The 115,343-nt window shown below is 60.0% G+C and carries 85 protein-coding genes and 3 pseudogenes (2 of these 88 cut by a window edge); 46 read left to right on the forward strand and 42 right to left on the reverse strand.

From position 1 onward, the window contains the following. A protein-coding gene (locus tag NL532_RS11690) for a hypothetical protein (RefSeq protein ID WP_286488113.1) crosses the window boundary here: on the reverse strand, positions 1 to 2,352 show its 5' end (the start). 6,360 nt of this gene lie to the left of the window's left edge; 2,352 of the gene's 8,712 nt are visible here — the first part of the coding sequence; it begins with the start codon at positions 2,350 to 2,352; its stop codon lies off the left edge, out of view. Between the two features lie 665 nt (positions 2,353 to 3,017). Here NL532_RS11690 and NL532_RS11695 point away from each other — a divergent pair. The 5 genes from NL532_RS11695 to NL532_RS11715 are packed head-to-tail and all read left to right on the forward strand — an operon-like array spanning position 3,018 to position 8,824. Next, complete coding sequence (locus NL532_RS11695) at positions 3,018 to 4,967, forward strand: BTAD domain-containing putative transcriptional regulator (protein ID WP_081730883.1); 1,950 nt, start codon at positions 3,018 to 3,020, stop codon at positions 4,965 to 4,967. 21 nt (positions 4,968 to 4,988) lie between these two features. Then, positions 4,989 to 5,522, forward strand: a complete 534-nt coding sequence (locus NL532_RS11700) for a hypothetical protein (protein WP_023828041.1) — start codon at positions 4,989 to 4,991, stop codon at positions 5,520 to 5,522. Positions 5,523 to 5,526: 4 nt separating this feature from the next. Beyond that, the gene (locus tag NL532_RS11705; RefSeq protein ID WP_023828040.1) at positions 5,527 to 6,780 is read left to right on the forward strand and encodes a YcaO-like family protein; all 1,254 of its coding nucleotides are present in this window, start codon (positions 5,527 to 5,529) and stop codon (positions 6,778 to 6,780) included. After that, positions 6,777 to 7,490 carry a TfuA-like protein gene (locus NL532_RS11710; RefSeq protein ID WP_023828039.1) on the forward strand — a complete coding sequence of 238 codons (714 nt, stop codon included), beginning with the start codon at positions 6,777 to 6,779 and terminating at the stop codon, positions 7,488 to 7,490. The genes NL532_RS11705 and NL532_RS11710 overlap by 4 nt, the downstream gene beginning before the upstream one ends. After that, entirely contained in the window at positions 7,490 to 8,824 is a 1,335-nt protein-coding gene (locus tag NL532_RS11715; RefSeq protein WP_023828038.1) for a hypothetical protein, read from the forward strand. Before NL532_RS11710 ends, NL532_RS11715 begins: the two co-directional genes overlap by 1 nt. A 338-nt stretch (positions 8,825 to 9,162) precedes the next feature. Here the strand turns inward: NL532_RS11715 and NL532_RS11720 are convergent, their stop codons facing one another. Next, positions 9,163 to 10,164 (reverse strand): hypothetical protein, encoded by a 1,002-nt coding sequence (locus tag NL532_RS11720; RefSeq protein ID WP_050590913.1) that lies wholly within the window; start codon positions 10,162 to 10,164, stop codon positions 9,163 to 9,165. A 705-nt stretch (positions 10,165 to 10,869) separates the two neighbouring features. Between NL532_RS11720 and NL532_RS11725 the strand changes: the two genes are divergently transcribed. Further along, entirely contained in the window at positions 10,870 to 12,057 is a 1,188-nt protein-coding gene (locus NL532_RS11725) for a DUF3800 domain-containing protein (protein WP_023828036.1), read from the forward strand. Positions 12,058 to 12,465: 408 nt separating this feature from the next. Here NL532_RS11725 and NL532_RS11730 read toward each other — a convergent pair whose 3' ends face one another. Both NL532_RS11730 and NL532_RS11735 read right to left on the reverse strand, forming a co-directional pair. After that, positions 12,466 to 12,939 (reverse strand): methyltransferase family protein, encoded by a 474-nt coding sequence (locus NL532_RS11730; RefSeq protein ID WP_023828035.1) that lies wholly within the window; start codon positions 12,937 to 12,939, stop codon positions 12,466 to 12,468. A 21-nt stretch (positions 12,940 to 12,960) separates the two neighbouring features. Beyond that, positions 12,961 to 13,856: pseudogene (locus tag NL532_RS11735) on the reverse strand (NAD(P)/FAD-dependent oxidoreductase). Between the two features lie 229 nt (positions 13,857 to 14,085). Between NL532_RS11735 and NL532_RS11740 the strand changes: the two are divergent. Next, positions 14,086 to 14,733: a TetR/AcrR family transcriptional regulator gene (locus tag NL532_RS11740; RefSeq protein ID WP_023830115.1), complete on the forward strand. Its 648-nt coding sequence runs from the start codon at positions 14,086 to 14,088 to the stop codon at positions 14,731 to 14,733. 408 nt (positions 14,734 to 15,141) lie between these two features. On the opposite strand, the gene NL532_RS11745 is transcribed toward NL532_RS11740, so the two are convergent. The 3 genes from NL532_RS11745 to NL532_RS11755 all read right to left on the reverse strand — a co-directional run bounded on the left by NL532_RS11745 (position 15,142) and on the right by NL532_RS11755 (position 17,601). Then, the gene (locus NL532_RS11745) at positions 15,142 to 16,557 is read right to left on the reverse strand and encodes a trypsin-like serine protease (RefSeq protein ID WP_023830114.1); all 1,416 of its coding nucleotides are present in this window, start codon (positions 16,555 to 16,557) and stop codon (positions 15,142 to 15,144) included. Continuing rightward, positions 16,557 to 17,057: a hypothetical protein gene (locus NL532_RS11750; RefSeq protein WP_031203569.1), complete on the reverse strand. Its 501-nt coding sequence runs from the start codon at positions 17,055 to 17,057 to the stop codon at positions 16,557 to 16,559. The genes NL532_RS11745 and NL532_RS11750 overlap by 1 nt, the downstream gene beginning before the upstream one ends. 148 nt (positions 17,058 to 17,205) lie before the next feature. Continuing rightward, positions 17,206 to 17,601: a hypothetical protein gene (locus NL532_RS11755; protein ID WP_023830112.1), complete on the reverse strand. Its 396-nt coding sequence runs from the start codon at positions 17,599 to 17,601 to the stop codon at positions 17,206 to 17,208. A gap of 822 nt (positions 17,602 to 18,423) precedes the next feature. Between NL532_RS11755 and NL532_RS11760 the strand changes: the two genes are divergently transcribed. Further along, positions 18,424 to 19,302 (forward strand): DUF4365 domain-containing protein, encoded by an 879-nt coding sequence (locus tag NL532_RS11760; protein WP_023830110.1) that lies wholly within the window; start codon positions 18,424 to 18,426, stop codon positions 19,300 to 19,302. Here the strand turns inward: NL532_RS11760 and NL532_RS11765 are convergent. Further along, positions 19,278 to 19,724 carry a hypothetical protein gene (locus tag NL532_RS11765; protein WP_031203568.1) on the reverse strand — a complete coding sequence of 149 codons (447 nt, stop codon included), beginning with the start codon at positions 19,722 to 19,724 and terminating at the stop codon, positions 19,278 to 19,280. The genes NL532_RS11760 and NL532_RS11765 overlap by 25 nt on opposite strands. Before the next feature lie 418 nt (positions 19,725 to 20,142). On the opposite strand from NL532_RS11765, the gene NL532_RS11770 reads away from it, so the two are divergent. Then, positions 20,143 to 21,003 (forward strand): DUF3800 domain-containing protein, encoded by an 861-nt coding sequence (locus NL532_RS11770; RefSeq protein ID WP_023830108.1) that lies wholly within the window; start codon positions 20,143 to 20,145, stop codon positions 21,001 to 21,003. Positions 21,004 to 21,453: 450 nt separating this feature from the next. Here the strand turns inward: NL532_RS11770 and NL532_RS11775 are convergent, their stop codons facing one another. The 5 genes from NL532_RS11775 to NL532_RS11795 form a co-directional block, all read right to left on the reverse strand. Beyond that, positions 21,454 to 21,936, reverse strand: a complete 483-nt coding sequence (locus NL532_RS11775; protein ID WP_023830107.1) for a hypothetical protein — start codon at positions 21,934 to 21,936, stop codon at positions 21,454 to 21,456. A 298-nt stretch (positions 21,937 to 22,234) separates the two neighbouring features. Continuing rightward, entirely contained in the window at positions 22,235 to 22,708 is a 474-nt protein-coding gene (locus tag NL532_RS11780; protein WP_023830106.1) for a hypothetical protein, read from the reverse strand. 15 nt (positions 22,709 to 22,723) lie between these two features. Further along, positions 22,724 to 23,116 carry a hypothetical protein gene (locus NL532_RS11785; protein WP_023830105.1) on the reverse strand — a complete coding sequence of 131 codons (393 nt, stop codon included), beginning with the start codon at positions 23,114 to 23,116 and terminating at the stop codon, positions 22,724 to 22,726. Between the two features lie 556 nt (positions 23,117 to 23,672). Then, entirely contained in the window at positions 23,673 to 24,110 is a 438-nt protein-coding gene (locus NL532_RS11790; RefSeq protein WP_081731099.1) for a hypothetical protein, read from the reverse strand. After that, the gene (locus NL532_RS11795) at positions 24,107 to 25,264 is read right to left on the reverse strand and encodes a hypothetical protein (RefSeq protein ID WP_023830104.1); all 1,158 of its coding nucleotides are present in this window, start codon (positions 25,262 to 25,264) and stop codon (positions 24,107 to 24,109) included. The genes NL532_RS11790 and NL532_RS11795 overlap by 4 nt, the downstream gene beginning before the upstream one ends. A gap of 21 nt (positions 25,265 to 25,285) precedes the next feature. Between NL532_RS11795 and NL532_RS11800 the strand changes: the two genes are divergently transcribed. After that, positions 25,286 to 25,756 carry a hypothetical protein gene (locus NL532_RS11800; RefSeq protein WP_023830103.1) on the forward strand — a complete coding sequence of 157 codons (471 nt, stop codon included), beginning with the start codon at positions 25,286 to 25,288 and terminating at the stop codon, positions 25,754 to 25,756. A gap of 469 nt (positions 25,757 to 26,225) precedes the next feature. Here NL532_RS11800 and NL532_RS11805 read toward each other — a convergent pair whose 3' ends face one another. Next, entirely contained in the window at positions 26,226 to 26,549 is a 324-nt protein-coding gene (locus NL532_RS11805) for a tyrosine-type recombinase/integrase (protein ID WP_023830102.1), read from the reverse strand. 151 nt (positions 26,550 to 26,700) lie between these two features. On the opposite strand from NL532_RS11805, the gene NL532_RS11810 reads away from it, so the two are divergent. Both NL532_RS11810 and NL532_RS11815 read left to right on the forward strand, forming a co-directional pair. Further along, positions 26,701 to 26,892: a hypothetical protein gene (locus NL532_RS11810; RefSeq protein WP_023670878.1), complete on the forward strand. Its 192-nt coding sequence runs from the start codon at positions 26,701 to 26,703 to the stop codon at positions 26,890 to 26,892. 638 nt (positions 26,893 to 27,530) lie between these two features. Next, positions 27,531 to 27,716 carry a hypothetical protein gene (locus tag NL532_RS11815; RefSeq protein ID WP_023697125.1) on the forward strand — a complete coding sequence of 62 codons (186 nt, stop codon included), beginning with the start codon at positions 27,531 to 27,533 and terminating at the stop codon, positions 27,714 to 27,716. Between the two features lie 174 nt (positions 27,717 to 27,890). Here the strand turns inward: NL532_RS11815 and NL532_RS11820 are convergent, their stop codons facing one another. Next, the gene (locus NL532_RS11820) at positions 27,891 to 28,094 is read right to left on the reverse strand and encodes a hypothetical protein (RefSeq protein WP_155921622.1); all 204 of its coding nucleotides are present in this window, start codon (positions 28,092 to 28,094) and stop codon (positions 27,891 to 27,893) included. 372 nt (positions 28,095 to 28,466) lie between these two features. Further along, complete coding sequence (locus tag NL532_RS11825; protein ID WP_023670881.1) at positions 28,467 to 28,838, reverse strand: response regulator; 372 nt, start codon at positions 28,836 to 28,838, stop codon at positions 28,467 to 28,469. A 485-nt stretch (positions 28,839 to 29,323) separates the two neighbouring features. On the opposite strand from NL532_RS11825, the gene NL532_RS11830 reads away from it, so the two are divergent. Then, complete coding sequence (locus NL532_RS11830) at positions 29,324 to 30,016, forward strand: N5-glutamine methyltransferase family protein (protein ID WP_023825308.1); 693 nt, start codon at positions 29,324 to 29,326, stop codon at positions 30,014 to 30,016. Positions 30,017 to 30,069: 53 nt separating this feature from the next. On the opposite strand, the gene NL532_RS11835 is transcribed toward NL532_RS11830, so the two are convergent. From NL532_RS11835 to NL532_RS11855, 5 genes and pseudogenes are all read right to left on the reverse strand, one after another. Beyond that, positions 30,070 to 30,336: an acyl carrier protein gene (locus tag NL532_RS11835; protein WP_023670883.1), complete on the reverse strand. Its 267-nt coding sequence runs from the start codon at positions 30,334 to 30,336 to the stop codon at positions 30,070 to 30,072. 55 nt (positions 30,337 to 30,391) lie between these two features. Next, a pseudogene (locus tag NL532_RS11840) lies at positions 30,392 to 31,947 on the reverse strand (class I adenylate-forming enzyme family protein). Next, the gene (asnB, locus tag NL532_RS11845) at positions 31,937 to 33,964 is read right to left on the reverse strand and encodes an asparagine synthase (glutamine-hydrolyzing) (protein WP_023697128.1); all 2,028 of its coding nucleotides are present in this window, start codon (positions 33,962 to 33,964) and stop codon (positions 31,937 to 31,939) included. Before asnB (NL532_RS11845) ends, NL532_RS11840 begins: the two are co-directional and overlap by 11 nt. A gap of 6 nt (positions 33,965 to 33,970) precedes the next feature. Beyond that, entirely contained in the window at positions 33,971 to 34,951 is a 981-nt protein-coding gene (gene nadE, locus NL532_RS11850) for an NAD(+) synthase (protein WP_280790677.1), read from the reverse strand. Then, on the reverse strand, positions 34,948 to 37,698 hold the full coding sequence (locus NL532_RS11855) for a non-ribosomal peptide synthetase (RefSeq protein WP_031203565.1): 2,751 nt from the start codon (positions 37,696 to 37,698) through the stop codon (positions 34,948 to 34,950). Before NL532_RS11855 ends, nadE begins: the two co-directional genes overlap by 4 nt. A 342-nt stretch (positions 37,699 to 38,040) precedes the next feature. Between NL532_RS11855 and NL532_RS11860 the strand changes: the two genes are divergently transcribed. Continuing rightward, positions 38,041 to 38,766 (forward strand): AAA family ATPase, encoded by a 726-nt coding sequence (locus NL532_RS11860; RefSeq protein WP_031203564.1) that lies wholly within the window; start codon positions 38,041 to 38,043, stop codon positions 38,764 to 38,766. Between the two features lie 79 nt (positions 38,767 to 38,845). On the opposite strand, the gene NL532_RS11865 is transcribed toward NL532_RS11860, so the two are convergent. Both NL532_RS11865 and NL532_RS11870 read right to left on the reverse strand, forming a co-directional pair. Beyond that, a complete protein-coding gene (locus NL532_RS11865; RefSeq protein WP_023670889.1) occupies positions 38,846 to 39,058 on the reverse strand; it encodes a DUF768 domain-containing protein in 213 nt (70 codons plus the stop codon). Between the two features lie 88 nt (positions 39,059 to 39,146). Beyond that, the gene (locus NL532_RS11870; protein ID WP_023830097.1) at positions 39,147 to 40,625 is read right to left on the reverse strand and encodes a M10 family metallopeptidase C-terminal domain-containing protein; all 1,479 of its coding nucleotides are present in this window, start codon (positions 40,623 to 40,625) and stop codon (positions 39,147 to 39,149) included. Between the two features lie 860 nt (positions 40,626 to 41,485). Between NL532_RS11870 and NL532_RS11875 the strand changes: the two genes are divergently transcribed. From NL532_RS11875 to NL532_RS11905, 7 genes are all read left to right on the forward strand, one after another. Further along, positions 41,486 to 42,712 (forward strand): glycosyltransferase family 4 protein, encoded by a 1,227-nt coding sequence (locus NL532_RS11875; protein ID WP_023727383.1) that lies wholly within the window; start codon positions 41,486 to 41,488, stop codon positions 42,710 to 42,712. Continuing rightward, positions 42,712 to 43,659 carry a polymerase gene (locus tag NL532_RS11880; protein WP_286488114.1) on the forward strand — a complete coding sequence of 316 codons (948 nt, stop codon included), beginning with the start codon at positions 42,712 to 42,714 and terminating at the stop codon, positions 43,657 to 43,659. Before NL532_RS11875 ends, NL532_RS11880 begins: the two co-directional genes overlap by 1 nt. An 11-nt stretch (positions 43,660 to 43,670) precedes the next feature. Then, positions 43,671 to 43,967: a hypothetical protein gene (locus tag NL532_RS11885; RefSeq protein WP_286488115.1), complete on the forward strand. Its 297-nt coding sequence runs from the start codon at positions 43,671 to 43,673 to the stop codon at positions 43,965 to 43,967. 1 nt (position 43,968) lies between these two features. Beyond that, a complete protein-coding gene (asnB, locus tag NL532_RS11890; protein WP_023754517.1) occupies positions 43,969 to 45,966 on the forward strand; it encodes an asparagine synthase (glutamine-hydrolyzing) in 1,998 nt (665 codons plus the stop codon). A 1-nt stretch (position 45,967) separates the two neighbouring features. Beyond that, on the forward strand, positions 45,968 to 48,169 hold the full coding sequence (locus NL532_RS11895) for a GumC family protein (protein WP_023830094.1): 2,202 nt from the start codon (positions 45,968 to 45,970) through the stop codon (positions 48,167 to 48,169). 69 nt (positions 48,170 to 48,238) lie between these two features. Then, the gene (locus NL532_RS11900; protein ID WP_031194976.1) at positions 48,239 to 50,407 is read left to right on the forward strand and encodes a polysaccharide biosynthesis C-terminal domain-containing protein; all 2,169 of its coding nucleotides are present in this window, start codon (positions 48,239 to 48,241) and stop codon (positions 50,405 to 50,407) included. Positions 50,408 to 50,622: 215 nt separating this feature from the next. Then, positions 50,623 to 51,828 carry an acyltransferase family protein gene (locus NL532_RS11905; RefSeq protein WP_081731098.1) on the forward strand — a complete coding sequence of 402 codons (1,206 nt, stop codon included), beginning with the start codon at positions 50,623 to 50,625 and terminating at the stop codon, positions 51,826 to 51,828. Between the two features lie 49 nt (positions 51,829 to 51,877). On the opposite strand, the gene NL532_RS11910 is transcribed toward NL532_RS11905, so the two are convergent. Both NL532_RS11910 and NL532_RS11915 read right to left on the reverse strand, forming a co-directional pair. Beyond that, on the reverse strand, positions 51,878 to 53,014 hold the full coding sequence (locus tag NL532_RS11910; RefSeq protein WP_023830092.1) for an NAD-dependent epimerase/dehydratase family protein: 1,137 nt from the start codon (positions 53,012 to 53,014) through the stop codon (positions 51,878 to 51,880). 159 nt (positions 53,015 to 53,173) lie between these two features. Further along, positions 53,174 to 53,851 (reverse strand): helix-turn-helix transcriptional regulator, encoded by a 678-nt coding sequence (locus tag NL532_RS11915; protein ID WP_023689781.1) that lies wholly within the window; start codon positions 53,849 to 53,851, stop codon positions 53,174 to 53,176. A 254-nt stretch (positions 53,852 to 54,105) separates the two neighbouring features. Between NL532_RS11915 and NL532_RS11920 the strand changes: the two genes are divergently transcribed. Next, positions 54,106 to 55,824, forward strand: coding sequence for a PAS domain S-box protein (locus tag NL532_RS11920; protein WP_023830091.1), 1,719 nt, complete (start codon positions 54,106 to 54,108; stop codon positions 55,822 to 55,824). Between the two features lie 101 nt (positions 55,825 to 55,925). Here the strand turns inward: NL532_RS11920 and NL532_RS11925 are convergent, their stop codons facing one another. Next, a complete protein-coding gene (locus NL532_RS11925) occupies positions 55,926 to 56,603 on the reverse strand; it encodes a LuxR C-terminal-related transcriptional regulator (protein ID WP_023681040.1) in 678 nt (225 codons plus the stop codon). A gap of 633 nt (positions 56,604 to 57,236) precedes the next feature. Between NL532_RS11925 and NL532_RS11930 the strand changes: the two genes are divergently transcribed. From NL532_RS11930 to NL532_RS11970, 9 genes are all read left to right on the forward strand, one after another. Next, positions 57,237 to 57,965: a nucleotidyltransferase family protein gene (locus NL532_RS11930; protein ID WP_023681041.1), complete on the forward strand. Its 729-nt coding sequence runs from the start codon at positions 57,237 to 57,239 to the stop codon at positions 57,963 to 57,965. Positions 57,966 to 58,014: 49 nt separating this feature from the next. Beyond that, on the forward strand, positions 58,015 to 59,166 hold the full coding sequence (locus NL532_RS11935; protein WP_023691490.1) for a DegT/DnrJ/EryC1/StrS family aminotransferase: 1,152 nt from the start codon (positions 58,015 to 58,017) through the stop codon (positions 59,164 to 59,166). Continuing rightward, positions 59,163 to 59,837, forward strand: a complete 675-nt coding sequence (locus NL532_RS11940) for a sugar transferase (RefSeq protein WP_023681043.1) — start codon at positions 59,163 to 59,165, stop codon at positions 59,835 to 59,837. Before NL532_RS11935 ends, NL532_RS11940 begins: the two co-directional genes overlap by 4 nt. Positions 59,838 to 59,881: 44 nt before the next feature. After that, on the forward strand, positions 59,882 to 60,886 hold the full coding sequence (locus tag NL532_RS11945; protein ID WP_023691489.1) for an SDR family NAD(P)-dependent oxidoreductase: 1,005 nt from the start codon (positions 59,882 to 59,884) through the stop codon (positions 60,884 to 60,886). Then, on the forward strand, positions 60,883 to 62,160 hold the full coding sequence (locus tag NL532_RS11950) for a hypothetical protein (protein WP_023830090.1): 1,278 nt from the start codon (positions 60,883 to 60,885) through the stop codon (positions 62,158 to 62,160). Before NL532_RS11945 ends, NL532_RS11950 begins: the two co-directional genes overlap by 4 nt. Further along, positions 62,147 to 63,406, forward strand: coding sequence for a polysaccharide biosynthesis/export family protein (locus NL532_RS11955; protein WP_023830089.1), 1,260 nt, complete (start codon positions 62,147 to 62,149; stop codon positions 63,404 to 63,406). The genes NL532_RS11950 and NL532_RS11955 overlap by 14 nt, the downstream gene beginning before the upstream one ends. 70 nt (positions 63,407 to 63,476) lie before the next feature. Next, positions 63,477 to 64,391, forward strand: a complete 915-nt coding sequence (locus NL532_RS11960) for a class I SAM-dependent methyltransferase (protein WP_245261275.1) — start codon at positions 63,477 to 63,479, stop codon at positions 64,389 to 64,391. A 334-nt stretch (positions 64,392 to 64,725) separates the two neighbouring features. Beyond that, positions 64,726 to 66,438: a type I secretion system permease/ATPase gene (locus NL532_RS11965; RefSeq protein WP_023825297.1), complete on the forward strand. Its 1,713-nt coding sequence runs from the start codon at positions 64,726 to 64,728 to the stop codon at positions 66,436 to 66,438. 71 nt (positions 66,439 to 66,509) lie between these two features. Continuing rightward, positions 66,510 to 67,805 (forward strand): HlyD family type I secretion periplasmic adaptor subunit, encoded by a 1,296-nt coding sequence (locus NL532_RS11970; RefSeq protein WP_348524295.1) that lies wholly within the window; start codon positions 66,510 to 66,512, stop codon positions 67,803 to 67,805. 123 nt (positions 67,806 to 67,928) lie between these two features. Here NL532_RS11970 and NL532_RS11975 read toward each other — a convergent pair. Continuing rightward, a pseudogene (locus NL532_RS11975) lies at positions 67,929 to 69,124 on the reverse strand (IS256 family transposase). A gap of 319 nt (positions 69,125 to 69,443) precedes the next feature. Continuing rightward, positions 69,444 to 70,874 (reverse strand): coiled-coil domain-containing protein, encoded by a 1,431-nt coding sequence (locus tag NL532_RS11980; protein WP_023830085.1) that lies wholly within the window; start codon positions 70,872 to 70,874, stop codon positions 69,444 to 69,446. 555 nt (positions 70,875 to 71,429) lie between these two features. Between NL532_RS11980 and NL532_RS11985 the strand changes: the two genes are divergently transcribed. Together NL532_RS11985 and NL532_RS11990 are read left to right on the forward strand one after the other, a co-directional pair. Next, the gene (locus tag NL532_RS11985; protein ID WP_155923887.1) at positions 71,430 to 71,915 is read left to right on the forward strand and encodes a hypothetical protein; all 486 of its coding nucleotides are present in this window, start codon (positions 71,430 to 71,432) and stop codon (positions 71,913 to 71,915) included. A 235-nt stretch (positions 71,916 to 72,150) separates the two neighbouring features. Beyond that, the gene (locus NL532_RS11990) at positions 72,151 to 72,390 is read left to right on the forward strand and encodes a hypothetical protein (protein ID WP_286488116.1); all 240 of its coding nucleotides are present in this window, start codon (positions 72,151 to 72,153) and stop codon (positions 72,388 to 72,390) included. A 598-nt stretch (positions 72,391 to 72,988) separates the two neighbouring features. Here the strand turns inward: NL532_RS11990 and NL532_RS11995 are convergent. Beyond that, entirely contained in the window at positions 72,989 to 73,501 is a 513-nt protein-coding gene (locus NL532_RS11995) for a response regulator (protein WP_023753040.1), read from the reverse strand. Positions 73,502 to 73,554: 53 nt separating this feature from the next. Between NL532_RS11995 and NL532_RS12000 the strand changes: the two genes are divergently transcribed. From NL532_RS12000 to NL532_RS32190, 3 genes are all read left to right on the forward strand, one after another. Next, the gene (locus NL532_RS12000) at positions 73,555 to 73,977 is read left to right on the forward strand and encodes a hypothetical protein (RefSeq protein ID WP_245270413.1); all 423 of its coding nucleotides are present in this window, start codon (positions 73,555 to 73,557) and stop codon (positions 73,975 to 73,977) included. Between the two features lie 319 nt (positions 73,978 to 74,296). Continuing rightward, a complete protein-coding gene (locus tag NL532_RS12005; RefSeq protein ID WP_023670916.1) occupies positions 74,297 to 74,542 on the forward strand; it encodes a hypothetical protein in 246 nt (81 codons plus the stop codon). A 115-nt stretch (positions 74,543 to 74,657) separates the two neighbouring features. Next, a complete protein-coding gene (locus NL532_RS32190) occupies positions 74,658 to 74,972 on the forward strand; it encodes a hypothetical protein (RefSeq protein ID WP_353654661.1) in 315 nt (104 codons plus the stop codon). A 652-nt stretch (positions 74,973 to 75,624) separates the two neighbouring features. Here NL532_RS32190 and NL532_RS12015 read toward each other — a convergent pair. The 6 genes from NL532_RS12015 to NL532_RS12040 all read right to left on the reverse strand — a co-directional run bounded on the left by NL532_RS12015 (position 75,625) and on the right by NL532_RS12040 (position 92,661). Continuing rightward, positions 75,625 to 76,377: a GGDEF domain-containing protein gene (locus NL532_RS12015; RefSeq protein ID WP_023687765.1), complete on the reverse strand. Its 753-nt coding sequence runs from the start codon at positions 76,375 to 76,377 to the stop codon at positions 75,625 to 75,627. A gap of 165 nt (positions 76,378 to 76,542) precedes the next feature. Further along, positions 76,543 to 77,256: a thermonuclease family protein gene (locus NL532_RS12020; protein WP_245270282.1), complete on the reverse strand. Its 714-nt coding sequence runs from the start codon at positions 77,254 to 77,256 to the stop codon at positions 76,543 to 76,545. 13 nt (positions 77,257 to 77,269) lie between these two features. Beyond that, entirely contained in the window at positions 77,270 to 78,469 is a 1,200-nt protein-coding gene (locus NL532_RS12025; RefSeq protein ID WP_031203149.1) for an ABC transporter substrate-binding protein, read from the reverse strand. Positions 78,470 to 78,567: 98 nt separating this feature from the next. Beyond that, positions 78,568 to 79,317, reverse strand: coding sequence for a lytic transglycosylase domain-containing protein (locus NL532_RS12030; protein ID WP_023736103.1), 750 nt, complete (start codon positions 79,315 to 79,317; stop codon positions 78,568 to 78,570). A gap of 34 nt (positions 79,318 to 79,351) precedes the next feature. After that, the gene (locus NL532_RS12035; protein WP_023818629.1) at positions 79,352 to 79,723 is read right to left on the reverse strand and encodes a hypothetical protein; all 372 of its coding nucleotides are present in this window, start codon (positions 79,721 to 79,723) and stop codon (positions 79,352 to 79,354) included. A 68-nt stretch (positions 79,724 to 79,791) separates the two neighbouring features. After that, positions 79,792 to 92,661, reverse strand: a complete 12,870-nt coding sequence (locus NL532_RS12040; protein ID WP_286488117.1) for a cadherin-like domain-containing protein — start codon at positions 92,659 to 92,661, stop codon at positions 79,792 to 79,794. A 322-nt stretch (positions 92,662 to 92,983) separates the two neighbouring features. Here NL532_RS12040 and NL532_RS12045 point away from each other — a divergent pair, with 322 nt between their 5' ends. Then, a complete protein-coding gene (locus tag NL532_RS12045) occupies positions 92,984 to 93,922 on the forward strand; it encodes a transglutaminase-like cysteine peptidase (protein ID WP_023687774.1) in 939 nt (312 codons plus the stop codon). Positions 93,923 to 94,007: 85 nt separating this feature from the next. Here the strand turns inward: NL532_RS12045 and NL532_RS12050 are convergent, their stop codons facing one another. Genes NL532_RS12050 through NL532_RS12065 form a run of 4 tightly spaced genes read right to left on the reverse strand, consistent with a single transcriptional unit; the run spans position 94,008 to position 99,590 of the window. Further along, the gene (locus tag NL532_RS12050) at positions 94,008 to 94,649 is read right to left on the reverse strand and encodes a ribbon-helix-helix domain-containing protein (protein ID WP_023829118.1); all 642 of its coding nucleotides are present in this window, start codon (positions 94,647 to 94,649) and stop codon (positions 94,008 to 94,010) included. Next, entirely contained in the window at positions 94,639 to 95,928 is a 1,290-nt protein-coding gene (locus tag NL532_RS12055) for an HlyD family type I secretion periplasmic adaptor subunit (RefSeq protein ID WP_023667951.1), read from the reverse strand. The genes NL532_RS12050 and NL532_RS12055 overlap by 11 nt, the downstream gene beginning before the upstream one ends. 43 nt (positions 95,929 to 95,971) lie before the next feature. Next, a complete protein-coding gene (locus NL532_RS12060) occupies positions 95,972 to 98,104 on the reverse strand; it encodes a type I secretion system permease/ATPase (protein WP_023691465.1) in 2,133 nt (710 codons plus the stop codon). 37 nt (positions 98,105 to 98,141) lie between these two features. Further along, positions 98,142 to 99,590 carry a TolC family protein gene (locus NL532_RS12065; protein WP_031203151.1) on the reverse strand — a complete coding sequence of 483 codons (1,449 nt, stop codon included), beginning with the start codon at positions 99,588 to 99,590 and terminating at the stop codon, positions 98,142 to 98,144. A gap of 1,444 nt (positions 99,591 to 101,034) precedes the next feature. Here NL532_RS12065 and NL532_RS12070 point away from each other — a divergent pair. The 5 genes from NL532_RS12070 (at position 101,035) to NL532_RS12090 (ending at position 108,073) form a co-directional block, all read left to right on the forward strand. Next, positions 101,035 to 101,751, forward strand: a complete 717-nt coding sequence (locus NL532_RS12070) for a pentapeptide repeat-containing protein (protein ID WP_023687777.1) — start codon at positions 101,035 to 101,037, stop codon at positions 101,749 to 101,751. 503 nt (positions 101,752 to 102,254) lie between these two features. Beyond that, complete coding sequence (locus tag NL532_RS12075; protein ID WP_023736095.1) at positions 102,255 to 103,442, forward strand: magnesium transporter; 1,188 nt, start codon at positions 102,255 to 102,257, stop codon at positions 103,440 to 103,442. 474 nt (positions 103,443 to 103,916) lie between these two features. After that, positions 103,917 to 105,191 carry a tetratricopeptide repeat protein gene (locus NL532_RS12080; protein ID WP_023754494.1) on the forward strand — a complete coding sequence of 425 codons (1,275 nt, stop codon included), beginning with the start codon at positions 103,917 to 103,919 and terminating at the stop codon, positions 105,189 to 105,191. Continuing rightward, on the forward strand, positions 105,188 to 106,012 hold the full coding sequence (locus NL532_RS12085; RefSeq protein WP_031251132.1) for a FecR family protein: 825 nt from the start codon (positions 105,188 to 105,190) through the stop codon (positions 106,010 to 106,012). The genes NL532_RS12080 and NL532_RS12085 overlap by 4 nt, the downstream gene beginning before the upstream one ends. Positions 106,013 to 106,102: 90 nt before the next feature. Further along, entirely contained in the window at positions 106,103 to 108,073 is a 1,971-nt protein-coding gene (locus NL532_RS12090; protein ID WP_196813856.1) for a CHASE2 domain-containing protein, read from the forward strand. An 89-nt stretch (positions 108,074 to 108,162) separates the two neighbouring features. Here the strand turns inward: NL532_RS12090 and NL532_RS12095 are convergent, their stop codons facing one another. The 3 genes from NL532_RS12095 to NL532_RS12105 all read right to left on the reverse strand — a co-directional run bounded on the left by NL532_RS12095 (position 108,163) and on the right by NL532_RS12105 (position 111,330). Next, positions 108,163 to 109,137 (reverse strand): L,D-transpeptidase family protein, encoded by a 975-nt coding sequence (locus NL532_RS12095; RefSeq protein WP_023667960.1) that lies wholly within the window; start codon positions 109,135 to 109,137, stop codon positions 108,163 to 108,165. Positions 109,138 to 109,925: 788 nt separating this feature from the next. Continuing rightward, on the reverse strand, positions 109,926 to 110,129 hold the full coding sequence (locus NL532_RS12100; RefSeq protein ID WP_023829121.1) for a hypothetical protein: 204 nt from the start codon (positions 110,127 to 110,129) through the stop codon (positions 109,926 to 109,928). A 289-nt stretch (positions 110,130 to 110,418) separates the two neighbouring features. Continuing rightward, the gene (locus NL532_RS12105; protein ID WP_023681081.1) at positions 110,419 to 111,330 is read right to left on the reverse strand and encodes a LysR family transcriptional regulator; all 912 of its coding nucleotides are present in this window, start codon (positions 111,328 to 111,330) and stop codon (positions 110,419 to 110,421) included. Positions 111,331 to 111,506: 176 nt separating this feature from the next. Here NL532_RS12105 and NL532_RS12110 point away from each other — a divergent pair, with 176 nt between their 5' ends. The 4 genes from NL532_RS12110 to NL532_RS12125 form a co-directional block, all read left to right on the forward strand. Next, on the forward strand, positions 111,507 to 112,709 hold the full coding sequence (locus NL532_RS12110) for an MFS transporter (RefSeq protein WP_023714681.1): 1,203 nt from the start codon (positions 111,507 to 111,509) through the stop codon (positions 112,707 to 112,709). A 299-nt stretch (positions 112,710 to 113,008) separates the two neighbouring features. Next, a complete protein-coding gene (locus tag NL532_RS12115) occupies positions 113,009 to 113,836 on the forward strand; it encodes a transporter substrate-binding domain-containing protein (protein ID WP_023691453.1) in 828 nt (275 codons plus the stop codon). A gap of 144 nt (positions 113,837 to 113,980) precedes the next feature. After that, a complete protein-coding gene (locus NL532_RS12120; RefSeq protein WP_023687784.1) occupies positions 113,981 to 115,261 on the forward strand; it encodes an NAD(P)/FAD-dependent oxidoreductase in 1,281 nt (426 codons plus the stop codon). Positions 115,262 to 115,280: 19 nt separating this feature from the next. Next, positions 115,281 to 115,343: the beginning of an amino acid ABC transporter permease gene (locus tag NL532_RS12125; protein ID WP_023687785.1), read on the forward strand. Its footprint extends 909 nt past the window's final position; the window shows 63 of its 972 coding nt (coding positions 1–63); the start codon lies at positions 115,281 to 115,283; the stop codon falls past the right edge of the window.

Genomic DNA, 115,343 nt, shown 5'->3' on the forward strand with positions numbered 1-115,343 from the left:
GCAATTGACCCTGAAGGCCAGCCGTGTCGGTCCAGAAAGCCGCGCCTCGACGATGTCTGGAATGCCGTCGCGGCCCGACGCGAACGTTGTGAATTTCGATCGCGCGTCCTTGTCGCGCTTGCCCGCCATCGTCAGCTGTTCGGTCGAAAGCCCGGCCAGATTGATCGGGTGGAAATATTCTGCCTCCATGGCGCTATCGGTCGCTGGATCAGCCGGCTTCATCTTGGAATTGCCGGTGAAGAGATCGCGATAGAAGCCGCGGAACAGCGAGTAGAGCGGCAGGCTCGATTCCAGCTTGCGCTCGAGTTCGAGCCGCAGGTCGTAGTCGGTCGGAAGCGGTTTGGGTTGATTGTCGGGGCCGGATTCTGCCGCCTGAATGGCGGTGATCTGCGCCGCTGCCTGGGCGTCTATCAGCTGGTCGATCGCCGCTCTGATCGTGCCGTCGATCGACTGCATCTGCAGTTTCCGAGCGGCTTCGAATGCATCCGGCTGTAGGCCGTCGGGGCCGATATAGACACGCTGCTCTTCGGAGAGTTCTGCGGTCTCGGTGGCGGTCGCGAACTTGCCGCAGAAGTTGGCGAATGGATTGCCGAGATCCGAGCCAGCCGCTCGTTCGTTCTTCTTCTTTTCGTCCTGGATGAATCTCCTTTGCACCAGCTCAGGTTTCAGTTGAGCTGCGGCAGCCTGCTGGTCCTTGTCGAGACCGAAATCCGGCAGGGGCGGGAGTTCGGGCCGGAAGATCGCTTCCTCCATGACATGCTGGGGGTCGAACTCGACAACCAGGACCGGGCGCGTGTCGACGCGCACCGGTCCTGGAAGCGCCCCCCGCTCCTCTTCGGACATGTCGGCACGCTCTTGGCGCGGCGCGACAACCACCCCGCAGTCCTCACGCGCCGGGAGGATGATCGGCTGCGGCGTGAAGGCCAGGATCATGTCCGAGAAGCGGAACCGGAGCCGCATCTGGTCGTAATCGCGCGCCGCCATCAGCGATGCGCGCGATAGGTCGAGCGTGGCTTGGCGCGCGCCGGCCGTCGGCGTTCCAAGCCAGATGAAACTGGATGAGTCGGCGGTGGGCGATTCAGCGATCGGCCCGGCGAGCGGCAGTCCGTCTGCAAACGACAGGCGCAATTCGGCCCGCTCGAAGCGCAGCCTGCTGTGGCTGACATCCGGCAAAGCCGTGTCGGCCTCGAACAAATGAAGGTCGACGGCAGCCCGGCGCAGACGCTGCTGATCGCCAGCTTTGGCGCCGCGATCCGCGACGATCCATACCGTCTGGCCCGGTGCGCCAGCGCGGTCGCCGCTGGCGGCGAGTATCACCTTGCCGAAATCGTCCCCGGTCGTCGTAACCGCATCTGAGGCCGAGGGTGAGCCGCCGGCCGGGACATCATCGGCCTTGGCCACCCCCTCTTCATGATCCTTGTATGCGCCGGTTGCTCGAATTCGGCCGATTGCCGTGGTGATCTCCGTCTTCCTCGGAACGGCAACCGACTCCCCGTCGGCATCGACTTTCTCCATATCGACCGCGCCGGCGGCAGAGATAACGGTGCGGACAATCTCATCCTTGCCGGGGAAGACGATGCTGGTTTCTGTCGCGACCAGTTGCTGGAGTTCAAGCGGGCCGGCGACCTGCGCGCCCTTTTCGACGAATTCTGCCGTCGTGGTGCCGACGACGATCCGGGATACAGTCTGGAAGGCGCCTGCCAGCAAGGCCGAGGGGCCGCGGCGGATTTCGAATTGCCATTTCCCGCCAGCAGGCGGATCGGGACGGATGAGACGAAAATTGAGTCCGGCGCTGTTGCCCGCACGCAGGTTCGCGACCGACACAATGGCACCGATCCCGCCAAAATGAGGCCCGGCCGTTGTGCCGTCTGCGGCCTTCGCGGCCTTCTCATGCCAGCCCAGCGAGAAGTCGCTAACGGCGATCTGGCCCGCAAAGGCACCAAGCGGCTTGCCTATCGTACTCACGCGCCACTGGAACTTGCCGGTCAGTCCGATTGCGACGTCGTCCTTGCCGTTGCCTGCATCGATCCGGCCAGCGAACATGCGCAGGAATGTCTTGTTGACGCGCGACGCCCATAGGGTTTCGGTGGCCTCGGCCTTTTCCTCGATGAAATCGTCGAGAAATACGGGATGTTCCGTCTCGTATTCCAGCGACTTGCCGTCGCTGTCCAGCCAGACGTCGGTGAGGATTCTAAGCTTCCAGCCGGCAACATTCTCGAAGAACAGTTCGATCTTCCTGTCAACGAGACCGCCATAGCTGATGTTCCTGATGTAGAGTGTGCGTTTCTTCGCGTCCGACCCGGGTCGCGCAATGTCGAACCAGCTTTTTTCACCGAACATGTCGATTGACATGTCGAGCGTTTTCAGCCCGGGCGCGGGTTCCCGGGTTTCGTGATCGACGCGAAGCACGCGCAGTGTGCTCCCGTCGGCCGAGAGATCAAATGCGAGATCGAGGTTCGAATCGTCGGCTCGATCTGCGGCAAAGGCGGCTGACAGACTCGGAATAGCCGGTGCCGTGGCAAGAAGGCCAAGAAAATGGCGTCTGCTCAGAGGTAGCGGCCTCTGGAGCCCACCAACCGGAACAGCAGACGACGGCAGATAGAGATGTTTCCACATCTTTTCACCCAAGCAGAGCTTGGCCTCACGGGACTGGGTTCTTGAACGGCTGCGTGTTCAACTCGCCGCCTGACCCCAGAGTCATCTCGCCACAGGCGTTACACGGCCGTTACATGGTCGTGGGGGCAAAAGCGTATGTGTCTCGGATTGTGCACGCGAGTGTGTACTCTTGAACTTCACGCCGAAAGATTCGAAGCCGGCTCAACTCTGCGATGCGCGCCCCGCGCCGTAGATTGTATTTGGTGTTACGGATTAGCACCCTTCCTGACCGGCGGCATCGTGGTTCCGTCAGCGCATCGATCATTTCAACTTGCCGACTTCAAGCATTTATGCCGAACGAGCGCGAAAGCATTTGCCTTCATTGATTTTTTGATCGCATATTGGGATGGGGGGTTGGGAAAATGGCGTCGATACAGCCTGAGAATACTGTTTCGTTTCGATTGTTTGGTTTCCCCCAGGTCGTTTCCTCGAAAAAAGCGAGCGTGTTTCCGTCGCGGGGCTTCTGCCTTTTGGCGTTGCTCAGCTTGGCGCCGGTCAAAAAGCTGACGCGTGCTAGGGTCGCCGCGCAGCTTTGGGACAGTGCCGACTCGGCTGCAAGCCTGGGCAACCTGCGCCAACTGCTGTTGCGCATGCAGAAGGCTCTACCCGATCTGAACACGATCCTTGCGGTGGACGACAAATCGCTTTGGCTGACAAACGCCGCCGGCCAGATCGATGTTTGCAGGTTTCTGGAGCTGGGTGACGGGCCTGCGGATCAAACCCTCCTGGAGCTAGTCGCACTTTACCAGGGCGACCTTCTGGAAGGCGTGGCCGCCGCGGCCAATCAACCGGATGACGCCTTGGCTATAGCCAGCACCTATTTGCGAGAGCGCTATTTCGCCCTTGTTCAAGAGGCCCTGAAGGCGCTCACCCGCTACGGGACTGCTGACTCTACGTTGCTTCGCGCCGTCGAACGGCACAGCCTTTCCATCGACAACGCCAGGGAAGACACCTACCGCGCGCTGATCATGGCCTACGGAGCAATCGGCAGGCCCGAAGAAGCAAGGCGGATTTACGGCCTCCTGGCTTCGGTGCTGAACATGGACGGCGCCGACAGTCCCGTCATGAATACACGCGTTTCGCTTGCGCACGCGACAGCAAGGCTCATCGATCAGACATTCGGTCGACCCAATGACGTCGGCGAAGCCGGAACACGCCTGATGCGGGTCGCCTTACTGGCACCTAATTGGGCATCACGGATGTCGGATCGCGACAATTTCCTTCGCGCTCTTGTGGAAGACATCGCGAACGAGCTGGCACGATACAAGAGCCATCTGACGCTGGCACCCCACAGCAGCTTTCAGGTAATGCACGACGGCGGCGTTCTGCTGGAGAACAGCTTGTTGCGGGCAGATTATACGGTCAGCAGCTTCGTCCGGCCCGCCGCCGGTCCTGGTACCTTGTGTGTGCGCCTCGTGCACAGCGATTCCGGCGCCATCGTCTGGGCTGGTGACTTCGCGCTGCAACATGAGGTGCTTGTCCACTCCAGTCGGGTGCTCGTCGCGCGGATTGCTGCCGAAGTGTCCGGTGCCGTGGAAAGCGATTCGCTCAAGCAACTGGAGCGAACCGGGAACGCCTCGTCGTATTTGCATTTCCTGAGAGCTCAAAGCGCGCTGAAGACATGCGACCTGCGAAGCGTGCGACGGGCGCGGCGGTCCTACGCCAATGCGATCAAAGAAGATGGCTGCTTCGCAGAAGCCTACTCCGGTGTGTCCTGCTCACTCTATCTCGAGTGGCTCTTGCTCGGTGGCAACGATCCGAAGCTGCTGTCGGAAGCGCGCGAACTAGCCGATCAGGCGATACGCTACGATCCGCACAGCTCGTCCGGCCACTGGCGCAAGGCAATGGTCGCGCTTTATCAACACGACTTCGCTCAATCGGAACAGTGTTTTCACCGGGCGCGGGACCTGCATCCGAACTCCGCTGACATCCTGCTCGACCACAGCGACGCCATGGGCTTCGTCGGCGACGCCAACGATGCATGGCGGATGTACGAGCGCGCCATCGATCTCAATCCCACACCGCCCGACCACTACTGGTGGGCCGGAGCGAGCATCGCCTTTTCCAAGGCGGACTATTTCAAGGCCATCGAATTATGTGGCCGGCTGGACAACGAAGAGTCCGTTCTGCGACTGCTGGCCGCGTGCCATGGGCAGTTGGGAAACGTCGTCGAGGCGCGAGAGTACGGCCACCGATTAATGGAGATGTATCCCGGCGAGAGCGCCGAGAGCATGACGCGCCTGCAGCCGCACCGCAGCAGGCAGGACCTGCAACCATTCATCGACGGACTGCGGTTGGCAGGTATCAAGTGAGAAGAGGGAAGGGGAAGTGCAATGAAAAATCTGAAGCCATCCAGGGCCTTCATCATCGGAGATCGCGATCTCGGTCTCACAATCGTCATCACCGATCCGGTGATGGTTGTTTACTACTCTGCCGAAGATCTCAAAAAGGCGGAACACAACGACATGAGTGGGCAGGAGCCCCTCGTCTCCATGGCCGCGATAGTCAAGGATCTGGTGCCGCATCTGCGTGGGGTCGAGGTGGTGCAGCTGAAGCAAAGATTGAATCAGATCGACCAAGGAAAGCACGGCGACTTTTCGCTCGCTCAGGAGGAGGCCGCGTTCGCCGAGGCCGACTATGCCAGGACTATCGGCAGGATCATCAGAAACGGTGGCAATGTGTGCGATGTGGATTTCTGCGTCGCGCTGGATGTCGATCCTGCGGAAATAGTCGCGAAGGGGCGCAACACTGAGCCGGCCTCGGAGATTGCGGACTACCTGGCCGCCAACGCAACCAAGCCGCTGCAATTCCACATCGGCAATCTTGCGCCCAGCGAGCTCGATCCACTGCAACCGTGGAAGCCCTGAACCGGTGATCAAGCAGGCGGCCGATGTGGCCGCAGCGCTGGCCGCGCTTCGGATGCTTTACGCAGATCTGCAATGCGGCAATCCAGCGGCATGCAAAAGACTGTCGCGCGCGATGCTCGAGCCGGAGTTGGCACGGCTCGGCATCACACGCGTCGGGGATATCACTGGCTTGGACCACATCGGCATTCCGGTCTGGTTCGCAGCCAGGCCTGCCTCGCGGTCGCTATGCATCGCCAACGGCAAAGGGGTCACCGAAGAGGGCGCATGGCTGTCGGCAGTGATGGAGAGCGCCGAACAAGCCATCGCGGAGGAGGCATCGCTTCTCGTCAGCTTCGTTGCCAGCCGGGCCGCCGTCGCCCGGCAGGGGCTGCGCAGCATACCACTCGAGCGGCAGACCCGCTGCGCAGCTCGCCGCCTGACCCAGGAGGCCGAGCTTGGCTGGGTGATGGGCCTGTCGCTGAGGACGGGCGAGCCGGTATTCGCGCCTTATGAGCTCGTCGGCATGGATATGGTTTCCTCGGCGCCGTGGAATACGCGCGACTTTCGAATGTCGTCACTCGGCCTTGCCGCGGGGGGCGACCTGGGGAGCGCCATCCTGCACGGGCTGCGGGAACTGGTCGAGGAGGATGCCATTTTCGGTCCGCTTGCCGGCGGCGCGCCGGCCGAGCGTCGCGACGTGATCTTCAATCGTCCCCGCGCGACAGGGATCGCTTGGGCGATCGAAAAGCTGGCGGGGCGGGATATCGAGGCACGCTTCGTGCAAGTCTCGGACGACATCGCCATGCCGGTTGTCATGGCCGCCCTGAAGCCTCGCCATGGAGATCAGGCCGGCCTTGCGTATTTCTGCGGATCAGCCTGCAGGTCCACCGTGGAGGATGCCGCGTTAGCGGCCCTGCTCGAGGCTGTGCAAAGCCGGCTGACATATATCTCTGGGGCGCGAGACGATCTCTATGCCGAGGAGTATCACCGGCAACTGAGACCGGGGACCGAAGCTCTTTTCGGCGGCCACCGGTTCTCCGACGAGCGGCCTGCTGAAGAATCTGGCCAGGATGGATCGGATGACCTCGCCGTGCTTCTTGCGGCAGTGTTCGCAGCAGGCATTGGCGACGTCTATGCCTTTCCTCTCGGCGGTTGCCGCTATGGCTTCGAAGTCGTGCGGGTCCTGGCCGACGATCTGGTTGCCTTCGAGGCCGTGACAGGCAACGCCCGCACCGGCCGAGCTGGCGACAAGCTGTTGCGCAGGTGGATGCATTCGTGAAGCCCATTGTCTTTGCCGGACCCAGCCTGCACGGCCTCCAGTTGCCGAGCGACAGCTGCGTCGAGCTCGCGCCGCCGGCGGGTTGCGGCGATCTGCTGAGGGCGGCTAGGGAGGGCCGTGGCGTCATCGGGCTCATCGACGGAACGTTCGAGTCCGGCCCGGCCGTCTGGCACAAGGAAATCCTGTTCGCCTTGGCGTCCGGCTGTACGGTCCTGGGGGCGTCCAGCATGGGGGCCATTCGAGCAGCCGAGTGCGCGGCATTCGGCATGATCGGTATCGGGCAGGTGTTCGAGGACTTTCTCGCCGGCAGGCGAAGCGCCGATGCGGACGTCGCCCTGATCCATGGGCCGATGGAGCTCGGCTATGTCCCGCTCAGCGTAGCGCTGGTCGATGTGGAAGACGCGGTCGCCCGCATGCACGCGGCCGGAGAATTGTCCGATACGTTGCGCGACGAGATCGTTGGCCAGGCGAGAGCCATGTTCTTCAAGTCGCGAACGTGGCCCAGCCTGCTATCGGCAGCCGGAGCGGACACTGGCTGCTCGCAAAGGATCACGCGCTGGATTGCAGGCAACGGCCCGGGATTGAAGGCCCGCGACGCCCAGCTGCTCCTCGAAGCACTGCATGGAACTGGGCGCCGGGACGGCCGTATCGACACGGCGTTCCTGGAAACAAGGTTCTTTTCCAAGCTGATAGCCGGGATGGGGGATTGATGATGGACACGCGTGGACGTTTTACGGCGGGCGCCGTGCTGGTGCTCGCGTTCGTCACCCTTCCGGTCGTTTGGTATCTTCGACCGGTGCCCGCTGCCGGCAAAGAAGGAGAACCCTGCGCATATGGCGCCGCCTACGGAATGGTGTACGACCTGGCGACGGGCGACGAGGTCAAGGTCACTCCGGATACCGTCGGGCCGACGATGACGCAGGTGCGCAATTGCGCCGAAGATCGCCTGGTTGATGCCGAGCGAAGCAGATATGCGCAACAGAGCCAGCTGTTGCCGATCGCAAGCGCCGGCGCCCACGCGGTGGAACGCGATATTGTCCTGGTCGAACTCGCGGCAGCAATCTCTGTCGACGTTACGGTGGACGAGCAAAGCCGCATCGCCCGGCGCCTTTTGGCTCAGATCGGAGGAAGCAACGTCAACGAAATCGTCGAGCACAGCGGCGCGAGAGACCTGTTGGCCGCGAATGGCTGGGTCACGCAGACGCCGGGCAAATACGCGCAGTACGTCAAGCAATACCTGGACAACTGCCGAACGGCGCAGGTTCCCGTGCCTGACGCGATATCCAGCGGAGGGCACTGGTCCAGTCCCTTCGATCTCGCAGCCGATGCAGGCAAATACTTCTTCGGCAAGGACATAAAGAAGAAATTGACGCTTTGGAAATACGACGCGGGCAGTCAGGGCATGTGCGTGACCTTGCTGCGCGAGGCGTATCCGGACGAGCATGGAAATCAACCCGTCCCGCTGATTGGAACGATCTGTACGGATGCAGGCCGAAAATATGCCTGTTTCTTCGACAATATAGTTTACGGAAAAGATGGAAGTACCCAGCGCATCGACGAAGCGACGATGCTTTCAACCAGCTTTGACCAACTTGCACATCCAGCCGATTACGATGATGATTGCAACCTGTGCCATCTTGGAGACAATCCGCTCATCGTCCATCCAGGAATGCGCTTGGGCGAAATTCTCAATCCGAATGCCGACAAGACAAATAGCGATCAGTTCGCATTCGTAGAGTTCGGCGCGCCGCTGCTGAGTTGGATCAACCCGGCGCCTGTGGATTCGACCGGAGAAGGCGGTGCCTGCATGAGGTGCCACGATATTCCACGTACGCGCACTTCCTACTGTTCGACGGTCCTTGGCAACGCCGCCAACGACACCATGCCACCAAGCTGGCACCACGGAGAGAACGATGAGTTCTGGCCCGACAAAGATGGCTGCTTTTCAGACTCCGTGAGCGGCCTCAAAAGGTACTTTGCGAGCATGCGAAGGTTGAAGTCGGTATGCGACGGAGTTCCAGAGAAATCCTGCCCCGAGAAATAGCTTCGTGGGATTTCGGCGCAATCGAAATCGATTTTGCCAGTGGTTGCGTACTCGCCCGTCACAAGCAGGCCCCTACCTGGCCACTACGGCGAGATTTCGCGACTCGCAGAGCGGTCAGATGGGCAGGGGCCATAGGGTCGGGTGGTTTTCTGCCGGTCGGCCTTTGGATCAATGATGCGCAAAGCTGCCTTTTTAGGTAGCCTGAGAATGCGCCTTCGAAATCAAGGGCCTTCCTCTGCCACGGGTCTCTAGGAGGCGATCTTCGAACATCAAGAACCAGACCAAGCCGAACTCGCTTCGCCCATAAGGGGTGGATGTTCCACACGTCCCTCGGGACTTCAGACCTCCAGCAGGTCGCGAAGTCTCGAAGCTTCGTTGAGGATCGCGCGTGCTGGTGATGCCGCTCTAGTCGCGGCGTTCGAATCTTGAGTCGGCAGTTCGGGGAACAGCAGGTCGAACCTCACCGAAGTGGTTATGTGAGTTCGGTGCGTTGAACCGCTTTGTTCCGACTGGACCGCCTGCCCTTCGAAGCACCCTAGAATCCCGGCAAGCCCTGTGTCGTCAGTGATGACCACGCACTGCGCGAAGGTAGTCTGTCCCTCCGGATTCGGCTGTTCGATAGCGAGCTTCCGTTGCAGGAAACGCGAGATCACCATGATGTCGGCCAGCGAGTTCTCGGCCTCGAAACGCGTGACGTCAGCCTTGAACTTCAGGACTTTCTTCGCGGCGGCATTTCCGTAGAGGCTGCCCAGGACGACCAGCACCACCGGATGACTTCGCGCAATCGATAGCCCATCCGCCTCCTTCAGGATTGCTTCGGCCGTCTGCAACCGCCTCGACTTCGCAATGGGGTTACCGAGCTTGAACCGGCCGTTGATGACCCTTAAGAACTGCAGGTACGCATCCTGCGCCAGTTCGTGCGGCGTGCCGCGGAGATCGCGCGCGTAGCCGATGAGGAAGTCGTCCTGCTCAATCACGCGGGCATGCGAAAAGAAGGCGCGAATGGCCGCTACGTCCGCGCAGATCTGCGCCTCCAGCTCCTGGTCGGTCATCCGACTGCGCGGGTCGTTGACCTTCTCGATGAGCGCCAGCAAGTAGGAGAAGGAGTTCTGTGGTCGGTCGAGCCTTCTCAGGCGATTGACCAGGTCCGCCTTTCTGGCATCGTGCTCGACCGATTCACGCGTCAGCTTCACGACGTTCGCGGCACAGATGTCGAGGAAGTATAGCGTCGGACCGTCGTCTGCCCAAGATTGCAGCCAAGATTCGATTGCGGGGCTGCTGGCGAACGTCATCGACGGCTGAAACCGACGAATTTCCTGATCTGATCCCGTCGGCGGCATCACGCTTCTCCCTGCAACCACCGATGCAGAAAGATCGCAAACGGCGCGCTCTATGGCACGTCACTGCAGGTTACTGGCGAGGGACGCAGCTGGCAACGGGCGAAGCGACACACCTCGGCTTGCCAAGGCTGCGCAGGCCGCAGCCTCTAGTTTCGCAGTCAAGGAATGAATTGACCGCGACGCGATCTCTGTGGCGGCTCCAGCGTCTCTAGCGAAGGTCCGTTCCGAAGTTAGGGCGAACACGACTGAGGTGGCTGCAAAGGGGGCGTTGGCCGAACGTCGGCCTTCTCAGTGTCTCGTCCACAACCGGACAGTCCGGAGTCAGCGCAGGATCTGCCTCTGGAAGTCCCTCCCAGCCTCAGTCGTTTAGGTCGTCGTCAACGTCCAAGACGGGGTGGATTGCTGACCGACCGCTTTTGGCCATCAGTATTGGGAAGCGGCCATTCAGGCGACCGTCGTACGTCGACGGGCAACAGCCCTATCGGCCGTACAAGCAATCCTAATCGACGCCAGAAACAGATGTTCTGCGGCGCCAGGCCAATGCGCACGCACTGCGCCACAGAATGGCAAGCGCGCCTCGTTTTGCACAACCGACGGTGGTCGCTTGCGGTCCATGGGCGATGTACGGAAGTGTATTATGAAAAGAGTTGGTGAATCTGCCGCATGTTATGCTACAAGCCGCGCCCCTCTGACTGGAGAAAAGGAATGTGGGCGTACGTAGATGAGACAGGCAACACGCTGAATAACCTCTTCGACGAAGAGCAGCCGTTGTTTATCACCGCAGCCTTCATGACCAAGACAAATTTCGACCTCGTTGCGAAGGCGAGCATCGCTGCCATTGCCAAGAAGGTTGGTACGAACGCCTTGCATGCGAACGTCCTCGGTGTAGCCAAGATCGAACAGATCGCGCCCGACCTCCTGAAGCTCCTGAAAAAGACGGACTGCCGCTTCTTCGTCTCCCGCGTCGAGAAGAAGTACCTCGCCGCCTGCAAGGTGATCGACGTCTATTTCGATCAGGGTGAGAACAAGGCGGTGCCGTGGTCGGCTTACTGGCTTCGCCATCTGCGCCTTCTGCTTACGTTCAAGATGGCGAGCTTCGTCATTACGCCGGAAATCGCGTCGATCGTTTGGGACTGCGTGACGGCCAAAAGTGAGTTTACCTCGAAGAAGCACTTCGTTCAGGGCGCAGAAGCTATGCTGGATAATGTTCAGTTCGTACCTGATGCCCGCAGCCGCGAGATCATCACTGACGCGCTTGAGTGGGCGATCGCCAATCCGGAGGAGTTCTCGACCCATATGTCAGAGAAGGCTCGGCGGTATCAGCATTCGCCGAATTTCGTAGCGTTCACGAGCCTGCTGGAGGGTCTGCAGAATGCGTCGGAGCGTTGGAAGCGGCCTGTTCGCGAGATCGTCCACGACAAGCAGGCTGAGGTCGAAGAGGTGTTTGCGACCTGGCATGCGACCGTCTCCAAGCCCGAGCTTGCGAATACAGAGGGACTTTTATGGCCAGGCGAAAGCAAGCCGTTGATGGTCCAGAAGGTGACCGGGAGCACGTTCCGGACGGCCACTGAAGAGGAGAGTGCAGGTCTGCAGGTGGTCGACGTCGTCCTGTGGTGCTTCAAGCGCGTCTTCAGCGGAAAGGAAATCGGACAGGACACTGCAAAACTGCTGAACTGGGTTATGCAGCGCGCTTACCAGAACGATTTCTCGTTCGAAGGCGTCGGTAGGCAGGTTGAAGCCGAGCTCGGCAAAATTATGGATGCCGACATGCCTGAGGAGCAACTCGCTGAAGGGCGCAAGCTGTCGGCGGACATGGAAGCACAGCGTCAGGCTCTCGTCGCCGCTCACGGCATCGAGAAGGCAGGGAGGCGAACTGAGGGTGTGGTCACTTGACGGCAAATAGTTGTGGCGGTCACCCGACTACGCCGACAGTCGGGCGTATCGGGAACGGCGGCTTTCGCGAAACCGTCGATGACCTTGGAACGACCACAATGAGGTCGACGGCTGCCGGAAGGGGGCAAGTATCGAGATCGCTGGATGTGGTCGGCTTGACCGGGGTGGAAAGCGGACTGACTGGTTTTCGATCCACGACCTGAGAAGGCAGACGTTCTCAGCCGGTGGATGGTTCTGGAAACCGTGCAAGACGAGTGTCCGGTTGACCAACGTATCGCCACCTTAAGGGTGAAAGGTGCCGGCCGGCCAGTCGGTTCGCCGTGACACAGGCCCGATGCCGTCACGATGGCCTGCGGCCATGTCAGGCATGACGATTTCTCGGCCCCGCAGGCGGCAGCGGCTGGCTAGTCAAAACCAGCGGCGAACCTCGTCCTTATAGCGGCGGTAGTCGTCGCCGAACTTCGCTTCGAGATAGCGCTCCTCGCGGTCGATCACCTGCGTCTGGATCGCGATCAGCACCAACGGGAGCAAGGCGAAGGCGATCGGCCCGTCGAAGCCGATCGCAAGGCCGGCATAGATAAGCGCCATTCCGAGATACATGGGATTGCGGGTCCACCGATAAGGACCGGTCGTTGCGATGAGGGTCGTTGGCTGCGACGGCGGAACGTTGGTGCCCAGCCGCCGGAACATCCCCGCCGCCGCAAGCATCATCGCCGCGCCGGCAACGAACAGCGGCGCGCCCGTCGCGACCAGCAACCGCCAGTCGATGCCGAAAGAGCGCAGGGTAACGAATTGCTCCGCCGCCAGCCCTAACAGCAGCGCTCCCAGATAGACGAAGGGCGGAGGGAAGCGCACACCCGCGCTGTCCGGTTCGACGGCCATGCTCATCTCCAATCTGTGCTCTCAAACCAGCATCGACTGCTGGGCGGAGATCCCAGCCGTCGCGCCGTGCGATATTGCCAGGGTGACCGATGGCGGCGTGAGGGGGTTGGCGAGGTCGCCCGCGGCGTAGATGCCGGGCATGCTGGTTTCGCGGCGCTCGTCGACCTTGAGGATTACGCCGAGGGGCGTATCGACCGTGGCGAGGCCCAGTGATTCGTGCAGGCTTGCGGACGGCTTGTTGCGCGGATGCGCGAACAGGATGTCGACCGCGACTTTGGGGCCGGTATCGAGCTTGACGGTGGCGTTATGCCCCCCGTGATGGGCGATCTCGCTGATCCGGCCGTCGACGACAGGTATGTTGCGGCGCGCCAGACCGGCCCGGATATCGGGCGGAATGTCGTGACCATCGGCGAAGACCGTCAACCTGTCGGTCCAATCGTGGAACAGCCTGACCTGATTCATCGACTGTGGGCCGGACCAGACGAGGCCCCAATGCTGGCCGGCGACTTCAAAGCCGTCGCAATAGGGGCAGGGCACGATGGACGTGCCCCAACCTTCGGCAAAGCCCGGAACATCAGGCATCTGGTCGGCGACGCCATAGCTCAGGATCAGGCGGCGCGCGCCGAGGCTTCCGCCATCGCCAGTGAGGACGGAGAAATCGTCGATGGCCCCGGAGAGGCTGTCGGCCCGGGCATTGACCAGCTTGATCGTGGGATAGCGCGCCAGCTGCCGCCGCGCCTCGGCCAGGATGTCCAGCGGTGGCTTGTGATCGTGGCCGAGCAGGCCATGCGAGTGGCCGGCGAAGCGGTGCGCGGCAGGCCGGTATCGAGAACGGTGACCTTACGGCGGGCACGGCCGAGTTGCAGGGCACCGGCGAGACCGGCAAAGCTGCCGCCGATGATGATGACGTCATCCATGATGGGCTCCGTGTTGTGGATGGAGGGGGTTGGGTTGGGCTTGGCGGTGGCTTGGGCGCGAGCGATGCCGATGGCGGAAAGCGCCGCGGCCAGCTTCAGCAGGGTTCGTCGTTGCATGGGTCTCTTGTGTTTCAGGTCGGCGATCGTCCGACAAATGCGCTTGCATATTTCAGATACTAAATGGTATCGTAATGCGAGAATTACGATACTGTCAAGGACTGGAATCGTCGTGATCGAAAACAGACAAGGCCGGCGCGGCCGGCCCGCCAATGAAGCGCTTGGCCTAACGATCGTCGACGCCGCGGGAGAACTCTTTGCGGAACTGGGTTTTCAAGCGACGACATTGGACAAGGTCGCCCAGCGAGCGAAGATCTCCAAGCTCAGCATCTACAGGCACTTCGAGAACAAAGAGGCGCTGTTTGGCGCGGCGTTTGCGGCCCGCTGCCATCAGTTAATACCACGGGCCCTTTTTGAAGGCGTCGACGGTTCGGCCGAAGATCAGCTCATGGCGGTGGGATCATCGCTGCTTCGCACGCTGTTGCGGCCGGAGGTCCGCAATGTCGAAGCCATGGTCATGGCCGACACGACGAATCAAAAGTCGTTGAGCAAGCTCCATTACGAAGCCGGCCCCGCCCTCATCATCGCCCAAATCGAGACCCTGTTGCGTCACTTGCACGCGAAGGCGGTTCTAAACGTGCCCGATCCTCTCCGGTCCGCCCGCTTGTTTGCCGCGCTTTTCAAAGGGTCCGATCTCCTGATTATCGCACGCTTCGATGAGGCGAGAGCAGAGGACGATAACGAAATCGAATCCTATTGCCGGTCGGCCGTCGCCATGTTCATCGCCGCGCATAGTGGCAACAACCAACCAGACGGATAGATTGGTCGACTTCTCCATCGACGTCCCCGGCGACCTAATCGTCAATGCGTCCAGCGTCGGCCCGGCTAACCAGCCCTGGTGAAGCCCCCTCGCCCCACTCATGTAGGAGAGAGGCTAGCTTTAACGCTGCAGTGTCTGCTCTCAGGGAGATCATCCAGGGGCCTGAATGACTGGGATGAGGTCGATGGCCGAACGTCGGCTTGTCGCGAAACCGAGCCGATTCCGGACAGGCCGCAGTCGGCCCCGCACGCGACATTCAGAGATGGTCTGAGGAGGACCGCTTCTGGTGCGACTTTGACCTTGTTGGCATCCGAGTTCGTGCAGCTGACCACAAGTCCCCTCAATCGTCCGCTGTTGCGGACAAAGGCGGTGAGTTGGAAGGATAGATACTGGCAGCCGATCCGGCCTCTATTGCAATCGGCTGTCGATCCACTGGTTATGCGCGTCAACGCGCATCTCGATTCCGCGCGTACAATTCTGATCTCCAGCCGAGGTAATGCCGACCAAAATAAGGTCGCCGCTCTTCTGCTCACGCAGAAAGGCTGGGCCGCCTGAATCGCCGCTACAGGTGTTTGATGCCTGCCCTTTGAAGTAGAAATTGAAAGTGTCGAGGTCCGAGTAACGCCATGTCGCTTCCCGCTTGACGCCGGCGCCAGATCCCTTTCCGCCTTTCATAACCTTGAGGCCAAAGCCGACAAAGGTAAGCTCGGCGGAATAGCTCTTCTTGATATCGGACCAGGTCGGGTCGAGTTTGTGTAGCGCGGCATTGGGAGCGCCGATGTCCGCAGCGGTGTACATGAGGCCGATATCATGCTGGATTGAGTTCCTGGTGCGCTTGTATTGGATGCCCATTTCGCCCTTCGGAAAGGCCGCGTCGACTACCTGTTTCAGGGCGCCATGCTCGAAGACGCTATTGCCAAGAAACAGCTGGACCTTGCCTTCAGCTATCGCGGTTTCGTAGCCGTCGATGCAATGCGCCGCAGTCAACACCGTACGTTTGCCGACCACCACGCCCGAGCAATGGATCCTGCCGTCAAGCAGAATACCGACGACGGAGTCGTACAGGCCGTCCGCCACCGGCGTTCCGCCAAGAATGTACGGATCGAGCGGCTCTTCGGACGCAATGATCGCATGGGGGGTAACGCTGACCTTGACGGCCGATGAATGCTCAGCTCGGCTCTCGCAGCAACCGCCGGCATTGCTTGCCGCCACGTGAGTGCCGACCGTCAGGAAGTAGACGTCCCCTTCCTTGGGCTCCACGTTCAACGCAGCCGCGTGGCTTGAGTCGACCGAGGTGGTCGTGCCGTCCGGCGCCTTGAGCCCAATCGACAATTCGCTCGTGGCGCCGGTTGCCGCCACGGCTATCGTATAGGCGGAGTGGTTGAGCTCTTGGCTGAACTCGATCTTGGTTACGCTGACGGCACCGCCCTCGCTGCGCGCAGTTGTATCGTGTCCGTCGATAAGGACGCATTGATCGTTCGGACCGCAGAAGCCGCATGTGCGGTAATGTCCGCCCGCAGCAAAGGCGGAGGCACGCAGCTCGACGAACATACCATCGGCGCTCTGATCGGAGTACGAGACGCCGGCGTCGGCGGATGCCGTACTGAAGCGCCCATAAGGGGTGCACATGCTCGCCATGGTCCCATCGGCCCGTGTGCTGACCGGGCCGGTGCCGCTAGCGGTTTGCGGCTGGCCGTCGGATACTGAGGAAAACGTAGTGTTCGTCGACGTCGACGAGATAGAAAAATCCGCAGCCAGAACGCAATTGGGGAGCATGGAGGCAAGCGCCGCGATCGTCCAGAGGATCGTTCTGGGGGAGCGCATCACCGGCCTCCGCACGCACCGGATTCGGTGCAGGAAAATATTGTGATGTCGCCGCCGTCCTTGCCGATCTTGGCGGTCCCCGGCGCATTAAGCGTCGTGGTGTAAATGTTCTTGAACTTCAGGCTGATCGTGTTCTCGCGGTAGCCGGTAGAGGTCTGTTCGCCAGTCACGGTGGCGCCCAGACCGACACCCGCCAAGGCCGTGTTGGCAACGTCCACGGTGAGCTTCTGCGAGCCGCCCTGGGTGGCGTTTGCCGTCACCTTCAATGTCGCGTTGACCTCGTCGATGAGAAGGCCCGCCCGCATATGATTTTGATCGAGCTCCTGCTTCAACACGACCAAACTCTTGCCGATCTCGCGCGTCGCTTCGACCAGCGTTATGTTGCTAGGTTTCGCCACGTCGACGGGGGTGTAGGCTGCGCAGGAACACAGGCCAAGCAGCGAGGCTGCACCCACACAAACATTGGTTATCTTGGGAAATACGCGGAACGATATTGGCATTTTTCTCCTCCTTGGTTTGTTCATGACAGAGCCGGCTAATTCTGCGAGATACCCAGCATGCGGCTGAGAAGACGCTAATCATCGGGCGCGACGATCGCGCCGATGGTGACGAGTTCGCCCTCGAGCGGAGAGGGTGTGATAGCGCCGGTCAGTGATCAGCGATGAAGGCGCCGGGGTTGGTCAACGCGGTAGGAAAATCCACGCCGCCGGCGCGAGGGCGCGGCACCCTCCCGGAGAGCCGTTCGGCGGCGTCGATTACGGCCTCATCGAGGTTCCAACGATCGGATTTGAGTTGGCGCGACAGTTCCGCATCGCAGGTCTCGATATCGCGCCCTGGGCAGGCGAGCGCCCAAACCTTCAACGCCGGACGCGTACGCGGCTTTAGAGCCATGCGTGTCCATTTGCCGTCGGCCATATAAATCGTCTGGTGGCTGTCTGCCGGCGTAGTCGCACCGTCGATGCAGAAGTCACCGATGAAAATTCCTGCCGCGCCAGTCGGCGTTACGGCGGTGAAGATGAAGAGAAGCAATGTGAGGACGCGCATTTGAACCACCTGTGCCTCGACCGCGTTTCAAGATCGCAAGGCAAGCCGGTTCGCTTGGGAGGATGCCAGCGCGACGGAAGGAGCCGTTGTGCTGGGGACGAACCGGCATTGGATGCCTTGGCCGCAGCCCGCCGTTCGCTTGCGGGTTGCTGACAGAGCGCGTTGTCTCACCAGTGGCGTGACACGGGCGTTACAGGTGGTTTGATCGGTTACCCGTGCAAAGGGGGCCGGCAGCGTCGAAAGCGAGTTTCCTTGGTCCAGTGCTCGCCAATCGTTCGCTGTTGCGGACGCGCGCAGGACTGCGCTTATCCGCTATTTCCCGCTATTTCTTCTTTGGGGCGCACCGATCCGTTGCCCGGGTGAAAAATCGAGACAGGCGTTCGCTCCACAAATGAGGAACGTGCTGCCTCCACACGCGGTGGTCACCTATAAGGTTGTTCATGGGAGCTCCGCAGTAACGCTGCGCCTGCATCACATGGAAACCCTGGACTGGGAGAAGATATGGATGATGGTGAAAAAGGCTTAGGCTAGGGCTAGACTACACAGGCGCACTTTTGAACGCCGTTTTTTATTTCCAGGTGAATTGCGTTTTCGAACGCGTGCAAGCAATCTCCGCCCGCTATGGTCACGGTGCATCTGATTCCCGGAGACATCCGCGAAACACACGAGATCCACGAGTGGCGCAACGCCGCTGGCGGGATTTCGACCGCGCATCCGAACGAGTGGGCAGATCTTATCGGGGTGCCTGACGATAACTGCAAGCGGACGTGGGCGACCTATGCGAAGCACAGCGCTTCGCGATCGCCTGCTGCGGAGTAGCCAATGGCGAGCGTCGTTGGTTCCGCCCTAACGGAGCGAGAAGGCGTTATTGCCGCCGACACGATCTTCACGAAGCAATTCCGCTGGCTCTTTCGAGAGCAAAAGGTTCTGGATTTCGGGGTCGATGCCGAGGTCGAGATTACTGAAGACGACATGCCCACTGGCAAACTTATCGCGCTTCAAATCAAGAGCGGCACCTCGTTCTTCAAGCGGGAAATCAAAGAAGGGTACGTGTTTTACGGAGAAATGCGCCACCTAAAATATTGGACGAACCACGTCCTACCCATGTTTCTCATTCTCCATAACCCGGAAACCGGCGTTACCCTTTACCAGCGAATTGAAGAGCGCCTTTGCAAGGTAACAGATAAAGGGTGGAGCATTGTCGTTCCTCGCGATAACGCGCTCAATGCCAGCGCCGCAGGGGACCTTGCAGCTGGCCCCGACCTGGACGAAGAAGGCCAGCTGCGCCTCCGCTTCAGCCTGGACGCGCCTCTGATGGAGCGCTTTGTTGGCGCCGATGCCAAGATGATCTGGGAATACTGGTTCAATAAAAGCCTGAGCCTCCGCAACGCCCGCTTCATCTTTGAGGACGAAGAGCCGATAAAAGTGGGAGGCTGGTATCCTACTGATGACATCGGCCTCGCCATGCAGAATCTATTCCCATGGCTCACCTATCAATACGAGGACGATTCCACCAAATGGGATGTTTCCGGCGAAGCTGACATCTTTACCCTCCTGGTTTCTTTGAGGCCGGAAGCTAAGGCCTATCTGGAAGCCGAAAGATTCTTTCGAGAGGGCATTACCGACGAAACGCCTGACCAGCCCATCCGCGACGATGAGGAGGATGATGGTTGGATTTACCGCATTCGCGACGACGACTGACTATCCCTTTTCACCTGCTCAAAAAATTTGCGCATTACGTCGGCGGGAGTCTGCGGAAGCTCTATTCGGCTTTTGACAGTGGCTTTCGTCACAAGGATTTCCATTTGAGGCGCCTCGGCGCGGGGGCCATTCCAATAGCGTGCTGCAGTGGCGTCTTCCAGTGGCTTACCCTCCTTCACGGCATCTTTAAGCACTGTGTAGTATCGCAGGTCGCCAGCGTGAATGAAATCCGCTTCATCGTATTCCATTGTGTAGAGATATTTTCTCGGGGCAGAAGTTTTGCCACGTAACTTCCAAAGGTATTTTGCCACCCGCAAGTCCTGCCACAGATACAGCGCGCCCTTTCTCAGAGCCTCACCCTCCTCGTGTGCAGCTCTTAGAAACAGCTCGGCCTTTTTCTCGATTTCGGTCAAACCGTCCATGTTATCGCGGCCAGACACAACGATCCGGCGATCTTCATAGTCCTCGTTTGAACAATGATACCCGATCGGCACGTACAACCCCCACCTGCGCCCGATAGAAAATGCAGGTCGGGCTTATGGTAATGGAGCTTTCTGGCGTTCGTAAGCGCCTGCGGGCACATTTCCCCGCTTAACTTCGCCAGGGTCGGCATTCTCTTGCCAGTAATCCTGAAAGCTGCCAGGCCGATAGCGGCCCCTAGGCTGCCGAGCAACGATGCGCCGCCCCTTGGCCGTTCGGCACCGTTCGCTTCTGCCCAAAGCTGCGGTCGGTTCATCTCGCTCGTAACCACGTCCGTGAATGTGTACGGATGGGGCAGGTCGGACTTAGCCGTCCGCCGGGATTCCGGCTAAATTCTAACGGATTGCAAGGAGGCGACCGTTGATAGAAGGAGCTATCTACGTCGACGATTCCGGAAATCCTGGTGTCGATTCGGGGTCGGACTTCCTGCCCTCCTCGCGAAAATCTTGGACCGCCGTGATCGTGCCGTCGGCGATCGCCGGCGTCGTTCAGGGCGCCATGGATATCTTCCTGAAGGGCGTACGGGACGAGTTTGGCGCCGAGGAATTGCACTTCACCAATATCTACAGCGGCGAGGGGCCGTGGAAGTCGGTCAACCCCCCTAGGCGCGCGGAGATGCTCGGCATCATGGCAGATCTCATGGATCGGCTCAGCCTCCCCATCGTGCACCAGACTGTCAGCGACTTTACACTTCTTGATCATCCGGATCTTCTGCGCTTCCTTGAAGGCAAGCGCGTCGGCGGCTGGAATCTAGAAGACATCTCCCACTTCGGACTCTTGCTGCTTTGCTCCCAGGTTTCGATTCAAATCCGCACCATGAAGGACGATTGCCCCCAGGCCTTCGAACTTCCTCTCCCCCTCTACGTCGACGAGGGGGTCATGACTGCGGGCCGCGATCGCAAGTTGCCAAACTGGTCGGACGTAATCGAGGGGCCGAAGGCGTGCTTCCGCAGATCTGCAGATGTCCCAGGTATACAGCTGGCCGACTTCGCTGCCTTCATCATCACCCGGTCGCAATGGGTCGCGGCGAATAGGAACCCGGGGCCAATGTTCGGCAGGGCAGACGAGCTAATTCTCCGCGCCGCAGCGAGACTTAACATCCTGAATCTGCCAATGCGTTGGACGACTCCGGGTGAGCTTGAACGACGGAGCTATGAGGACTGGCTTTCCGCCGATAGGGTTGCGAAGGGTCTCCCGCCACGGCCTCTCGACGGCAAGTGAATGCACCTGGCTGGTCTGCTAGCCCCCGATCCCGACGGACTGTGGCGAGCGAAAGACCTGCGCCCAAAGGATTACAGAAGTTGAGGCTTACCGATTACGCAGCTCCACGAAGGGGAAGGAAAGCAACGTCTAGGGCTAATCACTCGAGGTTCTGTTCCCCGCCATATACCATTCACTCCGGCCGAGGTTGACCGACCGAAAACAGACGTCGTCGAAGTCCCACGATTGGAACGGAACAAAGAGGCGTTGAACCGCCTTCGGCGAGGATGGGGGTGGCACGGACAAGGATATGCGCGGCGGGCGCACAAGCGAAGCGGGAGCCGCATCCTTCTTCGATCCGTCGCGCCGGGGATCTTCGCCCGTGTGTGCCGAAAACTCTGGCAGCGGATTCGGCCGAGCGAATGTGAGATAGAGTACGTCCGCTGCAAGGGGGCACGCAACGTTGAAAGGCTAGCTGAAAATTGGAGTATCCCAATCGATTTCTGAGAAAACTCGGTTTGCGATGAAGTTCATGAGGGCGATACCGGCCGGCAAGAATCGTGCTGTTCGATCGTAGGTGAAAGGTGCAGGCATCTGGTGCTTGTTGCCGTGAGCGACGTTGTTGCGGAGTTGAGCGTAGCTACGCGAGAGGAGCCAGTCCCAAGATGCTATTGGCTCGTTGTCGCAATCCCAACCAAGGCGACCGTCGTGCTTTATGACGAGGTATTGCGGCGCCGTTTGAGCGAAAATCTCGAAACCGGAACTGGCAAAGTCGAACGAGTGAAAAGGGAAATTTGCTTCGACGCGTTGCGCCACTCGTGTCCAATTGACGCCGGTGATGACGATGAGCCCACCAACGGCGTTTGTATGGGCTAACGATGCGTCTCGATTGACTAAGAAGAACTCAAACTTCGAGGCCTTCAACATGAAGTCGGCAATGTCTTTCTCTTCCATCGCAATCTCCCTTAACTAGAAAGCCTCATTGTAACCGAGCCCTGCAGGCGTGCCGAACTAGATCAACGCGCCAGGCGCACCGCCGGACATCATCGAAGAGAGTGGCCCAGCATCATGGTCACCGAGCGCGTCGGCCCATACTAGGTCAGTTTCAGAAGGGGATACGCTCGTCCTGGCGGAAGGAACTGAGACCCGATGCCATAGCGGGCCTGCGGCGTTTGTCCGGCTTCAGGGCTGTTGTTTGTGGGTTGCGGAGGGCAGCTTTCAGTTCCAGCTTGATTAAAGCTACCAACCGTCTTTAAGGCCGATCGACTTCAATTCCTACCGATCTCAATCGTGCCGCTGCGGCATCCAACACCGAGTCGTCAAACCTGTCAGGATGTCGCAGGGCGACCGCTTCGAAAGTCAGCTGGGCCATTTGGCGTTCGATGAGCATGAAGAAACCCTCCGATGGTTTCGCGCCAAGGATCAGATCCTTGATCGTCTCTAACTCGCCCACTCGGGCGATTTTTGGACGTGTTCGCCCCAACCGCGTCGTCCTTTCGCGTTCGCCCGTAAGGGTACCTTCCAACGCGTGGATGCTTCGCCATACATCGTGCTCAAATGTGCCCGGCTTTTCCGATGGAAGGATTTCATAGAGACGCAAATCAGCTGCGCGGGCAACAGCCTGCTCGCCTTTTCGACGGGCATTTGCGGCGATTTGCCTGAGGCTCTTCGGATCAACGCACCCCTCTATCATCTTCATGGCGCGTGCGGCGGCAATATGGGTCATGGTCTTGCTTTCTGCTCATGCGACGGGGAGAGATTGAACAAACCGGGCCAATCGATCGGCTTCCCGGTCTGTCAGATCGTGGGGCAGATCGATTCTAATCTGAAGGCCGGGGCGGAGATGGAAGCTGTGTTGGAGCATACCCGCCTCATTCGCAGGAGCCTCGGCCAACTGATCCGGGTTTTCCAGGAGATCGATCGCAGTAGCGATCCGCTCAACATGCTGAGTGCCAACGTTTGCATTCCTGTTCATCAGATTATGCAAGAATGTTCCACTGAAACCAAGTTTGCCACCCAAAGCGGCATAAGCCATCCCGGTTCTTTGTTTGACCGCCACAAGGCGTTGGATCGTTTGCGGCGTCAACGGTCCATTGGGGAATTGCTGGTATTTGGTAGGGTCAAAAGTAGCCATTTGGTTTTCCCACGGCCCGGCTCATCCGGGCATGAAGGCGGTATAAGCGTTGTAATAACTTTTGTCAATTAATGATCAGTGATAATCAGTGATATGTTCAATCCTATTAGACTGGAACGGCCTTCAAGATCGCCAGAGGGTCGCGATGCTATTTGGGCCAATGAATCGCCAAGCGAACAGCGGCAAGTGAAGTCGTCAGCGGAACGACCGCTTGTTGGCGCCTTGATCCCGAAAACGGACGAGCTGCTTACGGCCCCGGGCCGCCAGTCTGCAATGCGCCCATAGCGGCCGTAGAGACTGTTTGGCCCGCCTTCCCGTAACAAGACACTGCAGTGGCGATGTTCCCCCCTGCCGTTCGGAACAGGGCCCTTTCCACTGCCTTCTAAGAATTCATTATAGTCATAGATAGCTGGTTGACGGTCTAAAGATCAAGATTCTCGACCAAGTCCGCAGCGCATGCGAATTGCTCGCTCGTGTCAGGCAACTAGGTCGGCATATTTATCGCGCGATCGAAGATCTGAGGCCTGTCCCGTACTAGGCGAGACAGCTTTATAATCTAGAATTTGTCGACAAGCGTTTCCAATTTTCCAAGCCACGCGGATATATCTCGAACTTCCTGCGGCAGGTGTTTATAGTCGTGTGCCGCATCATTTCGAACATCGTAGTCCCGGTCTAGCTCTGACCGCGCTTTTGGTTCTGCATGGAATATTATGTCTAGGCGGCGGCGTACTGAAAGTGATTTCATATTTTCCTTCAGAAAACGCCATGCATGACCATCTAAACCATGGGCTCTCGCATTGTTCGATACTTGATCCTCTGCCTCCTTCCGAACAAGATACTCGAACTGAGCCCAACCAAGTAGATAAAAGGCTACATCTAATGACTGTCGAAAACGTTCAAGGTCCTTTGCCGAACCACTTCGCTTTCGAATCTCCTGGTCTATGAGATCAGCGAGTTTGTCATATGCCCGCTTCGTATAGGTGAGCTTGGTCATTGTGCTCCGACCAGAGATTCCAGTGCCGTCTCATCGAACGCTATCGTCTCCCTTCGGGACTCCTGTGAGACCAGCCGCCAATTCGGTCTGCCTTGCACGCCTTGGTCTACAAGAAGATGAGTCCCGTTCCTCGTAATAACATCGACACGGCCGCGCGCTCCGAAGACGTATAAAGCACGGGGTACGAAGCTTAAAACTGGCTCGGTTTTTTCGAGAACGTCAAGGATTGCAATTTCGCGTTCTGGAACCGCATATTTCTGCATTAGCTCCTCAGACATCACAACTGACCTGGCTTGTTCAATCTTCAGATTGGCCCGATCTGAAAGCCAGCGCTCGATGTCTGCATAAAGTGCTGCAATTCGTTGGGTCCAATCTTCTACCCTCTCAACGACTTGCTCTCTTCGAAATATTCCACTTTCTGTTTTTTCCCAAACGTCGAGAGGTTTTAGAATGGTTTGTTTTAGGTAGCCTTTAGAATCTTGCGTGAGTATCGCAAGCTTTAAACGCTCGATATTGAAGTACCAGACCTCAGCGCTTGACTCGGCTTCTGGAACGGTAGTGATTTGCTTTAGTAGCTCCTCGAAGTCCCTCGCTTTTGGATCGCGCTCTCTTACCTTGACTTGGATATACGTACGGTGACCTCTGCTATCTTGAGCAACGAGGTCGTAGCCGGTCGCATCATTGGCAGGTTGAAGCGTATCAACGTCGGATGCCCGAGCGGTTTCGATGATCCTCTCGCCGGCGACTTCACTTTCGTCTGACACCCGAGGCAGAAGTTCGGAGTCTTTGTCAGGGTGAAATTTGAGAGCTTCTGGCCGCGTAGCATCAGGACCAAAGAGCACGTAGCGATTGCCCAAATTCACAAGAACTTGGCGTTGGGTCAGTTCAGGTGCCGCTCCGGTTTTCATTCTCTGCCGTAACATCAAAACAAGTATGTGGCTGCTGGCGCCAACGTGTGCCAATGCGCACACATCGTCAAGTTGAACGTCCTCAGGTTCGTGGGGTGCCGGTTTCGCCGTCCCAAGATCGCTACTGCTGATCCGCTGGGAGAGCTGCGCAAACCCAATGGTGAAAAAGTTCTCGAAGCTAGAGTCTTTGCAAGCGTTGTAAACTTCTCTCTGACTTTTCGCTTCGACACCGAGATAGCCAGCCATATCGCTGGCCTGCTACGCAAAATGCAGTATCGCCTGGCATTCACGCAGGCCAATGACATTTCTTTCACGCTCATCATGGGCCTTGCCGCCATCGCTGCATCAGCGCGACATACCGAACTCGCAGACGAGATACGGATTTTGACACGCGCGTTAGCCCGCCGCGGGGATCTAATCGCGGATGCTGAAAGTCAGGTGCGGGTTGCGCTGGGGGCTTCGCCTCGCGCGAGGACAAAGACGAGTGGTGCAAGGCTGTCGGCGATTGGCTGGTTGAAATCGCCAACGGCAAGCTGGAGCGGCAAGAGGCGGCACGCTTCCGCTCAAACCTCCATGTCTTCTGCCATGCTGTCCCAGAGCTTTGGCAACACATTGCAAAGGGCGATGCATCGCTCGCTGCGCTTTCCGAATGAGCTTTACGCAGCTGCTCTTTGGAACGCGTTACCAATCGGATTCTCCGTCCACTTCCTCATTCTATCTAAGCGACGAATAACATGATCGATCCGTCGGTACGCTCTGGGCGGCTCATGTGGTCGGGTCAGGCGGTGGCTGAAACGGGTTAGTCAGAGCGTCGAACTGCTGAACCTCGACTGATTGGCGCAGCGACATCTTTAACGAATGCCCGGTTTTATAGTCGTGCTCCCCGAAGCAGCCTTTCCGCTTTCCGCCCAATCGAGACGCTCCTTGCTCGTCGAAGAACGTCGTTAATGGTGCTAGCGCAACTTTCCGATGAGAGACTGAAACACCGTCACGATCCTTGTTCGCGAGATAGGGCGAGTGAGGCGTTCATCGGGCGAAATGCAGCGGTGTAGGTGGGACAAGAACATCGAAAAACATTGGAGCAGATTTGAATGCTTTGCTGTCCCACTAGTTCCTAACTGCTTGATTTAGCTTCTTTTCCAAACATCCTCCGGGCCCACCAGTCGCCTTGATGCATAAGGCTTTGCGTCGAGGGTAGACGACCCGGTTAGACATCGGTTAGACAAACCGCTTCAGAAGCTTCGCCATGCCATCCACGGCGAGCCGCTCCTGCTCCGTCCTTGCTGTAAAGCTCTACGTGGTCCAGGTCGTCGTGGCCGAGAATGCCTGCCGATTGTTTCGGGGTCGCGCCCTCCTTGGCCAGGTACTTCCCCAGCGTCTTCCGAAGTCCATGCAGCGTGCAGCCGGGCCCCATGCTCGCCATCTTGCTCCAGTGCGCCATCATGCCGGTCAGCGACCTCTCCGAGAAGGAATTGCCGTAGGCGTTCAAAATCACCGTGTCGGCCGAGCCCCAATGCTTCGGTGAGCACATAGGTGATCGTTAGCGGACTTCAAATGCGATCCGCTGCTCACTAATTACTTGATCCCGTAAATTACATGATCACGTACCGACTTTTTTATTGAAATCCCGAATTCGGTGGCCTTATAAGACCGATGTTGCCATTGCTCGTAGGTCGGCTGTGATGGATAACGTGGTTCCATTCCGCAAGGCCGTGCCTTGCGTCGAAGTGACAGAAACCTGCGGCGAATGGTTCGTCCGCGTGGTTGAGAAAGATCAGGAAATTGCCCGGTCATTCAATCAGGAATCGTTCGCGTTGTCCTTTGCAGAAGGCCAGCGGATACGCCTAGGGCTAGCGAAGGTCGTGCGCCTGTAGGGCGCTGTGGGGCGGCATTGTAGGCATTCAAGCATGAGCGGAACCTAATTTGCAGCCGCAAATTAATGTCCAATGAATGAACTCCCAAACCGGAAAAAACTCGTGCCTGACCCTCAACCTCGGCGCGGCTCCAACAAAGGTGTGTTGCTAGCGGCTGCAGCGCTGCTGTTTGCCTTTCTCGCTCTTATTCTGTTTGGGTTTTTTCAGTAAGTGCGCGCGGCGCCGGCTTCCTAGAGAGGGCAGAGCACCTGCCGACGTGATCTTCGATCGCTCGCGTCCTTGCGGCGGGGCGACTATCCAAGCCGGCTCGGTTCGTCGCTCCTGACGGGTTCGGCGGTCCCTCCACAGCAGGATGATCATTCGGCAATTCTTGGCAGCGCCGGTATTCAACTCACGCCCAAAGCGATTGAACTGAAGCTGGCCGTCGATGTCGTGACTGACGCAGCATGAGCCGAACAGGCGAGGCAAGCGCAAGCCTTGGGGCCTAACCTCAGACAGACGAATCACGCTCGTGCAGTCTGGAGACAGCGCAACGAGTTATTCATTCGGGCGCCTTCGCATCACCAGCGGAACGAAAGAGTTAATTGGCGGTTTACTAGGGAAGGATTGCAGGACGAAAAACATTGAGGATTTCTGCCATGACAATGTTGTTCGAACCACTCGACTCTGAAGGTTACAAGCGCAGCGTGGTCTACCATGCCGCACGCTTGTCCATGCTCCACAATCGAATGCTGAAGCGTTTCGAGAAGGTCGATAAAGCGGCTGAAAAGGTTGAAGCCGAGGTGGAGCTGTTTGATGAAGCTGTTCGCACTCTCTACGAATGAGCGGCATGTTGACCGCCGACGTTCCTGCTAGCGCGTATACGGGCGCGGGGTTCACCGTTTGCTCCACCAGGCGATGTCGCGCCGCGGATTTGGGCTTGATAAGCATGATCTAATGTATACGATTCACCCAGCCGGCTTGGCTCCCCCGCCATCGGGCCGGTCAGGCCCGACGGTTCAACGCACCACCCCAAACGACTGTCGGGCCGCCAGGACGCTCACTGCGCAGCCGGGTTCATGCTTTGCCTTTTTTTCTCGAAAAGCGCGAGCTTGGTCATATAACCAATTCTGATTTTTGCATGGCATTGGGTGCAGTTGAAGTTGGATATCACCTTCAACCACGATCCCTTTTTTATGATGACATGAGAACAGTTTGGACATTCCAGTTCCAGGTACTCGTCCCCCATATCGTTTGAAATCGGCACTACGACACTCCCCAACAGTTGCCCGTGAAACTTGCGCTTCGAGATCGGCCAGGCACCTCCGTGCTCAAACCCCGAACGTGGGTCCTTGGCAGATGTTCCGCAATCCGACCTCTGGCGACCGGGATCGGACCTAAGTCCAAATCGCCGCCAACAGGCCGAGAAGTGGAACCCCGGCGGATGCTTTTTGAACGCTGAATTTCCGTCCTCGCCGGTCGTAGTCCGCCGTCCTCCTGGCCAAAGCGCCAATGTTGCCCTTTGTGAGACTGACCTCGTCCGGCCTACCAGGTCGCCAGGGCGCAACTCCGGTAATAATGCGGCGGAGCGAATGTCAGCGCGAAGCTGTGCGCAGGGACGCCAACTCGCTGACAGCAGCAAGGATGACAGCATCGGTTGCCGGCTTCGGCAGGAATCTGCAGTCGCGGAAAGCCGCGGGAACGTCGGCGGGGCCAAATCCCGACAAGAAGGCAAAGGGGATGCCTCGCGCCTGCAATATCCTCGCCACCGGCAGACCCGTTTCACCGTTCAGCTGGATGTCTAGCAACGCCACGTCAATCTTGTCCGATTCGACAAGACGCAGAGCGGCGGATACCGACGGCACAGGTCCGACCACCTGATAACCGGCGCGACGCAGCCGCGCGGCAGTGTCCTGCGCGACTAGCCATTGATCCTCAACAATCAGAACACTCACGCTTTCGCTCACGGCCCCTCTCTGCGATTGACCGGAAATGAGATGTCGATCCGAGACCTTCGGACAGTTGTTTCGACATGTCCGCAAACCTATAGGTAACCTCTCCATGCAGCAAGGTGAGGCTGATGCTGGAGCGGAGGCGCTTCCACCGACCACTTGCTGAATTACCGGAGCCGAAGATTAGCGCGTCAATGGGGCTGCGGTCCGCGCCTCCGCTCCATCAGAGTTGGATAGGCGTTTACCCCTCTCCACGATCCACAAAATCTAAAAGCCGCCGTACCGCGCCATTGGCTCTTCAAAGCATGAGCAGCACCTCTCTCTCCATCTTGGGCGACCTGAGATTGCAATCGGTCAATGAGCGTCAGAAGTGCGATGCACCGAGTTTGTGCCTGCAGTTTTTCGAAGGAAAGGCTTGAGAATTCATGATTTCGGAGCAGGTTTGGCTGGCGCATGAGCGCCGCAGATCTATACTGGGGAGATCAAGCGATGGGGTCGCCATGAGCAAAGAGTTCAGTGTAGCTGATGCCTATGGCGCCGGCCGCGCCATGTTCATGGGACTTGAACTGCTGGTTTCGCCCGGTGCGCTCGTCCCCAGACCTGAGACCGAGTTGCTCGGCAAGACCGCGCTTGGTGTGTTGCATCAGATGAACCTGCCGGCTCCGCGCATAGTTGATATGTGCTGCGGCACTGGGAATCTGGCGTGCGCGATCGCCTACCATGTGCCCAGCGCCCTTGTCTGGGCAAGCGATCTCACCGATGAATGCGTCGAAACGGCACGCCGCAACACCTCAAATCACGGCATGGCTGAGCGTCTTTCGGTGCTTCAGGGCGACTTGTTCGACTCTCTCATCGGCCTTGGGCTAGACGGAACTATCGACGTAATCGTCTGCAATCCGCCTTACATTTCTGAAAAGCGGCTCGAGGGCGACCGCGCCCATCTGATCGAGCTTGAGCCGCGCGAGGCGTTCGCAGCCGGCCCTTACGGCCTGAGCATTCATATGCGCGTACTGAAAGACGCACCGCGATACCTGCGGCGTGGCGGCATCCTGCTCTTCGAGGTCGGGCTTGGCCAAGACCGACAGGTAGCGGGTCTGCTGGAACGCAGCAAGGCATTCGAGAACATCCGTTCGGTCTCGAACGAAGCGGGCGAGGGCCGGGTGGTTCTGGGGCAAGTCAAGTCGCAGGCATGAATCCTGCGACAGTCAGACCAAATACGGGCTGCTCTGGGCGTTACGCTTACTCATCAGTTCATTTTGCGGATGATGTATTGCTCGATCCCCTGGATGGAATCGAGGTTTTCAGGCAGAAGTTCGCTATCCTCGACGGTAATGCCAAAGGTCTCCTCGATGAAGCCGATAATCTCAAGCACACCCGTCGAGTCGACAATGCCTTGATCGAGCAAGGATGCGTCATCCAGCAATGCCTTGACGTCGCTGACGTAGAAATTTGAAACCAAGAAACTACGAATCTGCTCGCTGTAGATTCCGGTGCGTTCCTTGATGGTCAACATGAATTCGTCCTCCGTGGCGTCACCATTAAATCAGCGACTTGGTTCTGGCCCCGTATCATGACAGCGCCGTTTTCTTGAGTTTTCCCGTGTCCGTCATCGGCAGGTTCGCCACAACGACGATGGATTTCGGGACCATGAAGTTTTCCAGACGCTTCTGGCACTCCTTCTGCAGTTCCCTTTCGCCAATGGCTCTTCCATGCTCCATCACCACAAAAGCTTTCACCGCTTGCCCGAGGAGCTCGTCGGGAACACCTATGACAGCCGCTTCTCGGACTCCTGGAATGTCCATCAGTACATTTTCCACTTCCCTTGGCGCCACCTTCTCGCCTCGCGACTTTATGATCTCATCCCCACGGCCAACGAAGTAGAGGTAACCCTCCGTATCCATCCGGCAGTAGTCGCCGGTGTATAGGACCTGCTCGCCGGGCAGCGGGCCGGGTTTGAGTTTCCTGGCCGTTGCCTCGGGCTTGCCCCAATACCCGTTCATCACCGTTGCGCCGCGAATGACGAGTTGGCCGACAACGCCTGGGCCTATCCGCCTGTCATGCTCGTCAACGATCCACATCTCCGTATTCGGGATTGCGATCCCTACGCTCAATGGCTTTCGCTCGAGGTCCTCTGGCGGCAAATAGGTGCAACGTTTGCATTCGGTGAGACCGTACATCGAATAGATGCGTGCACCCGAAAACAGCTCGCGAAGCATGAAAATATGCTTGAGGGTAGGGCTGCCGCAGTGTTTGTGACGTAGCGGATGCTCGAGAAATCCTGGTCTTTGAGGGACCTGAGTTCGGAGAGTGCGGCAAAGATTGTGGGCACGCCGGGAAAGCCCGTAACTCCCTCCTGCCTGATCAACCCGAGGATCTGTGCCGGGAAAGCGAACGAGCGTTCGAGCACCAGCCGGGCGCCGGTACGAAAAGCCATGATCATCTGGTACAGTCCATAATCGAAGGCGAGGGGTAGGACATTGAGGATCACCTCGTCCTCGGCAATCGCCAGGTAGGAAGCGACAGACGCGCACGCGGCCATCATGTTTCTGTGCGTCAGCATCACGCCCTTGGGTTCGCCCGTCGACCCGGACGTGTAGATGATGGCTGCCAGATCAACATCGATGCACTGCCGTGCCGGCGGCGTATCCGCGCCATTGGCGAGGGCGGCGTCCCAGCGCACGGCAAACGGCAGCTGGGCGAGTTCGACGTCGTCGATAGGTCCCGATACGATCACCCGCAGAAGTGACGGGCAGCCGCGCGCCGGCTCGCGGAAGATCGCTTGCAGATGGCCGTCCGTGATGAGCGCCGTCGGCCGGCAGTCGTTGAGCAGATAATCGAGCTTGTCGCTCTTGGTGAGCGGGTTGACGATGCACACCACCGCATTCGCCTTTAGCACCGCCCAGAAGCTAACCACCGTCTCGACGGTGTTGTCGGCGAAGATCATCACGCGGTCACCGCGAACGACTCCGGATGCGGACAGGTCCCAGGCGATCGCGTTGGCTCGCGTTTCGAGTTCGAGGTAGGTGACACGCTGCCTGTTGCACACCAGCGCCACCTTACTTCCGTGTCGGACGGCGGAATGGGCGAGGTAGTCATGCAGCAATGGTACGGCATCATGCAACATACAGGCGCTCTTCCCGATGTTCGCAGTCGACGTCGACGCTGAGCGTGCATTCGAGCGTTGCACTGGGACAACCCGCGACGAACTGCTGATGAAGAAGTTGGGTCGACAACACGCCGACCAGCGCCATGTTGTCGGCATTGGACAGGTCGCCATCGCCAGTTCTGGCCTGGCATTTGGCAAGCAGGTGCGTGACCCCCTTTGGATCGAAGACATTCGCCTCGCGCAGGGCCTTCTGCGAAACCGCCTCGCGAGCGTAATCCGGGGCGTCTGCGCCGACGAAGCAAAGCGCGTTGGGCGCGCGGAAGGGCTGCTTCTTGCGGGCTACGATCTCGGAGGGCAGGATGGGTGCCGCCATGCGCTTCAGCACGTGCTTTTCGTCGAGGCCGCGGAGTTTGAAGGAGGGCGGCAGCGAATTCGCGAGCCTCACAAGTTCATCGTCCAGGAACGGGAAGCGCCCCTCGACGGAGTGAGCCATCAGCATCCTGTCGCCTTGCGAGGAGAGCAGATAGCCCGACATCAGTGTTTGCACCTCGAGATACTGGTCCTGCGCAAGGGGACTCCAACGGGCAAACTGCGCGGGCAGACGGGCGAGCAACTCGGACACGGCGTCGCGGCCCTGCGTTCGAGCCCGCATATCGGCCGTAAACAAGCGCTTGATGGCCCTGGTGGTTTGCCAGCGGGTTTCATGAGCAAAGCCCGGCGCGTCGTAAGCCTGAATATTTCGCCCGAAGAACTGACGCGCCATCGCCTGCTGTTGCACCGGCGAGCGGGTGAGATAGGGGTAAAGGCGTTCCAGGAGCCGAGAGCGGCGTGTCGATGTCGGGTGGCGCCCCCAGAAGCGGCGGACCTTGCCTTCGCGGAACAGGTCGTAGCCGGCGAACATTTCGTCAGCGCCTTCGCCGGTCAGCACGACCTTGATGCCACGCTCGCGCACCAGGCGCGAGAGCAGGAAGAGTGGCGCCGGGGCAGTCCTCAGTATCGGGCGTTCGGTGTGTCGGATTACCTCCGGAAAGATTCCGGCTATATCTCTGCGCGAAACGACCACTTCATGGTGCTCACTGCCGGTCGCCTCGGCAACCATTCGCTGGAAGCGGGTCTCGTCATATTCGGCGTCGGCAAAACGCAAGGAGAAGGTTTGGAAGCGATCGCCCGCGAAGCGCCTCGCGAGCGCGGCCACAAGCGAACTGTCCAGCCCTCCGGAGAGGTAGCACCCGACAGGCACGTCGGCGCGCACCATTCTGAGCGCCGTCGCGGCCTCAAGAGCGCTAGACACGCGGTCCACCGCGTCGTTGGAGGACCCGGGGAACTCGCCCTGCCGCGATCCGAAATTGTCGGGATAGGAAGGCTGCCAAAAAATCCGCTCACGAACGGTGCCATCCTGATAGATGCGGACACGACCCGGCTCGAGTTCGTTGATTCCGTGGAAAACTCCTTGCGGCGGAACGACCGTCCAGAGCGTGAACGTCTGATCGATGCCGGCTGGATCAAGGGCGCGAGGTATGGTTCGATCGGCCGCGAAAATGGCTTTCACTTCGCTGGCGAAATAAAGCCGGTGCGCATGCTCGCTGAAATACAGCGGGCAAATGCCGAAGCGGTCGCGCGACAATATAAGACGATTGGCCACTGAATCCCAGATCGCAATTGCCCATTGGCCGTTCATCCGCTCGAAGGCCGTTTCTCCCCACTCACGATAGGCGTGTAGCGCGACCTCCGTGTCGCTGCGGGTTCGGAAGCGGTGGCCGAGCGCCGTGAGTTTTTCACGCAATTCGACGTAGTTGAATATCTCGCCGTTGAACACGATCCACGTCGTATCGCCTGTGTCCGCCATCGGTTGCTGGCCACTGGAAAGATCGACGATGGACAGGCGCACATGCGCCAGCCCCGCGCGTCTGTCCCGGTAGAGACCGCGCCCGTCGGGGCCGCGATGCGCCAGCGCGCCCATCATCTGCATCAGCGCCTGCCGCGAAGGAGAAGCCGCTGTGGCATTCAGCGCCACGATTCCAGCGATGCCGCACATGCTCGGTCAATCTCCGCCTTCCGCGGACAGCAAAGGCCGCGCGTGAAGATAGTGGGCCGCCCTTCGTTTCGCTTCGATGTCCTTGAACACTTTCTGAAGCTGGGGCTCGGTGAGGCCAGCAACCGCCGCGAGCTCATTGCTGGCGACCCCGTGGTTCAGGCCGTAGAGGCATAGATCCATCAGGTGATAGGGCAGCGCGAAATAGAATTCTTCCTGGCTTTGGGTCATGGAAAAGGTGTCGGTGGTCGGTGGCCGCTGCCGGATTTCATCATCCACCTCGAGATATTCCGCGAGTTGATAAACCTGGGTTTTGTAAAGGTGAACGATCGGCATCACGTCGGCGGCTCCGTCGCCCTGCTTGACGAAAAAGCCCTGGTCGTACTCGAGGCGATTTGGAGTGCCGACAACCGCGTATTTGAGGCGGTCGGCGTGATAGTATTCCGTCATCTTGCGCAGGCGCTGCTTGTAGTTTGTCGCAGCAACGATCTGCAGATAGGCAGCTGGCGGCAGACGCACGGTATCTACTTTACCCTGCGGATCCTGGACCGTGAGGCGGGTTATATTGAGCCCGCTGCTCTCCAGAACCGACGCGATCACCAGCTTGCATTTCCACCCTTCCCCATAGTCGGGAACGACGGTCTGGATCGCATCGATCTGCCGGCGGTAGGCCCCAATGGCCTCCAGTGCCGGTGCTATGTCCTCAAGGACGCTTTCAATGCCAAGCTGTGCCGCGACGCGGCGGCCAAGTCTCAGGGAGTCGCCGGAAGAATCCCGCTCCGGCATGAACAGTCCCAGGACCTTGTCTTTCCCGAACGCGCGCATGCACAAGGTCGCGACGACGGAGCTGTCGATACCGCCGGAAAGACCGACAACCACGCCGCGACGATGCAGGGTGCCGAGAACCTGAGTGCGCAAGGTGTCAACGATGCGATCGACCTCCGCGCGGGCATCGAGCGTCAGCATGTCCTTGCTGAATTCCGGAATTATGTCGATGACAAGTCCTCCCTTTTGCGAGATTCGGCGGGGGAATAGGTCTGCACGATGGCCGTCTCGATAAGCGGACGGTTGGTGGCAAGGTTTGGTTCGACGACAAGGTCGATGTGGCTGCCCGTGATCGAAATGACGTCCAGGTGTGCCAAGACGCTGTCCCAGCCCAAGGCCCGCGGCATTCCCTCCCTGCGACATCGGAACAAGGTACCGGAGAGGGGCAGAGCCGGTTTCGGTGCCTCAAGCCATTGGAAGAATGACTTCGCCCTTAAAACCTCCTGCAGTTCCAGTTTGGTCCTGAAGATCGTCGGGTTGAACTCTCCATTGGCAAATCTGTCCAGAATCCTGGCCAGACGCGCTTCGCCGCCCACGGCGACGGTGATCTTCGCAAGGGCTCTGCAAGCCATCCGATGCGCGGATATGCGGTTGGTGCGAATACGATAGAACGTACGGGTAAGTGTCTCCCAATGGTTGCTCGGCTCGTCCAGAAGGCTCGTGTCGAGGATGCCCAGGAACCGCACCGTTCGCCCGGCCTTCATGAGCCGTGCGGCAACCTCGAATGCAACCGCGCCACCCAGAGAATGGCCGAGAAGTCGCACGGGGCCCGCAGGTTGGATGCGGCTTATCTGCTCGAGTGCGGCGCCAGCCATGGCGCTGAGGGTGTTGTGTCCGTCCAGTATCGCCGCAAGGCTCGGATATCGGATCGGGTTTACACGGGCGACTTTCCCCATGGCGGCTGCGAACGCAGCCAGGCTCGGACCATAGCCAACGGACCCTGGAAACAGGAAAAGAACCGGGGGGTGGTGCTTCTTTTCGCGCCCTTCGCCCGACCGTGCAGAGACGACCGCCTCAACCATCTCGTCCAAGCTCATGCCGACGGTGAATGCTTCGAGGCCCAGCTCTTGCCCGATGGCGTTTTCGATCGCCATCACGCAGTGCAGCAGCTGCAGCGAATCTCCTCCAGCATCATCCCAGTTTCCCGTGGCAGTGCCTGTGTTGAGAACCTGCGTCCACGCGTGCTGCACTATTTGACGCGTGTCCTTTGCTCCTCCGGCGGGCGGAGCATCGAGAGTGGACGACCGGGCGGCTCGCGCCCTCCTTCCGTGCGAACGATCTATCTCGGCCAGTGTTGCCAAATCGACCTTACCTCCCGACAGGCGTGGGATTGCGTCAACGGGGTGCAATCGCAAGGGACGCAATGGTGCCGGCAAGGTCATTCTGAGGAGCTGGCGAAGGTCGTCTGCAAAAGCGCCGCCTGCGAAGCGCTGGGGAACCGCGAAGGCGATGAGTTCCTGCGCGGCCGTTACCATCACCACGGCATCCGCCACCGAAGGCGCGCAACGCAAGACCCGTTCGAGTTCGGCGGGCTCGATGCGTCGACCATTGATCTTGATCTGGCGCCCTTTGCGGCCGACGATCCTCAAGATGCCATCATCGTCGAGCCGAACGAGGTCCCCGGTCGAAAAAAGCCGAGCCTCGGGATCGTCGGGGTCCGGCTGCGCGGGAACGACCACACCGTTCTCCCAATGACCAAGCAGGACATAGCGGCTTTTGATCAGAAGCTCTCCACTTTCGCCTGGCCCTACATTGCGCTCCGCTTCGTCGACGATAGCGAATGTCATACCAGGGAGCAGCCTGCCGACGGGAACCGACGCGTCTTGCTCGGGCCAGTCAGGCGGCAAGAACCATTGCGAACCGATGGTTTCAGTCGATGAGTAGCCGATCTGGATCAGACACTGGTCCGAAACGGCTTTGCGCAGCAAAGCGATGTCCATCCATGACACTTTCTCCCCACCGATCCGGGCCACTCTGAGCGGCCAGGAAGCGTCGGCGGGCGCCTCAGCCAGGAGGGCTCGAAGCAGTGCCGGCACAAGATAGGCGATCGTCACACCTTCGGACTGCAATCGAGCGCGCGTAGCGCGCAGGCCGACAGCCTCCACCTCGAGAAGATGCAATGTGGCGCCCGTCAGCAGCGCCGCAAAGATCTCCCGGCAACCGGCGATCGTGGCTGGCCCGGTCAGCGGCAGGAAAACGTCATCCGCGCTGATATGGCACGCATCGACATATTGCCGGACCCGCCATAGCAGGCTGCGTTGGCTGTTGACGATTCCCTTGGGGCGCCCGGTGCTGCCCGAAGTGTAAAGCACCAATGCGGGCGCATCGACCGAAACCATAGGGGGCTTATGCTGCTGTTCTGGGTGTTGATCGTTGGACGCCACGGCGGCCGCAATTTCGATCCAGACGATCTCTTGGGCCAATTCGACCGGGCGAACATTTTCGGCGCCTATAATCGCGCCGAGCCCCGCGGCACTGACTATATCGAAAATGCGAGAGGCGGGATCTCTTGTGTTGAGCGGGACCGAAGGCCGTCCCGCCGCCATGGTCGCCAACATCGCCACAGGATACCAAGCGGAGTTTGCTTGCAGGATGCCGATGGCCTGCCCTTCGGGGACGACGGCAGCGATATGAGTTGCCAGCGTCTCGACCGCCCGGAAAAGCTCAGAAAAAGTCAGGCGGTTCGCGCCGTCGCTGATTGCGAGCTTGTCAGGATACCGCCTGGCGACATCTCCAAGGTGGTCGAAGATTGGAGTGTCCGCAAATTTGGCACCCATCTGTCGGTAACGGCGCCAGACTGGCCCCCCTTGGTCAAGATCATATTCGGGAACGACTGACCACTTTCGGGTGGGTCGCAGATCCACCTGTAGGTTTTGATTTGCCACTTCCGAATGCAAACACACTGAGGACATTCAGGGCCCCGCCAAGCTGTCGGTCGAACATCGCTCGCCGCGGAGATCTTTTCATCAATCATTCGGATGATGCCTCGATCTTGCCTAGCCAGCGCTTCCCGAGCGTCCTTCAGAAGTTTTGCCATTTGTGTCCAGCACCGGTCGTTTTTCCTTGCAAGCTCCGTGGAGCGCAAGACGGCTTGCCCAGGCGAACGGATGCGATCGGCATCTCCGCTAGAATCCGGGCTCGGTGCCTAGATTCACTGACTGGAACAATCATTCAAATGAACGTTGGTGTGATCTGAAATCCGGCTAAGCTTGATCCGTAGGGGAATGACTGCTCGTTCGGAGACGCTTGAGCATATGATCATCGAGTTGTTTGGGCCGCCTGGCGCGGGTAAAACCACGCTGCTTCGCGGCCTCTGCCAAGGGCTGGCGAGACACGGCATCAATGTGAAGACAGTAAATGGGTATCGCCTGATTGAACCTGGATCGGCTCAGGATGACGCTCCGGAAATCCGCCATGGCATAGGAAGAATTGGCAAAAAGATTGCCACATCCGGTCCTATCTTGCTGTCGACCTTGCCAAAGGACAGTGTCGCGGCCCGGCTTCTGGCATCGATCCCTCTTCGAAGCCGCGTGTGGTCATGGCGAATGAAGGTCGACATCGCCCAACTGTGCCAGTCCTGGCGCCAAGCGCGGGAGTCGCCCGGTTGCTTCATCTTCGAAGAGGGCATGATTCAGGCTTTGTGTGCGCTGGGCGTGCTGGCTAGAACTCCAAGCCTCGACGCGGTCCGCAAGTGCCTGGCGTTCCTGCCGCGGCCGGATCTCGTTGTGCAACTCGACGCGCCCCAGGAAACGTTACGCCGCCGTCTTGTGGATAGGCATGCGCAGCAACCGCTCCTCGAGGTTATGCTGTTCGAACTTGGCGTGGACAAAGGATTAAGGCAGGCCGAAATCTCAAGAGAGGTCGGCGAGTGCCTGCGCCAGGACCGATGGCCGTTGATACAAGTCAATGGTGCTGAACCTCACGACGTGGACGGGGTCGTCGCGCGCGTTCTGGGAGAGCATGTTGGTCATGCTGCCTAGGCTGGCCCATGACCTATGATCCATGACACATTTATGCATTTGGCGCCAAGCCGGGCAGCATCTGCCGCCAAGCGCGCAATCATGTCGAATCGTGCTGATCGAGCACTTCGAGCATGGTCGTCAACATGCTTCCGACTTCCTCAGAGATTTCCTCGGGGCGGATTCCCGCTCTGATGGCATCCGCCGTTGCTTGGTCCGCAAGTTTCGCCGCAAGAGCCGGATCGGCCTTGGTGTAGAGTGGGATCTTATCCTCTACCCATTTCTGCAGGAATTCGATGCCGCGCGCGCTCATACCAAGTACAAGCTCGGCGGGGCTTCTTGGTTCCGTCAGCCATATTCAAGAACGTCAGACCATCTTGCTCAGGCTGACGTTCCCACGGTCACGTCACGATGAACGAGGACGCCGTCAGAGCCAGGTGTGGCGATAGAGTGGCAAATTGGATCTGATGTGCGCCGCCCGAGCCGTCGCTGTCAAAGGAAAGCGCGCCGGTCGAGCTGTTATAGACGATGTGATCGCCGCTGTCGTGCGCGGCCCTGCCGGCGTAGAACGCCGAAGAGGGAAGGGTGCCGGTATGCAGGCCGGCAAACACAGTGTGGTCGAGTTGGATCTTGTCGTGGCCCACTTTGAAATCGGTGACCTTGTCGATATTGCCGACCTTGAGAGCCGAATCGAAGACAAAGACGTCGTTGCCGCCATGTCCGGTCAGAACGTCTCTCCCACCACCGCCGTTGATAGTGTTGCTCCCGGAATTGCCATCGATGGTTTGGGCGAATTCGTTTCCCGTGAGCTTGATAGCGGCAGTTCCCAATTTGCTGGTGGTCGCAAGATGCTCGACCTGCGAGCCGGCCGACAGCGCGTAGCTCACCGATGCCAGCACGCTGTCGTTGCCGCTGTGCCGCAGTTCCACCACTTTGTCGCCGGCGTTGTTGACATAGTAGGTGTCGTTGTAGCCGCGGCCCATCATCGTGTCCGCGCCAGCGGTGCCGCGAAGCACATCCGCGCTACCCGTGCCGTAGAAAATGTGATCGCCGGTGCTGGTCGGAGGGACACTTGTGGGCGGAGGCGCTGTGCTGGTAGGCGGCGGCGTCGGTTCGCTGGCCGAAGGACCGCTTGCGGTGCTCTGGTTGTGTTGAAGGAACAGAGCCTGCAGCGTCGGCGAGCTCTCAAGCGCCGTGTCGCCCTGTTGAGAACCCCAAGCATAGGCATAGTCGAAGGCCGGCGAAGGCGCTACCTTGGCCCAGTGGTCCAACATGGTCTTTTCCTGAGCAACGCTGGGCAGGACATAGCGACCGCCCGTGTCGGTCGTCCAGTCGCCGCCGCCGAAGGTCTGATACACGGGAACGACCTGACTGAGCGGGATGCCCGAGGCGACGGCCGCCGCCACAGTCCTGTCGATCATGTTGTAGTCAATCGTGCTTGTTCCGGTCCGTACCGGGTAGGGATCCAAGCCGTAATAGTCGATATGCGTGTTGGCAGGATTGAAGGTGTTTGAAAAGTCGGGGTTAGCGGAAGACCCCATGTTCATCATTGTTATGAAGGTCTTGGCGCCGGGCAGGTGGCTGTGGATCCAGTCTGACTCCGCCTTCAGATCAGCGGCGGTGGCATAAGTTCCCCATTTGCCGGTCGGGTCCGGCTCATCGACGAGGAAGAAGCCAAACACTTTCGGATTGCCGATGAAGGGCGTGACCTTCTGGATAAAGGAGGAGGTTGCACCATCTGCTTCATTGAGCCACACCAGGCCTTTCTGGCCGGCCGGCAAGGCGTTGAGCTGGTCCAAGGAAGATACATCAACAAGATTGAATCCGGCTTTCGCGACCTCGGAGGCCGACCCGCCCGAGGCGTAATGGAGTGTTGTCATTGACATACCCTTCGTCCGATTCGGTAGGCGCCCCACACCTGCCTAGGGAAAGGATCCATTAGCGACAAATCAAATACCGGCGTCCCTTGATAGAATCTTTGATCATGGTCCGGAAAACACAACAGCCTCGATGCTACGCTTGCGTCAGAGGTTTGTAGATGATCCAAGTATGTCGGGCGCTCAAGCCTGCAACGAAAGCATTGCAGCGAAGTCTGCCGGAGCGCTTGCGCATTTGCAGTGGCGGCAATCGGCCAATGCGCGCTTCGGTTGCGCGAGCCACCGCCCAAATGCGCGCTTCCGCAGGATTTATTCGAGCTCAGACCGCAAAGGAACCGCGTCCTCGCGAAGCCTCCCATTGCAGCCGCTCGATGCTCCTCAACGCGGTCGCCTAGCCGCGGGAAGATGCGGCTGGTGGGTCAGACCATATCCAGAGACCGGGTGAAAGCCTGCTTCCAGACGAAGCGGTCGGGAGAACTGCCGGTGCGAGTCATCACACCATCTGGGCGCGATGTTGATCCGGCGTGAGAAGGCGGGCGGAGATTGCTTTGAACGCGAGCGCGCGGACCTTCGAACACAGCCCTCTTTTTCTAAATATCCGGCCCGCCGTGTCGTACGCGAACGTGTCGTCGTTGCACGGTCAGACCGGATGATCCAACGCACTGACCGAGGCGACAGCGATTGTGGCTGCATTGCCGCATCGTTGATCAGCTTGCTTCATGCAAACAGACGAGGACAGCACGAAAGCCTCCTCCTAGCGTGGGACTGGCTGTTGTGTGTTCAGGGGCGATGAAACCGGCCATGGAAACCGCGGATAGGATCAGCTGTTTTAAGCGATTGGTATCGCATCCAGGAGCGACAGGATGAGTCCGCATCTGGTTTGCGTTGGAGGCGAGGATCATAGACTAAGAATCCCGTTTCTTTTGGCGCTTCGCGAAAGGGGTTTTCAAGTCACTGCCGTTTCGAGTGATCTCGGAGCCGCCTTTTCACCCCATGGCATTGCCCATCGCCGATTCGGGTTCGACCGCTTTGGCAGCGGCGGTGCAGAATGGGGTGCTGTCAGCGCGATCCGTGAACTGATGTCCGAACTGCGTCCGGACATCATTCAAAGTTTCGACACCAAGCCCAATCTCCTAACTCCACTGGCGGTGCGCGGGCACGTTCCCGTCGTTCGCACCATCAACGGGCTTGGTTGGACATTCTCGTCGCGGGAGCCGCGGGCCCTGGCATTGCGTCCTTTCTTTTGCGGCCTTCAGGGGGTGGCGTCTCGTTGGACAGCCATGACCGTCTTCCAGAATAGTGATGATCAGGCCTTCTTCGAGCGCTACCGGCTGGTGGCTCGCGGCAAAGGGCGACTGATCCGGAGTTCTGGCATCGACCCCGATGCATTCTCGATGGCAAGGTATCGTGGTCCTTCGGCTGCCACGATGCGCGAGGAACTTGGCCTACAATCGGCCCAGGTCATAATATTTGTCGGTCGGCTCACGCGGCAGAAGGGGATTCCAACCCTCATCGAGGCGGTTCCTCGCGTTATCCGCGAGAGGCCCAACGCGCGTTTCGTACTTGTCGGCCCGCAAGACTCCGAAGGTCCGTTTGCCGTCAGCAGAGCCGATATCGAGCGCCATGTTCCCCACGTTGTCGCATTGGGGCCAAGGCGCGACATTCCAGCCCTCCTGGGGATGGCGGATCTGTTTGCGTTTCCGACGCAATATCGCGAGGGAATTCCGCGTGTCCTGCTGGAGGCGGGATTGTCCGGATTACCGATCGTCGCCTCCAACATGCCGGGCTGCAACGATGTGGTTGAGGATGGCTGGAACGGCTATCTCGTGGCGCCGCGCGATGCGGATGGCTTGGCCTCCCGGATAGTCGATATTCTTTCCGACCCCGCCCGTGGCAAGACCATGGGGAGCCGTTCCGTCGGATTCGTGCGGGAGCGGTTCTCGTTGTCGTGGGTCATCGACCAGTATTGCGACCTGTACAAGACAATCCTGGGTGGCAGATATCGCAGCAGGCTTGTTCAAGCTGCGCAGGCGAATCCGAGGGAAGAGGCGGTGCCGAGCCCCCATCGACTGGGCGAGGCGCGGCAATGATGCGTGATGCGCTTCTGGCCTTCGGCGTCGCGATGTCCTACGCGGCGCAACTCAGCATCCCAGGGCTGCCCTTCGGCTACAGCGAACTGTGCCTCACGCTCTGGATAATGCTGTCGATGACGCGAATCCTTGCTGGCGGCCAACTGGAGGTTACGCCGGCACTGGCTAAGCTTGGGCTTTTCTGGCTGATCCTGGCGCTTGCCATGGGCGTGGGTTACATCATCGGTTTTCTGACAACCACGTTGTTCCTGGATCCGTTGTTGCACGACACGCTGGCCTATGTGCTGTTGGCGTGCGTCACCTGTCTGGCCGCTGCGGAGCCCAACGCGTCTTTCCGTTTGCGTCGTATCGCCTGGTGGATGGTTGCTGTCGCGAATGCGGGCTTCATCATTCAGGTAGGGCTTGGTTTCGGCTGGCTCCATCAGGCTGGGGTCGAACCCTGGTACTGGGACCGCTTCTGCGGGTGGTCCGACAATCCGAACCAGCTTGCGCTCTACTGCGCCCTACTCGGTCCACTGGCCTTGCATCTTGCCACAACCACCAGCAATAAATGGGGAAGATGCCTTGCCCTATGCAGCCTCATATTCACCGTTTACGTCGGAAGGCTGACAAAAAGCGATACCTACCTTTATACCACGGTCCTGGCTTGTCTGATCCTTCTCGGGCTGCGGGTCCGGGCCTGGCTGGCGAGCGACGGCAATAAGGCGAGCCTTTCAAGGCAGCTTGCCGTCCTGATGGCCGTTGGCTTCCTGCCGCTGGCCCTGTCTATAGCGCCCTATGCCCTCAGCGAGGCCTCCAGCGCCGAAGACTTCGCCAAGAGCCTGACCAAAGACAAGGGCGGGGAAGCGACTGCCCAAACCGCGGCGCTTCGCCTCTACCTCTGGAATGCAGCCTTGGAGAAGGGGCACGATCGGGATCGCTTGGACTGGGTCCGGGCCCGCATCTAGATAGTCCGCCCGTGGTCAATCAACAGTTTTTGCCGCGGCCCTTCGAGGCGCACAGCACCATCCTGGATCTCTACACTCAGGGCGGCCTGATTTCGGTTCTAGCCCTGATGTGGATCTTCGGCTCGGCTGCGTTGTCCGCCTGGCGGGCGAAGCTGGACGCTCTCGTGGCGCTCGTGGCATCGATCGCCGTTTTCAGTGCTCCGCATTTGGTCATCCGCCATCCGATCGTGTGGTTCTGTCTGACCCTCTGCCTTGCCGCCGGGACGCCGGAAGCGATCCCCGCGATTGTTCGCCAGAGGAGATGCTAGAATGTGTGGGATCGCCGGAATTTTGTTGGCGCCCGATGCAGCCAACGCAAGTGCGCTCAGGGCCATCGGACCGATGGCGACGACGCTTCGTCATCGCGGACCTGACGGTGAGGCCTTCTGGGTGAGCCGTGAAGGGGGGGTAGCCTTCGGCCACCGGCGACTGGCCATCGTCGACCTGTCCGAAGCGGGTCGCCAGCCAATGCTCTCCGCGAGCGGTCGGTATGTCATCACCTTCAATGGCGAGATATACAATTTTCGCGATCTGCGCCGTGAACTGGAAGGGGCGGGCCATCATTTCCGCGGCGCCAGCGACACGGAGGTCATGCTGTGCGCGATCGAAAGCTGGGGCCTTGATGCAGCCCTCGCGCGCTTCGCTGGCATGTTTGCTTTCGGGCTGTGGGACCTGAAGAACCGAACGCTTCAGCTTGCCCGCGACCGAATGGGCAAGAAGCCACTCTATGTCGCCTTGACACGTGACGCGCTTGTCTTCGCCTCGGAGCTGAAGGCGATCACTTGCTTCCCAGGCTTCACCCCGGAACTCGATGTCGATGCGGCGACGACGATGGTTTCCAACGGCTGGGTGCCGGATGACCGTTGCATTTGGCAGGGCGTGTTCAAGTTGCCGCCTGGTTCAGTCCTGTCGGTCACTGCGGCGCAATTCGCCAACGCCCGCGGCACCGGTTCGCTTGCGCATCGCATTCACCCTTGGTGGTCGCTGGCCGATGTCGCCGGCAAGGGACAGCGCGATCCGATAGCCGCCAGCGACGAGGACCTCGCGACCGAGCTCGACAGCCTGCTCCGACTGGCCGTCAAGCAACGAATGGTTGCAGATGTGCCGCTGGGCGCCTTTCTGTCGGGCGGGATCGACAGCTCGACTGTCGTCGCCCTGATGCAGGCACAGTCCCGAAACCCCGTTCGGACGTTCACCATAGCGTTCGGGGAAGGTGGGTTTGATGAAGCTCCCCATGCGGCCGCGGTTGCTCGGCATCTGGGCACCGATCATACGGAACTTCATCTCTCGCCGGCTGCCGCGCTGGAGGTCATTCCGGAGCTGCCCCGGATTTGGGACGAGCCGTTTGCCGATGAATCGCAGATACCGACGCTGCTGGTGTCGCGCCTCGCGCGGCAACACGTAACCGTGGCGCTTTCAGGCGATGGCGGCGACGAGTGCTTCGCAGGCTATTCTCGACACTTCCTGGCAACCCGCCTCACAAAGCAGCATGAGCTGCCATTGTCATTTCGCCGGCTGTTGGCATCGGGGGCTGGGTTGCTGGCCCAAGCCTCTCAGAAAGATATCTTCGGCAATCTGCCGCTTTCGGCGAATATGCGGCATGGCTTGCGCGGTGACCGCTTGGCTCGCCTTGCCCGCCTGCTCGCGGCGCGAGATGAGGACGAACTCTTTCTGCAACTGACAAAATCTTCAGCCAACGACCTTGTTCATCGCAAGCCGTCGACAGCACCTACCGACACCACAAAGCTCGACGGCCTGCTCTCGCGTCTCCTATTCGCCGACATGACAGGCTATCTACCGGGCGACATTTTGGTGAAGCTCGATCGAGCCACCATGGCCAACAGCCTCGAGGGGCGATGCCCGATCCTGGACCATCGCGTCGTTGAATTCGCCTGGCGCTTGCCAGCCCGCGCCAAAGTCCGAAACGGGAAGGGCAAATGGTTGCTTCGCCGACTGCTTGATCGTTATGTACCACGCCGACTGGTCGACCGGCCCAAGCAAGGTTTCGACGTTCCGGTCGGGACTTGGTTGAAAGGGCCCTTGCGCGGCTGGGCAACCGATATCATTGCCACGATCGGCCGCTCCGGGGACGGGGTCATCGACCGTGAGAAGGTCGACGCATGCTGGCGCAATCATCTGCATGGAAGCCAAGATAATTTCCGCGACCTGTGGCCGGTGCTCATGTTTCAGGCGTGGCGCAACGAAGCCATGCGGCCATCGACGGTCGCCACGCACCCTTCTTACCATATCGAACTGACAGGGGATTGAGATGGAAGGTTCCATAGCCAACCGCGCCCGGCGTCCGCGCGCCAAGCAGATGGAAGTTGGGACACTTGAAACCAATCTGCGCTTGATGCGGCCGCCACGCGAGCCAACGCAATCGTCACCCTTCCACCAGCTCGTCATCATCCTGACGACGCGAAAATGGTTCTTGCTTGCCATGGCCCTTCTGGGCGGCATCCTGGCCGGACTGGCAGGCTTCACCCGCCCGGTGCTGTTCGAGGCAACGACCCAGGTCATTATCGATGCCCCGAGCAGCAGTGCTTCGGGCGGCGTGGCATCCGCCCAGGACTCGCTGGAATCGAACATCGATGATCATCTGACGATGCTCTCCTCGCAAGGCCACCTGCGTCGGGTCCTGGCAGCACTCCGCAAAGCCCAACCAGTCGACGGTAACGGAAAGACCGTCGTCAATGCCGTCCCGCCCGCGGCTGGCTCGTTCCTCATCGATCTCCTGAGCAGGGCCTGGAGACAGGATAACACGGTGGCGGAAAATCCGGACGCAGCGGACGCGCCCGAACTGAAGGCGCTACGCAACGGAATGAGGGTCGGACAAGAGCTGCGATCACGCGTCATCACCATCGGCTTCACCGATCCAAGTCCGGCGCGTGCGGCACTTGTCGCGAACACGTTTGCCCAAGTCTACATTCAAGATCTGGTACAAAAAAGCCGGGCATCGGATCAGGTTAATCTGGATTCGATAGTCGCCAGCCTTCCGCAAGTACAAAGGGATCTTGTCGAAGCGACAGATCGGCTGGAGACATACCGGCTCACGCATGGCGCCGTCGATCAGACTGCGGCCAACAACGCAGCCAGTGAGACAGCGGAACTCGGCCGGCAGATATTCCTATCGAAAGCCAGTCTTTCCGCGTCGGAAGCGCGCCTTCGCCGTATTGAGGACCTGCGCAAGGCGGGCGCCCCGGTCACGGCCATCGCTGAAGAAATCGGGTCGCCCGTGTTGACGGACCTGGTGACACGCCAGTCGGGTGCCGCCGCCGACGGCGATCTGCGCAACGCGATCGCCCGCGAAATGGAGCAAAGCGTTGCCCGAATCGCTGCCGAGGCAAATGTCTACCGGTCCCAGGCTACGGCTCTTGAAAGTCGCAAGGCGATGCTCGACGCGGCCGTGGCCGACACGGCGAGCCAACTTTCGGGGCTGCGTTCCCTTGAGCCTAGGGTAGCCATCGTGACGCAGCATTACAACGAACTCCTGAGCCGGCAGCAGGATCTGATACGTCGCATCGCCGCTCCTTCGCCAGGCGTAGCGGTCCTTTCGACCGCCTGGCCGCCGTCGACCCCCGTGACATTGTCGCCGATTTTCCTGATTCCCCCCGGCATGGTCGTCTTTGGTCTCATGGGGGCGGTCATTGTCCTGGTCCGCAACGGTTTCAACCAAACCTTGCGCAGTGAAGCCGAAGCCGAGGCCGAGCTTGGGGTCCCGTGCGTAGGACTGCTTCCCAGGGTTGCGGGACTTAATGCCAGAAAGCTGCGGCATCTGGTTCTGAGCCAGCAGAACTTGCCGTTCAGCCGCGCCGTGACTTCGCTGCTCGTCACTGCGGCGCCAACTCAGGGGAAGGGGCAGCCGCCGCATATCATTCTCGTGACGTCCAGCATCCAGGACGATGCCAAGACCGAGTTGGCATGGAGCCTGGCGCTGGCGGCAACGCGGCTGGGAGGAAGAGTGCTTTTCCTCGATCTCGATCGCAAGGATGTACGGCTCACGAACGGGTTTCGTGGTGAATTCAGCACCGACAAGGCCCGGAACTCCTTCGGCGACTATGTGAATGAACGTTGCGTGCTGAAGGATGCAATTACGAGGATGCCGGAAATCGGTATCGACCTCATGGCCGCTCCAGCACCTTCCGATGATCTCCTGACGCTTCTGTCCACCGTCGACAAATGCCAGTTCACCGAGGAGCTGCGTTCGGCCTACGACGTGGTCATCATGAACGGTCCCCTGGGCCTCGGGGGGCCTGAAACCAGGCTGCTTAAGCGCTGGGCCGATTCGGTGCTTTTTGCCGTTCGCTGGGCAAGGACGAGGCGCAGCATTGCCCGTGGTGCTCTGGATGCAATAGGAGCCGGCGGATCCGCCACCGTTCCAGTAGGGAGTGTGCTCACCCGGGTGAACCTGAAGAGGCTAGCCGGCTCCAGGCTCGGAGACAACGCCGATCTTCTGTTGGAGAGGGTTTGAAGATGCGTGTGCGATCTTCAACAGAAGCTCCAGGGAGCGATCGAGCCCCTAAATCGAGCCAGCTACACGATGATCATTGAATTTTTCGGACCTCCAGGATCCGGCAAAACAACCTTCGCACATGCGCTTGCGCAGCAGCTGCGCGGGAAAGGCTATCACGCCAAGGTCGCTCTCAGCTACAAGCCAAGCACCAGGGCCGCCAAATATGATCTCGGAATCTTTCTGTTCATATCACGGATCGTATCGGCGATGTTTTCAACAGCCAGAATACTGCTTTTTTCGGCAGGGCGAGCCGATGATATTTCCAATTCCTTTGCAATAGTGAGGATGATACCGCCAAAAAACCGAATATGGCGCGCGCGAATCTGGCGATACATCCTGCACCTTTCGCGTTGCTGGAAGTCTGCGGAGCAATCGCCCGAAATTATAATCTTCGATCAAGGATATGTTCAAGCGATTGGTTCGCTTGCGATGTTTAATGGGAGCACCAACCCCAGAGCGCTGGAAAAGGCGCTCAGCCTCGCACCGGCGGCCGATCTCACCGTCAGGCTCTTGGTGCCAGCTGCGGTCGTGGAAAGTCGCCTTCGTCGGCGGATGGAGCTTGAGCCGCCGGCGGAACGGATTTTCGAGGCCGACTTGAGCGTTAACATGCGCTCATTCGCCGTTTTTGAAGCGATGCATGACCTCCTGACAACATCTGGCCGGGAAATCATCTCCGTCGAAAACACCGATGGTCCATCGACCTTTAAAAGTATTTGTCGGATTGAGAGACAAATACTTTCTGCATTGTCGCGCTTCGATAGGTCGGTCGGCGAAAAGCAAATTGAGTTGCCGGCTCATCGCGCAGATGTAACTGGTTCAGCAACCGCACCGCCGCGCAACAAGGACATGGGCTCGCGGCTGGCTTGGGCAAGCATATTCGCCTTGTTGATCTATATTGGTGGCGCTGGTTTGACCAGTCTTGCACAGTTGGCAATTGCACGCCTTATCGGACCTCACAACTACGGTATCTATTCCTACGTTCAGGCTTGGACGTCAGTGCTCGCCTATCTGGCAACGCTTGGCTTTAATGTATCATTGTTGCGTTTCCTCCCGGCCTATAGGGCCAGTGGCAGGCTTGATCTAGCCCGCGGGGTGATAAGATTTGCGCTGCAGAGATCGCTGATAGCGGCAACCTTGTTCGGGATGATCGGCGCTGCGTCCGTCCTGTTCCTTTCAGATCCAACGGAAAGAGGGCTTGAGACAAGCATCGTGCTCGGCATGATGGCTGTGCCCTTGGTTACGGCCTATGCTCTCGGAGCCACGCTTGTGCGTGCTTTCGGCGGCGTTGTCTCGGCGTTGTTGCCGGAGCGCATCATGCGAGACGGACTCCTGCTCGTGTTGGTAGCGCTCCTGGCATTGTCGGGATTTCGAACAGTGGATGCGCCCTCGGTGACGATGGCGGTGCTTGTGAGTTCCGCTTTCACAGCGGCGCTGGTGTTCATCATCGCGAGGAGGTTTGAACCACCCGGCCTGGGACACGCCAAGCCAAGTTATGCCTCGAGGGAATGGTGGCTTGCCGTCCCCCCGCTCATGCTCATCACTGGGCTCGATGTTTTCGTCAGTCGGGCAGGAGTCCTGGTTTTGGGCTGGACAAGCCATATTGCTGAAGCGGGTATTTTCGCGCTGGCCTTGAATGTCGCGATGCTCGTGGGCCTGTCCCGTATCGCCGTGGCAACCATGTTTTCGCCAACAGCAGCCGATCTCTACGTCAGAGGCGATCGCAGAGGCCTACAACAGCTGTTCGCGCGCGCAACCCTGCTTTCTGCTGGCGGTGCCATCCTGGTGGCCGTCCCAATGATGGTGATAGTCGAGCCGTTCTTGAGCTATTTCGGTGAGGGTTATAGCGCGGGAGCGCCGATCGCACGGGTTCTGATTTTGGGATATGTCTTTGTCGCGCTGTGCGGGCCCCAACAGAATCTCCTGACCATGACTGGAAATGAATGGGCTGCGGCAACGACGATGGTAGCGGGTGCTGTGGCCAATATAATTGCCTGTGCAGCCGGAGTTGCGGTGTACGGCCTGCTTGGCGCTGCGGTGGGTGTGGCACTTGCACTGAGCATCTGGAGCATTGCCATGGCCGTCTATATCCGCAAGCGACTGAAAATCATGCCAGGCTTGGTTTTTGCCTTGCTGTCGATCAGGCCGAGCGCGGTCGATGCCCGTCAATGGCATTGGTTCTTGAGGGCGAGCAAATGAGAGCACTGTTTTGGCTACGGTGATTGCCGTCGTTCGGGCAGGAAGTCACGAAGCCCGGATCGCACAAAGGCCATAGGGCTGCACAGACGCTTCGGCGTATCTCTGTTCCGGACACCCGCGCGGGCAGCCGATACTTCGCGGGCTGTGTCCGTCATTTGAAGGATGCATCAGTTTCGGAGGCGCCCCAGGGTGTGCTCACAATCTGCGGAGCATCCATGGAACAAGCCCGAATGGCGAGCGCCTCGGCGCCTGCAGTGCGCCGTCGCTCGGAGAGATCGACGCCTGTCGAGCGCAGCCAACGCGAAACCCTCACCCAAGTTCAGGTCCTGCGCGCCCTCGCGGCTAGTTCGGTCGCGCTGCGACACGCCCAGCATGATGCGGCCACCCTGGAATTACAGGCCGGCCGCACCTTTCAGAGCTGGAATCCGATACCATGGAGCGCTGGAGTCGATATTTTCTTCGTGATTTCCGGCCTTATCATGGTGCATACGTCGCGACAGCTGTTCGCAAAGCCCGGGGGCGCGCGTCTCTTCATTTCCCGCCGGATCGCGCGAATTGTCCCGCTATATTGGGCGCTCACCTCGCTCTACATTGCGGTAGCGGTGGCCGCCCCAAATCTTCTCAACCAGAGCTACGTCGATTTCAGGTTTGTAGTCGAATCCTACTTATTCGTTCCGGCCAGTCGCCCTGACGGCGTCGTTCAGCCGGTCTACGAGTTGGGTTGGACGCTCAATTATGAGATGCTGTTTTACGTGCTGTTCACGGCGACGATCGTGCTGCCCATGCGGTGGGCAGTTACGGTCCTGCTCACGATCCTGGTTGGGATGGTGCTCTTGGGCGCTCTTGCGGCTCCTTTGCCAGAGCCTTGGGGTTTCTGGACCAATCCGATCATCCTCGAATTCGCTTTCGGCGCGATGATCGGGGTCATGTGCGCCTCGGGCCTGCGGCCTTCCGGCCCAATCAGGGCCTGTGTCGCCGCAACGGGACTGGGTGCCCTGATGCTTGCGGCGGCGTTTCCTGATATCTCGGCCGGCTTTGGTCGCTCTGTTGTGTATGGCATTCCGGCGTCTCTAATTGTTTGGAGTGCTGCCTTGGCACCCCCGGGTAAACTGAGGCATGACAGCCTGGCGGCGAGGTGGGCCGCTGGCGTTGGCGATGCGTCATACGCTCTTTACCTCATGCATCCATTCGTGATCCGCGCCATGCGCATATTGTTCTGGCGTACAGGCTTGATCTTTGTGCTCGGCCCGTGGGCCTTCATCGGTTCCGCCTTGGCGATCACCCTGGGCGTGGCATTTATCATCCACCGTCTGTTCGAGAAGCCGCTCACCCGCTATGCGCGGCGCCTTTTGGGGGTCGGGCACGGCACAGGACGGCAGCTTGGGTCCCTTCCATTGCCGGCGTATCCCAAGACAGATTGAAGGCGAGCCGCGACCCTGCCACACCAAGGAAATGCCGCTGTTGTGCTCACTATGCCGTTGCCGTAAGGCCGGTTGGTCGCACCTGTCCGACGGGGCATGCATGGAATTCCCGATACCATTCCACGAAACGTTGCACGCCGTCCTCCAGTGTTGTCGCCGGTGCGAAGCCAACGGCGCGGCGGAGGTCCCTGACATCGGCGCGGGTTTCCAGGACGTCACCTTGTGGTAAAGGTACGTTGACGCGAAGGGCGCGGCGGCCAAGGGCCGTCTCGATGAGCGCGATCAGATGGTTGATTTCTTCAGGCCGATCATTGCCGATATTGTAGAGCCGATACGGCGCCGAGCTGGTGGCAGGATCGGCAGCGCGACCGTCCCAATCGGGATCCTGACACGGTGGTTTGGCGAGCACGCGAACAACCCCCTCTACGATGTCGTCGATATAGGTGAAATCCCGCCATACGCGCCCGGCATTGGCGATTTCGATCGTTCGGCCCTCGGCGATGGCATGGGTGAAAGTATAGACAGCCATGTCGGGCCTGCCCCAGGGACCATAGACGGTGAAGAAGCGCAGTCCGGTTGCGGGCAAGCCGAACAGATGGCTGTAGGAATGCGCCATGCACTCGTTGGCGGCCTTGGTGGCGGCGTAGAAGCTCACCGGATGATTGGCACCATGATGCTCGGAAAAGGGTATGCGTCGATTGGCACCATATACGGAGCTCGACGAGGCATAAACGAGATGGCTGACGCCGGCGTGTCGGCAGCCCTCCAGAACGTTGAGAAACGCGACTATGTTTGACTCCACATAGGCATGCGGGTCCACGAGCGAATGACGTACCCCGGCCTGGGCGGCCAGATGCACGAAGTGCGATGGCTGGAATTCGCAGAACAGCGCTTTCACCAGCGACCGGTCCGCCAGGTCGAAGCGCATCGGCGTGAACCTCGGCTCGGCGCAGAGCCGTGTAAATCGCGCCTCCTTCAGCTTCAGGTCGTAGTAAGGCGTGAAGTTGTCGACGCCGATGACCTCGGCGCCGAGCCGCAAAAGGCGTGACGCAACATGAAATCCGATGAACCCAGCGGCGCCCGTGACGATGATCGGCCCCGTGTGCGTAAGGTTCGACGCAGCACCATCCTGCAGCGCGTGAACGATATCCGCCAGCTTGTTGACCTTCGAATCTGCCTCGGCCATGGCAAGTCACTCCCGTTTCCAGGTTCCGCGTTCCGCGCTATCTCGGCAGCGCCTGAACGATCGGAAATGGCGCCGCCGGCCTTGTGATCTACGCGACAGCGCGCTCAATGCGGGCCGCCGCTGTCTGAATCAAAGCGGATGCAGACAGCAGTCGATTTCTCATGGCAAAACCGAAATGCGCCCCAAAAGAGCCACTAGTTCCGCCTGACGCCTCGTGTCGGTCTTGGCGAACAGCGAGGCGAGCTGAGAGCGGATAGTCGTGCGACTGAGATGCCAGCTGCGGGCGATCTCCAGGGGCGCGTCGCCATGGGCCAGGCGTAGCGCCAACTGCGTTTCCGCGCTGGTCAAACCGAACATCCTTTGCAACGTGCGAGGGTTGGCCGCCGATTTGTTATCCCGGTCCAGCAATGCGACGACGGTTGTCCCGTCCGGCGTAACGACCCCCGTCTCGTTCATGGTCACCGGCCTATCGCCTCTGCTGTGGATCACTACCCATGAGAGTGAGCCCGGCTGGAGGTGGACCGGAACATTCGCGACCAGCCGCCTCAACCCGGCAGCAAGCTCGACGGCTGTATCAGTTGCTTCGCCCTGGCGTGCGAGGGTGTCCCGAGCGGCAGCGTTCCATTCTATTACTTTCTTGTCTCGGTCCAGGACGAGATAGCCGCAACCCATACGATCAAGCATGCCGGTGATGGATTCCAGGCTGCGTCGTCGAGATCCGCCGACCCTTGCGTCCGGTCGGTCCACAAGGCTTATCGGCCTTTCGTGGCGGGTATCGTTCAATACAATGTATTGCCTGCCTGCGAGCGCATCGTTTCGCGTTTCAATCAGTGTCATCGCTTCCACCCAACCCATTGCTACTGACGCAAATCAAATCTGATGAAGTTGCTGCTTCAACTTGAATTTCCACATACTGCGAGAAATCTGCGAATGGTTTTTCCGCAGCGTCTCTTGGATATATCTTTCTGAAGAGCGCTCCTGACACCATGATTTTATTCGCCGGCAAAGTCATGGCAATCGGGCATTGGGATTAGGTGCCACCCCTTCGGCCTAGTCTCGACGGACTAGACCGAAAGTTGTAGTCTTTGCGCATGGGTTCGGACCTGCGCTGGCTCAAATCGAATGTGTCGAGCACTACGTGGGCTCATCTAGCTTCGCTTTTGGTGTTTGCAGCATCGATAGCATTCGAGGCGATAAGTACGGTATATGGCGGCCAGCCGTTGCCGCTTGTTGCGTTTATCCCCATAACCGTTGTCATCGTGTATCTTGAGGGCCGTTTTGTTGCCATCGCAGCAACGCTTCTGATGGCGGTCGCCGGCTTGTGGATGCGATACCTGTTGGACGGTCACCTCACTGGTGGAGACTGGACCGGGGCCGTCTTCCTTCTGGGTTCGGGTAGCCTGATCGCAGCTGTGTTCCACCGCCTGCGACAAGATCTGCATGGTGCGCTCAGGGTGGCAGAAGCGAGGCTCGGTGCCATCGACGCTGCCGCCTTGGGCTTTGCTAATACCAATCGCCATGGCGAACTGCTGCAGTCGAATAGACGGCTTTTGGAGATGACCGGCTACGCGCACAAGGAACTTGCCCAACTCAAGCTGGAGGAACTCATTGTCCCCGACGATCGAGGTACTGTGCGGAAACTTTTGGAAGATTTGGGCAATGGGACCGCGTCTGCTACGGATATCCGCGTTTTGCGCAAGGATGGCACGGCATTTTGGGCTCACCTGGCCCTGTCTTCGTCGCGGCCGGACGAGGCGCCAAATGAGAGCGTATTCGTGGTGGTTGACGATATTTCCGAGCGACAAGCGGCACGCGAGGCCCTTCGGGCTCAGAAGGAATGGCTCGATCTCGCCGTATCTGCCGGGCGCCTGGGCACATGGCAAATAGACATTGAGGATGGGACAGTCGCCGGCTCCGGCAAGTTCTGGGACATCCTTGGTCTGCCTCCGGCCCCAGTCCGCCGCTTGGAAGAACTCTCGGCCGTAATCCATCCCGTCGACTGGCCGAAGTTGTCCGCCTCGGCAAAGCCTTCATCGGCATTGAACTTTGACGTCGAGATTCGCGTCCGGCAAGTGGATGGTCACACACGCTGGATTGCATTGCGTGGACGGCAGGAAGAGCACGGCGACCGCAAAATGCGCATCGGGGTGGCGGCGGATCTGACCGAACGTCGACAAACAACTTTGCTTCGCGCCGCCGTAAAGAGACGCGAGCGCATAATGCGCGAAGAGCGCCATCGGTTCAGCAATGTGTTTCCAGTGATCAGAGCTCTGGTCAACATGATCGATATTCCCGACAATGATGTTGCCAAATACAAGGAGATGTTGATCGATTGGATTCGAACACTGGAGGCGACCCATCGCATCCTTTCTCGTCATGCCAACCTGTCAGGGATGCTCCATGAACTCGTGGACCGGGAATTGCAGCCCTTCAAGGAGACACGCGACATTACGATCAGTGGACCTTCCCTCACTGTGCCAAGCGGCGCCGCCGAGGGCTTGGCGATGATCCTTCACGAGTTGACGACAAACTCGGTGAAACATGGTGCGCTGGGTGACCCGAATGGCAAGGTCGAAGTTAAGTGGCGATTTGCATCCGAGGACGAAGGTGACGACCTCGTGTTCGATTGGGTGGAATCGGGCCGACGGAAGAGTTCAAAAGTCGTACGCCGCGGGTTCGGGTCACTGATAATCGGTGTGGACAGCACGCCGCTTGTCGGGCATTCCCCGAATATGGAAATAACCGAAGATGGCCTTCGATATTCGCTGCGTGTATCGCGCAAAGAAATTGAGGAATTTGGATTGCAATAGAGCCCCTCCAAGTCGAAGCCGAATTGGCCAATTAACCGATGGTGTGGGCCCTTTGCTGCGATTTCCTGCAAGCAAACTCGGGCCGGTTCGAGGGGCATACGTCAACTCGCCTGTCTCGTCAGCCAGCTTTGGAGCAACACAGCTGCTTCGGTACGGTTTCTAACCCCAAGCTCACGCAGCACGGCTGCGGCATGGATTTTCGTTGTCGCCTCGGCAATGTCCAGATTGCGGGCAATCTCCTTATTCGAGTACCCCTCTGCCATCAGCTTGAGGACGTCCTTCTGTCTAGACGTCAGCCTAGCGACGTCGCCCGAGCCCTCGTGCCGGCGGCTGGCATTTTGAACCGGAGGTGGGGGGGCATGCGATCTCTGGTCGGCAGACGTTCGAGATAGCAGAGATGGCACATAGATCCGGCCAGCGAGGATTTCGTTTACAGCCAGCACGACTTCTTCGTCGCTCTGCGATTTGACGATATACCCGTGAAGTCCGATCGAAAGCGCTGTCAGTATCTCCGAGCGGGAATCATCCCCGGAAACGATCGCAAAGCGAGTGTCAGGATAGGCAGCCATAAAGTCGCTGAGCACTTCCTGATGGAACAGCCCAGGCATGTTCAGATCGAGGATCGCAAGATCGATGGACGCCTGCTCCTCTAAAAGATTGACCGCGGCATCGAAACACGAAGCTTCGAATATTTCGGCGCTTGGAATTCCAGCCATGAGTGCCAGCCGGAGACCACGCCGATATAAGCCGTGATCGTCGGCAATGACGATCCGAGCCATGCAACTACCCCAACGCGTTACTCGGTTCCCGACGAGAAAACCCGCTGGAACCTCCCATTCGCCTATGATCGACAATCCGTGGTGGTCCTAAAATGGCGGCCATCCACTGGTCAACGCATCACAGTGATGTCCGCAGCGTCCCATCCACGCACATCCAGAACGTCTAATATAATACTAAATTGCGAAGCTCATCCATAGATTTTTAACCCTGGCGTGCGGTGCCTGTCCGCAAAACGATGCCGGTTTCCCATCTCTGGGTCCAAGCCAGCTGTTCAGGACCATCGTAATCATGTGGCGTCTGTTATGTCGCCACCCGCTGTCGCCGGACCTGTAGGCCGGTCCGGCCCTGGCGGATCGCAGCTTTCTTGAAAGCAACTGCTTTCGTTTTATCGGCGTCATGATCAGTGCCCAATCGCGCTTCTGTAGGCTGTTGATCTCGTGGCCATCTAATACCTTGAACGTTTTGAATCCCTACCATTCGAATGCACGACGACAGCCGCCCCGGCTGTCACATACCTTTTCGCATATGATGTTCGGATTGCCGCCGAGGTTTGGCCGGATTTGAGGGTGTGCCCTGGCCGGACAATGGAACACCGATCCCGAACAAAGCCAACTGCAGATCAGGAGGATCGAATGAAAGCGGTGATTCAATGTGGTGGGATGGGTACGCGCCTTCGACCGTTTACATCGGTCCTGCCGAAACCATTAATGCCGATAGGGGCCAGGCCTGTTCTTGAGTTGCTTTTGAAGTGGCTGCGGCGCAACGGCATTGAAGAGGTATATATTACGACAGGGTATCTAGGACATTTGATCCGGAGCGTCTGCGGCGACGGATCGCAATGGAACTTGAAGATCAAATATACCCAGGAAATGGAGCCACTCGGCACCGTCGGACCTCTCTCTCTGATTAGGGATGAACTGAACGAAACATTTGTCGTTCTGAACGGCGATGTCCTCACAGATCTAAGCCTGAGCCGGTTTGTAGCCGCGCACCGCTTGCATAGGGATCCCGTTACGATCGCCACGGCATGCCGTCATATCAAGATGGACTTCGGCGTCATCGACGAGATCGACAATACCGTCCAGCTCTTCCGGGAAAAGCCGACGCTTTCCCATCTCGTCAGCATGGGGATTTACTGCATGAACCCAGATGTCCTGCGGTTCATTCCGTCCGGGATCCCATTTGGGTTCGATGACCTGATGCTGCAGATGATGCAGGGCGGCACGACCGTGCATGTTTACAAGCATGACGGTCTTTGGCTCGACATCGGTCGTGTCGATGACTTCCAGAATGCGCAGGCAATTGCCTGGGAAGATCAGTCGTCCTCAATCGAGGTCGCGGCTGCCGCCGCAGCCGCATGAAAGTCTGATGCAGAGGTCTAGCCACTAACAAGGCTTTCAGGAGGTCAAGATGCTCTTGGTGAGCGCCCCGATCCTAGGCGTGCCAGAGAAGGCAGCCGTGTCGCAGGTGATTGATAGCGGCTGGCTTACGATGGGGGACAGGGTACGAGAGTTCGAACAGGCCTTTGCCAGCATGCATGGCGCGCGAGATTGCGTTGCGGTTGGTTCCTGCACTGCAGCGCTCCATCTTCTCCTCCATGCTTTGGGCATCGGCCCTGGCGACGAAGTACTGGTTCCTTCGCTGACGTTCGTGGCGACGGCGAATGCGGTGCTGTATGTAGGGGCGACGCCGGTCTTCGTCGATATCGAGTCCGTCGACGTGCCGTTGATCTCGGTTGCGGAAGCCGAAGCGCGGTGCACGACGCGCACGAAAGCGGTCATTCTCGTTCACTTCGCCGGGTATCTCGCCGATCGGGAACAATGGCAGCGGTTCGCCCGGCTTCGCGGGCTGCATATCATCGAGGACGCTGCGCACGCGCCCGGGCTTAGGGAAGTCGGGACCTTCGGCGCCGCGGCCGCGTTCAGCTTCTATGGCAACAAGAACATGACAACGGCCGAAGGGGGCGCCGTGATTGCACGTGACCCCGATCTGCTCGACAGGGTTCGCCTGGCCCGCGGGCACGGAATGACCACGGGGACGCATCAGCGGCTGAACAGTCGTACGCCGCAATATGATGTCACGATGCTTGGATTCAACTACCGAATGGACGAGATGCGAGCGGCAATAGGCCTGGTTCAGCTGCAGAACCTGCAAGAGTGGAACGAAATCAGGCGTATCATAGCTGTCTTGTACCGACGCCTGATCGCGGACCGTTGCCCAGCTATTGTCATTCCATTTAGCGAACCCCGGACGTCGGCTTACCACATCATGCCGATCGTCCTGCCGCGCTACGTGAGCCGGCAGGATGTCATCGACGAGTTGCGGACACAGGGCATACAAACCACCATCCACTACCCGCCGGTGCACCAAATGACGTTCTACCGCGAGCGCCTTCCCGGCGTGAGTTTGCCCCACACAGAGGATTTCGCTCAGCGAGAGCTCACAATTCCGCTGCACCCCCAGGTCACTTCCGCCGCCGCCGAATCAGTCGTGGCTGCCCTGGCAGCCGCGCTCAAAACAGGCGCGCTCAAAGCAGGCGCCCAAAGAGGAACTGCTGCATGAATGCGTTAGACCCTGCCTTTCACCGGATGTTCGTTCCAAATCCTGATCACGGCTTTGCGAGACGCGCAATCGATCTTGCGGTGGCGGGCATCGCTACCGTCGCATTGGCGCCATTGATGCTGCTGATCGCCGGAGCGCTTCTGCTCGAGGGCGGTGGCTCGATCTTGTTCGCTCAGACCCGCATCGGGGCCGGCGGCCGAACCTTCCGCATGTACAAGTTTCGCAAATTCGGTGTGAACTGCGGCTCTCAAGGCCTTGCGCTGACGGTCGTGGGCGATACACGCATGACCACCGTTGGCCGCTTTCTCGCAGCGACGAAGCTGGACGAACTACCGCAGCTGTGGAATGTCCTCAAAGGCGAAATGGCGATCGTCGGTCCACGACCCGAGAGCCTGGCTTTCGCCGATTGTTTCCGGGGCGAGCTTAGGGCCGTGCTGCAATACAAGCCAGGCCTGCTGGGTCCAGCCCAGGTCGTTTTTCGGCACGAAGCACATTACTTCCCCCAATCCGTGGATCCGATCGTGTTCTACCGGGAGGTCATGTTCCCCGCCAAGGCAACACTGGACCTCTCGTATTATCCGCGACGCACCATCGTCTCCGACCTCGCGTGGATGGTGCGGGGAGTCCTGGCAGTGGTCGGTTGGGTTCCGGTACCGCCGATCGACGTTTGAATATCCAAGGGAAGCGTTCCAAACAGCCAAGGGAATGCGCAGTGATGAGCTACAATGGAAAGAAAGTCCTGGTGACGGGCGCGGACGGATTCATCGGTTCGCATGTCACCGAGGCGCTTGTTCGAAACGGGGCAGATGTCACAGCCCTTGCCCTTTACAATTCCTTCGACAGCCATGGATGGCTAGACGATCTGCCGGACACCATCCGCAGCCAGTTGAGGCTCGTCCGTGGTGACGTCCGCGACAGTGCGTTCCTTAACCGGATCATGCGCGGCCAAGCCGCGGTTTTTCATCTGGCTGCGCTTATTGCGATTCCATATTCCTACGCCGCTGCACAATCCTATGTGGAAACCAACATCCTAGGCACGGTGAACGTCCTCGAAGCGGCGCGCCTATGGGAGACGGAGCGGGTGATCCATACCTCCACGAGCGAGGTCTATGGAACTGCCCAAACCATGCCCATCGGCGAAACACACCCCCTGCAAGGACAGTCACCATATTCGGCATCAAAAATCGGCGCTGACATGATGGCGGAGTCCTACGCCAGGTCGTTCGATGTCCCTGTGGTCATCATGCGACCCTTCAACACGTATGGCCCGCGCCAGAGTGAACGCGCCATCGTGCCGACCATTATCCGGCAGGTCCTCGACCCGAAATGTCCTGCAATCATGGTCGGCGATACCAGCCCGATCCGCGACCTGACCTACGTCGAAGATACCGCGACAGCGTTCCTGACCGCAGGTCTCGCCCAGCTCGAGTTCGGCCACGCCTACAACGCTGGCAGCCAACGCGCTGCGACCGTCTCGGACGTATTGGCCATTGTTCTTGAGTTGACCGATTGCAAAAAGCCGGTCCGTCGTGATGAAAGGCGCCTGAGGCCGCAAAATTCCGAAGTTCGCGCCTTGCTCGCCGACTCCTCGCGCTTTGAACGCGAGACTGGATGGCGGACACAGACCAGCCTGCGCGATGGGCTGGAGCGAACAATCACGTGGTGGCGCGAGCGCCTTAGTGAAGGCCGGGTACGGCGCGAAGTGGGTTACATGACATGACCCTGGGCGGCCGTCATGCGTTGGCGCTGTTGCTGGCTGCCGGTGCCATATCTCCCAACATCTACGTGGCCGGTGGCCGTCAAAGCAAGGCAGCGGAGGCGGCGGCCACTGCGGTTGTGGACAACCTGCCGGGCTATGTGCGCGAAACAAGGGATCCTTGGTCTGGCATGGTTTTCGCACGGATCACCAGACCGGGCGTTCTCGGCCGGGCGGGTGTATGCGGGAAGAAGTACTGCACCCACCGTTACTCAAGCGCACAGGCTTGGAATGCCGACCAGAGCCTGCTCCTGATCGCCAATGGCTGCGGTGGCCTGTGCTTTCTCGACGGACAAACCTACTTGCCTTTGTTCCACCGCAACCGCGCGACCGAATGCGAATGGCATCCCACCGATCCCGAGTTGATGATCTGCGTCGGGGGCCGGCAGATTGCGACATGGGCCCCACGTACCGATCATGAGGACGTCGTGTTCGCCTCCGCAGCGTACTCCAACCTCAAATTTGGACCCAACAAAGGCAATCCGAGCCGCGACGGCAGCCGGATTGCGGTGCGTGCAACGAACAATGACGGCCGAGCGGTGGTCTTTGCCTACGATCTCAAGCTACGGCAGAAATTCCCGGATATCGATCTTGCCGAATTCCCGGGAACAACCGGCTCCTGCTCAATCTCACCACTCGGAATCAACATAGTGTGTTCCCAGCAATTACCGGACGGAATCGAAGCGAGTTTCGTCTTCTCCATAGACGGCATATTGCGCCAGAAGTGGATGGAGCACCATCGACCAGGCCATGGCGACATGACGGTCGATTCCGACGGAAGCGAAATCTATGTCGGGATCAGCAAATCGGATCCTGACAAATATCAGGTGATCAAGCGCCGCTTGGCTGATGGCAAGGCTACCTCGCTGATGAAATATGGCGAGGCCATGCATACGTCACTCAGGTCGCTCGGCAGGCCCGGCTGGGTGTTTCTGAGTTATGGCGGCACGCCAGCCGAACTATCGCAGCACCCGGATTGGGCGCCTTACGCTCAGCAAGTCATTGCGCTGCGTCTAGACGGCAGTGGAGAGGTCCGCCGTGTCGCAGACACGCACAACGCGCCCTTCGACTACTGGAGCGAGACGCATGCCTCTCCCTCTCCGGACGGCTCCCAGGTGGTCTGGTCCAGCAACTGGGGCGTGCCCGGTGGCCCGGTATACGATTTCGTTAGTCGTGTTGAATGGCCTTTGAAGCCGGTGTTCGACCGGAAGGAGATTGTCGCAAATGACCTTCAGTAGACGATACGTTCTTGGCGCAGTCGTGATGATGTCGCTAACCTCGATGGCTTGCGCAGGCGAGGTCGAGCCCTATCAACTCTCACCTGGCGATACGGTCGAGATAGGAATAGCGCCGATCCCTGATCGGACGCAGCGCGCCGTAGTCCAGATGGATGGCAATATCGCCCTTCCGGAGGCTGGAATGATCATGGTCGCAGGCCTGACGGCGTCCCAACTGCAAAGGCGCATGCAAGAGGTCTTGCCAAGCAAGATTTTTCACGTGCGTCTGACTGATGGGCGGGAGCAGACAGTTACTGTCGAGCCCGACGATGTCACAGCGATCATAGCGGACTATCGCCCGATCTATGTAACGGGCGATGTGCTCACCCCGGGACAACAGGTCTACCGTCCGCTCATGACTGTACGGCAGGCGCTGGCCGTTTCCGGCGGCTTCAGTCTTTTGCGATCACGGGCAGGCCAGGCCGGGCCTGATCCGGTTGATCTCAAGCGCGATTACGAAATGCTCTGGGGAGATTACACGAAAGAATACCTTCACGCCGCCCGCATTCGCGCCGAGCTTCAGGGCCAGGCGGATTTCGACAAGAAGACACCACAGGGATCACCTCTTTCGCCGAGCGTTGTAGCCGCGATGGCACAGGCTGAAGCAGAGGCGCTGAAGGTTGCGCTGAGTGATTTCCGGCAGGAACAGGATTTTCTGGAGAAGGGCCGGACGGACGCTGCCGAGCAAATTGGCGTTTTGCAGAAACGCGAACGAGTCGAGGGCGAGAGCGTGAAGGCGGATGAGCAAGATTTGGCGCGAGTGACGAAGGCATTCGATGCAGGCAATCTGACCAACACCCGGCTCGCGGATGTCAGGCGCGCGTTGCTTCTGTCTTCAAGCGGCGCGCTTCAAACCTCGGTCGAACTGATGAGGGCGCGGCGCCAGCAGGAGGACTTTGTCAGACAGCACGAACGCAACGACAATCAAAGGAGGATTGGCCTGCTGACGGATCTGAAGGACACCAACGCCCGGCTGGCGGATGTCACCGCCAGGCTCCATGCCGCCAGCGAGAAGCTGCAGCCGACCGGAGCATCCACACAGCCATTGCCGATTGCCGGCGAAACGGTACGGGCCCAGGTGACCATCGTGCGCAAGATCGGCAATGAATGGCGCAAGCTGTTGGTTGACGAAGATGCGATTGTGCTGCCGGGGGATACTCTCGAAGCCAGATTCAGCAGTGAACTGCAAAGTGTGGCAGTCCAATAGGGCGTCAGCGCAGTCCGTGCGGAGCTTACTGTTCTATCGGGGGGGCAACCCAATTGAACGGAGATCCAAGGTGAGGCGCATTTTCAACCAGGGAGCGACCCTGACACCCTCAACGAACGCGGATCAGATGACGCAGTCTGCAAGTTATCCTTCCCATATGCCGTCAGCGCGAATTGTGCGGTCCAGGTCGCGCGCCGGTGAGTCCGGAAATTGGCATGAATTTACGTCCAGCAAGGAGAGCAATGCGCAGGGCGGCTGGGTGTCGGACGGCTACAGGACCAGCCATTGCGCGCCCGGCTACGGCCTACATTACAACAAAACGCACAGTTCCGGCTATTATGGCGCGCTTTGGGAGAACATCGAAAAGCCCCTGATCCTCGACGTTCTTCGCCCCTTGAGCGGAGCGAGCCGAAACTGCCTCGATTTCGCATGCGGAACAGGTCGCATCGCCGAGGTAGCCGCCGGCCTCTTCAGCGAGGTGGTTGGCGCCGACGTTTCCAGAACTATGCTCGACAGCGCTCAAGTACCGCCCAATGTGAGTTTGCGTCACGTCGACGTGACAAGGGAGCAGTTGGGTATGACGTTCGATGTGGTAACCGCATTTCGTTTTTTCCTGAACGCAGAGGATGAACTGAAATGGCATGCACTGAAAGCGATCAATGAGCACCTGAAAGATGGCGGGCGGCTTGTGTGCAACGTTCACATGAATGCGACGTCGCCCGTCGGCCTGGCGTGCCGGCTGCTCAATCGAGTGTCTGGACGCACAATTCGCCACACGCTGAGCGCAGCGAGGTTCAAGGCCCTCCTGACTGCCTCGGGATTCACGGTCGAGCAGACGATACCGTACGGTTACCTGCCTCGGCCGGGAAACCTGTTGCCAGGGTTCTGTGAAATGATGATGCAGCCTGTCGAGAAGGCCTGCAGAAGGCTTTGCGTTCCTGGCCAGCTGGCGCAACACTTCCTGGTTGTTGCGAGGAAGCGCTAAATCCCGAGAAAGCCCCGAAAACGGCAGGCAGCGGTTTTCTTGGGGTGGCTCGCCCGGCATGAAACCCCGTCTAAATACGGTGGAACGGCAGTTTTCCCCCGATTTAATATGTGGGTTCCGGGTTTCTCTGGTCAGCGCCACGATTTTGCTACATTTTGACTAAAGTCCAATCATGTTAGTGGGGCGTAATATTAGAAGGCTAAGGGGATACGCTCCTGAACAGCAAGAGATTGTCCGTGCCCAGTGGGGCCAGTGAGCTTGCGCAACGATCTCTCACGGGAGGTCGAAACCCATGAACCCTGGTGGAAGGAGTTCGTCGGATCTGCGAGGCGCAATGCTTGGGACCGTGCCTGGCCTGGTAGGCGTCGGCATCTTCTCGGCAGTCATAAACCTTCTCGCCCTGACCGGCTCGGTCTATATGCTGCAAATTTACGATCGCGTTTTACCTTCGCAGAGCGTTCCGACGCTTGTCGGGTTCACCATCGGAATGCTGGGTCTTTACGCTGTCTACGGGCTGCTGGATTTCGTGCGGCTGCGCCTGCTGGTTCGAGTGGGCAATCGTGTCCATAGGAATTTGAAGCAGAGGGTGTTCGGCCTCTCGCTGTCCTTGCCGCTCATTGGCGGGCAGGATGCGAACCGGATACAGCCCCTCCGTGATCTCGATCAGCTACGCGGCTTCCTTTCCGGAATGGGGCCGACTGTCATCTTCGACGCGCCGTGGATTCCATTTTACCTGCTGATCATCTATTTCCTGCATCCCGCGCTCGGTGTGTTGTCCACAAGCGGTGCGATCATTGTCGTGCTGCTCACGGTCATGGCGGAAGTTCTTGGCCGCACATCGGTGACACGCGCGTCCGAGACGCTGGTGTCGCAGCGCAATCTCGCCGAATCCGGACGCCGCAACGCGGAGGTCGTACGCGCGATGGGCCTTTCCGCACGGCTTGCCCACCGCTGGGGCGAGATCAATAACGCATATCTGAGGCACCAAGAGAAGCTTTCCGACGTCGTCGGCGCCACCGGGGCACTCTCTAGGGCACTGCGTTTGGCCTTGCAGTCCTGCGTTCTTGGACTGGGTGCCTACCTGGTGATAGGAGGCGAAGCCTCGCCAGGCGTGATCATCGCATCCTCCATCTTGCTGGGCCGCTCATTGGCTCCTGTTGACGCCGCTATCGCGAACTGGCGAGGCTTCGCCGCGTTCCGGCAAAGCTATTCGCAACTGGCAACGGCCCTGGCCGCTTTTCCTGACCGGGACGAACATATGGAACTTCCGCGCCCCCAAGCGGAGCTTGCGGTCGAGGACCTGACCATAGCGCCACCGGGCCAGCAAAAACCGACGGTAGCCAATGTCAGCTTCCGCCTGGCTGCAGGGACGGGAATGGCCGTTGTCGGCCCGAGCGGTTCTGGCAAAAGCACGCTTGTGCGCGCGCTGGTGGGCGTCTGGCAGCCACTTCGCGGCACGGTGAGGCTGGACGACGCCTCGCTTGACCAATGGGACCAAGAACGTCTTGGCGCACATATTGGCTACCTGCCCCAGGACGTCGAACTGTTTGATGGAACGGTTGCCGATAACATTTCGCGATTTGGCGGGAAGGGCGACGCCAAGGGCGTGCTTGCAGCTGCCAAGGCAGCGGGCGTCGACAAAATGATCCTGCGATTGCCGAACGGTTTTCAAACTCGCATGGGCGAGGGAGGAACAGCGTTGTCGGCTGGACAGCGGCAACTCGTAGGGCTTGCCAGGGCACTTTACGGCGATCCGTTTCTCGTCGTTCTGGACGAGCCGAATTCAAATCTGGACGTCGATGGCGATACCGCCTTGGCCGGCGCGATCCTGGCAGTGCGCAGACGTGGAGGCATCGTCATCGTAGTTGCGCACCGTCCTTCTGCCCTTACCAACATCGACAGGGTACTCGTAATGTCCAATGGGATGCTTCACGCCTTCGGCTCACGCGAGGAGGTCCTGGCCAACGTCATCCGCCCCTTTGCTGCGCCTGTTGAACGCCCGGCAGCGGCCGTCGCGATGCACAAAGGGGTGAGCGGTCATGCATGAGGGATATTTTTTTGTCTGAGGCGACGATGGCTCCATCGGCCCCGATCGGCAATGGGAGCCGGCGCAACGCGATGATTTCGGGCACGCGCGATGGAATCAGGGCCAACCTGATCCTGGGGGCGGCGGTCACGGTTACGTTAATTGCCGGCGGCGGGCTCTGGCTCGGTCTGACCAAGATTGCTGGCGCGGTAATTGCGCCGGCGACCGTGGTGGTCGAGAGCAACATAAAGAAGGTGCAGCATCTGACGGGCGGCACGATAGGTGGCATCTTCGCGCAAGACGGGGATCATGTACGGGCCGGCGATGTGATGGCACGGTTGGACGACACACTGACACGGGCCAATCTGCAGATAATTAGCAAGGATCTTGATCGGGCAACGGTTCGGCTTGTGCGGCTGGAGGCAGAGCGGCAAGGCCTGTCGGAGATGCAGCTTCCGTTCAGCCTTCAAGCGCGAATGGGCGAGCCGGAACTGGCTGCCCTGGTGAACGGTGAGCGCACGCTGTTCGAAAGCCGCGCTACGGCCCTCAACGGGCAGAAGGCACAATTGCAAAGCCGCTCAAAGCAACTCGAACGCCAAGTTGAGGGCCTCAAGGCGCAACAGACCGCGGAAGAACAATCCGTGGTCCTGCTGGATGGCGATCTTGTCGATGTACAGGCGCTTTTTACAAAGAAGCTGGTGTCCAAAGAGCGACTTAGCAACATCAGGCTGGATGCCACCCGGGCGCACGGAGAATCGGGGCGCCTCGCAGCGGCAGTTGCCGAGGCGCAGGCCCGGATCAGCGAGACCGAATTGCAGATTCTTCAGCTCGATGAACAAAGGCGTAGTGACGTAACGAGCGAACTTCGTGAAACGGAAGCCAAGCAAACCGAACTCAGCGAGCGCAAGGTTGTGGCACAAGACGAACTGGCCAAAACCACCATCCGCGCTCCGCAATCGGGAACGGTACAGGAATCTTCCATTCACACGATCGGCGGCGTGATTGCCGCGGGCGAAGTTCTGATGATGATCGTCCCTGACACCGGCAACCTTGTGGTCGACGCGCTGATTGCGCCGTCGCGCATAGATGACGTTCGTCCAGGTCAGCGGGTCTCGATCCGGTTTCCGGCTTTCGACGCCGGCACCACGCCTGCCTGCCAAGGGTCTGTCAAGCGCATCTCGGCGGACCTGATAAAAGATCAACAGCGCCAGCTTTCTTATTTCTCGGCGCGCATCAATGTCGAAGACAAGTCCACCTGTCTGACCGATGCCAAAGTGCTCAAACCCGGTATGCCAGCGGAGGTTCACATAAGTACGGACGAACACAGCGTCTGGTCTTATCTGCTGAAGCCGCTTACCGACCAGATGTCGAGGGCTTTCCGGCAATGACATGGCGGCTGTGAGCGGTCGACCGCGGGAACACGGCAGGCGTGCTTGCTGACATATTAGGGTAGGCGACGTGATGCCGTTGTGTGCGTCAAGTTCTGCAAAATGGGGCAGCCATGATGCTGGTCATGCGGCTTGGGGCAGAGCGAGCTTCTTGTGCTCGCGCAGGTCGTCCATGTTGATGTATCGGTTGGCCTCCATCCAGTTTTCATTGGTCTCGACGGCCAACGCCCTGACCAGGCGCAGGCAGCTTTCGGTGTTGGGGAAGATGCGCACGACATAGGTGCGCCGGCGGATTTCCTCGTTGAGCCGCTCCAGCATGTTGGTGGATTTAAGATGCTTGTGGTGCTGTCTCGGCAGCCTGAAGAAGGTCAGGGTTTGTTCGATGGCATCCTCGGCCCAGCCTGTCAGGCGCGGATAGCGGGCCGACCATTTGGCAAGCCATGCGGCAAGATCAGCCTTGGCCTCTGCGAGATCGCGCCGGTCGTAGAGCCAGCGCAATTCCTGCAGGCAGTCGTCGCCGTGCTTCCTCGGCAGATGATCGAGCGCGTTCCTGAGGAAGTGCACGTAGCAGCGTTGCCAGGCGGCTTCGGGGATCACCTCGCCGATCGCTCCACCAGGCCGGCGTGATCGTCGGACACAACCAACTCGACGCCCTTGAGGCCCCGCGCCTTGAGGCCGACGAGGAAGTCCCTCCAGGCCGAGCGGCTCTCGCGATTGGCCATCTCCACGGCCAGGATCTGGCGCCTTCCGTCCCAGTCGATACCGACCGCGATCAGCACCGCCTGGCTCATGACAACACCGGCTTCACGCACCTTCTCGTAGCGCGCATCGAGGATGAGGTAAGGAAACGGCTCTTGAAGGGGGCGCCTGGCAAAGGCAGCGAGGCTCTCGTCCAGCCGCTTGTTGATGGCCGAGATCGACGAGGCCGAGAAGGCATGGCCGCACAGTTCTTCCGTGATCGCCTTGACCTTGCGGGTCGACACGCCCTGCACATACATCTCCGCCAGTGTCGCCACCAAGGCCCGCTCGGAACGCTGGTAGCGCTCGAACAACTCGGTGGAGAAGCGCCCGGCCCGGTCCTGCGGAACCCGCAGCTCGAGCTTGCCGACCCGCGTCACAAGGGTACGGCCGTAATAGCCCGAGCGATAGCCAAGCCGTTCGGGCGTGCGCTCGCTCTTCGAGGCACCCAGCGCCTCGTCCATCTCGGCCTCAAGCACCTCCTGCATCACCGCACGGAGCACTTCGTGCAATCCATCCGGGTTCGAAAGCAAAATGTCTTTGACGGCAGCGCTGGCGGTCTTAACTTCAGTCTTGGTCATGGCGGCGTTCCTTCGCGGGAATCAGTGACGTGAACAATCACCAGCCTGCCATGACCGCCCCCTCTCAGCGAATTTGCAGAACTCTCAGCACACTACCCGTGATGCCGACAGGGGTGACGCCTGCGGCCGACGCGCGAGGCTCGTCTGGGACATTGTCCCGGCTACAAGGATACCCCAACAGGATTTTCCTGGCCGCCTCACCAAGTCCTGCCCCGACAACAGCGTTAGTGTCCTGTCATCTTTTGCGCAACAAACAGCGCATACCGTTCCACGATCATCAACATGGGCAATTGCCTCACGAGGAGAGGTTCTTTGCTTCCTACGACGCGGCGAGGGCCCTGCGGCGGACACGGCGTGCGGCATGCACCGTTCGGTCTGCAGTCACCGCTACATTTGCCACGTCAGATGTATGCGGCAAGGCGTTCGCGCTTCCATGCGACCTCTTGTAGGGCAGCAATTCCCTGACCCGAGCATTGACCGAGGCAATTTCGACCCGCAAGTCCTCGCATTCCTGCCGTCTCACATCGAGTTCAATCTGATCGGACGCCTGCTGCATGGACAGCTGTGCAAAATCTGCGGTGATCTTGGAAAGGTTCACCTTGTTGGTTTCGGCCTCCTCAGCGAGTGCGGCCAACCTTTCGTCAGTCACCTGTTTTTCCGCCAGGGCGTCGCTCCATTGTAGCTGGAGCCTGGCGATCTCGGCTGCGGCCTCGTTGTTTGCGATTGAGGCGAGTTCGAAGCGCGATTGGAGGCTTTGAACTTCTGAGCGCAATCCTCGGTTCTCAGCCTGGCAGCGTTTAAGCTCGCCATCCATGTCCGCCTGCATAATCCTGGCTGCTTCGGTCACCTCCCATAACTTCGCCTGCGCAACCTCGAGTGAGGTGTGCAATTTGATTGCCTCTTTTTCGCTCTTGCCGAGCGCACTCAGCATTTCGGAATTTCGCGCAGCTTCGTTGGCATGGATCGTCGAGAATGCATCCAGCCTATGCCGTGCCTCTTCCTCCCGCTTCATGGCCTTTTCCAGGTCAATAGACAGGCTCACATTCTTTTCACGCAGCTGTTTGTTCTCTCGGGAGCGCCTGTCGGCCTCGACATTTGCGGCGGCAAGCATGTTCGTGAGGTCGCCAAATTCCGCTTCGTTCTTTGTGGTGTTGTTCGCCGCTTCGACCAGCTCCAGCCTTGCCGCGGCCAATGCGCCACGGAGCACTTCGCACTCCTGAACAAGGCTTGCCTGGCGCTGCTGCAATGTCTCGACCGTGCCTTGACGCTCACAGTACCGTCTGTTCAGGTCATTGAGTGTTTCCGACAAGCTCCTTTGATCTGCGATCAGATTTTGATTCGCCAACTCCAGTTCGTTCGCACGGAGAATGTCCGCGTGAAGGATGTGAAAAAACTCGAACGTCAGTTGACATGTGCTTGTAATTTCGGAGATTTTTGCGTTGATCTCCTCGAAATGGAGCTTGGCATCGTGGAACAAGCCGTTAAACGAGCTCACGGCAGCAATTCTGCTCTGCGTGTGTGAGGTCATCCGATGCGCTGGTATCGGCGAGCTATCATCGTCGTTGCCGGCACCGTCCTCGCTTGGTACGCTGTCATCCTGTTCGTTGTTGTCGCCTGCCATGTTTGGCACGTCGGCGACATCCTCCAAATCGAGGCACTGGTCGACAGCGTTAGCCAAGTCAGCTTCGAGATCGTCGAACGACCTCTCCACATTGTCCTCGGCGCGTCTGATCAAATCCCTGAACTTCATGACTTCATCCCCTGCAGCCGCATGCCCGGAACGATTGAGGCACGAGGACTGAGATGCTTTTGTATCGAGAGCTCAACTCAGCGTCTTCGTTCAATCAAACGATGCCAGGGCGCCGGCGCCGCGAGGAGCCGAGAGCTGCGATTGGAAGGCCCTACATCGGTCTAGGTGCCTGCTGACTTATTCTTGAGGACTGCGCGGCTCCCCTTCTTGCCATCGTCTTGGCGTCAATGGTGTGTTGCCTGGGCACATTAACGCTCAGGTGCAGAAGCCCCGACGAACGGCCCGGCACAGCCTCTTGTGGGGCGCATCAGGCGGCCGGGCCTAACCGGCGGTTGAGTGTTTTGGTTTGCCGGCTGACTCACCATGCGACATTGGCGAGGCAAGCGCATCATTCGAACGAATTGGGGACCGGCCGCCTGGCCGCTCAATCACACTAAGCTTCCGTTGCCGGAGCTGGCGACGAGGTGCTTTGCCTTGAGCCTTGGTATGCTACATACGAAGCGGCAATACGCGCCGGCGGAGCAGTGGCCCGACCCGTCAAACTAGCGCTGCAAAATGCGCGGCAGAGATATCCGAGAATATTGTCCAATCAGCGGTATGAGATCGAAGGCGGGCGATCTTGCTGAACTCCCAAACAATCCCGGCGTATATGTGTTCGGCAAGGAGGATCTGGAAACCATTGCGACATTGCCGAGCGGCACAATCTATGGATCATCAGCGATGAGGTTTACCGCAGCACAATATTCAACGGCGAGTTCCTCTCAACAGCATCTGCAGGCTAGGATGGACGCTTGGGCCGGTCTTGGCATCAGTTTGGAAACTCTTGCGCAATGCATGCTTTTCGGATCGCCGACCTGTATTCAGGATGCCGCAGCGGTGGCTCTCGATGAGGCGGTGACGAAGAGATGCGTTTTTCTCAAGCGAACTGAAGCGCAGACGCGATCATGTGCGCGATCGCACACGAAAGTTCTGCTTCTTTTCTTTTTTAGTTCCGACGACAGAGCCGCCGGCAGCCCTTTTCGGACGCCCTTCTGCCGCTGATTTGACCATTGCTGTGCGGATGTTCGCCGGGATATGCGTGAACCTTATCGTCCGCTGCGGCGCTCAGTTTGCATGGGGCTCTTGGAACCGTTCCGAACTTTCTCCTTGCGCCTCCGATCGAGTTGCGCGTGCTCATGCGGGGCGCTGAGGTGTCTCGATCCGCAGTGGCACGGCCATTATGCGACGAAGCCGATCAGCTTAGTTGAAATTTGTCCCCAGCGGACGGGAACGACGCTTGGCCATGTTAGTTGATGTGAATGGAGCAGCTAAGAAAAGATCTGGCATTGCTTACGCGACCGGGCTTCTGGATAGCTTTCGGCATTTTGTTGCTGCTTTACGGGATTCAGGTCATTTTTCTAATTCGGGCATGCCAATGCCTTTAGCCTGGAACATCGATACCGCTGGCTGGAACGCGGTCTGTCCATCTCCCGGCGGCTGCGGCGATAGCGTTGATCAACGATATATTCATTTATAAGCCTGCTATTCCCGGGGATGCCGAGGTTGGCAGCGCCTGCATCGTTGATTACGCACGTGGCGCTCCCCTCAAGATAGGTGGTTACCATTCTCGCGCTGCCGGTGAGCATTGGAGTCCGCACTGTGTTGGACGTGCGCTCATGCGTCGGGAAATTTCTTATAGACAGGGGAGGGTCTGTCAGGCTGGAAAATCACAAGCTGCCCCGCGAATGAGGAAGCAAAAAAGGTGCAAGACCAGATCGATTCTTCCGGGCAACTCGGTCCTCGCATCATCGCCGATCAGCGGCCGTACCGTCGAGAACCAAAATGCGCACGATCTCAGCCGGTCGGCTTCGACCAAAACATGCGGACTACCGGACGGGGACAGTCGGTGCCGCGTCCCGCCTGTGGCCGGCGCTATGCTGACGCTCCTACGATATCCCGTTCACCGCCCGCGGCAGGAGGGCGAATTTCCTCCGTCCTGCGCGGGACAACCGTCCACTGTTGCGGCCGCACGCAGGACTGCGGCTTATACGCCGTTCTTCCTTTGAGCGGCGTCCAGTTCGCAGGGCTAAATCACCATTGGTATGCAGACGAGCCTCTCGGCGTCTGGACAGAGATCAATTGCGCTTTGCACCAGGGTTCCTGGATCGTAAGCTCCAAACACGCTGCAGTCGCCTGATATGGTCCACTACGTTGGCCGGCTCATACGGCTTCGCAAGGTGCGGGCCTTCCTGACAAAGGTCGCCCGCCGCGATCGCAGTTCGTTCTACTGCGGCAGAAAGCACTATTTTGACCTCGGGCTTGTTCTCGCGAACCCACTTCGACAGTTGGAACCCGTTCATGTTGCCCGGCAGGTCAACGTCACACAAGACGGTGTCCACACCGAACTCCGCATAGTTCAACGCTTGTTGCGCCTCACGTGCGAAATGGGCCTCAATCACCCTGTAGCCACAGTGGCGGAGATAGTCCGCGATGACGCATCGGGCGATGACGTCGCCGTCAACCACGAGGATCGTTTGGCTCTGTTGGTTCGGGGCTTCCATTGACGGAGAACGGTCAGCAACCGGCAGGGTTCCACGCATCATGACCTGCGCGGGATGCCGACCGAAGATCGCGGCGAGATCCTGCACGAAATGATCCCTGCCGGCGGGCGCATTCAATTCAGCGGAGCGATGCCGCACTGGTGACGCCGTTTGCCACCTGGTCGACGAGACGGGCTAGAAGGCATGGTCTCGAAGCTCGAGGGCAGTCCATATCGCAGCGGCAAACGAGCGCTTGGCGCAAGATCAAGTGCTTTGAGGAAAAGGAAATGCAAATCATCGGTGCACAGCGCGAGCGCGGCAAAGCTACCCAGGTGATCATGGCTGAAAAGGGCCTCTACAAAGGCGGCGCACTCGTCAACTTCAATGCCGCTGAGCGGCAAGCGCTTTGGGATCGTGTCCAGGGCAAGGTTGGCGGCCCGGTCCCGAAGGGACATAAAAAGGAAAAGGCCGAGTGGCTGAAGCCCGGACTGGTTGGCTGGGTCGAGACCCTCAAAGGCGAAGAGAAGCTGCGGCACGCAAGGCTGCTGGAATTCCGGGAGGATGATGCAAATGGCCATGCCTAAGAAAGATCAGGACGCGCCACCTACGCCTGGATGTACGGCGCCCAAGCGCGCAAGGATGGCAAGGAGCGTGAGGTGCCAGCTTACTGGCAGGAACATGCCGACGTGTGGCTGCAGGGCTTTGACGGTGTGGCGATGGACGGTTTTGGCAAGACCAAGACCGTCAACGACGAGACATGGAAGCCGAGGTCGACGAAGCTGCCGTCGAGCGCCCCGACGAATAGCCATTTTGCCGTATGCCGTATGGTCGTTTTTAATTGGAGAAGGGTTTCGTTGGGCCTATAAAGATTGCGTTTACCATTGCCTTTTTAGGGAGAATGCGATGGTTGCAACGCCCATAGAAATCGCTCAAGCCGCTACTGCGACTACGGCCACCTTGCTGAAGTGGCAGAAGTCCATGGAGGAACGCGCCACGTTTCGCCAGAACATGGATCAATCGCGCAGGGCGATTCAAGCCTCACGCGATCTGCTGAAGCGCCTTCGCCAACGTCATCGCGACGACATGGCGGAAAGTTCGGAAAATGCCAACCCGTCTACTGTGCCGATATCGCAACGCGCCGGCAGCTAGCGGGAGGCGACCAGAGCCGATGTGATGGGGAAAGTTTCACTGGCCGTTACTTGGGTGGGCAGGCAAGTTAAACTTTGTCAACCAGCGACTTTTTTCGCCCGCGTGGAAGCGCCACATGTCTTTCGACAAGGCGCACGTGCTCGGCCTCGACAGTCACCAATGGCCGGAGGCTGACGGTTACCTTGTCCCCGTCGATGCGTGTGACAGGGCCGATCAATTCCATATGCTGGCCAATCACAGTCTTCCAAGTCGAATCGACAACAGAATGCGGGAAGTCGTAGGAGGGGATCGTCACGCTCATGCGATCGGGCGTCACCCGGCCGCGCACAATCGCCGTGACGGCGACCTCGTCGCCAACTTTGATACTTCCCCGAGCGATGCCCAAGACCTTGGAGCAGCCGGCGCCGGCGTCAAGATGAGGGCGAGCTAATAAAACCCTTCCGCGCCGCGATTGTGACGCGGGGCGATCCGATCGCCGCCAGCGACTTAGCAGACCAATTGACGACGGCGGCCGAGAAGCCTGGCATCCCTGCCGACCAAATCAACGGCGAAATCGAAAGCGTCTTCGAACTGTGAGAGAGGGCCGGGGCTGTGGCCGGCTGGCTTGCGGTTAATATCGACCACAAGCTGAATGGACGAGGCGACGAGGTCATCAGCCTTGCTGGTTCCGACGTCGACGTGCTTGTGATCCCCACGGATGAAGAGAGAGCCGTGGGGATCCAACTGCTATCTGTGTGCCTCAAGCTTTGTCGCTCGTACCCTGAGCGCCGAACCTGATGCTACTCGCGCGGCGGGTGTCTCGGCCTGTCAGGAGTTCGGCGGCAGGAGCATGGTCCCATAGCCGGCCATCAAGGCGATCAAGGTTGCTGCAACCAGCGGCAACCAGAACTTGATCGGTCCGGCAATACTGCCAGCGATGCGCGGCCGATGCCATCAGCACCGTCAGGAGCCAGACCTCCCACGGGTTGAAACCGCCCCATGGGTCAATCGTCCGGTTTGGCAACAAGGGCCAAGATGATCGCTGCCGCAGCCGTGCGGCAAGACATTTGCGGCGGTGTTCCTCCGGCAACGACTTGTTTCAGCTAGTTGTGGAGGTGCGACAATTGAAATCCGGGCTGGCGTTCGACGCCGGATAACAGCGATTCCGCCGATCGGAACATGTCCTCGAATTCCAACTCGTTTTCAAACACCACGCCGCCGACGCTGATGGTCAGCGTGTCCGCGGTTCCTTTTGGCGCGAAATAGGCTTGGGCCACGCGCGCCCGGATACGGTCGCCGATCTCCCTGGCGTCGTCTTCTGTCGCACCGGGCAGAAAGACCCCGAACATGGAGGTTCCGATCCGGCCCACCAGATCTTCCTTGCGTACCGATGACTGGATGGTCGAGGCTATGAGCCGCAAGGCTTCGTCACCCCAGCCAAGGCCGAAGCGCAGATTGATGGACCTGATGTGTTCGGGATGAATGACCAGGAAGGCGCCAGATCTTGGACCAGACGATTCCGGCCTGGTTGCTCTCCTTTCGACCATCGACGTGAAGACTGTCCGGTTGAGGCAGCCTGTCAGGCTGTCAAAGGTCGCCGACTTGTTGAGTTCTCTTCGATAACGGACGAGCTCGGTCCGCTGCAGTCCAATGAACAGGAAAAGTGGGCCACCGACGATGACCGGCAACAGGATCGCTGTGACCATGCTGCGGCCGAAGGGCGTCAAGGCTTCCGAGAACAGAAGCAGATAATTTAGGCCAACCGAGAGGAGCAGAATTCCCGCCGATCCCAGGGCAGTCAGCCATGCGATATCTTTCCATTGCCGGGGCGAGCTATTCGCCATTGGTGTCATCATTAGCCAATCTCCCGCCTGATCGGCTGTCATAAGGCCAAGGTGCTGCACTTTCAGTTTCGAGGAAACATACAATTTTAGTAATGGCGCAATCACCTACCATCGGCCCGAAATCAGCCCTTCAAAAGCAAGGCTACGGCGGCAAAAGCAACGACACCGAATTATCGGCTATTGCGGCGGACCGAATATCCCCATCTGCGCGTCTCTGGCCACTGCCTCCGCCTTGCCGTAGATGCCACTCGCCAGGGCCGTCGCCCAGCCATTGGAAACAAGCCAGGCGCCGACATCCTGCTTGCCCAAGCTGCACGGTGCCGCAATGGCAAAACGATCGATTTCCGGCGGCACGACGCATTTCAGCGCCCGGCCGCGCAGCCAGGAATTGAACGTCGCGCGCGCACGCTGGCCGCAAGGCCAGGCGATGCCACGAAAGGAACAGGTCTCATCCAGGTCAATGCCTTGGATCCCGCTGATGGCTACCTTGCGCCCTACGGATTCGAAGGTTGCCGACGAGGTGGCGGCTGGTTGGTACAGCAGGACCTCTTTCCAATCCTTTGGCATTCGCATCCCTGCAGGCGCGGCCAGACCAAGGTCGCTGAGCGGCGGGCGCGGCTCGACCCGTTCGATTTGCGCCGGATCAAGCTGTGGCGGCGCGATAAGGTCCTGAGCAATCTTGCGTGCCCGTCCTCGCCATGGCGTATTGGCGACGGTCGCAACTGGTCGCATTGGCTGGCTATCGTCGATGGATTGACGCGGCGCTGGTATCGGCCGATCGATGGGAAGCAGATCGGCGGCCCGGATGATCAACAAGACCCCGGCCAGGAGGAGCAGGCTTCCGAGCAATATCAAGCGATTGTGCCTCAGCCAGCCCATCAACTCAAGCAAGGTTCCTTGCCCCTCAATACCCCGATGTCGATTTGGCGACCAGCTTGAGTGCGCCTTTTCGAACCTGGTAGAAGGGCATGGATCGCTCACTGGAGCCATCCGCCCGAAACCGGAACAGGCCGGTCGATCCGCGAAATCCGCTCCGATTTTCGAGCACCTGCTTGCTGAAGCCGTCAGGCCCGGCCGAACTTGCAATTCCTGCTGTCAGGGCGACCATATCATAGGCGTAGGCGACATTGGCGTCGGCTGGATAATTGTAGGTCGTCTTGAAGCGGTCGGCGATCGGGCCGGTTTCGGTTGGGTCGAGCGTGGCGATGTAGGAGCCTTCAAACAGCGGCTCCATCGGATGTTCCAGCCAGCGGTTGGTTCCAACGACGGCAATTGCTTTTCCAGGAATGCCTTTCGTTTTGAGCGCCGCAAGGATCTGCGCCGGATTGTCGTCGCCGCTGGCGATGATGATGGCATCGGGAGCCTCGACCAGCGAGCCCATATCATTGACCACTTTGGTGCCGCCATCGCCGGCCGGATACGGAATGGTGACGGCGAGCGTCGCGCCATAGATGCTGAGGCTGTTGGCGACCCGCTTTTCAACCGCGCCGGCATTCGCTCCTGCCGCGACGAGCAACACGAACTTCTTGCTGCCTTTGGCCGCCAGGCCGGCTGCGCCCGCGGCCGCGCTGTCGGCCTCGTTGAGGCGCACCGCATAGACGCCCGGGCCGCCGGCGAAATTGTCGGCCAGCGCCAGCACCGGCGGTCGCTTCGATCCCGAGAGCTTGGCTATGTGCTGCGCGGCCGCGAGTTCGACCGGGCCGATGACGATCTTGGTTCCAGTGGTGATCGCCTTCACAGCCAATTCGCTGGCGTGCGCGCTGTCGCCCTTGGTGTCCTCGACCGTGACCGTGAGCAGGACATTTCCAAGGTCGGCCATCGCCAGCTTGGTCGCATCGAGCATCTTCCTGCCGTTTTCGCCGGCGTTGCCCGGGGCCGACAAAGGCAGCAGCATCGTGACCTTCGTCGACCCGGTGCCGAGCGATCGCGTGGCTTGGGCCGGGCTGGCAGCGGTGCCGGCGGCCGGCGCTCCGGGTGCGGCGATCGCCGCCTGGTCGAGCGCGTCCGAGACGCTGCCTTTCGACTGGCAGCCCGACACTATGCCCGCTAACGCAAAGACGATCGCCCACGTCCACGAACCGTGTCGCTGCCGGCCAGAATCCATGATGCCTCCCTCATATCCCGCCGGGTATTTGTCCCGGTCTCATCCGTTCATCTTACGGCAGACTTGCCTCGCCGTCTTTGCAATTGCTGGATTATGGCTCAGCCGTCGAAAAGTCTTGCCCGGAGCGCCTTGATCATTCTGGCTTGCCCGGCGCTTCGATAGTCCGTGCATTTCATGTATCGCGGGCCCGGCACGAACAGTCGGCGCACACAAATCCGCCTCGCCGGGGCAGGGGCACCATCGTCTCCTGCTGTCGGGAATGCGGAGAATCCGAACGTCGCCACCGGTAGCGGGCCGGCCACCGCAAAACCTTCTCTCGCCAGGATTGCGCGCGCATGCCGGCAGTAGCGGACCGAAAGTTCGGAGAACCGGGTTTCACCGTGCCCGGCGCGATATTTCATGACGGTCGTGCAAAGATCGCCTTCGGCAAGGCTGTTTGCCTGCGCCAGATATCTGACGCCGAGCGCGATGTTGGTCGCAGGGACCGCGAGTTCGTCGAGCGAACCGCGAAAGCCAAGCATTCGCGCCGTCGCCGGCATCACTTGCATCAACCCGACTTCACCATCGGCGCCGTGCACATCGGGATCGAATCCGCTTTCGATCTCCATCACCGCGTGCGCCAGCACCGGCTCCAGGCCGTAGAGCGATGCCTGGCACGTCGCGAACGCCTTGAATGTCTCGCGCGTCCATTCCGGAGCGAAATCGCAGCGAACCGGCCGCGTCAAGCCGGACGGAGCTTGCTGCTCGAGGGCAGGTCGTTCCAGCCAGTTGGCACGGGCTTCAGGGGCAAAAACGGCCAGTGCGATCGCTCCGGCAATCGCTCTCGACAATCTTCCACGGGCGATCATCGTCAGCCTGTCGGCGCGACTTGATCCCTTTCGGTCAGTTCATGTACTCGACCATGCGGTCGTGGAAGCACTCGCACTTGTTGAGCGTGTCCTCGTCCTTGTAGTTCGTCTTGAGGTAGCCATAGGCCATGCCGCAGGCGACCTTGGCTTCCGATGCCCAGACGAAGGCAGGACGGGACGAATTGATCCATTCCGAGCTGTTGGCGACGGCCACCGACTCGTCCATCAGCTTCACCACCTCGGCCTTGAGATCGACGATGTTGTCGGTCAGCACCAGGTTCGATGTGCCGACGGTCCGGCAATAGTCGGCCACCGGCCCTTCGATGATGTCGGCGGCATAACCCGTCGACCCGACTGCCAGCAACAGCGTCGCAGCGGAAACCAACAGTCTTACGGAACGTTTCATGATGAGATCCCCCTCTGTATTCCTAATCTCTAATACATAGCATAGTCGCGTGGCCCCGCACCATGCTCCTAGACCACGTTTGCCGTTGTCGTATGCTGCGTCACTCCGTCATCGTAGAGCAGGGTGATCGTGTTGGCGACGGGTGCATTCGTCAAGGTGGCCACGTCCACGAAATTGGCGCCGTTGGCCAAACCGTCGGCGTCGACGCTGAGAGTGTTCGTTCCCGCATTGTAGTTCACGAAGTCGCCGACATTGGCCCCTCCGGCGGCTGTATCGAACAAGGAGGTAAGGTCGATGATGTCGCCATGGCCGCCGACACCGCTGTAGTCAGCGATAAGATCTTTGATGTCGAGGTGCTCGAGCTTGAACGTATCGACGCCTATACCACCGGTGAGCGTGTCCTGACCGGAACCGCCGATCAGCAGGTCGTTGCCGTCGCCGCCGAACAGTATGTCCGCTCCCGAGCCGCCGTAAAGCGTGTCGTTACCGGAGTTGCCCGACAAGGTATCATCGCCGCGTCCGCCGGAGAGGATATCAGCCTGGAGATTGAGTCCATTGAGGGTGTCGTTACCGTCCTCGCCGAGCAGCGTGGTTTCCGTCGCGGTCGTGGTGTGAGTGTCCACGCCCGAAGTTCCTTGCCAGGTGCTGAGATCGGGCGAAAGGTGTGCCGTCACTGACCCGGCAATTGGGTCGCCGTCACCGTCGGTTGCCGTGACCGGGATCGAGATGTCGAACGGTGTGACGGCGTTGGCGGTCGTGTAGGTGACCGGGCCTAGCTTGAAGTCATTCGAGCCAACATTGGCCGAAATTTCGATTGCGCTGAACGGGTCCGAATTTGCAACGACGGTAAAGGTGTCGCCTTGCGCGAGACCGGTGATCGTCCACGTTCCGTCCCCATTGTTCGTTGCGGTCGGAGTAGCTCCGCCGGAGCCGTTGACGACAGTGACCAAGGCGCCGAGCGCCGTGCTTTCGCCGGTAACATCACCTATGTAGGTGTTATCATAGTCGGCGTTGACCGGGCGGATCGTTATCGAAACCAGGCCCGGTCCCGAGACATTGCCAATCCCCTGTGTATAGCTAGCCACCTCGTAGTGATCCGTATAGTGGGTTCCCGCCCCGATGCCCGCGGGGGTTCCGGCGATGGTGCCATCGGTGGTTGCATTGCTGACGAAATCGAAGCGGATCTTCTCACCAGGGCTGATGCTGTTTCCGCCATCGACGCCCCAACTGCCCGTGCTGGTGTTCACGAAATTGGGGCTGTTGGCGGTTGCAAGCAGGTCGCTGGTTGAGCCGATGGAGTCCAGGACAATCGCTTGGTTGTTGCCGCCGCTTGGCGAGAAGTTCGCCGTATTGAACTGGTTGCCGGCAAACATCGTCGCGGCCTGGGTGTATGTCCAAGTATCTGTCGCCGGGTTCAGGGTCGCCGTGAAAGCGAGGTCGCTGCCGTTCGCGGCCGAGGTCCGTCCCTCCACAGTATGCGTATCGACGACGTGGAAGAAGACCTGCTCGCCATTCAGGAATATGTTTGTGCTGCCTGATGTGACGGCCGCGCCTTCGGTCACGTTGAACACGACATTGCCAACGCCGTCAGCACCGGCGCTCGCGGCAAAATTGATGCTCTCCGTCAGCACCGTATGCGTGGTGTTTTCCACGAAGATGCCATCCGGCTTGAATGGCAGCGGAACGTCGTCCAGGACCGTCAGATTGACCGATCCGGAAACATGATCACCGCTGGTGTCGGTTGCCACCACCTGAAGCCCGTTGATGGTGACGTTGCCCGAGCCGGCAAGATGCTGGAGCTGGTCGGTCAGTGTCGCGGTAACGACGGGTGTCAACGAACTGTTGGCGCCGGCGCTTGTGTTTGACAGCGCCAAATAGACGAATGCGCCGAGGTTCACGCTGCCGGCCGTTTGTATCAGACTGCCGACGAGTTGGTTGCCGACGAGCGCCCAGCTGATTGTGTATCCAGAGGCTAGGCCAGAAACAGTCGGCGCCACCCAGTTTGGATCGCCGGTCGGGTTGGCGAATGCAACATTAATGGCTTCGCCGGTCGTGGTGAAGGTGATGCCGCTGATTGCTTGCGCCGTCTCGCCGCGGCTGCCTGGGTTGGTGCCGGTCACGGCCCCGGCTTGGAGATCCGCAGGCGCCGAAGCATCGAGCGTGGTGTCGAGCGCGGCTTCGTTCAATGTCAACGATGCAGTCCCGCCACCCGATGGAACGGTGTTGGTCTGCACATTCAGGGTCACCGTGGCCGTCGAAGTGTCGCCGTCACCGTCCTTGATCGTGTATGTGAAAGAGTCCGAGCCGATATAGATGCCCGTCGGCGTGTAGGTGAACGTTCCATCGTTGTTGTAGGTGACGGTGCCGTGAGCACCGTTGGTGGCGGTCACCTGGCCGCTGACCGGATTGTTGTCGGTGTCGACGCCATCGGCTCCGAATTTGTCGTTGTCCAAGAGACCAGCGAGAACCGTTGCACCTGTGATGGTCGGAGCCCAGGTGTCGTTCGTGGCCGTCGGCACGTCGTCGGTGACGTCGATGGTGATGGTGTTGGTGATCGTGTTGCCGTTGGCGTCGGTGGCCTGGTAGGTGAAGCTCTCGACGTTGTTGACGGTGTTGGTGCCGTTGTTGGCGTCGACGCCGTCGACCGGCGAGGTCAGCGTGTAGCTGTAGGTGCCGTTGGCATTGAAGGTCAGCGTGCCGTGCACGCCGGTGGCGCTGCTCAGCAGTGCGTAGGTGTAGGGACCGGTGCCGCCCGACACATTGTCGACGACAGTGCCGGCGATGGTCTCGGCGGTGCTCGACGGGTTGCTGCCGATCGGCAGCGCCGCCTCGTTGACCGTCAGGTCGTCGTTGGAAGCGGCCAGGCCGCTGTCGGACAGGTTGATGGTGAGCGTCGTCGTCGACAGGTCGCCGTCGCCATCCATGATGGTGTAGACGAAGGTGTCCGTCGCGCCGCCGACCGGGACCACGTTGGGCAGGCCGTCATAGCTGTAGGTGCCGTTGGCGTTCAGCGTCAGCGTGCCATAGGTGCCGGGAATGCCCGCCCCGCCAAGCCCGCCGCTCACCGGCACTGCGGTGTTGCTGCCGGCGGCTACGCCGACAACCCCGCCACCGGCGGCAAAGCCGTCGGCGCCGGCCACGTCGTTGGTCAGCACGTTGCCGGTCACGATGGCGCCCTCGGCAGCATTGTTGCTGTTCGAGACTGCCGTCGGCACGTCGTCGGTGACGTCGATGGTGATGGTGTTGGTGATCGTGTTGCCGTTGGCGTCGGTGGCCTGGTAGGTGAAGCTCTCGACGTTGTTGACGGTGTTGGTGCCGTTGTTGGCGTCGACGCCGTCGACCGGCGAGGTCAGCGTGTAGCTGTAGGTGCCGTTGGCATTGAAGGTCAGCGTGCCGTGCACGCCGGTGGCGCTGCTCAGCAGTGCGTAGGTGTAGGGACCGGTGCCGCCCGACACATTGTCGACGACAGTGCCGGCGATGGTCTCGGCGGTGCTCGACGGGTTGCTGCCGATCGGCAGCGCCGCCTCGTTGACCGTCAGGTCGTCGTTGGAAGCGGCCAGGCCGCTGTCGGACAGGTTGATGGTGAGCGTCGTCGTCGACAGGTCGCCGTCGCCATCCATGATGGTGTAGACGAAGGTGTCCGTCGCGCCGCCGACCGGGACCACGTTGGGCAGGCCGTCATAGCTGTAGGTGCCGTTGGCGTTCAGCGTCAGCGTGCCATAGGTGCCGGGAATGCCCGCCCCGCCAAGCCCGCCGCTCACCGGCACTGCGGTGTTGCTGCCGGCGGCTACGCCGACAACCCCGCCACCGGCGGCAAAGCCGTCGGCGCCGGCCACGTCGTTGGTCAGCACGTTGCCGGTCACGATGGCGCCCTCGGCAGCATTGTTGCTGTTCGAGACTGCCGTCGGCACGTCGTCGGTGACGTCGATGGTGATGGTGTTGGTGATCGTGTTGCCGTTGGCGTCGGTGGCCTGGTAGGTGAAGCTCTCGACGTTGTTGACGGTGTTGGTGCCGTTGTTGGCGTCGACGCCGTCGACCGGCGAGGTCAGCGTGTAGCTGTAGGTGCCGTTGGCATTGAAGGTCAGCGTGCCGTGCACGCCGGTGGCGCTGCTCAGCAGTGCGTAGGTGTAGGGACCGGTGCCGCCCGACACATTGTCGACGACAGTGCCGGCGATGGTCTCGGCGGTGCTCGACGGGTTGCTGCCGATCGGCAGCGCCGCCTCGTTGACCGTCAGGTCGTCGTTGGAAGCGGCCAGGCCGCTGTCGGACAGGTTGATGGTGAGCGTCGTCGTCGACAGGTCGCCGTCGCCATCCATGATGGTGTAGACGAAGGTGTCCGTCGCGCCGCCGACCGGGACCACGTTGGGCAGGCCGTCATAGCTGTAGGTGCCGTTGGCGTTCAGCGTCAGCGTGCCATAGGTGCCGGGAATGCCCGCCCCGCCAAGCCCGCCGCTCACCGGCACTGCGGTGTTGCTGCCGGCGGCTACGCCGACAACCCCGCCACCGGCGGCAAAGCCGTCGGCGCCGGCCACGTCGTTGGTCAGCACGTTGCCGGTCACGATGGCGCCCTCGGCAGCATTGTTGCTGTTCGAGACTGCCGTCGGCACGTCGTCGGTGACGTCGATGGTGATGGTGTTGGTGATCGTGTTGCCGTTGGCGTCGGTGGCCTGGTAGGTGAAGCTCTCGACGTTGTTGACGGTGTTGGTGCCGTTGTTGGCGTCGACGCCGTCGACCGGCGAGGTCAGCGTGTAGCTGTAGGTGCCGTTGGCATTGAAGGTCAGCGTGCCGTGCACGCCGGTGGCGCTGCTCAGCAGTGCGTAGGTGTAGGGACCGGTGCCGCCCGACACATTGTCGACGACAGTGCCGGCGATGGTCTCGGCGGTGCTCGACGGGTTGCTGCCGATCGGCAGCGCCGCCTCGTTGACCGTCAGGTCGTCGTTGGAAGCGGCCAGGCCGCTGTCGGACAGGTTGATGGTGAGCGTCGTCGTCGACAGGTCGCCGTCGCCATCCATGATGGTGTAGACGAAGGTGTCCGTCGCGCCGCCGACCGGGACCACGTTGGGCAGGCCGTCATAGCTGTAGGTGCCGTTGGCGTTCAGCGTCAGCGTGCCATAGGTGCCGGGAATGCCCGCCCCGCCAAGCCCGCCGCTCACCGGCACTGCGGTGTTGCTGCCGGCGGCTACGCCGACAACCCCGCCACCGGCGGCAAAGCCGTCGGCGCCGGCCACGTCGTTGGTCAGCACGTTGCCGGTCACGATGGCGCCCTCGGCAGCATTGTTGCTGTTCGAGACTGCCGTCGGCACGTCGTCGGTGACGTCGATGGTGATGGTGTTGGTGATCGTGTTGCCGTTGGCGTCGGTGGCCTGGTAGGTGAAGCTCTCGACGTTGTTGACGGTGTTGGTGCCGTTGTTGGCGTCGACGCCGTCGACCGGCGAGGTCAGCGTGTAGCTGTAGGTGCCGTTGGCATTGAAGGTCAGCGTGCCGTGCACGCCGGTGGCGCTGCTCAGCAGTGCGTAGGTGTAGGGACCGGTGCCGCCCGACACATTGTCGACGACAGTGCCGGCGATGGTCTCGGCGGTGCTCGACGGGTTGCTGCCGATCGGCAGCGCCGCCTCGTTGACCGTCAGGTCGTCGTTGGAAGCGGCCAGGCCGCTGTCGGACAGGTTGATGGTGAGCGTCGTCGTCGACAGGTCGCCGTCGCCATCCATGATGGTGTAGACGAAGGTGTCCGTCGCGCCGCCGACCGGGACCACGTTGGGCAGGCCGTCATAGCTGTAGGTGCCGTTGGCGTTCAGCGTCAGCGTGCCATAGGTGCCGGGAATGCCCGCCCCGCCAAGCCCGCCGCTCACCGGCACTGCGGTGTTGCTGCCGGCGGCTACGCCGACAACCCCGCCACCGGCGGCAAAGCCGTCGGCGCCGGCCACGTCGTTGGTCAGCACGTTGCCGGTCACGATGGCGCCCTCGGCAGCATTGTTGCTGTTCGAGACTGCCGTCGGCACGTCGTCGGTGACGTCGATGGTGATGGTGTTGGTGATCGTGTTGCCGTTGGCGTCGGTGGCCTGGTAGGTGAAGCTCTCGACGTTGTTGACGGTGTTGGTGCCGTTGTTGGCGTCGACGCCGTCGACCGGCGAGGTCAGCGTGTAGCTGTAGGTGCCGTTGGCATTGAAGGTCAGCGTGCCGTGCACGCCGGTGGCGCTGCTCAGCAGTGCGTAGGTGTAGGGACCGGTGCCGCCCGACACATTGTCGACGACAGTGCCGGCGATGGTCTCGGCGGTGCTCGACGGGTTGCTGCCGATCGGCAGCGCCGCCTCGTTGACCGTCAGGTCGTCGTTGGAAGCGGCCAGGCCGCTGTCGGACAGGTTGATGGTGAGCGTCGTCGTCGACAGGTCGCCGTCGCCATCCATGATGGTGTAGACGAAGGTGTCCGTCGCGCCGCCGACCGGGACCACGTTGGGCAGGCCGTCATAGCTGTAGGTGCCGTTGGCGTTCAGCGTCAGCGTGCCATAGGTGCCGGGAATGCCCGCCCCGCCAAGCCCGCCGCTCACCGGCACTGCGGTGTTGCTGCCGGCGGCTACGCCGACAACCCCGCCACCGGCGGCAAAGCCGTCGGCGCCGGCCACGTCGTTGGTCAGCACGTTGCCGGTCACGATGGCGCCCTCGGCAGCATTGTTGCTGTTCGAGACTGCCGTCGGCACGTCGTCGGTGACGTCGATGGTGATGGTGTTGGTGATCGTGTTGCCGTTGGCGTCGGTGGCCTGGTAGGTGAAGCTCTCGACGTTGTTGACGGTGTTGGTGCCGTTGTTGGCGTCGACGCCGTCGACCGGCGAGGTCAGCGTGTAGCTGTAGGTGCCGTTGGCATTGAAGGTCAGCGTGCCGTGCACGCCGGTGGCGCTGCTCAGCAGTGCGTAGGTGTAGGGACCGGTGCCGCCCGACACATTGTCGACGACAGTGCCGGCGATGGTCTCGGCGGTGCTCGACGGGTTGCTGCCGATCGGCAGCGCCGCCTCGTTGACCGTCAGGTCGTCGTTGGAAGCGGCCAGGCCGCTGTCGGACAGGTTGATGGTGAGCGTCGTCGTCGACAGGTCGCCGTCGCCATCCATGATGGTGTAGACGAAGGTGTCCGTCGCGCCGCCGACCGGGACCACGTTGGGCAGGCCGTCATAGCTGTAGGTGCCGTTGGCGTTCAGCGTCAGCGTGCCATAGGTGCCGGGAATGCCCGCCCCGCCAAGCCCGCCGCTCACCGGCACTGCGGTGTTGCTGCCGGCGGCTACGCCGACAACCCCGCCACCGGCGGCAAAGCCGTCGGCGCCGGCCACGTCGTTGGTCAGCACGTTGCCGGTCACGATGGCGCCCTCGGCAGCATTGTTGCTGTTCGAGACTGCCGTCGGCACGTCGTCGGTGACGTCGATGGTGATGGTGTTGGTGATCGTGTTGCCGTTGGCGTCGGTGGCCTGGTAGGTGAAGCTCTCGACGTTGTTGACGGTGTTGGTGCCGTTGTTGGCGTCGACGCCGTCGACCGGCGAGGTCAGCGTGTAGCTGTAGGTGCCGTTGGCATTGAAGGTCAGCGTGCCGTGCACGCCGGTGGCGCTGCTCAGCAGTGCGTAGGTGTAGGGACCGGTGCCGCCCGACACATTGTCGACGACAGTGCCGGCGATGGTCTCGGCGGTGCTCGACGGGTTGCTGCCGATCGGCAGCGCCGCCTCGTTGACCGTCAGGTCGTCGTTGGAAGCGGCCAGGCCGCTGTCGGACAGGTTGATGGTGAGCGTCGTCGTCGACAGGTCGCCGTCGCCATCCATGATGGTGTAGACGAAGGTGTCCGTCGCGCCGCCGACCGGGACCACGTTGGGCAGGCCGTCATAGCTGTAGGTGCCGTTGGCGTTCAGCGTCAGCGTGCCATAGGTGCCGGGAATGCCCGCCCCGCCAAGCCCGCCGCTCACCGGCACTGCGGTGTTGCTGCCGGCGGCTACGCCGACAACCCCGCCACCGGCGGCAAAGCCGTCGGCGCCGGCCACGTCGTTGGTCAGCACGTTGCCGGTCACGATGGCGCCCTCGGCAGCATTGTTGCTGTTCGAGACTGCCGTCGGCACGTCGTCGACGATGTCTATGACGATCGCCGCCGGAGCCGAGGACGAGGTGCCGTCCGACACGGTGAGCGAGAAGGTCTCGGTCTCGGTGACGGCGGGAACGTCCGTGGTCGGACTGGTCAGCGTGTACTGGTAGGTCGCTACGCCAGTTACCGCGTTGTAGCCGGTGATCAGCAGCGTGCCGTGGTCGCCCGGGAAGGTCGAACCGTTGAGGCTGGCGATGGCAACCGTGGTGCCGCCGATGGTGACGCTCTGGACGTCGTCGAGGCCGTCGGGGTCCGATACCGTGAAGGTGCCGGTCGCAACCGTGCTGCCGTTGCCGGCCGCCGAACCCGCCGCAAGGCCGGCTTCATAGACCAGGTCGTGCGCGCCGGCCGGGTTGCCCTGGTCGACGACGATCTGCGGCGCGTCGTTGGTGCCGTTGATGGTGATGGTCAGGGACGCCAGAGCGGTATCGCCGTCGCCGTCCGCCACAGCATAGTCGAAGCTCTCGGCCACGGTCTGGCCGGCATCCAGCGCCTGTACCGCGGCATACCCGGCCGGGTTCTGGGCCTGGGTGTAGAGCACGTATGTGTAGCTGCCGTCGGCGCCCACCGTCAGCTCGCCGTAGGTTCCTGCTACATGATTGGCAACGGCACCGTCCCAGGTGATCGAGCCCAGGCCGTCAGTGCCGAGGTGATCCGCGTGGCCGTCGGTTGCGTTGGCGTCGGCGCCGCCGACCCCCGTGATCACATTGCCATCTGCCGTCAGCGGCCCATCTTCGGTGACCGAGTCCTGATCGTTGACCGCAACCGGACCGTCATCCTGGAATTCGATGCTCAAGGAGACATGGGATACGGCGGTGCTCGTGTCGCCATCGAAATCGGTGATCGTGGCCTTGACGTGCAGGTCGGCGGTGACGGTCGCGATGTCGTCAAAGGCTGCGGTGCTTGAACCGTCGACGTTGTGAGCGATCGGCTGATACTGCCCGATCCAGACCGCTCCGGTTGGATCGACATAAACCTTGAAGACGTCGACGCCGTTGGCAGAGCCGACGAGAACGCCGTCCGCATTTGTCGAGAGCATGATTGCCAGGCCGTCGAGTGTCTTCAGGCCCGAATCGATGTTTGCCAGCGGGTTGCCGTTCGCATCCGTCACCGCAAAGGAGAACGTCGCGTCGTCGTCCGCGCCAACCGACGCATTGAACAGGCCGAGTGCACTGGCTGAAGATTTTGCGTAACCTAGTGCGTCTGGTTCGGTGACCAGGGCAGGCGGGGGCAGCGCGGTGTCGTTGGCCGGATTGGGATCCGCGGCATTGTTGACGCCGGCGGATTCGTCGTGGCTGACCCTGAAGACCTCCGTCTGCGTGGTGACGGTGGTGATCTTGGCTTCGATGCCGAAGATCTTGAACGGGTTGCCGCCAGTCAAGGTCGCATCGGTTCCGCCAGCGTTGGAATCGAAGGTAAAATCGTTGTAGTTGCCCACCTTGAGCTGGTCGAACGGGGTGCTGCCAATGACCTCGACAGTCGCACCATCCGGCACGCCGGCGAAGGCATAGCCCACCTGCGCGCCGCCTTCGAAGACAGCCGTGCCGGCGGTCAGCACACCGTTGATGCTCACGGTGAACGGTTCGAATGTGCCACCGTCCTTGGCGCCGATGAACATCACGGCGGCTTCGACACCCTGGGCTTCCGCAACATCGATCGTGAACTTGACCGAGGCGACATCGTACGAGCCGCTGTCGCTGACGCTTGGCGGATTCGGACCGTTGGGTGTGATCACAAGATCATTGACGAAGTCCATCGTCACGATTTCGGGGCCGGTCAAATGCGGATGGGTTTCGTATCCGTCGATGATCTGGCCGTCGCCGACGCCGATCTTGGTGCCGGTGGTGTTGACGGAATTGTCGCCTTCGTTGATGTCGATGCCGCTGAGCTTGATGTCGTGATTGCCGGCGCCATCCATGCCGCGAACATCGGTGTTGCCGGCCTGCAGCGTATAGACGATCGTTTCGGTCGTGGTTGTGGTTGTCGTGCCCGCATCCCGCGCGACGATCTGCGGAACGTCGTCGAGCACCTGGACCTTGAACGTACCAGCCGCCAGTCCGATGGTGTCGCCGTCACCGTCCATGGCGATGACGAAGGCCGAAAGATCGATACCGCCATTGGCAAGCGTATTTTCGGTGTTATCGCCCGGGAGCGTATCCAGAGTCGGATGATCGATCTGGTCGATCAGGGTGAAGACATAGGAGCCGTCCGCACCGACGGTCAGGGTGAAAACGGGACGATCCGTGCCCGCCTGATAGCCGGCGCCGGCGCCTACATCGACATAGCCGGTCAGGGTCGTGCCGTCGGAGACGATGAGGACGTTGCCGCCTTTCGAATCAAATCCCGAATCCGATGGGGTGGTTTGGGTGACAAGGCCGAAGGCCGAGGTCGCATTCGGGCCGTCAGAGCCGAAGTCGACGATTGCATTCAATGCGCCGGCAGCACCGATGGCAACCGCGGAGTTTGTTCCGGTCACTTCGCCAGGCTGAAGATTGTCGGCATTTCCGGTGGACTGGCTGTTGTGCAGACCGTCTTCGTCGACATTCGCGGTGACCTGGGCGGTGCCAGTAACCTTCGGCCCGTCATCGTCGAAGGAGAATGTGGAGCCTTGGCCGTTGATCAGGTCGACGGTCGCCTTCTCTGTGATGGTGTCGCCGTCGCCATCCTGGCGCGTTACCTCATATTGCAGCTGAACCTGGCCGCCATTGGTCAGCGACAGATTGAGTTCGGAATCGAACTTGTTGCCGTCGGCGCCATGGTTGAGCGCTTCGTAGAGCGTGGTCTGCAGCTGCTCGGCGCCAGGCGCCCCGGTGATCGCGATGGTCAGAACCTGATCGCCATGCGTGTCGCGGCCGACGATCACTCCTCCTTCGAGGAAGAGCGTGACGGCGCCGCCGTCGGTGGCGGTGAGATTCGTGGCAAGGCCACCGGCCGGAATGCCGGTAAAGCTCAGATTCCCGGTAACGGTACCAGGACCGTCCGAACCATAGCTGCCGCCGACAGTGAACAGATTGGTCAGTCCGCCTGCTACCGCGGTGTTGACCTGCGCCAGGCCCGGACCGGCATCATCCGTGTTGGCGTTGCCGCCGGCATCTTCGGTCTCGCCGATAGCGCCATTGTAGCGATCCGCGCCAACCGTCTCGTCAAGCTCGACGGAAAGCAGGCCAGCCGCTCCATCGTGGGCGCCGACCGTTAGGCTTGGCCCATCGTCGTCGAAGGAGAATGCGGAGCCTTGGCCGTTGATCAGGTCGACGGTCGCCTTCTCGGTAATGGTGTCGCCGTCGCCGTCCTGGCGCGTTACCTCATATTGCAGCTGAACCTGGCCGCCATTGGTCAGCGACAGATTGAGTTCGGAATCGAACTTGTTGCCGTCGGCGCCATGGTTGAGCGCTTCGTAGAGCGTGGTCTGCAACTGCTCTGCGCCGGGCGCGCCGGTGATCGCAATGGTCAGGACCTGATCACCCTGCGTGTCGCGGCCGACAATCACTCCTCCTTCGAGGAAGAGCGTAATGGCCCCGCCGTCCGTGGCAATGAGATTCGTGGCAAGGCCACCGGCCGGAATGCCGGTGAATGCCAACTGCCCGGTCGTGCTGCCCGGTCCGTCTGCACCGTAGACGCCGCCAACGGCGAACAGCGAAGAAAGGCCACCCGCCAGGCCGGTCGTCACCTGGGCCAGGCCAACGCTGTCATCCGTGTTGGCGTTACCGCCGGCATCTTCAGTCTCGCCGCTATTGTAGCGGTCGCCGCCGACCGTCTCGTCGAGTTCGACCGAAAGCAACTGTGCCGCTTGCGCAGTTGCCTGGACCGAAAGCGTTGGGCCGTCGTCCAGCACACCAATATTGAGGGTCGCGGTGGCCGGATCATTGTCTGTGTCTGTAACCACGACGGCAAAGCTGTCGGAAACCCCCTCGGTCGTTCCGGTCGATGAGTTGTCGTGATGATCAAGAGTGTTGTCGGCAAGGGTATAAATCCAGCTATAGCCGTTCGTAGGATTGCCGGTGACCACGAGCGTGCCGTATTGCCCGGCAACGCTGCCGCCGTTGGTCACGTCCACACCGTCAATGACAAGCGTCCCGATGCCATCACCCGAGACGATGTTGAAGGTCCCTGAAACCTGCTCGGCGGTGCTGGCCGGGTCCGTCCCGTCGGAAAGCGCGGCCTCGTTGACGACAAATCCGGAGCCAATGTCGATTGTCGGCGTCGTATCTTCTTCCCTGACCCCGATCGTCAGCTCACGCGGCTCCAGCCGTCCAAATTGCAGGTCCGTCGGCGGCAACAATGCGGAAAGATCGAAGCCGTCGCCGATACCACCTGGGGGAATGGTGAAGTCGCCGCCGGCACTGCCTGGGGCGCCGCCCGGGCCGGCCGAGATCGAACCATCGGCACCGAAGGCGACATCGACGTGGCTCGCTTCAAGAGCGGCCAGCAAGGCCACGCGCGGAACTTCGACATCACCGATGATGAAGGTCGGCACGTTGAGCGCGCCATCCTTGATGAGGATGACTGAACCGTCGGCCTGTTCCAGCAACAGATTGTGGCCGTCGACCTTGATGTTGTCGATGGAGACGTCCGCCGGAAGCGTCACGATGTTGCTGGCGTCGGCCACGTATTCATGCGGCGCGGCTGCCGCCGGCGCTTTCGCCTCCGCGGGTGCTGCCGGCTGAACGGGTGCGCCACTGCCGACATCGACCGGCACCGGCTCGGCAGGCGCCGCCTGAGCGGCCTGCGCTACCTGGATGCCTGCCTGCGATGGCGAGCCGCCATGTTCATGTGAAGAGTGCTCGTCCCAAGAATTCGAGACGGTATCCAAATCGTTACTGGTCGTCATCGCCAAACCCCTCCGGCATTTCCCGGATAGAGACAGTGACGACTTCTGCTTTGCAACTGTCCCGCAATCAATTTCATATATCCCGGTATGCAAGTCTCGGCATTTTTTACGTGTGGTAAACCCGGAAGATATAATCTGATATACATTGACCGCGCCGCGCTTCGTTTATATCCGCCGGCTGAGCTGGATTGGTAAACAGAAGTATAAGTTTGAATAAAGTTTTACACAAAATAGGTATTCCCGATTGAAGGAAACTTATCCACCTTCCTTTCCAGTAATTTGAGACAAGATTGGTACCGTCCACAGTCAAGAGGTGGGCGTTATGAAAAAAGAAAAATCTGCCCTGGGAATAACCGGGCTCAGGCTCATCCTGCTGGCAATGGCGATCACAAGCCTGCCGCAGCCATCATCCGCGAAAGCAATTACCGTGAATGCCGGCGCTGCCGCTGGAGTTCTGGCGGCGGTCGAAACCCCTTCCAGTCTCGGCGGCGTTTCGCTGGCTCGGCCGCAGCCATGGCAGCCGGTTTCAGCCTACCGGATCGGCATGATTTTCAGCAGCTCTGTTGCCGTTGATGAAAAGCGTGGTTCTTCGATCGCGCCGCCCGCCGCCGGGATCGACCTGATCCAGACGGCGGCGATCATTCCCGGCGTGTTCGGTTCTGTTGCCCTGTCGATGCGCAATTTCCCGGTTTCGGCGCGCTGGGCGCCGGTCTACAAGGCAATTGTCGACTGTACCGCGAGCAGCGCGTGCGAACGCAAGAACAGCGCCTTTGCCGAGATAGTCAAGGCAGCCGGGAACAAGCGCTTCATCGACAAGTTGTCCTTCGTCAACTCAAGTATAAATCGCGCCATCGCCTACAAGAAGGACAGCGTGGTTTACGGCAAGCTCGACTACTGGGCCAAGCCCCGGGAAATCCTTGAGCGGCGGGCAGGGGACTGCGAGGATTTCGCCATCCTCAAGATGGCCGCGCTGCTGCATGCAGGCATCCCGGCGCAGAGCATGTCGCTGGTCGTCTTGCAGGATCGCAAGCGCGGTTTCTTTCATGCCGTGCTGTCGGTCAGCACCGGCAGCGGCGTCTTCATTCTCGACAGTTTGAGCAATGTAGTTTCCCGCGACACAGACCTGCCGACCTACGTGCCGCTGTATTCGTTCAGCACCGATCGCGCGTGGATCCATGGCGCGAAGACCGGTTCTGCTCAAATAGCCGATATCAAGGGCGGCCTTTCGACGGTCGCGCCTGGTGAAGGTGTGCAGCCGTAAGCTCCCATCAGAGAGTCTTGAGCGCTCTATCTCTTGTTTGACGCAATTTTCCACGGAAACCGCTCACACTTTTCCCGGAATTGCTCTAGCCGCCGAAGACGAACGCCATCAGCAGTTCCGGCTCGACCACCGGCGCCCGCACCGCGCTCAGTTGACCGCGGTAGCGGCGGTCGCCGGCGCCTATGACGAAACCGGTCGCGACCGGCGTCTCGCCATTGGCGTCGAGCCTAGCGAATATGTCGGCGACATTGAGGTCCAGCGCCAGCTTGAGATCCTGGCGCGCGTCCTCGTTCGGCGCCACCGGCAATTGCCGCCGCACCAGTTGCTGGAACGGCGCATTGAAGGTCAGGATCTTCTTCGACGATGCCAGGGCAAAGGCCGGCGAGGGACAGGCGACGAGAATGGCGCTGATGGTCTTGATCGACGCGAGCCTCTGCAAGGTGAGGTTTTGGTCGGCCAATCCACGCATGCAGGCTACGCGAATTGCCGATGTCAGGTTTCCGGCGTTGGCGTGGCTCTCTGCAATTTCCTCGATCAGTGTGCCGATCGTGCATTTGCGGCTTTCCGCCATCTGCTTCAGCGATGTCCAGAACGCCCGTTCCAGACGAATGCCGCGGCGCATGCCGCCACGCGCCACAACCCGGAACTCGAGACCGAAATCCTCACTCGCCAGCGGTGGCAGCAGCCGGTCGCGATCGACCGGGCGGGCGATCGCACTATCGCTCACTCATTGCCTCCTCCCGCGCCTTGTTGATTGGTTTCAGAAGGTAGGTGAGAATCGTTTTGCGTCCGGTCTTGATGTCGACCGAACAGATCATGCCGGGGATGATCGAATAGGTCTTGCCGTCGCGTGTCAGGGTCGATTTGTCGGTGGCGACACGCACCTGATAGTACGGTTCGCCGGTCTTCTGGTCGACAAGGCTGTCGGCAGTGATGTTCGACACCTTGCCTTCGATGCCGCCGAAGATCGAGAAGTCATAGGCGGTCACCTTGATCAGGGCATCCTGGCCCGGCCGGATGAAGGCGACGTCCCGCGGTGAGACCCGGGCTTCGACCAGCAGGGTCTCGGACGTCGGCACGATACCCGCGACGACCGCGCCGGGCTGGACGAAGGCGCCGACCGTGTTGATGTCAAGCGTGTTGACGATACCATCGACAGGCGAACGGATATCGGTACGCGCCACCTTGTCGGTGGCACCGCGTATCGTCTCGTCCACCACCGAGAGATCGGCCAGCGCCTGCGTCAGATCGCTGAGCGCTTCCTGTTGCAGCTGCAGGCCAAGTTCGTCGACCTGAAGCTTGGCTTCCGTGATGGCAGACCTGGCTTTCTTGATGGTCTCTCCGGCAAGCGTCAGCTGACCATTGAGCTCGGTCTGCTCGCGCTCGACGCGGAGCTGCTCGGTTCGCGCCATCAGGCCTTTTTTGACCATCGCTTCGACCAGCTTCGCCTCCTGGTCGCTGACGGCCAGGTTCTTGGTGAGGCGATCGGCATTGGCGTTGGCTTCGTCGAGTTCCTTCTCACGCTGATCGAGCCGCGACTTGAGAACCGACAGTTTGACTTCGAAGTTGTCGCGCCGCGCGATTAGCAGCTTCTGCTCGTTGTCGCAGATTTCCGGCGCCACCTTCTGGATCTCGGACGGACAGGGAAACGCGCCCTCGAGGCTGCCGGTCTGTTCGAATTGGAGCCGTGCAATGCGCGTCTGCAGCGCCCGCGCCTTGGCCTGCTGCTCGCCAAGGCTGGAAGTGTTGAAGGTGTTGTCGAGACGAATGATGAGGTCATTCTTCTTGACGACCTGACCGATCGTCACGGCGATTTCCTGAACCACGCCCGGCTCGCTGGCCTGGATGATCTGGGTCTTCGACGCCGGTATGATCTTGCCGTCGCCGCGTGCGATTTCATCGACCTCGGCGAAGGATGCCCAGGCTACCGAACTCGCAAAAAGCGCTCCGATAATGAATATCGAAGCCGACGCAAAAAGCGGCGGACGGTCTTCCCTGGCTAGCATTTACCACGTCCCAACGTGCTGTGTTCACGCATAATTCTGTTCGTCAGGCGCTTGTTTTCTGCAGCGCTTGTATCACTTGGTCTTTCGGTCCATCGGCAACGATCTTGCCCTGCTCGATGACAATCAGGCGGTCGGCCAGCTCGAGCATGCTGAAGCGGTGCGTCGATACGATCAGGGTCGTGTTGCGATCGAAAGCCACTTTGAGCTGCTTGATCAGCTGGCGCTCGGAAGCCAGATCCATCGAGCCGGACGGCTCGTCCAGGAACACGATTTTCGGTTTGGTCAGCAACAGGCGGGCAATTGCCATTGTCTGCCTCTGACCGCCCGAGAGATTGGTGCCGCGCTCGCCGACATTCATGTCGTAGCCTCGCGGATGGCGGGAGACGAAGTCGTCGACGCCGGCAGCCTTGGCCGCCTCGACGATCTGCTCATCGGTCGCCTCCGGGCACGCCATCAGGAGATTTTCCTTGATGGTGCCGGAAAATAGATCGTTGGCTTGCGCGACGATCCCGACCGCGGCGCGAACCTCCGATGGGTGGTATTGGCGGATGTCGATGCCGTCCAGCAGCAGCTCGCCGGAGGTCGGCAGGAAAAGCCTGCCGATCAGCCTCCCCATGGTCGTCTTTCCCGAGCCTATGCGGCCGATGATGCCAATCCGCTCACCGGGCTTCACCGAGAAATTCAGGCCGGTCAGCACTTCGTTTTCGGAACCCGGGTAGACAAAGCCGACATTCCTGAATGCCATTGCACCGTTGCGAATGGGGCGGTTGACGAAACCAACCGTGTCCGGCCGATCCTCAGGCTGCGCCATGATCGAATTCACCATTCGCAGGGACAGCATCGCCTGGCGAAGTCTGGACAAGGTGATCGCAATCTGCCCAAGCGGGGCCACCGCCCGGCCTGCCAGCATGACGGTGCCGATGATGGCGCCGGTCGAGACATGCCCTTCCGAAAAGGCATAGGCGCCGGCCACGATCAAAGCGACGGTGACCATCTGCTGGATGGCTTGGGTTATGTTGCCGGCGGCAGCCGAAAGCTGTTTGATCTTCTCGGACGTATTGGATGCGTTCTTGGAATGCTCCGCCCATTTTCGCAGAAGGTACGCCTCTGCGCGTAGCGATTTGATCGTTTCCAGCGTGGAGATGGATTCCACCAGCAGGGCCTGGCGCTGCGAAGCCTCGTTCATGGAAGCGGCAACGCGTTTGCCGATGCGCCGTTGCGTGATCAGCCCGACGATCACCGAGGCGACAAAGGCAATGGCCGGTATGACGACCAGCCAACCGCCTATCGCATAGATGACAAGAAGAAAGACGAAGACGAAGGCTGTGTCGATGAAGACGCTGATGGTGTTCGACGTGAAAAACTCGCGCACGAACTCGTACTGGGTCACCCGATTTGCATATTCGCCGGTTGAGCCGGGCCTTGCCGACAAGGACGAGTTCAGCACCTTCTCGAAAAGCATATAGGAGATGCGAAGATCGGCCTTGCGCCCGGCATAGTCGATCAGTGACGCTCTGGCGGTCTTCAAGAGCAGGTCGAACAGAATGACCGCGCCGATCCCGATCGACAGCACCCAGAGAGTCGATATCGCCTTGTTCGGCAAGATCCTGTCGTAGACGTTCATGGTGAAGATCGGTGAGGCAAGAGCCAGCAGATTGATGAATACCGCCGACAGGATGACCTTCGAATAGGTGCGCCAGAACGGCCCCATCGTGCCGGTCAGCCAATGTCGCCGCTCGATCTTGGCCGCCGAACCGACGCTCATCGCCTCTACTGCGTTGGCATAGGTTATCGAGAAGGAAACGCCGCCACTAATATAACTTCCGGAAAACTCGGATTTGCTGATTGTCGTGCGGCCGTCTTCCTGGGGAGCGGTCGTAAATCCACCGTCCTCGGTCTGGGCAAGCAGCGCTACAGGCAACTGGCTGACGCGAAACAGAATGGCGGGAAGGTCGATGCGTCCGCGAAGAAAGTCGCGATGGCTGAATTCCGTGATTTCAAGACCGATGCGTTCGGCAAGATGCCGGATGGCGTCGATATCGATGCGGGTGTCTGACAGCGGCACGCCGGCAAACAGCACGGTCTCGGAACTCGGCCTGCCGAGGTACCCGGCAACAGCGGAGAAGCAGGCCTTGAACGCCTCTTTTGGGGAGAGGATTTTGGGTTGTGGGTTCACGATTGGCCCGCAGGACTATCGTTCGTCCTTGACCTTCCTACTTCTTTCTTACCGGTGCGAGGATGTCGAAAGGCAGATCGTTCGTCTGCTCCGACGGCGTGCGCGCATAGGTTTCGGTGTCGGCCGTTTCAGGCGCATTGAACTCGGCCTTGGCATAGGCGGTGGCCTGTTTTGCCGGCTGAAGATTCATGGTCTTCAGCAACTGCCCGGTTGCCGCCAGCAGCCGGTACTGCGCGAAAAGCGACGCGTAGGATGCGGTGTCGGCAAGCGTAGCTGTGTTGAACCGCGTGTTCTGCGCGTCGAGCACGTCGAGCAGCGAGCGCTGTCCGACCTTGAACTGCTCGCGATAGGACGCCACCAGCCTTTCGTTGGCGGCAGCCTGAAGCTTCAATGTCTTTGCCAGATCGGCCTGCCGGAAGCGGCGATCCCATGACGTACGGACGGCTTCCTCGATCTCGCGCAGAACCTGGTGCAGCACAAGGCGCTGCTCGCTGGTGCGGCGGACCTGCTCTTGCTCGTTGGCTTTGTCGATGCCGCCGCGATAGAGGTTCCAGCGCAGCACCAGCCGCGCCTGCAGGTCGCTAGCGTCGCCATCGTCGCCGTCGATGTCATAGCCGCCGCGGGCGCGGCCTTCGGCGATGACGGAGGGCCCGAATTTCGCCCGCGCCGCATCCACCAGGGAGGCGGCGGCGTCGATATCGCTGTTGGCCATGTGGACGCGCGGATTGTTCTGTCGCGCCAGCCCTAGCGCGTCGTCGAGCGACCTTGGCAGCGCGCTCGAGACATCGCTCGGCCTTGACGCGTTGGTCAGCGGCTTACCGACCGTCTTGAAGAACCGTATCTTGGAAGCCTCCAGTTCTTCGGTCGCCTCCTGCATACGTGCCTTGGCAGCGAACAGCCGCTCCTCGGCCTGCTGGCGATCAGCCTCGTTCAACGCGCCCCCTGCAATACCTTGCCGGATGTCGCCGAGGATTGCCTGGTGAAAGCCCAGATTCTTCTTCGCTTCCGAAACGATCGAAGCCTGCAGCATGTATTCGAGATAGTCCTGGACGACAGACAGTCCAATGAATTCAGACCGTTCCAGCACCCGGAACGATGCGCCGTCGACCCGCGACGCCTGACGGTTCAGTTCCGCCCGCCTTGCGCCGCTGTCATAAAGCGTCTGCGTGACAACGACATCGGCTTCCGACGGATAGAGCGCGTCATCCTCTATGGACAGCGAACGCCGGGAGGAATTGTCGAGACGACGAACCCCCGCCGACGCCTCGACATCGACGCTGGGAAGATAAAGTCCCTTCGCTTGGCGTAGCTCGAATTCGATTGCTTCGCGGTTTTCGATCGCTTGGCCAATTTCGGGGTTGGACTCCACCGCAACCGCCATCGCCTCCTGGAGAGTGAGCGCGTGAGCATTCCCACAACTCAATATGGCGACCGTCGTCAGCAGGCCGAGGCGCTTGCCTATCGCCGACATAGATGTCGTATTCATTTCACCCCACCCCAACGTTCCCCTGCGCCATTATTGCCAGGCGTTACAACTCAACCGTGATTGTTCACAAATTTGCAAAATATGGGAGCACTTATTGATTTAGTGACCGCTAAAACGCTAAATTCAAGCAAAATTCTATAGAATGTCGCAAAAATGGCACATAAAATACCCACTGCGGTTTTTGAGTAACAGCCGTCCGAGTTTGAACAGGCAAGCGAAACCGCTCCGGGAAGGAGGACCGCAAGGCCACCTTACGACCTATTTGCTCCTGATAGCTTGACTATTTCTGGGTGTATTTTTTCAGCGAGGTGACCGACAACATCTTGGTTGGCGGCTACAATCGGCAGGATAATCTTAGCCCGCTTGCCAGAGCCTGGAACCGACACCCCGGTCTTTCTTCGACCTGAAGCGTGGGCATAAATCCCTGAGCCGGCGAATAAAGGCCGACAACTGCTTCACTGGCCAGCGTGCCAGCATAGGGCTCATATGACGGCCGATCAACGACTCGGTCAACCGAAGAGGTGACGGTACTTTTTGAGGCGGTTCTGTAGGCCATCGAATGCCGCAAGGTCCAAAAATCGCTCCAGTGAACCCGATAGCTGGTGAAACCTCAAAATAGTTCTTGCGGCGATTTTCCGTTAAAATCAAAAGCGCAATTTTTTTGACGGTTAGTGTCCGCCTTTTCGCAGCTCAGAAAAAAATCTGACTGGAATTGAGTCATACGCTGTTTAAACAATGCGGAACGAAGTGGTCGGTTGCGCCACCACTTTGCGGGACGACATACGAGAGTTGCAGGACGAGCGCGGTCAAACATCGAGGGCCGCCGGCTCGTTAGATACCACTACTCGTTCCTCCGCGCCATTCCAACAGGCTGAACTTCGAGGCAAGTGAGCCGGTCCTGGTCCGGCGCCTCGACTCGTAAATCCATTCCACCGATCACAACTGCCTGCAAGCTGCCGCTTGTTTGTTACTTCCCAAGTCTCATCGGCCATATCGAGGCGCTAGACCGTCAGCTGGTCGCGCGCTGTTGCCACAGCTGCCGATCTGCAATCGTCCCCATTTCCGCCGTTCTGGACCCTGTCTCCCAACGTTTGCAAAACGAGGTCAGCTATGGTCGGCAGTTTGGGGTCGCGGGAGCATACGGGATGATACGGGACCTTTCAGATTTTGGCCCACCAAAATCCAGCAAAATCAACAATTTCCGTTCGCCCTCCGGGCCCACCAATAACTCACGGCTTACGCCGAACTCTTTGTTTTGTGATCGCATCCGCGAAAAAGCACTCTACCGTCAAAGCTTTTCCCCACCTCTCGATAATTTCGCAAGCTGCCGCTGGCTATCGGCGGATCGTTGATGCGCAACTGTGACGGCGGTCGTTACCGTGGCTCGAGTGTCAGCAGATGTGGTAAGGCTGATTGTCGACGAGTAGCAGAGGGTCCAGCAACAATGACTTTGAGACGAACCAGAGCTTACGGCGGATCCGGCTTGGTTCTGGCGGTTTGCACTGTATTGGCTTGGCAAAACGCCACCGCCGCTCAAGATTGCTACGCAGCCGCGACGCCTGGCGTCAATTGGCAGGAGTGTGACAAAAAGCTTCTCATCCTGGAAGGACAGGACCTGAGCGGGGCAAACCTGTTCGGTGTTGATTTCACTTCGACCGACCTCAGGAACAGCAATCTCCTTGCGGCAAATTTTGAGAAGGCAACGCTTGTGCGCGCTTCCCTGGCCGGCTCGACCGCCAAAGGCGCCCGGTTCGACAAAATCGAGGCGTACAGGACCGACTTCAGCCAGATGGACGCGCAGGGCGCTGTGTTTACGGGCGCGGAAGTGCAGCGCTCGAATTTCCAGAACGCCAATCTGGTCAATGTTGATTTCACAAAGGCGGAATTGGGGCGTGCACAGTTCCATGACGCCGATATCAGCGGCAGCCACTTTTCGTTTGCCAATCTCGCGCGGGCGGATTTCCGAGGAGCGAAGTTCACCGCACCGATAGACTTTGACGGCGCTTTTTTCTTTCTGACCCGTATCGAGGGCCTCGATCTATCCAATTCGGCGGGTCTGTCCCAGTGGCAGCTCAACATGGCTTGTGGAGACGCCCGGACCGAGTTGCCTTCTGGCATGACGAGGCCAGAAGATTGGCCCTGTCAATTCCAGCAGGAATAGCCCGCCCGTCCGCTTCCCGCCCAAAGGCTGCCGGGCGGCAAAGCGCCTCAATTCAGTCCTCGACCGCGGGTCAAAGCACGACACTGCGGGACATTTCCGGCAATCTCATTTACCGGCGAACGACAACGACCAAATGGAGGACGGATGCCCAAGGTCAAAGGTGATACCGCTCTGGACAAGGAGCGCGCCAAAACAGAGAAGCTCCTCAAAAAGGTTGGATACACAGCCTTGAAGGAGGCCGGTGTGGTATCCAAGCGACCCGACCTCCCAAATCTAAAGATTGAAAAGCGAGGGAAGTAGCGCGGACACTCCCATGCTGACCTGACCGAAGGCACGCCCAAAATGTAGACGTCTGCTTTGCCTTCTCAAGCTAGGAGTGTGCAGGCGGCGCTTGCGACAACCACAAAGCGGACTGCTGGGGCCGGAAGAAGCTGTCGTATTTCCGCCCCGGTGCGATCCGATACTTCACAACTTTTTCACTTTCCAATTGGGGGCCATAGCAAATGAACGAAGAGACCGGCGTTCAGAAGTTGGTGCGCACGCTGCGTGCTCGAGCACCTGATGACGCAGCTGAATTGCTCGCTAGAGAGTCTCCCGAGTTCATCCGCGACACACTAAAGCTGTTGCCGGACGGGCACGCCCGTAAGGTGGCCGAGCATTTGCCACTGCATATGCGGCCCATCAGCTCTCATGACGGTGAGATGGGTTTCGCGATCCCCGAGTCGCTCGTCGACGTGATGGACCCGATCCCCGCCAGCGTTCCTGTCGGGACGACGGTTGCTGCCGCGGTGGAAGCTGTCAGAGGCGCCCAGGTGCCGACCGAGCTCACTTATCTCTACGTCACGGACGAGGGCAATAGACTGGTTGGCCTGGCGGTCCTGCGCGATCTGATGCTGAGCGAACCCGACGCGATTGTCGATCACATCATGCTGCCCAGGCCGTTCGCTCTTGATGTCGGTCTCTCTTTGAGTAACGCATGCAAGGCGGCGGTACGGCGTCACTATCCTGTCTATCCGGTGGTGGATGCGGAGAACCGGCTGCTCGGGCAGGTTCGCGGCTGGCGATTGTTCGAGCAGCAAATCATCGAGATTTCCGCCCAGTCTGGCCAGATGGTAGGCCTCCAGAAGGAGGAGCGCTCTTTTACGCCGCTGTTTTCAGCCTTCCTGAAGCGTCATCCGTGGCTGCAGTTGAATCTCCTGACGGCCTTCATGGCCGCATTCGTGGTCAGTTCGTTCACAGGCACGATCGAGAAGATCGTCGCTCTGGCGGCGTTTCTCCCGGTCTTGGCCGGGCAGAGCGGAAACACCGGCTGCCAGGCACTGGCTATGACGCTGCGTGGCCTTGCCCTGGGGGATGTGGACAAACGACCGAAGCTGCACTTGGTGATGAGAGAGGGCGCGCTCGCGGCCGCCAACGGCGTGCTCGTCGGCGTTGTTGCGGCTGCGGCGATGTGGTTCTATGCCTCGAGGCAACCGGCGTCGGCGGCGCAGGCGCCGATGCTGGCACTTGTGATCCTGCTTGCCATGTCCGGATCGTGCCTCATGTCCGGCATCTCCGGCGTGCTGATCCCGTTGGGCCTGCGCCGGGTAGGCGCCGATCCGGCGGTCGCCTCGGCGATCTTCCTCACCACCGTGACCGATATTGTAGGCATGGGCCTGATGCTGGGGCTGGCCACCATGCTCGTGCTGTAGCAAGCTGCGTGCGGTGACGCGTCCCTGGGCGTTGAGGCAATGAGCTGACCTCGCGTTCAAAGAAATTGCAAGACCCGGGCCGAATCGCACACGCCTCGTGAGAAGCACCTCCGGCAGCTCTCCGTCCCTTGCGAAACGCGACGGAAGGCCTTTGGAGAAGCCGTGGTGACCTTGAAGCCTGGTGACCAGATACGCAGGATCGCCCACCCAATATTAATCTTGTCGGCTGTGCGATCCACTACTGATGAGATTTGATTTTGTTAAGCCTTGGGCCAAATACTTCAATCACGTGCAGCAATGTTGAGAAGAGTTTTTGACAATCAGCGCAGCCGAAATAGGAATAAACCCGATATCTTGTTGCGCAGCTGCAACAGCTGCTGAGGACTCGCATAAGTCCGGCGACCGTTCAGTCGCCTTTTTCTTGCAGTCGTGCTAAATCCCTCGCACTAGTCGGGTTTGGGGTGGGTTCTCGGCATGCAATCTTCGTTTCGAACGATCTTCGGCTTCGCCGCAGCGCTGCTTTGTGCCGGCGTGTTGCCGGCCGGCGCACAAGGTCTTTTTGGGGCCTATGACGATGCGTTTGCGGCCCGCATCGCCAGTCCGGCCGACAATGGAACGCTCGCCCAATTCGTCACGGTTGCGGTCAACGCTGGGCAATACGATCAGGCGATCTCCTCGATCGAGCAGTATCTGATCCAGTACCCCCGCGATGCGCGCGCCCGGCTTGCGGCCAGCCGGTTGTATTACCATGTCGGGTCCTATGAATTGGCCCGGCGGCAGGTGCAGTACGGCATCGAAGTCGGGGGTCTGACCGCAAGTGAGCAACAGGAAGCTGTTCGCCTGCTCGCCCGCATCGAGCGCGCGTTGCGTGGCGTCACCTGGGAACTCGCCCTGACCGGCGGCGTATTCAGCGCATTCACCGATTTTGAGCCAGGCGGGGCGCAAGACGACGACAGCTTCGTCTCGCCTTACGGGCAGGCGGAAGGTTTTGTGCGGTGGGACCTCGGCACGCCAAGTGCCGACGCGCTCGTTCTTTCGGGGTCGTTGACCGCGACTGAGCGTCTTTTCACGGAAGACCTGTCGGTTCCGGGTGGCGAGAAGACTTTTATCCACGGCAACGCAGCGATTACCTGGGACAAGGGACTGCCCAACAGCGGGATCGATTCGCTGCGCCTGCTGCTTTCCGCGTTTACCGTTACGGATCGTTTCGACAGCGACATTTACGAAACCGGCATCGGCCTCAGTGGACGTTTCGTCGTTCGCCCGACGGTCGAGACGACGCTCTTCGCCGGTGGCGGCTACATCGATCTAAGCGCCTCGCAAGGCATTTTCGCGGATAGCAGGGTCTTCTATGAGGCAGGCGGCAGCTACCGCTTCCTCAATGGCCAGGCGCTCGGCTTGCGCTTTGTCGGCTCGAATGACTTCGCTTCCGGATCGGGCGAAATCAGCCGCAGCTATACGGGCGAGGTCCGCTATGGCGGCCTGTTGATGAACGTACCGGATTTTTTCGCATGGTCGCACCAGATCGCCTTATCGGCCGGCCACAGCGACACTCCCGATCTGTCCGTCGGCATCGGCACAAATATCAAGAGCGACTTCTGGCGCATTGCCTCGGAAAGCGATTTTCAGCTGACGGAAGCGCAGAAGATCAGCGTCGATCTCGCCTACCGCAAAACCAACTTCGCCCTCGCCAACCGCGACCGAAAATCGTTCGAAATGCTCATGAGCTATACGTTGACGCTCAATTGAAAGAGGCCGCGATGAGGTATCATCAGATCGTCGTTTTTATCGCCTGCCTCGCCTTCGCGGCACCATCCGCTGCTGAGACGGTCGGGTCGATGACGGCCTATCAGACCATCATCGTCCGCAATAACGGCGGGACGATGAACGTTGGCGCCGGCGTCGAACTCGGCGACCAGTTGCGCAGCAATCCCACCGGTCTCGGAATGCTGGTGTTCCGGGATGAATCGAGCGCCAAGATTGGTCCAAACACCAGCCTGACGATCGATGAGTTCGTCTACAATCCGGGCTCCGGGTCGGGAAAGATCGACATCGGGATGAACAGCGGCCTGGCCCGTTTTTATGGCGGCCAGGTTTCGAAAGGGGGCGTCATGCAGGTTGCGACGCCGCACATGGTGCTCGGAGCGAGAGGCGGCATCATCGAAGTGCTGGTGGCAGCCGGCCAGACCGTCGGCATATTGCGCGCCGGCCGTATGACCTGCACGATCAATGGCAAACGGCTGGTCATCACGAACCCGGGCTACGCCTGCACGTCGGACGATGGCAAGCTTCTGGCCGGCTACGGCGGCATCGACGCCTTCCCGATCTTGGACAGTATCGACCGGATAGCGGGAACTGGCCTGCCGGGCGCACCGGGTCCTGGGTTGGACGTAAGCGCAATTTGTGCGTCCGCTCTAGGCTCCTCGCTCAAAGTCTGCGGGTCCAGGGACGGCGCACTGCCAGGAGTGGTCATGGAATTCCCTGACAGCCCAACGCCACCTGCGGGCAGCGGGGGGCGGCGGGGCGAGTGTGAGGGTGAGGGTTGCTGCTACTACTACAACTGCGATTAGGCCTGGCTGCACGAGATGAGCCACTCGGTCGGTAGGCGCTGGGCTGATTGGCGGCAAGCCGGCAGACGCAAAATATCCGGCCTTGTGGTCGTGCTCCTGCTGCTCGCTTGCCATTTGGCTTTTGACGGGCCGTTGTCGCGCCTGCGTGAGCGGACGTACGACTTCTATCAGTTTCTCGCCCCACGTCAGGCGACGAGCAATCCTGTCGTGATCGTCTCGATAGACGACGCCAGCCTCAAGGCACATGGGCGATGGCCCTGGAACCGTGGCCTCTTGGCCGATCTGGTCAATGGCATCACGCAGTCCGGTGCGGCGGTGGTCGGGCTTGCGCTGGTACTCCCCGAGGCTGACACCTCGCCTGAGGGCATGGCCGGAGACAAGCGCCTGGCAGCGGCGCTGTCCAAAAATCGAACGGCGCTTGCCGTCAGCCTGGGCAATGAAGCGACGGTTTCAGAAGCAGAACCCAAAGCCGGCTGGTCGATCGTCGGGCAAGTACCCGATACACTTCCCGGCTTCACCGGTCTTACCGGGTCGCTTGCCGAATTCTCGAACGCCGCCGCAGGCCTCGGCGTGATTCGCACCTTGCCCGATCCCGACGGCGTACTGCGCCATGTGCCGCTGCTCTGGCTTCGCAACACCCCTCAACGCGCGCAGCTGTGGCCGTCTTTCGCACTCGAGCTCCTGCGCCTTTACGCTGGACAGGACGGTTACACAGCCCGGATGAATGCAGCCGGGTTCGACGCACTCAGGATGGCAGGCGCCATTGTGCCGCTCGAGCCGGAGGGGAGCATCCGCCTCTGGGAAACCGCCACCGACACGCCTCGCCTGTCTGCCAGCACTATCCTTTCGGGCCATGGCGATCCGCGGCTGCGGGACGCCATCGCCATTGTCGACCTGTCGGCTGTGGGCCTGACGCAGTACCTGCCCACGCCGACGAGTCCAGCGCGACCAGGAGCGGAGATCCACGCCGATGCGATCGGCCAGATGCTTGCCGGGCGCTTCCTGGCAGAGCCAGCGCACGCGCGTATGCTCGAGCGGCTCTGGTTTCTCCTCAGTGCCGTCGTTTTCATCGGGGTTTCCGGAGTGCTCGCCGGGCGTGTCGTGCTTGGCGCCCTCTCCCTGGCGCTGCTGGCCGTCACGCCGTTCGTGTTCGGCGCTCTCGAGTACAGCCTGCAGGGTGCACTCTATGACCCGCTGCAGCCGGCGCTTGCAACCATCATGGTTGCGGGCTTCGAAGGCTATGTCCTCTACAGGCGCAGCGAGCAGCGCCGGTCCACCCTCACGCGACAGTTCTCCCAATATCTGTCGCCCTCCGTGGTGCAGCGCCTCGCAAGCTCGGACACCGAGGCAATCCTGTCCGGCGAGAAGCGCGAGATCACCATTTTGATCAGCGACATACGTGGCTTCACGACCATGAGCGAACAGCTCGACACCCAAGAGATCGCCAAGGTGGTCAACCATTTCCTCGGCATTGCGACCGATGAGATCCTCAAGCGCGACGGCACCATCGACAAGTTCATGGGCGATGCGGTACTGGCCTTCTGGAACGCACCGCTAGATCAACCCGATCATCGTGAGCGTGCGCTGGACGCGGGCCTTGCCCTTATCGAGCGGGTGAGGCGCGAAGACGCCGCCTTCACCGCGGATGGCCATCGATCCATCGAAATCGGCGTCGCCATCGAGACCGGCATCTGCTCGGTAGGCAATTTCGGCTCCGAACGGCGCTTCGATTACACCGCGATCGGCTCCCCCGTGAACCGCGCGGCACGGCTCGAATCGACGACCAAGAAGCTGGGCATCCCCCTGGTGCTTGGACCCGGCTTTGCGGCAGGAGCATCGATGCCGGTCGTTCAGGCGGGCGCCTTTGAGCTCCAGGGTTTCAAGGGCGAGGTCCCGGTTTTCACCGTTCCGGAGATGCAAGCTGCTCAACAAGGTATGAGCCGCGAAGTAGAGAGCCAACGTGGTGAGCAATCTGGCGCCCCCGCCATGGTGGTTGGTTCGCCGCCATCCGTGCAAATGGCGCCGCTTGACCTGACACCCCGAACCCGGAGCATCCGCTGATCGGATCCAGCGGATCGCAAGATGCAATTGTCACGGGCACAGACGGACATCTTGTTTCGGCGACCATCGAGGGATGCGACGGCTTGCGTTCACTCGTCCTTGAAAGTCACCTTCATATGTTTGTGCACCATTGAGGCGAGGTCCTCGGCATCCCAGTTCGTGAGCCTGATGCAGCCGTGAGAGAAGGTCTTCCCGATCTTGCCGGGTTCGGGCGTGCCGTGAATGCCGTAGCTTTCGATGGAGAGGTCGATCCAGATTGATCCCACGGGATTGTTAGGGCCGGCAGCAATGGTGAAGGGCCGCTTGGTTTTGACTCCCTTGAATGCAAAATCGGGATCGTAGTGATAGGTCGGGTTGTGCACCACCCTTTGGATCTCTGCCTGCCCACTTGGTGCCGGCTTCTCGTCGCTCCCGATCGAGGCAGGGTAGACGGCAAGCGCTTTATTGGAGGGGTCGAGCACGCGCACCTGATGAGCGCCTTTGTCGACTTCGACGCCGGCAATGGTGGCGGGAGGTTCACCCCGGCCAACATCTGGTACCAGCAGCGTGGTTCCAGCTTTCCTGAATCCGGTGCCTGGGTTTAGCCTCCTGAGCAATGGTTCGCTCACATGGAAGCGCTCCGCCAGCTTCTCGATCGAGTCGTGATAGCCAAGCCTTCTCAGGCGAGCCATCCTCTCCATGCGCCGCGGAATGCGTTTGGTGAAGGGGCCGCGTACATCTTTGCGGGTCAGTTCAAAGGTGACCAGAGCTGGGCTGGTGGAGGTTGCCATCAGCTTGTCCCAAGTCGCCTGGGTGAGCTTGCCATCTGGCGCCAGTCCGTTCGACGCCTGGAAGGCCTTGACCGCCTTGGCGAAGTTCTCTCCAAGGCGGCCGTCGATGAGCCCCGGTGAGAAGCGCGCACGATCCAAAAAAATTTGCGCCTTCAGCACGGCAGGATCGAGCCCTTTCGGATCGCCGGCGGAGAATTGCGCCTGATTTACCGCGGCTAGGTCCAGCTTGGCCGCCTCCGTCCCGCCGCATGCGAAGGCGAGTGCAATGGCGAGGAGGAGAAGGAGCCTGATCATCGATTTCACTCCTTACGTTAAATCGCACCTGATCTGCTTCTATGACGCGCTGTGGCAGATCTGGTTCCATTCGCCGGTAGGAGGATCATAGGCAACCAGCCTTATGCCGCCGACCGGTCCGAGACGTTCGATGCCCATGCCTTGCCCCTCACGAGAGGCGTTGCTGGCCGCGCAGATCGGCAGTGTAAAAATGGCCTGGCCATGTTGACGTGAGCTTCTACCTTCAAACTGCCCACTACCTGGACCGGCAGTCAAATGGTCTCAGGGCAGCAAGTGAGGAGATGCGCTGGGAACCGGCTTGTCGGGCGGGTATTCTATTGATCTTCGGGATCGATAGATCCATGTTCCGTCGTCACTGTGATCGCGTTGTCGCCCGCGATTGCCCTAGCGTATTCGAAGCGCTCCAACTTCTGCCGATAGGCCTTTGAACATCGCGGTGGCCGAGTTCGTGATTTTGAAGTCGCCGCAACTCGGACAGCGAAACTCCCGGATGTCACCAACTGTCTCCGAATTAACGAGCGCCTGCTCATCTGTAATCGGGCAAATTGCGGCCATCCAAGCCATCGTGGTCCTCCGTCCTAAGGCCGTCCTCGATTACCCAAAAGGCATCGTCGAGTGCAAAATCCATTTCTGCCGACGCTCACCCCACCTGGAGTACTCCACCGAGTAGATTGCGCTCTCCACTCTCCAACCCGGAATGTGGATTAAAGCCAGTTCCTCGGCGAGCGATTTGCTGGTGGGCGGTAGGCGCTCTCGCTCTGGAGCCTCTCCCAAACGATCGGAGATGTTCATGTAGCGTCGGGCAGGACCGAAGGGCCGGAACGTGGCGTTTTCATCTCTTCGGCAATCACCAGCAGCGCCTCCAGAGAGACGGCGATCCCCGACATCACCGTACTTATGTCTGCGCTGCCGCCGAGCGTCGAAAGTTCGGCCGCTCGCGTTTGCATGCTTTGGCTCAGCTCTTGTAACTTCAGGCGCAGCTCGTCATCCATGTATGTTCTCCAAGCTTGACGCTGGAGGAACGCGCCTGCTTACAACCCGTTCCGCCGGTGGCCGCAGAGAACCAGAGACACCGCAGATGCTACAACTCGCGCTGTGGCAGCGCTTAGGATGGGCGGTGGATTGAGCCTCAGCGACTGACCGTCGGCAAATAGCGGATGCTTCAGTCTCGAAAAGGTGCTGGACGGCTCGATATGCACCGGCCCTTGGCCCTGGGTGCTGGTCCCATGCACAGTAAGGCCGTGCAAGTGCGCGCGGCCTCTGGGCTCAACATTCCAGTCGTCATGGTCCAAAGTTGTCCCAAGGTGGGTTCTCACCAAAGTGGGCGGCGAGAAGCGTCACGAAGCTTTGAACTTTGGCGGAAAGATGCCTTCTTGACGGGTACATCGCGTAGATCGACCGGCTTACCGGCTTGAACTGGGGCATCACTGTCTCCAACTGGCCCGAACGAATGGCTTCTCCAACAAGGAAAGTGGGGCAAAGTACTATGCCTGCTCCACCCAGCGCCGCATCGCGCAGGAGCTGCCCGTTCGTTGCCGTCATCCGTGCAGTGATTTTTACCGCCACTTGCCCCTTTGGTCCGTCGAACCGCCATTTTCCGCGGCTGGCGCGCAACGCGTAGTCCAGACAATCATGGTCGTGGAGATCCGACGGCTTTGTGGGACGCCCGCGTCTGTCCAGATAATCGCGCGAAGCGCAGACCACCTCGCGTGACGGCGCGATTCGGCGAGCAACCAGATTGGAAACCGTGAGTGGAGCGATGCGTACCGCGACATCCAGGCCCTCTTCCACGATGTCAACCACACGGTCGTCCAACACCAACTCAACCGACACCTCCGGGTAGACCGCGAGATATTCTGCAACGACTCTCCCAAGGTGCATCGCGCCGAAGGAGATCGGCGCGCTGACACGCAGTGAGCCGGTCGGACGTGTCTTGCTCTCGGCCGCGCTCGTACGAACTTCCTCGACATCCTCGATTATGCGCAGACTGCGCTCGTAGACGGAGGCGCCGAGCTCTGTCAGGCTGATGCGCCGGGTCGTCCGGTTGAGAAGGCGTGCGCCAAGCCACTCTTCCAGCATTTGGACATGCTTGCTCACAGCCGCTGGCGATAGTCGCATCCGCTTGGCCGCTCCAGCGAAGCTGCCTTCACCGACGACGTTGGCAAACACGGTCATGCTGGTCAGCCGGTCCAACTGCAATCACCTCTTTCATTCACGTTTCGTGAATTCACCATCCATATCTCCCTCGATTATCAATCCGCAGTGGACAGATTATCTGAAACCAGGCCGGGATCAATTGCCCGATCCGTCTCTCTAACGTTTGCCCGAAACGTTGGCGTCGAGTGCCTTCTCGCGGGCTGGAGGTGATCATGTCTCTGACCAAAGCAGCCCTTCGGGAGAAACAGGGAGCCACTTTTCGCATGTGGCTCTCCGTGCTCACTGTATCGCTGGGTATTTTTTCGATGATCACTGCGGAGCAACTCCCTGTGGGGCTGATTCCGGCAATTTCTTCCGAGTTGAATGTCTCTATTGGGAGTGGCGGTCTCACGGTGACGATACCCGGCGTAATTGCGGCGTTCGCTTCTATCGGTTTGCCGTTGGCAGTGGGGAGGCTCGACCGGCGTATTCTGATGGCGGGCCTGCTCGCGGTAATGGCTGCGGCGAGCGTGATTTCAGCGCTCGCAACGAACTTTCCCGTTCTGCTCGCGTCCAGGCTGCTCGTCGGGATCACCATCGGTGGCTTTTGGGCGATAGCCGGAAGCATCGCAGTACGCCTTGTTCCTGGACCGTCCGTGCCGCGCGCCATGACTATTGTCTTCGGCGGTGTAAGTGCCGCTGCGGTGCTGGGCGTGCCGGCCGGCACGATCATCGGTGATCTAGTCGGCTGGCGCGGCGCGTTCTGGTCTCTCGCCGGCCTGAGCTTTGCCATACTGCTCGCCGCCCTGCTTGTGCTTCCGAAGCTGGAGGCGGCGCAGCCTGTGGAGGTGAAAGCCCTGCGTGCGCAATTGCGCAATCCCGCCCTCCTGTCGGGCGTGGTTGCGACCGCACTGCTGGTGGCTGCCCACTACGGTGCCTACACTTTCGTGAGCCCGGTGTTGCTGGAGGTCTCGGGCGTCACTGCAGGGAGCATAGGTTGGTTACTGTTGGGGTATGGCATTCTCGGAATGATTGGCAACGCCGTCGCAGGCGTCTGGGCCGCCAAATCCGTCGGTCGCACATTGGCCTGCATCGTCATTGGGCTCGGCGCCACGCTGGCTCTCTTCCCGTTGCTCGGGGTCACGCCGCTCACAGGAACCATCCTGCTGCTGGTGTGGGGCTTCGCGTATGGCGCGGCGCCCATCACGCTGCAGACGTGGGTGCTGAGTGCAGCACCAGAAAGCGCGGAGACCGCGACGGCCATCTACTGCTTCACTTTCAATCTTGCCATCTCCGTGGGTACCCTAGCGACCAGTCAGATCGTCGACACGATGGGCGTGAACAGGGTCCTCTGGGTCGACTCCGCCATCATCCTGCTGGTGCTGCTGCCGGTGTGCCGCGCACCCATGCTTAACCGGAACATCGGAAACTCGTAGACAGCAAGCCATCCTGTGCCGCCCATCTGGCAATGATGTGATAGGTTGAAGTAGATCTTCGTTTCCTCTGTCTTGAAAGTCACGCGCATCACATCAAACGCGGGTTCCGCCGCACCGTGCGGGTGCCGATGCTTTGCGCCCCCGGAGGACAACTGGCTACTTGAAAAAGGACTTGATCCCCTCGTCGATATGTGTGCTGATATGAGATCGATCTCATGCCGCGCTCTCAATTGCTGTTTCTCTACGGGAGCGCGCTCTGGGAAGCATATGTCTGAATGACGATGAAGAGGGAGGTTCAAGTGAGGAAATTGATCGCGTGGCTGGCCTTGGCCACTACCACGCTCGCGTTCGCGTCTGCGGCCTCGGCGGGTGAAACCATCAACCGGGTTACCTCGAAGAAGGCAATGGTGGTCGCCACAAATAGCGGTTGGCCGCCGCAGAGTTTCCTCGACGACAGCAATCAGTTGGTCGGCTTCGACATAGATGTCTCGAAAGAGATCGCAAGGCGCCTCGGTGTCGAGGTCAGTTTCGATACGCCGGACTGGGCGACGATGACGGGCGGCCATTGGCAGGGACGTTACGATCTGGGTGTCGGCTCGGTGACGCCGACCAAAGCGCGCGCCAAGGTGATCGATTTCGAAGGCATCTATTATTATAGCCCCTACGTTTACGTGGTTCACAAGGACAGCCCGGCCAAATCGGTCGCCGACCTGAACGGCAAGATCATCGGCGTCGAGACCGCCACCACGTCGGAGGATTTCATCCGTAGACAACTCGAGATCGATGCTCCCGGCCTGCCGCCCATCGAATACAAGCTGGAGCCCGGTGAGATCAGGACTTTCGCTGACTCAATGCTGCCGTTCGACGATTTGAGGCTCGGCGACGGCGTGCGCCTCAACGCGGTCATCGCACCAGAACAGACGGCTCAGAACGCGATAAAGAACGGCTACCCGTTGCGTGTCCTGGAAGGCGGCTATGCCTTCCGTGAGCCACTGGTGGTGATCGCGGAAAAAGGTGATGCCGAGTGGAATGCCAAGATCGGCGGCATTCTCGACGAGATGAAGAAGGACGGTACCCTCGCGAAACTGACCACCAAGTGGTACGGCAAGGATTACAGCTCTGACTGAGAGGCATCGTGGATAAAGCTTGAGCGGGGTGCATTCAATTGAACATCCCGCTCCATCTGTTTTGTTTCAGCCGCATTTCCACGACACCGGGCGGCTCCGCCTGCCTGCAAAATGCTCTAGTGCCGCCACCTCATCATATTGATCATGACATGTCCTGACACATATTACCGACGCACGCTTGCCGACAACACCATCAGACCGCCGCTGAGCGGCGTTTCCGAGTGCGAGACAGTCGTTGTCGGCGGCGGACTGGCCGGCCTGACGACGGCGTTGCAGCTGGCTCGCGCCGGCCAGCAGGTCGTCGTGCTTGAGGCGCAGCGGATAGGATTCGGCGCTTCCGGTCGCAATGGCGGCTTCGTTAATCCCGGTTTCGCCACCGGCACCGACAACATCGCCGCGATGGCCGGCGTCGACGCGGCACAAAAACTGCACCGCCTGTCCATCGAAGGCGTCGACTTCGTGCGGCAGACGATCCGCGATCTCGACGTCAAGGCGGCAGAGCCGCGCTCCGGTATATTGAGCGTGCTTCGCCACGATGGCGGCGCCGTGCTCAAGGCATATGCCGAGCAACTGGCGCGGGATTTCGACTACCGGCTCGACTATCTCGATCGCGACCAGGTGCGAGCGGTGCTGCATTCGGATCGCTACCACCAAGGCCTGCGCGATCCCAGCGCCTTCCACATGCATCCGCTTAACTATCTGCGCGCCGTTGCTGGCGAGATCGAGCGGCTGGGCGGCAGGATATACGAGAGAACGGCTGCCGTTGAAGCCAACCTTGACGGCGCCGAAAAGATCTTGCGTACCGACAGCGGCGAAGTGCGCGCCCGCCAGGCCGTAGTTGCCACCGGCGGATATACGGGCCCACTGGTCGGCCGGCTGCAGCGGGCATTCCTGCCTATCGCCACTTACGTTATGGTGAGCGAGGAGGCGCCTGACCTCATCGCCAAGGCGATTACGACGACCGACGCCGTCGGCGATAACCGTCGCGCAGGCGATTATTACCGTGTTGTCGAAGGCGGCAGGCGGCTGCTCTGGGGAGGGCGCATCACCACCCGGGCAGCCTCATCGGGCGTGTTGGCGAGGCAATTGCGCCGTGAGATGGTCACCACTTATCCGCAGCTCGAACACCTCAAGACCGAACTCGCCTGGTCCGGGCTCATGTCTTATGCCCGGCACATGATGCCCCAGATAGGCCCGTTGCAGCCGGGCGTCTGGTACCTCACGGCTTTTGGTGGCCATGGCATCAACACCACGGCGATCGCCGGCAAGTTGATCGCCGAAGCCATACTGGGACAATCGGACCGTTACCGGCTGTTTGCACCATTCGGCCTTGCCTGGGCGGGCGGCCCGGCTGGACTTGCGGTTGCGCAACTCACCTACTGGAAGCTGCAGGCGCAGGATTGGTGGCGCGAGCGGGCCCGCTGACCGCAGGGAGATCGAAGACGTGATCGGCCGACTATTGCTCAACCACCCGGACGCGGCGCGCCGCGTTGGCGTGTTCTTCGTG

The organism is Mesorhizobium sp. C120A, assembly GCF_030323105.1.
In the GTDB taxonomy this organism is placed as follows: domain Bacteria; phylum Pseudomonadota; class Alphaproteobacteria; order Rhizobiales; family Rhizobiaceae; genus Mesorhizobium.

Excerpts from the sequence above, each read along its gene's own strand:
- NL532_RS11880 (WP_286488114.1), top strand. The coding sequence starts at position 42,712 with ATGCGTGATGCGCTTCTGGCCTTCGGCGTCGCGATGTCCTACGCGGCG.
- NL532_RS11940 (WP_023681043.1), top strand. The coding sequence starts at position 59,163 with ATGAATGCGTTAGACCCTGCCTTTCACCGGATGTTCGTTCCAAATCCT.
- NL532_RS11755 (WP_023830112.1), bottom strand. The coding sequence starts at position 17,601 with ATGCGCGTCCTCACATTGCTTCTCTTCATCTTCACCGCCGTAACGCCG.
- NL532_RS11790 (WP_081731099.1), bottom strand. The coding sequence starts at position 24,110 with ATGACCAAGCTCACCTATACGAAGCGGGCATATGACAAACTCGCTGAT.
- NL532_RS12065 (WP_031203151.1), bottom strand. The coding sequence starts at position 99,590 with ATGAATACGACATCTATGTCGGCGATAGGCAAGCGCCTCGGCCTGCTG.
- NL532_RS11760 (WP_023830110.1), top strand. The coding sequence starts at position 18,424 with ATGGCGAGCGTCGTTGGTTCCGCCCTAACGGAGCGAGAAGGCGTTATT.
- NL532_RS11820 (WP_155921622.1), bottom strand. The coding sequence starts at position 28,094 with ATGTCCAAACTGTTCTCATGTCATCATAAAAAAGGGATCGTGGTTGAA.
- NL532_RS11905 (WP_081731098.1), top strand. The coding sequence starts at position 50,623 with ATGGAACAAGCCCGAATGGCGAGCGCCTCGGCGCCTGCAGTGCGCCGT.
- NL532_RS12025 (WP_031203149.1), bottom strand. The coding sequence starts at position 78,469 with ATGGATTCTGGCCGGCAGCGACACGGTTCGTGGACGTGGGCGATCGTC.
- NL532_RS11955 (WP_023830089.1), top strand. The coding sequence starts at position 62,147 with ATGACCTTCAGTAGACGATACGTTCTTGGCGCAGTCGTGATGATGTCG.
- asnB (WP_023754517.1), top strand. The coding sequence starts at position 43,969 with ATGTGTGGGATCGCCGGAATTTTGTTGGCGCCCGATGCAGCCAACGCA.
- NL532_RS12005 (WP_023670916.1), top strand. The coding sequence starts at position 74,297 with ATGGTTGCAACGCCCATAGAAATCGCTCAAGCCGCTACTGCGACTACG.
- NL532_RS12070 (WP_023687777.1), top strand. The coding sequence starts at position 101,035 with ATGACTTTGAGACGAACCAGAGCTTACGGCGGATCCGGCTTGGTTCTG.
- NL532_RS11750 (WP_031203569.1), bottom strand. The coding sequence starts at position 17,057 with ATGCCAATATCGTTCCGCGTATTTCCCAAGATAACCAATGTTTGTGTG.
- NL532_RS11730 (WP_023828035.1), bottom strand. The coding sequence starts at position 12,939 with ATGGCCGTCGAACCGGACAGCGCGGGTGTGCGCTTCCCTCCGCCCTTC.
- NL532_RS11920 (WP_023830091.1), top strand. The coding sequence starts at position 54,106 with ATGGGTTCGGACCTGCGCTGGCTCAAATCGAATGTGTCGAGCACTACG.
- NL532_RS11855 (WP_031203565.1), bottom strand. The coding sequence starts at position 37,698 with ATGTCCTCAGTGTGTTTGCATTCGGAAGTGGCAAATCAAAACCTACAG.
- NL532_RS11835 (WP_023670883.1), bottom strand. The coding sequence starts at position 30,336 with ATGTTGACCATCAAGGAACGCACCGGAATCTACAGCGAGCAGATTCGT.
- NL532_RS12045 (WP_023687774.1), top strand. The coding sequence starts at position 92,984 with ATGAAAAAAGAAAAATCTGCCCTGGGAATAACCGGGCTCAGGCTCATC.
- NL532_RS12015 (WP_023687765.1), bottom strand. The coding sequence starts at position 76,377 with ATGATGACACCAATGGCGAATAGCTCGCCCCGGCAATGGAAAGATATC.
- NL532_RS11800 (WP_023830103.1), top strand. The coding sequence starts at position 25,286 with ATGCAGTATCGCCTGGCATTCACGCAGGCCAATGACATTTCTTTCACG.
- NL532_RS12095 (WP_023667960.1), bottom strand. The coding sequence starts at position 109,137 with ATGATCAGGCTCCTTCTCCTCCTCGCCATTGCACTCGCCTTCGCATGC.
- NL532_RS12030 (WP_023736103.1), bottom strand. The coding sequence starts at position 79,317 with ATGATCGCCCGTGGAAGATTGTCGAGAGCGATTGCCGGAGCGATCGCA.
- NL532_RS11965 (WP_023825297.1), top strand. The coding sequence starts at position 64,726 with ATGCTTGGGACCGTGCCTGGCCTGGTAGGCGTCGGCATCTTCTCGGCA.
- NL532_RS12080 (WP_023754494.1), top strand. The coding sequence starts at position 103,917 with ATGCAATCTTCGTTTCGAACGATCTTCGGCTTCGCCGCAGCGCTGCTT.
- NL532_RS11860 (WP_031203564.1), top strand. The coding sequence starts at position 38,041 with ATGATCATCGAGTTGTTTGGGCCGCCTGGCGCGGGTAAAACCACGCTG.
- asnB (WP_023697128.1), bottom strand. The coding sequence starts at position 33,964 with ATGTGCGGCATCGCTGGAATCGTGGCGCTGAATGCCACAGCGGCTTCT.
- NL532_RS11780 (WP_023830106.1), bottom strand. The coding sequence starts at position 22,708 with ATGACCCATATTGCCGCCGCACGCGCCATGAAGATGATAGAGGGGTGC.
- NL532_RS11980 (WP_023830085.1), bottom strand. The coding sequence starts at position 70,874 with ATGAAGTTCAGGGATTTGATCAGACGCGCCGAGGACAATGTGGAGAGG.
- NL532_RS11870 (WP_023830097.1), bottom strand. The coding sequence starts at position 40,625 with ATGACAACACTCCATTACGCCTCGGGCGGGTCGGCCTCCGAGGTCGCG.
- NL532_RS11830 (WP_023825308.1), top strand. The coding sequence starts at position 29,324 with ATGAGCAAAGAGTTCAGTGTAGCTGATGCCTATGGCGCCGGCCGCGCC.
- NL532_RS11970 (WP_348524295.1), top strand. The coding sequence starts at position 66,510 with ATGATTTCGGGCACGCGCGATGGAATCAGGGCCAACCTGATCCTGGGG.
- NL532_RS12075 (WP_023736095.1), top strand. The coding sequence starts at position 102,255 with ATGAACGAAGAGACCGGCGTTCAGAAGTTGGTGCGCACGCTGCGTGCT.
- NL532_RS12100 (WP_023829121.1), bottom strand. The coding sequence starts at position 110,129 with ATGGATGACGAGCTGCGCCTGAAGTTACAAGAGCTGAGCCAAAGCATG.
- NL532_RS11745 (WP_023830114.1), bottom strand. The coding sequence starts at position 16,557 with ATGCGCTCCCCCAGAACGATCCTCTGGACGATCGCGGCGCTTGCCTCC.
- NL532_RS11805 (WP_023830102.1), bottom strand. The coding sequence starts at position 26,549 with ATGTGCTCACCGAAGCATTGGGGCTCGGCCGACACGGTGATTTTGAAC.
- NL532_RS12110 (WP_023714681.1), top strand. The coding sequence starts at position 111,507 with ATGTCTCTGACCAAAGCAGCCCTTCGGGAGAAACAGGGAGCCACTTTT.
- NL532_RS12120 (WP_023687784.1), top strand. The coding sequence starts at position 113,981 with ATGACATGTCCTGACACATATTACCGACGCACGCTTGCCGACAACACC.
- NL532_RS11765 (WP_031203568.1), bottom strand. The coding sequence starts at position 19,724 with ATGGACGGTTTGACCGAAATCGAGAAAAAGGCCGAGCTGTTTCTAAGA.
- NL532_RS11930 (WP_023681041.1), top strand. The coding sequence starts at position 57,237 with ATGAAAGCGGTGATTCAATGTGGTGGGATGGGTACGCGCCTTCGACCG.
- NL532_RS11865 (WP_023670889.1), bottom strand. The coding sequence starts at position 39,058 with ATGAGCGCGCGCGGCATCGAATTCCTGCAGAAATGGGTAGAGGATAAG.
- NL532_RS11925 (WP_023681040.1), bottom strand. The coding sequence starts at position 56,603 with ATGGCTCGGATCGTCATTGCCGACGATCACGGCTTATATCGGCGTGGT.
- NL532_RS11915 (WP_023689781.1), bottom strand. The coding sequence starts at position 53,851 with ATGACACTGATTGAAACGCGAAACGATGCGCTCGCAGGCAGGCAATAC.
- NL532_RS11775 (WP_023830107.1), bottom strand. The coding sequence starts at position 21,936 with ATGGAAGAGAAAGACATTGCCGACTTCATGTTGAAGGCCTCGAAGTTT.
- NL532_RS32190 (WP_353654661.1), top strand. The coding sequence starts at position 74,658 with ATGTCTTTCGACAAGGCGCACGTGCTCGGCCTCGACAGTCACCAATGG.
- NL532_RS11910 (WP_023830092.1), bottom strand. The coding sequence starts at position 53,014 with ATGGCCGAGGCAGATTCGAAGGTCAACAAGCTGGCGGATATCGTTCAC.
- NL532_RS11785 (WP_023830105.1), bottom strand. The coding sequence starts at position 23,116 with ATGGCTACTTTTGACCCTACCAAATACCAGCAATTCCCCAATGGACCG.
- NL532_RS11725 (WP_023828036.1), top strand. The coding sequence starts at position 10,870 with ATGTGGGCGTACGTAGATGAGACAGGCAACACGCTGAATAACCTCTTC.
- NL532_RS11895 (WP_023830094.1), top strand. The coding sequence starts at position 45,968 with ATGGAAGGTTCCATAGCCAACCGCGCCCGGCGTCCGCGCGCCAAGCAG.
- NL532_RS11795 (WP_023830104.1), bottom strand. The coding sequence starts at position 25,264 with ATGGCTGGCTATCTCGGTGTCGAAGCGAAAAGTCAGAGAGAAGTTTAC.
- NL532_RS11720 (WP_050590913.1), bottom strand. The coding sequence starts at position 10,164 with ATGCCGCCGACGGGATCAGATCAGGAAATTCGTCGGTTTCAGCCGTCG.
- NL532_RS11950 (WP_023830090.1), top strand. The coding sequence starts at position 60,883 with ATGACCCTGGGCGGCCGTCATGCGTTGGCGCTGTTGCTGGCTGCCGGT.
- NL532_RS12040 (WP_286488117.1), bottom strand. The coding sequence starts at position 92,661 with ATGACGACCAGTAACGATTTGGATACCGTCTCGAATTCTTGGGACGAG.
- NL532_RS12055 (WP_023667951.1), bottom strand. The coding sequence starts at position 95,928 with ATGCTAGCCAGGGAAGACCGTCCGCCGCTTTTTGCGTCGGCTTCGATA.
- NL532_RS11700 (WP_023828041.1), top strand. The coding sequence starts at position 4,989 with ATGAAAAATCTGAAGCCATCCAGGGCCTTCATCATCGGAGATCGCGAT.
- NL532_RS12035 (WP_023818629.1), bottom strand. The coding sequence starts at position 79,723 with ATGAAACGTTCCGTAAGACTGTTGGTTTCCGCTGCGACGCTGTTGCTG.
- NL532_RS11715 (WP_023828038.1), top strand. The coding sequence starts at position 7,490 with ATGATGGACACGCGTGGACGTTTTACGGCGGGCGCCGTGCTGGTGCTC.
- NL532_RS11695 (WP_081730883.1), top strand. The coding sequence starts at position 3,018 with ATGGCGTCGATACAGCCTGAGAATACTGTTTCGTTTCGATTGTTTGGT.
- NL532_RS11900 (WP_031194976.1), top strand. The coding sequence starts at position 48,239 with ATGATCATTGAATTTTTCGGACCTCCAGGATCCGGCAAAACAACCTTC.
- NL532_RS11935 (WP_023691490.1), top strand. The coding sequence starts at position 58,015 with ATGCTCTTGGTGAGCGCCCCGATCCTAGGCGTGCCAGAGAAGGCAGCC.
- NL532_RS11875 (WP_023727383.1), top strand. The coding sequence starts at position 41,486 with ATGAGTCCGCATCTGGTTTGCGTTGGAGGCGAGGATCATAGACTAAGA.
- NL532_RS11815 (WP_023697125.1), top strand. The coding sequence starts at position 27,531 with ATGACAATGTTGTTCGAACCACTCGACTCTGAAGGTTACAAGCGCAGC.
- NL532_RS11810 (WP_023670878.1), top strand. The coding sequence starts at position 26,701 with ATGGATAACGTGGTTCCATTCCGCAAGGCCGTGCCTTGCGTCGAAGTG.
- NL532_RS11945 (WP_023691489.1), top strand. The coding sequence starts at position 59,882 with ATGAGCTACAATGGAAAGAAAGTCCTGGTGACGGGCGCGGACGGATTC.
- NL532_RS11985 (WP_155923887.1), top strand. The coding sequence starts at position 71,430 with ATGCGCGGCAGAGATATCCGAGAATATTGTCCAATCAGCGGTATGAGA.